This window comes from Klebsiella sp. JB_Kp031, assembly GCF_040064295.1.
Taxonomy (GTDB): Bacteria; Pseudomonadota; Gammaproteobacteria; order Enterobacterales; family Enterobacteriaceae; genus Klebsiella; species Klebsiella quasipneumoniae.
The window spans coordinates 1-114,236 of record NZ_JBEAJW010000002.1; the positions used below are offsets into that span (position 1 = coordinate 1).

The window sequence follows — 114,236 nt, forward strand, 5'->3', positions numbered from 1 at the left end:
AAGGCGACAGCCGCCACCCGGCGAAATTACAGGTACCGTGCCTGATATCTTGCCCCGCGGCGCTGCGCTTGCGCGGGCCTACGGGGTATGAGCCTGTGAGAGGGCCCTGTAGGCCGGGTAAGGCGACAACCGCCACCCGGCGAAATTACAGGTACCGTGCCTGATTTCTTGCCCGGCGGCGCTGCGCTTGCGCGGGTCTACGGGGGATGAGCTCTGTGAGAGGGCCCTGTAGGCCGGGTAAGGCGACAGCCGCCACCCGGCATAACGGCTGGAGCCGGGTCGATAACTACCCGGACTCGCGCGAAGGCCGCGTGCGGGCTACCGGTTAGGATGAATGATAACAGCCGCCAGCGCTCAGCGTCGGGAGCGCACCACCTGGTAGCGGCGGGTGAAATACTCCACCGGCGCGCTCCAGACGTGAACCAGACGGGTGAACGGGAAGATCAGGAAGATGGTCATCCCCAGCACCAGGTGGACGCGGTAAATCCAGGCCACGCCGTCCAGATGCGCCGAGGCGCCGCCGTGGAAGGTGACCACCGCCTGCGCCCAGTCCACCAGCTTGAGCATTTCGCTGCCGTCCGGATGCTGGGCGGAGAAGGGGATCGTCGTCAGCCCCAGCGCGCACTGAATCAGCAAAATGCACAGGATCAGAATATCTGCCGTGGTGGAGGTGGCGCGAATGCGCGGGTTGGTCAGGCGGCGAGCCAGCAAGCCGATGCCGCCCACCAGGGTGAGCACCCCACACACGCCGCCGAGGATCATCGCCATCAGCTGCTTCTGCGACATTGGCAGGAACCACGAGTAGACCCAGTGCGGGGTCAGCATGCCAAAGAGATGGCCAAAAAAAATGCCGAGAATGCCGATATGAAACAAGTTCGACCATAGCACCATACCGCGTTTATCCAGCATCTGGCTGGATGACGCGCGCCAGGTATACTGCCCGTAGTCGTAGCGTAGCCAGCTGCCGAGCAGGAACACAGTGCCGCAAAGGTAAGGGTAGATATCGTAAAAGAAGACATTCAGATACTGGATCATTTCGGGCCTCCGGCGCGGATGTCGACGTACTGCGGCGCCACATCCTGGCTAAAGCGTCGTTGATAAGCTTGCATAGGCGAGCTGTCGCAAGCGGTCGCATTATCTTCAATAAACTTCACCTGTTCTTCTTCCCACACTTCGTCCAGCGCCTGACAGGTATCGTCGCGCTTTTCTCCTGCTACCTGTTTAGTGACGCTGTCACTGGTGAGCGGGCTGTTTGCCAGCGCCAGCAGGGCGTCAAGCAGTTGATAATACGGACACTCTCGTTGCTTCAGGCGGCCGCCGATCAGCGCCAGAATCGGCGCGATATTCTGCAGCCCTTCGCGGGCGTCGGCGAGGGGTAAAATACTGAGATACTCCAGATACAGCGGCAGATAGTCGGGCAGTTCTCGGCAATCGATCAGCAGACCTGCCTGCTGATACTGATTCATCAGGTCCACCATCGCCTGGCCACGGTCGCGGGACTCAGCATGCACATGTTCAAACAGCAGCAGCGAGGTGGCGCGCCCTCGCTCGAACACCTCGCACCAGTCGGCCTGGCGATCCAACAGCGGCGCCGCCAGCAGCTCCCCGACAAAGGGCGTCAGGGAAGGGATATCGGCGCTGACCAGCGCCAGGGCTTCGTCGCGGTTCTCCCACAGCACCTCGTCGGGATACTCCAGCAGCAGACCGAGCACTTTCAGGATCCGCATCACTCGCCCTCCCCATGCTTACGCACGCCGCTGACGTCGATGGCGTCAATCCGCCGGCTGTTAAACAGGTTGAATTTCGTATCTGACCCGTGGCAGCCGTCGCCGAAGGTAAAGCCGCAGCCGTTGCGTTCCGGGAAGGCGTCCTCCGCCAGTTCGCGATGGCTGGTGGGGATCACGAAGCGGTCTTCGTAGTTGGCGATCGCCAGATAGCGATACATCTCTTCGACCTGCTCAACGCTGAGTCCCACCTCTTCAATTGCCCGGGTATCGGTCACGCCCTCAACGGTTTGCGAGCGCTTGTAGTGGCGCATCGCCATCATCCGTTTCAGCGCGCGCAATACCGGCCCGGTATCCCCGGCGCTCAGCAGGTTCGCCAGGTACTGGACCGGAATGCGCAGGCTCTCCACCGCCGGCAGGATGGCTCCGTTGTTGGGCAGGCCGCCGGCGTCGGCAACCGACTGGATCGGCGACAGGGGCGGCACATACCAGACCATCGGCAGGGTGCGATACTCCGGATGCAGCGGCAGGGCCAGCTTCCAGTCCATCGCCAGCTTATAGACCGGCGATTTCTGCGCCGCCTCAATGACATTGTGGGGGATGCCTTGTTTTAACGCTTCCTCGATGACCGCCGGATCGTTTGGATTAAGGAATACCTCGCACTGGCGCTCATAGAGGTCGGTTTCATGCTCGGTGCTGGCAGCTTCTTCGATACGGTCGGCGTCATACAGCAAGACGCCGAGATAGCGGATGCGCCCGACGCAGGTTTCGGAGCACACCGTTGGCTGCCCGGACTCAATGCGCGGATAGCAGAAGATGCATTTTTCCGACTTGCCGCTCTTCCAGTTAAAGTAGATTTTTTTGTAGGGACAGCCGCTGATGCACATCCGCCAGCCGCGGCATTTGTCCTGATCGATCAGCACGATGCCATCTTCCTCACGCTTGTAGATGGCGCCGCTCGGGCAGGTGGCCACGCAGCTCGGGTTGAGGCAGTGCTCGCACAAGCGCGGGAGATACATCATGAAGGTATTTTCGAACTGGCCGTACATCTCTTTCTGCATGGCTTCGAAGTTCCGGTCGCGGGCGCGTTTCTCGAACTCGCCGCCGAGCAGCTCCTCCCAGTTCGGGCCCCAGTCAATCTTATCCATGCGCTCGCCGCTGATCAGCGATCGCGGGCGGGCGGTGGGCAGATATTTGCCCTCCGGCGCGTTGTGCAGATGCTGGTAATCGTAGGTGAAGGGTTCGTAGTAATCGTCAATCGCCGGCAGCACCGGGTTAGCGAATATCTTCGACAGCACGCTAACCCGATTGCCGAGGCGGGGCGTCAGCTTACCGCTGATGCCGCGGATCCAGCCGCCTTGCCACTGTTCCTGGTCCTCCCAGTTTTTTGGGTAGCCAATGCCCGGTTTGGTCTCCACGTTATTGAACCACGCGTACTCCATGCCTTCGCGGCTGCTCCAGACGTTTTTACAGGTGACCGAGCAGGTGTGACAGCCGATGCATTTGTCCAGATTCAGCACCATTCCAACCTGAGAACGGATTTTCATTTTTTCGCCTCCTGTACCTGATCGCGGCCTTCGTCATCCAGCCAGGCAATATTCTTCATTTTGCGGATCATGATGAACTCGTCGCGGTTGGAACCGACGGTGCCGTAGTAGTTAAAGCCATAGGCCAGCTGGGCGTAGCCGCCGATCATGTGCGTCGGCTTCGGGCAGACGCGGGTGACGGAGTTGTGAATGCCGCCGCGGCGACCGGTCACTTCCGAACCCGGGATATTCATAATCCGCTCCTGCGCGTGGTACATCATGGTCATCCCCGGCGGCACGCGCTGGCTCACCACCGCCCGGGCGGTGAGGGCGCCGTTGGCGTTGAACGCTTCAATCCAGTCGTTATCTTCAATGCCCAGCTCTCTGGCGTCAGTTTCGCTGATCCAGACGATCGGCCCGCCGCGCGACAGCGTCAGCATCAGCAGGTTTTCGCTGTATGTGGAGTGGATCCCCCATTTCTGGTGCGGGGTCAGGAAGTTCAGCGCTTTCTCCGGAAAGCCGTTCGGCGGCACGGCCTTCATCTGGCTGACGCTGCGGGTATCAATGGGCGGGCGGTACGCCACCAGGCTTTCGCCGAAGGCCCGCATCCACGGATGGTCCTGATACAACTGTTGCCGCCCGGAGAGGGTGCGCCACGGGATCAGTTCGTGAACGTTGGTGTAGCCGGCGTTGTAGGAGACGTGCTCGCTTTCCAGTCCGGACCACGTTGGGCTGGAGATGATCTTGCGCGGCTGCGCCTGAATATCGCGGAAGCGGATCTTCTCATCCTCTTTATTCAGCGCCAGATGAGTGTGGTCGCGGCCGGTAAATTCTCCCAGCGCCTGCCAGGCTTTCACCGCCACCTGACCGTTGGTTTCTGGCGCGAGGCTGAGAATAACTTCGGAGGCGTCAATGGCGCTGTCGATCCGCGGCCGGCCTTTGGCCGGACCGTCGGGCTTGAGGTAGTTTAGCTTGCCAAGGAAATCGACTTCGCTTTGCGTATTCCACGAGATGCCTTTCCCGCCGTTGCCAAGCTTATCGAGCAGCGGGCCGAGAGAGGTGAAGCGTTCCCAGGTGGCGGGATAGTCGCGCTCCACCAGGGCAATCGACGGAGCGGTTTTCCCGGGGATCAGATCGCATTCGCCCTTGCGCCAGTCAAGCACCTCGAACGGCTGCGCCAGCTCAGCCGGAGAGTCATGCTGCAGCGGGACCAGCACCACGTCGGTCTCTTTCCCGAGATGGCCGACGCAGACCTGCGAGAAGGATTTGGCGATATCTTTGTAAATCTCCCAGTCGCTCTTTGCCTCCCACGCCGGGTCGACGGCGGCGGAAAGCGGGTGGATAAACGGATGCATATCAGAGGTGTTCATATCGTCTTTTTCGTACCAGGTGGCGGTCGGAAGGACAATATCGGAGAAGAGACAGGTACTGGACATGCGGAAATCCAGCGTCACCAGCAGGTCGAGTTTGCCCTCAATCGCCGCCGTCTGCCACTCGACTTCCTCAGGTTTCACCTCATCGCTGGCGCTCAGTACATCACCCTGAATACCGCTGTCGGTCCCGAGCAGGTATTTCAACATATACTCATGCCCCTTACCGGACGATCCCAGCAGGTTTGAGCGCCAGATAAACAGGTTGCGCGGATGGTTTTTACCGCTGTCCGGCTGCTCGGCGGCAAAGCGGATCTCGCCGGATTTTAGCGATCGCACCGTGAACTCTGAGGGCGATAGTCCGGCGGCCTCGGCCTGCTGCTTGATGGTCAGCGGATTGACGTTGAGCTGTGGCGCAGAGGGCAACCAGCCCATCCGTTCCGCGCGGACGTTAAAGTCGATAAGGCTGCCGCTAAATTTGCTGGCGTCGGCCAGCGGCGACAACAGCTCCTGCGCGGTCAGTTTTTCATAGCGCCACTGGCTGGCGTGATTGTAAAAATAGGAGGTGCTGTTCATCTGCCGCGGCGGGCGGTTCCAGTCCAGCGCGAACGCCAGCGGCAGCCAGCCGGTCTGTGGGCGCAGCTTCTCCTGGCCGACATAGTGCGACCAGCCGCCGCCGCTCTGGCCGACGCAGCCGCAGAACACCAGCAGGTTAATCATCCCCCGGTAGTTCATATCCATGTGGTACCAGTGGTTCACCCCGGCGCCGAGGATAATCATCGAACGGCCATGGGTTTTATGCGCCGTATCGGCGAACTCGCGGGCGATTTGTTCAATATGCTGGCGCGGCACGCCGGTGATCTGCTCCGCCCACGCCGGGGTATAGGCTTTGACCTCGGCGAAATCTTTCGTCGCATTGACATCATCAAGCCCGCGGTCCAGGCCGTAGTTAGCCAGAATCAGGTCATATACACTGGCCACCAGGCCGCGTTCACCACTGGCCAGCGTCAGCTGTTTCACCGGGAGCGGATGAAGGGTTACCGGTGACTGCGGCACGCTGCGGAAATGCGGATTTTCATTGCCGCCGAAGTAAGGGAAGGCGACGGACGCCACGCTGTCGCGCCTGTCGAGCAGGGACAGCGTTAGCTCCACCGGTTTACCGTCTGCCAGCGGTTCGAGATTCCATTTACCTTTTTCGCCCCAGCGAAAGCCGATGGAACCGTTCGGCGCCACCAGTTCGCCGTCGGCGTTATACGCCACGGTTTTCCATTCCGGATTATTCGTTTCGCCCAGCCCATTCAGCAGGTCGGAGGCGCGCAGCATGCGGCCTGGCACATAGCTGCCATCGTCGCGCGGCTCAAGCATCACCAGCATCGGCATGTCGGTATAGGTGCGGCAGTAGTTAAGAAAGTAATCGCTCGGGTTATCAAGGTGGAAGGTTTTGAGGATCACGTGGCCCATGGCCATCGCCAGCGCGCTGTCGGTACCTTGCTTCGGCGCCAGCCAGTGGTCGCACAGTTTGGCCACTTCCGAATAGTCCGGAGTGATGGCGATGGTTTTGGTGCCTTTGTAGCGCACTTCGGTGAAGAAGTGGGCATCCGGGGTCCGGGTCTGCGGCACGTTGGAGCCCCAGGCGATAATGTAGCTGGCGTTGTACCAGTCGGCGGATTCCGGCACGTCGGTCTGCTCGCCCCAGGTCATCGGCGAGGCGGGGGGCAGGTCGCAGTACCAGTCATAGAAGCTAAGGCAGGTGCCGCCGATAAGGGATAAATAGCGGGTACCCGCGGCGTAGGAGACCATCGACATCGCCGGGATCGGCGAGAACCCGGCGACGCGGTCCGGACCGTAGTGTTTGATGGTCCAGACGTTGGCGGCGGCGATAAGCTGATTCAGCTCTTTCCAGCTGGAGCGGACAAAGCCGCCTTTGCCGCGCACCGCTTTATAGCTGTTGGTTTTGGCCGGATCCTGCATGATGCTATCCCAGGCCTGCACCGGGTCGGGATACTGCGCCAGGGCTTCGCGCCACAGCTCAATCAGCCGTTTACGCGCCAGCGGGTACTTCAGGCGGTTGGCGCTATAGAGATACCAGGAGTAGCTGGCGCCGCGCGGGCAGCCGCGGGGTTCATGGTTCGGCAGATCCGGGCGGGTGCGCGGATAATCGGTCTGCTGGGTTTCCCAGGTCACCAGACCGTTTTTGACATAAATTTTCCAGCTGCAGGAGCCGGTGCAATTCACGCCGTGGGTGGAGCGGACAATTTTGTCGAACTGCCAGCGTTGACGGTAGCTATCTTCCCAGTCACGGTTGTTGTTGTAGACCTGACCGTGGCCGTTGGCAAAGATCTCGCCTTTCTGCTTAAAGTAGCGAAAGCGATCCAGTAGTTTACTCATGACATTTCTCCTGCTCCGATGATGTCCGGCATCGTGCCACCCGGCCGGATGAGCGAACGAACGCGTAGGCCGGATAAGGCGTAAGCCGCCATCCGGCAGATAAATCGTTATGGTTAAGCGGGTTTACGTCGGCCGTAGACCAGCCAGGTCACCAATACGCAAACCACGTAAAAAACGAAGAAGACCTTCATCGCCCCGACCGGCGAACCGGTCATCGCCAGCGAGGTGCCGAAGGCTTTCGGGATAAAGAAGCCGCCGATGGCGCCAATTGCCGAGATAAAGCCCAGCGCGGCAGCGGTATCGGTTACGGCTTCGTGCTGCGCTTCTTCTTCGCTGCCGCCGCGCTGCCTCACGCTGTCGATGGTGAGCTGACGGAAGATGACGGCGATCATCTGGAAGGTGGAGCCGCTGCCGAGTCCGGCGGTTAAAAACAGCCCCATAAACACCACGTAGAAGGCGAGGAAGCTGCCGGATCCGCTGCCCGGCAGGGTGAGGAACAACAGGCCGGTAAAGAGCGCCATCAGCACGAAATTGACCAGCGTTACCCGCACACCGCCCAGACGGTCGGAGATGATCCCTCCGAACGAGCGCGCCAGCGCGCCGATAAACGGCCCAAAGAAAGCCAGCTTGAGAATGTCGACCGCAGGAAACTGGGTTTTCGCCAGCATGGCGAAGCCGGCTGAGAAGCCGATAAATGAGCCGAAGGTCGCCAGATAAAGCAGGCTGAGCAGCCACATATGCGGACGCTTGAGCACCGGGAGTTGATCGCGAATCGAGGCCTTCGAACTGGCGATGTCATTCATACCGAACCAGGCGGCAGCGGTGGCGAGCAGCAGGAGCGGCACCCAGATGAGCGCCGCATTGCTCAGGGCTATCGTTGAACCATCGGGCTGGGTGACGCCATGGACGCCGAGGAAGGTGAAGAGCGGCAGGAAGATTACCGCCGGAGCGACCATCTGCATCACGCTGACCCCCAGATTGCCAAGGCCGCCGTTGACCCCCAGCGCGCTGCCCTGTTTGGCTTTGGGAAAAAAGAAACTGATATTTCCCATACTGGAAGCAAAATTCGCCCCGGCAAAACCACACAGCAGCGCAATAACAATAAATACCCAAAATGGAGTAGCAATATTCTGGATCGCCACGCCCAGCCAAATACAAGGCACAATCAGGATCACTGTACTTAATACAGTCCAGTAGCGCCCGCCGAAGAGGGGCACCATAAAGGAGTAGGGCACCCGTAATATCGCGCCGGAAAGTGAAGGAAGTGCGGTTAATAAAAAAAGCTGGTCGGTAGTGAAATGAAAACCGACCTTATTAAGATTGACCGCCACGGCGCTGAATAACATCCAGACGCAGAAGGCCAGTAGTAAGCAGGTTACTGATATCCATAAGTTTCTTCTCGCAATAGCCTGGCCCTTGTTTTCCCAGAAGGCCTTATTTTCTGGCCGCCAGTTTTTCAAAAGGTAATGATTATCTTTCTCATTTTGTACCGACATATTGCCCTCTAATTGCCCGGAATGGAGTAAATAAATAAGGTCAACAGCTGAATACAAGGGGACGGAGAATAACCCTTAATTGGCGTTATCTAAAAAGCGTAGATAAAAAAAACGTGCTGTCGGAGAGCACGTGGAGAGCGTAGCGGGATTAATTGTTACTAAATGTAAAATTTAACTAAAATAACTCCAGGGTTATCATCTTATTGACGTAACGGCTAAACGCCGTCTCGTCCAGGGTCTGGGTGCCGAGGGCGTAAATCCCGTCGAGGCCGCACACCAGGGCGATAAAACGCCAGGCGATATCCGCCGGCGGCTCGGTCGAATGAAACTCACCGCAGGCGAGGCCCTGCTCAACGATCGCCACGGTCTCGGCATGCCACATGGTCATGGTTAGCAGGTAGGCCGCTTTGATGTCCGGGTCGCTGTCGGCCAGTACCTGGCCTTCCCGCCACAGGCGGATATAGGGTTCCAGCCGGCCATCCTCGCTGCCGATCATCGAGAATAACCGCTCGCGCCAGCTGGCGTCCTCGGCCACCAGCGGCATGTCGAGCATCTCGCGGATAAGACGGATGAACACCTGGGACTTCAGCTCGCCTATGGAGGCGAAGTGGTGGTGCAGTTGCCCGGCGGCCACCTGCGCTTCGCGGGCGATCTGCCGCACGGTCATGGCGCTGAAGCCGCCGCGCAGCGCCAGGCGCATGGCGGCCTGCATAATCCCTTCCCGTCGCTCATCCCGCTGTAAATAGTGCATAGAACCCCGCTGATATCTGGCTTTGGCCGAGTGTAACAAAAAGTTGGACATGCGTTCAACAATCCGGCAGGATCGCCATCCTGGACGTGTGTCCAAGTTCTAACATTGAGGTACAAGCTATGTCACGGCAATGGATGACGCTGATGGCGATTTTGCTGGTTTATATTCCGGTGGCGATTGACGCCACGGTGTTGCATGTGGCCGCGCCGACCCTCAGCGTCGCGCTGGGCAGCAGCGGCAATGAGCTGCTGTGGATCATTGATATCTATTCATTGGTGATGGCCGGGATGGTGCTGCCGATGGGCGCCCTTGGCGATAAAATCGGCTTTAAACGTCTGCTGCTGCTCGGCAGCGCTATTTTTGGCGTCGCCTCGCTGTGCGCCGCACTGTCGCCGACGGCTCTGACGCTGATTGCCTCCCGTGCCCTGCTGGCGGTGGGGGCGGCGATGATCGTGCCGGCGACGCTGGCCGGGATCCGCAGCACCTTTGCCGAGGCCAGCCAGCGCAATATGGCGCTGGGGCTGTGGGCGGCGGTGGGCTCCGGCGGCGCGGCCTTTGGCCCGCTGGTGGGCGGCATGCTGTTGGAGCATTTCTACTGGGGATCGGTGTTCCTGATCAACGTGCCGATTGTGCTGGTGGTTATCGCCATTAACGCCAAAGTGGTGCCGCGTCAGCCCGCGCGCCGCGACCAGCCGCTGAACCTGCTGCAGGCGCTCATTTTGATTGCGGCGATCCTGATGCTGGTGTTTAGCGCCAAATCGGCCCTGAAGGGCCAGCTGGCGCTGTGGCTCACCGCGCTGGTGGCGATCGGCGGGGCGGCGATGCTCACCTGGTTTATCCGCAAACAGCTGTCGGCGGTCCGGCCGATGGTGGATATGCGACTGTTCACTCATCGCATTATTTTAAGCGGGGTGATGATGGCGATGACCGCCCTGATTACCCTGGTGGGTTTTGAGCTGTTGATGGCTCAGGAGCTGCAGTTTGTGCATCAGAAAACGCCGTTCGAGGCGGGGATGTTTATGCTGCCGGTGATGGTGGCCAGCGGCTTTAGCGGGCCGATTGCCGGGATGCTGGTGTCGAAGCTCGGGCTGCGCGAGGTGGCGACCGGCGGGATGTTGCTCAGCGCCTTCAGCTTTCTGGGCCTGGCGCTGACCGATTTCAGCACTCAGCAATGGTTGGCCTGGGGGCTGATGACGCTGCTCGGCTTTAGCGTCGCCAGCGCGCTGCTGGCCTCCAGCTCCGCCATTATGGCGGCGGCGCCGAAGGAGAAAGCGGCGGCGGCCGGGGCGATCGAAACCATGGCCTATGAGCTGGGCGCTGGCCTCGGCATTGCCCTGTTCGGCCTGATCCTGACCCGCAGCTACAGCGCCACCATTGTGCTACCGCCCGGGCTGAATGAGACCATGGCGCAGCGGGCGTCGTCATCGATCGGCGAGGCGGTTAGCCTGACCCAGGCGCTACCCGCCGGGGTAGCGGAGGCGCTGATGGCGGCGGCGAAGGCGGCCTTTACCCAGGCGCACAGTCTGGTGCTGGCGACAGCGGGGGTCATGCTTCTGCTGCTGGCCGCCGGGATCTGGCGCAGCCTCGCCACGGTGAAGAAGCCGCAGACGGCGCTATAGCTGTAGCGACAGGTCCATCGCCGCGCGGCGTAGCGGGGCGAGGGCCTTCTCTTTTAACGCCGCGGCGCTGACCGTCGCGGCCGGCACCCCGACATTCAGCGCGGCCACCACCTGGCCATGACGCGACAGCACCGGCACCGCCAGCGAGCACAGGCCCACCTCTATCTGCCGGTCGGCGAGGGCATAGCCCTGCATGCGCACCCGATCAATCTCCGCGCGTAGCCCGGCCATATCGCACAGGGTGTGTGGGGTGTAGCGAATGAGCACGGCGCGTGACAGTGTCACCTCCAGCTGCTCTTCCGGCAGCGCGCTGAGCAATACCCGACCCATCGACGTCGCCCACGCCGGCAGGCGACTGCCGCGTCCGATATCGACGCTCAATAAATTATTCACCGCCGCGCGGGCAATATAGAGCACGTTATCCCCGTCGAGCGTCGCCGCCGAACAGGATTCGCCGAGGGCTTTGCCGAGGCTGTCCAGCGCCGTCTGCGCCACTTTCGCCAGCGGGGTGCCGGCGAGATAGGCATGGCCCACCGCCAGCACACGGGGGAGCAGCTCATAATGGCGGCCATCCGGGCTATGGACCATGCCCAGCGCGGCGAGGGTATACAGGCACCGGCGTACCGCCGCGCGGGAAATTTGCGTTTTCTGGCTTAACTGGGAAATGGTCAGCCGCTGACGCTGTGGGGTGAAGGCGTTAAGCACCTCCAGACCGCGGGCCAGAGACAGCATAAAGTTGGGATCGTGCTCGGCCTGCCTGGCGCTCAGCGTATTGGGGATATTGTCGCTCATCGCATCCTTCTCCGTTGCAGCGTAAAGCTCACGGCAGATCACTATACCTTGCGCAAAATGGGGCGCGCTGAATTGTGCCGGTTTTACCACCACGATCACATTAATAACCGTCTTTTAACAAACGCGTCGATAATCGCACAACATTTCGATTATCGCCGTTGACCATCCGCCAGGCCGAACCCTATTGTCAATGGCACAGCCCCCCCGTTATGGATGTGGGTACAAAAAGTTATACATCTCATCAGGAAGCGAAAATGACTGCCACCGTAGAACGTATTGAGAGCTGGATTGTGGATGTCCCAACCATCCGGCCGCATAAATTGTCGATGACCACCATGGGATGTCAGACGCTGGTGATCGTGCGCCTTACCCGCTCCGACGGCATCTGCGGCATTGGCGAGGCCACCACCATCGGCGGCTTGAGCTATGGCGTCGAGAGCCCGGAGACTATCTCGTCGGCGATAACGCATTACCTGACGCCGCTGCTGCTGGGGCAACCGGCTGATAACCTGAATGCGCTGACCGCCCGCATGAACAGCGCCATTAAAGGCAACACTTTTGCCAGGTCCGCCATTGAAACCGCGCTGCTGGATGCCCAGGGCAAAGCGCTGGGGCTGCCGGTGTCGGCGCTGCTCGGCGGCGCGCTGCAAACGGCGTTGCCGGTGCTGTGGACGTTAGCCAGCGGCGATACCGCGAAAGATATTGCCGAAGGGGAAAAACTGTTAGCCGAGCGGCGCCATCAGGCGTTCAAGCTGAAAATTGGCGCACGCGAATTAGCGACCGACCTGCGCCATACTCGCGCCATTGTGGAGGCGCTAGGGGATCGCGCCAGCATCCGCGTCGACGTCAATCAGGCCTGGGACGCCGCAACCGGCGCGAAAGGCTGCCGCGAGTTGGCGGCGATGGGCGTCGACCTCATCGAACAGCCGGTCAGCGCCCACGACAACGCGGCGCTGGTGCGGTTAAGCCAGCATATTGAAACCGCGATCCTCGCCGACGAAGCGGTGGCCACCGCTTACGATGGCTATCAACTGGCGCAGCAGGGCTTTACTGGCGCTTACGCGCTGAAAATCGCCAAGGCCGGCGGACCGAACAGCGTACTGGCGCTGGCCCGCGTCGCCCAGGCGGCGGGTATTGGCCTGTATGGCGGCACCATGCTGGAGGGGACCGTCGGGACTGTCGCCTCGCTACACGCCTGGTCGACGCTGCCGCTGCAGTGGGGCACCGAAATGTTCGGCCCGCTGTTGCTGAAAGACGATATCGTCAGCGTACCGCTCTCCTTTGCCTACGGCGAGGTGGTGCTCCCGCAAATCCCGGGTCTTGGCGTCGAGCTGGATGAAGACAAACTGCGTTTTTACACCCGCCAGGCGTAGCGGGAAACAGGAGAAACAGATGCTATTTAAAGTGGATATGACCGTGAATATACCGCTCGGCTTTCCCGTCGCCGAAGCGGAGGAAATAAAACAACGCGAAAAAGCCTATTCGCAACAATTACAGCGGGAAGGCAAATGGCGACATATCTGGCGCGTCGCCGGTCTTTACGCCAATGTCAGTATTTTCGATGTCAAAGATACCGAAGAGTTACATCAAATATTAATGGGATTGCCGCTGTATCCTTTTATGGATATTCGCGTCGAGGCGCTGTGCCGCCATCCCTCGTCTGTTCGTGACGATGATAGCTAATAATAACACCTGACCTCATGCCGGGGTGACCCGGTAAATACCCTACAACGATAAGAGAGAATAATAATGAGTAATGCTTTCGTACAACAAGAAGCCGTGCAGAAATTATTACGTGAAGGGGCGGGTTTACACGTCCCTGGCGGAAACGAACGTTTTAAAGCCATTATTCACCGTCTGCTGGAGAATATCTGTACGCTGATCGACGACTATAACATCACCGAAGAAGAGTTCTGGCATGCGGTGAACTATCTGCATGCGCTGGGTGGTCGTCAGGAGGCGGCGCTGCTGGCGGCAGGGCTGGGTCTGGAGCATTTCCTCGACCTGCGTCAGGACGCCATCGACGCAGCGGCGCGCCGGGAAACCGGCACCCCGCGCACCATCGAAGGGCCGCTGTATGTGGCCAATGCGCCGCTGGCCGATGGCCACGCCCGGATGGATGATGGCGCCGACCCGGGAGAAGTGATGTGGCTGCATGGCCAGGTCAAAGATACCGAGGGCCGGCCGGTGGCCAACGCCATCGTCGATATCTGGCACGCCAATACCCTCGGCAATTACTCCTTCTTCGACCCGAGCCAGAGCGAATACAACCTGCGCCGTCGGATCCGCACCGGCGCCGATGGCCGCTATAGCGTGCGCAGCATCCTGCCTTCCGGCTACGGCTGTCCGCCGGATGGACCAACGCAGAAATTGCTGGATCAGTTAGGCCGCCACGGCAACCGTCCGGCGCATATTCACTTCTTCGTCTCCGCGTCGGGGCATAAACATCTCACCAGCCAGATCAACCTCAGCGGCGATAAATACCTGTGGGATGATTTTGCCTTTGCCACCCGCGACGGTCTGATTGCCGACCCGATTAAAGTGACGGACCGCGAGACTATCGCGCAGCGCGACCTTGAGGGAGAGCACACTGAGGTCTGTTTTGATTTCACCCTGTGTAAAGCGCTCAGCGCCGACGAAGAGCAGCGCGGCGCCCGCCTGCGCGCCAAAGCGTAATCTGCTGTAACGGCCCCGGGCACGCGGTTGCCCGGGCCAGACATTGCACCTGAAAGCTAACAATTCACCCGGTTTATTTCATCCTGAATACCGCAGGAGGGACTGACTCATGCAAAAAACGCTATCAGCGCTTAAAGACAAAATTAACAACGCCTTAATTGTCGATCGTGAAAATCATATTTACCGCTGCCACCGGTCGATATTTACCGACCCGCAGCTGTTTGAATTTGAAATGAAGCATATCTTCGAAGGTAACTGGGTATTTCTCGCCCATGAAAGCCAAATTGCCGAACCGGGTGATTATTATACCCTGACGCTGGGGCGTCAGCCGGTGATTATTACCCGCGATAAAAAGCATGAGCTGCATGCGTTAATTAACAGCTGCGCTCATCGCGGCGCCATGTTATGTCGACGGAAAACCGGGAATAAAAACTCTTTTACCTGTCCGTTTCACGGCTGGACCTTCAGCAATAACGGCAAATTATTAAAAGCCAAAGATGAAAGCACCGGCGCTTATCCTGACACCTTCAAACAGGAAGGATCTCACGACCTGCAAAAGCTGCCGCGTTTTCAGTCCTATCGCGGTTTTTTATTCGGTAGCCTCAATGCCGACTTGCAGCCGCTGGAAGCCTATCTCGGGGAAACTTGTAAAATCATCGATCTGATCGTCGACCAGGCGCCGGAGGGGCTGGAAGTGCTCAAGGGTTCGTCGAGCTACGTTTACGAAGGCAACTGGAAGCTGGGCGCGGAGAACGGCGCTGATGGCTACCATGTCAGCGTAGTGCACTGGAACTACGCCTCCACCATGTCACGCCGCAACTATGAAGCGCAAGGCACCCATGCGGTGGACGCCAACGGCTGGTCAAAAAGCCTCGGCGGCGGCTACGGATTTGATAACGGCCATATGCTGCTGTGGACCCGGGCGCTGAACCCGGAGGTGCGCCCGGTGTATGCCCATCGCGAGCGTCTGCAGGCGGAATTCGGCGAACGGCGCGCCGACCAGATGGTCAACGAAACCCGCAACCTATGCCTGTACCCCAACGTCTATCTGATGGATCAATTCTCCACCCAGATCCGCGTCATTCGTCCGCTGGCGGTGGACAAAACCGAAGTCACTATCTGGTGCTTTGCCCCGAAGGGGGAATCCGACCAGGCGCGGGCCCTGCGTATCCGCCAGTATGAAGATTTCTTTAACGTTAGCGGGATGGGCACCCCGGACGATCTCGAAGAGTTCAGCGCCTGTCAGCGCGGCTATCTCGGTGAAAATCTGGCGTGGAGCGATCTCAGCCGCGGCGCGCTGCGCTGGGTCGATGGTCCGGATGAGCATGCGCAGCACGCCGGATTTAATCCGCGCTTAAGCGGCGTGAAATCGGAGGACGAGGCGCTGTACATCGCCCATCACCATCACTGGCAGACGCTGATGCTCGCGGCGATTGAACAAGAGCAGCAGCGCTATGACCAGTCGATCACCCAGCGTGTGGAGGTGGCCTGATGCTGAACCTCGAACAGGTACGCCAGTTTCTCTATCACGAAGCCCGTCTGCTGGATGACCGTCAGTGGGATGAATGGCTCAGCTGCTACAGCCCGCAGGTGATCTACTGGATGCCGGCGTGGGGCGACGACGATCAGCTGACGCGCGACCCGCAAAAAGAGATTTCGCTTATCTACTATCCCAACCGGGAAGGGCTGGAGGATCGCGTCTACCGCATTAAAACCGAGCGCTCCGGGGCCAGCACGCCGGAGCCGCGGACCACCCATATCATCAGCAACGTCGAACTGCTGGGGGAGAGCGACGAGGGGCTGGAGGTGCGTTACAGCTGGGTGACCTGGAGCCACCGCTATCAGCACACCGATGCCTTTTTCGGCGCCACCTGCTGCACGCTGACCGAGCAGGACGGCCGGCCGCAGATCGTGCGCAAAACCGTGCGCCTGAATAACGACTATATCCGTCAGGTGATTGACGTTTACCACATTTAAGAGGCGCCTATGACCTTCACTATTGCTCTTAATTTTGAGGACGGTATCACCCGCTTTATTCAATGCCATGCCGGAGAGAAAGTCCTGGATGCTGCCTATCGGCAGAAGGTGAATCTGCCGATGGACTGCTCGGAAGGCGTGTGCGGCACCTGCAAATGCCACTGCGCCAGCGGGGAATACGATCTCGGCGAGGAGTATCTCGACGAGGCGTTAAGCGATGAGGAAGCGCAGGCCCGCCAGGTGCTGACCTGCCAGATGGTGCCCACCAGCGACTGCGTTGTCGATGTGCCGGTGGCCGCCGCGCAGTGTAAAACCGCCTTGACGAACACCGGGGCGCAGGTGCGACAGGTGAATTGTCTGTCCGATACCGCCATCGAGCTGGTGGTCGCCCTCGATGAGCCGCTGGACTTCCTGGCGGGGCAGTACGTCAACATTCAGGTGCCAGGCACGCCGCACGTTCGCGCCTATTCCTTCAGCTCCCGGCCAGGCTCGGCAGAAGGGCGTTTCCTGATCCGTAACGTGCCCGGCGGCATGATGAGCCAGTGGTTAACCCTGCAGGCGCGGCCCGGGGATCGTCTTACCCTCAGCGGCCCGATGGGCAGCTTCTATCTGCGCCACGGCGAACGTCCGCTGCTGATGCTGGCCGGCGGTACCGGGCTGGCGCCGCTGCTCTCCATGCTCGAGACCTTGCAGGCGCAGAACGCCGCGCGCCCGGTGACCCTGATGTATGGCGTCACGCGCGACGCGGATCTGGTGAAGACCGAGGCGCTGGAGGCATTCCGTCAGCAGTTAACCCACTTTCGCTGGCTACCGGTAGTGGCGGAGGAAAACAGTCCTTGCCAGCAGCGCGGCTTCGTCACCGATCATCTTGACGACGCCATGCTGAATAATGGCGAGGTCGATATCTACCTTTGCGGACCGCCGCCGATGGTCAACGCGGTCGCCACGGCGCTGCGTGAGCGAGGGATCACCCCGGCGGGCTTCTGGTACGAGAAATTTATCGCCAGCCAGAGCGCGGCGGCATAAGGAGGCAGTATGCGTTTTAGCGATAAAGTGGTCGCCATCACCGGCGCGGCCCAGGGCATTGGCCGACAAACCGCGGAGCAGGCGGCTGCGGAAGGCGCGGCTCTGCTGCTCATCGATCGTTCGCCCTGGGTGCATGAGCTGGCGGCGACGCTGGCTCAGTCCGGCAGTCAGGTGCTGGCGCTGGAGGCGGACCTGGAACAGTGGCCGAGCGCCGAGCAGGCGTTTGCCGACGGGGTGGCGCATTTTGGCCGCATCGATGTGTTAATCAATAACGTCGGGGGGACCATTTGGGCGCGGCCGTTTGCCGAATATCAACCGGAGCAGATTGAGAAAGAGATCCGCCGCTCGCTGTTTCCTACCCTGTGGGGCTGCCGCGCGGCGCTGCCGTGGATGCTGAAGCAGGGCAAAGGCTGCATCGTCAATATCTCGTCGGTGGCGACAGCAGGGATCAACCGGGTGCCTTATTCGGCGGCGAAGGGAGGTGTGAATGCGCTGACCCGGTCGATTGCCATGGAGTACAGCGGCAGCGGTATTCGGATTAACGCCGTCGCACCGGGCGGGACGGAGGCGCCGCCGCGCCTGACGCCGCGTAACGACGAGCAGCCCAGTGAACAGGAGAAGGCGTGGTATCAGCAGGTGGTCGATCAGACGGTGGCCAGCAGTCTGATGCACCGCTACGGCACGCTGGCGGAACAGGCAAACGCGATCCTGTTTCTCGCCAGCGATGAGGCCAGCTATATCACCGGCGTCACCCTCCCGGTGGCGGGCGGCGATCTCGGCTAACGGCGGGTCGCGTACCAGCAGAGCAGGGAGCCGAGACACACCATCCCGGCCCCCTGCCAGAACGACCATGATAGCGCGGCGCTAAGCAGGATCGCCGCCAGCGCGGAGGAGAGCACCGGCGTGAAGTAGGAGGCCGCCGCCAGCAGGCTGACGTTACCGTGGAGGATCCCCACGTTCCACGCGGCGTAGGCCAAACCGAGCGCCACCGCTACCGTCAGCAGCTTGATGCTGACCGGCCAGCTGAAGACCATCGGCGGCTGCGGCGTGGCGAGAAACTTCAGCCACAGCGTCAGCGCGGTTAACAGGACGAACAGGGTAATGGCATTTTTGCCACGGGCATATTTGGCCGTTACCGTGCAGTAGGCCGCCCAGATAAAGGCGCCGATAAAGGCCAGCAGATAGCTGAGCGGACTGGAGATGACGTTGCTGATAATCTCCTCCAGCTGCAGGCCGTGCTCGCCCCCCAACACCCAGCCGACGCCAAGCAGGGCGAGAAGCAAACCGGGGATCACCAGCCAGCTGCTTTTCTGACCATTAAACAGGATGGCGAACAGGATGGTCAGGCTGGGCCACAGATAATTGACCATCCCCACCTCAATGGCCTGTTGACGGCTGGCGGCATAGCCCAGGGACAGCGCGAGGCAGATTTCATAGCTGACGAACAGCACGCTGCCGGCCAGCAGATAGCGGCGCGGGATCTGGCGCAGGTTGGGAAAACCAACGGTAAAAATCAGCAGCAGGCCGCTGAGGCTGTAAATCATCGCCGCGCCGCCGACCGGGCCCAGTCCTTCGCTGACGCCGCGAATCAATCCGACCATCGTGCTCCATAAAATAATGGCGGCGAAGCCGATAGTCGTGGCTCTCTTTTTCTCCATGCTTATCCTGAGGGTTACGCGAATGCAGCCGGCATATATATCATCTTTTGACCGCCGCGGGGCGAAATTTTCCGACATGGGTAACCCCTGGGGATTAGTGAAAACGGCCGCGGCTGGCGATTAAGGGGGAGTGGGTTTTGCTCCTTGATTTGACGCAAATTTTCCCGGGATTTTGCTGTTAGTTTCCTCCGCGCGATGAATCAACATCCTGCATGGAGGAATGCAATGGACGTCAGCCGCAGAAAGTTCTTTAAGATCTGCGCAGGCGGTATGGCCGGAACCACAGCTGCCGCCCTGGGCTTTGCCCCCAAAATGGCGCTGGCTCAGGCACGCAACTACAAATTGCTGCGTGCGAAAGAGATCCGCAACACCTGCACTTACTGCTCCGTTGGCTGCGGGCTATTAATGTATAGCCTCGGCGACGGCGCGAAAAACGCCAAAGAAGCGATTTACCATATCGAAGGAGATCCGGACCATCCGGTGAGCCGCGGCGCGCTATGCCCGAAAGGCGCCGGCCTGCTGGACTATGTCCACAGTGATAACCGCCTGCGCTACCCGGAGTACCGCGCCCCGGGATCCGATAAATGGCAGCGACTCTCCTGGGATGAAGCCTTCAGCCGCATTGCCCGGCTGATGAAAGCCGACCGCGACGCCAACTTTATGGAAAAGAACGAGCAGGGCGTAACGGTTAACCGCTGGCTTTCCACCGGTATGCTGTGCGCTTCGGCGGCGAGTAATGAGACCGGCATGCTGACGCAAAAATTTGTGCGATCGCTCGGCATGCTGGCGGTAGACAACCAGGCGCGCGTCTGACACGGACCAACGGTAGCAAGTCTTGCTCCAACATTTGGTCGCGGTGCGATGACTAACCACTGGGTGGATATCAAAAACGCGAACGTCGTGGTGGTGATGGGCGGTAACGCCGCGGAAGCCCACCCGGTGGGATTCCGCTGGGCGATGGAGGCGAAGAACAACAACGACGCCACGCTTATCGTCGTCGACCCGCGCTTTACGCGCACTGCGTCGGTGGCCGATATCTATGCGCCGATTCGCTCCGGTACCGACATTACCTTCCTGTCGGGGGTGCTGCTGTACCTGATCGAACATAACAAAATCAATGCCGAGTACGTGAAGCACTACACCAACGCCAGCCTGCTGGTGCGGGATGATTTTGCCTTCGAAGAGGGGCTGTTCAGCGGCTATGATGCGGACAAACGCCAGTATGATAAATCGTCCTGGAACTACCAGTTCGATGAAAACGGCTACGCTAAACGCGATGAGACGCTAAGCCATCCGCGCTGCGTGTGGAATCTGCTGAAGCAGCACGTTTCCCGTTACACGCCAGAGGTGGTCGAAAACATCTGCGGTACGCCGAAAGCAGACTTCCTCAAGGTGTGCGATGTGCTGGCCTCAACCAGCGCCGCCGATCGCACCACCACCTTCCTGTATGCCCTGGGCTGGACGCAGCACACCGTCGGCGCGCAGAACATTCGCACCATGGCGATGATCCAATTGCTGCTCGGCAATATGGGCATGGCCGGCGGTGGCGTGAATGCCCTGCGCGGTCACTCTAATATTCAGGGGCTGACCGACCTTGGCCTGCTGTCTACCAGCCTGCCAGGCTACCTGACCCTGCCTTCTGAAAAGCAGCCGGATCTGCAGACGTACCTGGCGGCCAACACGCCAAAAGCGACCCTGCCGGACCAGGTGAACTACTGGAGCAACTACCCGAAATTCTTTGTCAGCCTGATGAAATCCTTCTACGGCGAGGCGGCGCAAAAAGAGAACGACTGGGGCTTTGAGTGGTTACCAAAGTGGGACCAGGCTTACGACGTTATCAAATACTTCAACATGATGGATAACGGCAAAGTCACTGGCTATATCTGCCAGGGCTTTAACCCGGTCGCGTCCTTCCCGGACAAAAACAAAGTGGTTCGCAGCCTGAGCAAGCTGAAGTATATGGTGGTTATCGATCCGCTGGTCACCGAAACTTCCACTTTCTGGCAGAACCACGGCGAGTCTAATGACGTCGACCCGTCGACGATTCAGACGGAAGTCTTCCGCCTGCCATCGACCTGCTTTGCTGAAGAGGACGGTTCGATCGCTAACTCTGGCCGCTGGCTGCAGTGGCACTGGAAAGGTCAGGATGCCCCAGGTGAAGCACGTAACGACGGCGAGATCCTGGCCGGGATTTACCATCGCCTGCGCGAACTGTACCGCACCGAAGGCGGGAAAGGCGCTGAGCCGCTGCTGAAGATGAGCTGGCGCTATAAGCAGCCGGACCATCCGGAATCGGAAGAAGTCGCGAAAGAGAACAACGGCTACGCATTGGCGGATCTTTATGACGCCAACGGCACCCTGGTGGCGAAAAAAGGCCAGCTGCTGAACAGCTTCGCGCTGCTGCGTGACGACGGGACGACGGCGTCTTCCTGTTGGATCTATGCCGGCAGCTGGACGGAGCAGGGCAACCAGATGGCGAATCGCGATAATGCCGACCCTTCGGGTCTGGGCAATACGCTGGGCTGGGCCTGGGCGTGGCCGCTTAATCGCCGGGTGCTCTATAACCGCGCTTCGGCCGATATCAACGGCAAGCCGTGGGATGCGAAGCGGATGCTGATCCAGTGGAACGGCAGCAAGTGGGTCGGGAATGATATTCCGGACTTCAATACCGCGCCGCCGGGGAGTAACACCGGGCCATTTATCATGCAGCAGGAGGGGCTGGGTCGCCTGTTCGCGCTGGATAAGCTGGCGGAAGGACCGTTCCCGGAACACTACGAGCCGATGGAAACCCCGCTTGGCACTAACCCGCTGCACCCGAAGGTGGTCTCCAGCCCGGTGGTGCGTTTGTATGAAGAGGACGCCATCCGCTTAGGTAAGAAGGATAAGTTCCCGTATGTCGGGACCACCTATCGTCTGACCGAGCATTTCCATACCTGGACCAAGCATGCGCTGCTCAATTCCATCGCGCAGCCGGAACAGTTTGTCGAAATTAGCGAAGGGCTGGCAAAAGCGAAAGGGATTGCCAACGGCGACCGGGTGAAAGTCAGCAGCCAGCGCGGCTTTATTCGCGCGGTAGCGGTGGTGACGCGTCGCCTGCAAACGCTCAACGTCAACGGCCAGCAGGTGGAGACCGTCGGGATCCCGCTGCACTGGGGTTTTGAAGGCGTGGCTCGCAAAGGCTATATCGCTAACACCCTGACGCCGAACGTTGGCGATTCCAACTCGCAAACGCCGGAATATAAGGCGTTTCTGGTCAACATCGAGAAAGCGTAAGGAGCGATTCAATGGCGATGGAAACACAAGACATTATTAAACGCTCCGCGACCAACCCGATCACCCCCGCGCCGCGCGCGAGGGACCATAAGGCGGAAGTCGCCAAGCTTATCGATGTCTCCTCCTGCGTGGGCTGTAAAGCCTGCCAGGTGGCCTGCTCCGAGTGGAATGACATCCGCGATGACGTGGGGCACTGCGTCGGGGTGTACGATAACCCGGCGGATCTTAGCGCCAAATCCTGGACGGTAATGCGCTTTAGCGAGACCGAACAGAACGGCAAGCTGGAGTGGCTTATCCGCAAGGATGGTTGTATGCACTGCGCAGAGCCGGGGTGTCTGAAGGCCTGCCCATCCGCCGGGGCGATTATTCAGTACGCCAATGGCATCGTCGATTTCCAGCAGGAAAACTGCATCGGCTGCGGCTACTGCATTGCTGGCTGTCCGTTTAACGTACCGCGTCTCAATAAAGAGGATAACCGGGTCTATAAATGCACCCTGTGCGTGGACCGGGTCAGCGTCGGTCAGGAACCGGCGTGCGTGAAAACCTGTCCTACCGGCGCGATCCACTTCGGCACGAAAAAAGAGATGCTTGAGGTGGCCGAGGAGCGGGTGGCTAAGCTGAAAAAACGCGGTTATGCCAGGGCCGGGATTTACAACCCGCAGGGCGTCGGCGGCACCCACGTGATGTACGTATTGCATCATGCCGACCAGCCTGAGCTGTATCACAAGCTGCCGAAGGAACCGCAGATCGATACCAGTATCAATCTGTGGAAGGGGGCGCTGAAGCCGCTGTCGGCGGTGGGCTTTATCGCCACCTTTGCCGGGCTTATCTATCACTACATCGGTATCGGGCCGAACAAGGAAGTTGACGACGACGAGGAGGAGCATGATGAGTAAATCGAAGATGATAGTGCGCACGACCTTTATCGATCGCGCCTGTCACTGGACGGTGGTTATCTGTTTCTTCCTCGTGGCGCTGTCGGGAATATCGTTTTTCTTCCCGACGCTGCAGTGGCTGACCGAAACCTTCGGTACCCCGCAGATGGGGCGTATTCTGCACCCCTTCTTTGGCGTGCTGATTTTTGTCGCCCTGATGTTTATGTTCGTTCGTTTTGTCCACCACAACATCCCGGATAAACAGGATATTCCGTGGCTGAAAGGTATCGTCGAGGTGCTGAAAGGCAACGAGCATAAGGTGGCGCGCGTCGGTAAATATAACGCCGGGCAGAAGATGATGTTCTGGACCATCATGAGCATGATTTTCGTGCTGCTGGTGACCGGGGTGATTATCTGGCGGCCCTGGTTTGCCCAATATTTCCCGATTCCGGTGATTCGCTATAGCCTGCTGATACACGCCACTTCGGCCATTATTCTGATCCACGCCATCCTTATCCATATGTATATGGCGTTCTGGGTGAAGGGGTCGATTAAGGGGATGATTGAAGGCAAAGTCAGCCGCCGCTGGGCGAAGAAACACCACCCGCGCTGGTATCGCGATGTCGAACGCCTTGAAGCGATGAAAGAGAGTCGCGAAGGGATGAAGTAAGCCTTCACGGCGCGAAACCCGCTCCGGAGATGTCGGAGCGGGTTCCCGGCAGTCAGCAGTTCGTGATAAGTGTATCGATTGAATCGATAACGCCCTGGCGCGCATGACTCAGATTGCAGACGAAATCCTGTGGCTGGATCCGTTTATTATTTAAGTTACTGATCATTGGCGTACAAAGTAAAAAGCTGTCAAATTCAATATTTATCCTTGGTACGACATGCTGATGCCAGCGTGGTAACTGTTGTGGTCGCATTAAAGGAATAATGACTCTCGTGGCCAGGTCTGCATAATAATCATTCTGCACAATCATATAATATGGCAGGGTTTTATTTGTCTGAGCAGAACAATTTCGATAAACATTGAATTGTTCAAGCATCATAGTACCCTGAAAAATTCATCATCAGTAAGAGTGCCTCCTTTTGCAATAAATTCATTCATTGCGGCAATGAATTCCTTGTGCTGTCTCTGTTTATCTGCTTCTCGTAAATCCTTACCTGGCTGTACTGACACCTTCTGGACGGGTACGTCAGTGGGTCTTTTACGTAGCGTATTACTTTTCATCATAGGCTCCTTGCGGTTGGTTCTGTGATTATTCACTTTACTCACTAAAAGATAAATGCCAGCAGTAATTTTAATGTTTATTTTGCGAGGCAGCTTCCAGAGGAAAGTAACCGCCTGAAATATTAATGGTTATAGTAATAAACCCGGCGCTGGTATTACCAGCGCGGCGGGAAATAATCAGAACTTCTCCGGAATAAAGCGGAAGGGAAAATTGGTCTGTTTCATTTTACCAATTTTGCGCTTCGGCAGCGTGACATGCTCCACTGGCAAGGCTTCGTAGGGGATCTGCGACAGCAGGTGGGTGATGATATTCAGACGCACCCGCTTTTTATCCTCGGAGCGGGCGACGAACCACGGCGCCCAGGCGGTGTCGGTAGCGGCGAACATGGCGTCGCGGGCGGCGGTATATTCATCCCAGCGATTGAAAGACTTGATGTCCATCGGCGAGAGCTTCCAGATCTTGCGCCCGTCGTCGATGCGATCCCGCAGGCGCCGCTCCTGCTCCTGCGGGGAGACCTCCAGCCAGTACTTGAGCAGGATAATGCCCGACTCGACCATGCCGCGCTCCACCATCGGCGCGCCGTCGAGAAATTTCTGCACCTCCTCCGGGGTACAAAAGCCCATCACGCGTTCGACGCCGGCGCGGTTGTACCAGCTGCGATCGAAAATCACGATTTCCCCAGCCGCCGGGAGATGCTTGATATAGCGCTGAAAATAGAGCTGACTTTTCTCGCGTTCGGTGGGCGAGGGTAAGGCGACGACCCGGAAGATACGCGGGCTGACGCGCTCGGTGATCGCCTTAATGGTGCCGCCTTTGCCGGCGCCGTCCCGGCCTTCAAAGACGATGCACACCTTCAACCCTTTATGCACCACCCAGCGCTGCAGTTTCACCAGCTCCACGTGGAGCTTGCGCAACGCCTTCTCATACGCTTTATTGTCAAGCGGGGCGATCTTCACCGCCGCGTCGACCGGATTACCGCTTTTCTTATTACCCATCGCCATGCTCCGTGTTGCCGAGGTATCCCTTTGAAGTGTAATCCTTCACCGGCGAGGCGGTGGAAAATATTCCGCCCGGGACGGGTTAGCGGGCGCTCCCCGCGGCGATGACTTCCAGTCCCACCCGCTGCCCCCACGACAGCTCAAGGGTGTTACCGTCCGGGTCGGCAAAGAAAGCGAAATAGCCTACCGGATCGCCCAACTGCTCCGGTTCCCGACGCAAAACGCCTTCCCGCCGCACCTGAGCGACTTTCTCATCGATCTCCGCCTGGGTGGCGCAGGCGACGCCGAGATGGCCGAACGGACCCAGCGGCGTGTCGGCAGGGTCATCACTTTGCACCAGCACCAGGGCGAAAGGTCGGGTGCGATCGCTGAGCCATGCCACTTTACGCGCCGAGGGGAGGTCGGGTTCGCGCTGGTGAATAACGGTCATCGCCGTATAGCGGGTATAAAAATCGATGCTGCTGGCCAGACAGCGGACGGTAAAGGCGACATGGGTAAAGCCGACATCAACATTTTGCATGGATGATTCTCCCGAGGTGAACGATGTCTCGACTTTACAACCTCAAGTTAACTTGAGATCAATCCGCGATGTCTCCCTGCGTGCCCACCAATTTTTACAGGGGATTATCCACCGCCAGGCGCCTCTGCCGTCGGCAGGAAAGCCAACAGTGGCGCTGGCGAGCGCATGAACGAATCAGGCCGTTATATGGAGGATACTGCCGTCGGGCGTTTTTAGCTGGTGTGGCGAGGCGGGATGGTCAATAATGCCGGCCGTCTCTCAATACCCCTATAAGATGTATGAAAAAAACGATCTTTTCATTGGCGCTGGGCACTTTCGGACTCGGCATGGCGGAATTTGGCATTATGGGCGTGCTGCCGGACATGGCGCGCGATGTCGGGATTTCCATTCCCGCCGCCGGCAATATGATTGCCTGGTATGCCTTCGGCGTGGTGATCGGCGCACCGATCATGGCGTTGCTCTCCAGTCGGTTTTCGTTGAAATCGGTGATGCTGTTTCTCGCCGCCCTGTGCATTCTCGGCAATACCCTGTTTACCTTCTCCAGTAGCTACGCCATGCTGGCGCTAGGCCGGCTGGTTTCCGGGTTTCCCCACGGGGCGTTCTTTGGCGTCGGCGCGATTATCCTGTCGAAAATCGCGCCGCCAGGGAAGGTGACCGCCGCGGTGGCCGGGATGATTGGCGGCATGACGATCGCTAATCTGGTGGGCGTCCCGGGTGGCACCTGGCTTGGGCATCACTTTAGCTGGCGCTATACCTTCGCGCTTATCGCGGTGTTTAACGTCGCGGTGTTTCTGGCCATCTTCTGCTGGGTGCCCACGCTGTATGACCGGGCCAGCACGCGGCTGCGCGAGCAGTTCCGTTTTCTGGCTTCCCCGGCGCCGTGGCTGATTTTTGCCGCCACCATGTTCGGTAACGCCGGGGTGTTCGCGTGGTTTAGCTATATCAAGCCCTTTATGCTCAACGTCTCCGGCTTTGCCGAAAGCCGGATGATGCTGATTATGATGCTGGCGGGGCTGGGTATGGTGGTTGGCAATCTGTTCAGCGGTAAAATTTCCGGGCGCTACAGTCCGCTGCGCATCGCGGCCATGACTGACGGGGCGATCGCCGTGACGCTGCTGCTGATCTTTGCCTTCGGGGAGCATAAAGTCGCTTCGCTGACGCTGGCGTTTTTCTGCTGTGCCGGGCTGTTTGCCCTGTCGGCGCCGCTGCAGATCCTGCTGCTGCAGAACGCCAAAGGCGGTGAGATGCTGGGGGCGGCAGGGGGGCAGATCGCCTTTAACCTCGGGAGCGCCATCGGCGCCTTCTGCGGCGGAATGATGATTGCCCAGGGCTTCGGCTGGAACAGCGTGGCGCTTCCCGCCGCCACGCTGTCGTTTCTGGCGATGAGCGCCTTGCTCATCTACGGTCGCCATCAGCGCCGACAGGCTTGCTAACGACGCTTACTCACGCCAGGGTTCGCCGAGCGTCAGCATCAGCCGGTTGGCCCAGGCGAAAAAGGCCGCTGACTGCAGCAGATCCAGCTGGGCCAGGGTATCTAAGCCCTGCTCATCAAGCGCAGCCAGATGGCTGGCTTTCAGCGCGGGCGGCGTCACCGACAGCGCGGCGGCGGCATCGATCTCCGCCTGCCAGCGCGGCGACTGCCCGCCGCGCAGATCTTCTCCCGGCGTCACCGCCAGCAGCGTGTCGACGGCGGTCTCGTCCTTCGCCAGTTGCGCCGCTTTGCGGGCATGCACCGAGGCGCAGTAAATACAGCCATTGATTTTACTGGCCACCGTGGCGGCCAGTTCACGTTCGGCGCGCGGCAATCCCCCTGGGGTATAGAAAATGCCTTTATCAGTCAGCGTCCGCTGCTCCAGCACTGGCTGGTTGCGCGCCAGCAGGCGGAAGTAAGGCGAATCGCTATGGCCATATTTTGCCAGGATCGCCTGTTCTTCAGGACTAAATTCCGCCAGCGGTTTATCCGCCAGCCAGGGTTCCCAATGCAGTTCATCACGGGTGAAACGCACCGGGGCCGCTTTGCCGCTCTGAGTTTGTGGGGTGGTGTGCCAGTACCCGGCCACCACCGGTGTGTCGGCGCTGACGATGGGCTGATGGTTGAGCGCCCGCAGGCCCAGCAGCAGGCGGCTTTGGAAGCCGATAAAGGCCACCAGCTGCGCCAGGGTGACGATGCCCCGCAGGCTCCAGCCTGCTTTTGTCAGAGCGTGCAGCGCGGCGGGGGTCGCTTCGACAGGAGTGAAGGTCAGCAGGCGGGCAAAGGCCAGCGCCGGAACCAGACGGTCCGTGGTCGGGTCGGCAAGGCCGAAGCCGGCATAGTGCGCCGCCAGCGCGTCCGCCTGGTGCAATTTCGCCACCTTCGCGGCCACGGCGAAGCGTTCATCAAGAGGAAAGTCAGTATCCTGCTGGCTGAACAGCACTTCATAACTTCCCTGGGCGTGACGGGTGGCGGCGTCGCGGATTGCGCGCGCCTGATCGAGCGGGGAACCGATGGCGATCTCCGCCAGTTCGGCCAGAATATCCTGACTCAGCGTCATGGTGACTCCTTATCTGATGTGGGGGGCAATATGCTGGGCGATCAGCTCAATGGAACGCAGCGTATCCCGGTGCGAAGGCTCCACCGAGTGCACCTGAAACGAAATATCGGTAGCGCGGGCCAGCACGCTGTCTTGCGCCAGGGAGGCGATAACATGCTCAGGATCGCCGACGTGGGCATCCAGCTGCTGCAGATAGTCGGTGACACTGTCACCTTCTATCCGATGACCCGCTTCCCGGTGCTGTGCCGCCTGTTTGCGCAGGCCGGGTTCGGCGATCTGCAGGGCGTGGGCGTGGCTGTCAGCGACAAAGGCGGTGCGCGAGGCGAGGATCCGCGGCGCAACGCCGTCCGGCAGCGCCGACAGATAGGCGTCGACGATCGGGTTCTGAATGGCGTCCAGCGGCAGGCGCGGCTCACCGGGCGGCCGGGGCTGCGTGCGGGACAGCATCAGCCCGTGTCCCGCCTGACCGGCACGGATGGCGCCTTCCACCGAGAAGGTGGCGATCCAGATTCGCGCCGCCAGCTGCGGCGCCGGCGGATAGAGATGGTTGTCCGGGTGGCTGAGGGTGTCGCCGCGCCAGGCGCTGTGGATCAGGTGCAGATGGTCAGCAAACACCGCTCCGCGCTGCTCGCTGGTCAGGCCGAAGGGCAGAAATGAGGTTGGCGTGCCGCCGGAGCCAAACCCCACCTCCAGACGCCCGTCGGTGAGTAAATCCAGCACCGCCGCGTCTTCGGCGACGCGCAGCGGATTTTCCATCGGCAAGGTGATAATGGCTGTACCGAGGCGAATGCGGTCAGTCTGCGCCGCGACGTGGGCGAGAAACACCAGCGGGGAAGGCAGGCCGCCTTCCTGTTCATGAAAATGGTGTTGGGCAATCCATGCGCTGTCGAAGCCGACGCGCTCCGCGTGGCGGATCTGTTCGGCCGCCAGCCGGTAGCGCGTTTGCGCAGAGCCCTGATCGAGCAGACGGGTAAAAAAGCCGAGGCGTTTAGGCATTATGCGTTCTCCGTATAGGGCTGCGCTAAGCGGGGGGAAACCTGGGGGATAGCGGCGATCAGCTCGCGGGTGTAGGCCTGCTGCGGGGCGGCGAACAGGCGGCTAACGTCGCCATGCTCCACCACCTGGCCGGCGCGCAGCACCGTGACGCTGTCGGCAATCCGCCTTACCGTCGCCAGATCGTGAGTAATGAACAGATAGCTCAGACCAAGCTGCTGCTGTAGCTGCTGCAGCAGGGCGAGGATCTGCGCCTGAACGGTGACGTCGAGCGCCGAGGTCGCTTCGTCAAGGACCAGGATCGCCGGCTCGAGGATCAGCGCCCGGGCAATTGCCACCCGCTGCCGCTGGCCGCCGGAAAGCTCCCGCGGCGTCCGCGACAGCAGCTCCGGGGCCAGTGCCACCCGCGCGGCGACGCTCTCCACACGCTGGCGACGCGTCGCCGCGCTGAGGCGCTCAAAGTTTTTTAATGGCTCTTCGATAATCGCGAACAGCGTCTGGCGCGGGTCGAGCGAAGCGAAGGGGTTCTGATAGACGAACTGGATTTTGCGCCGCAGCTGACGCTGCGCCTCGCGGCTAAGATGCCCGGCGTCAATACCGTCGATGGTCACCTGTCCGGCGTCGGCGCGCTCGAAGCCCAGCAGGATCCTCGCCAGGGTGGTTTTCCCGGAGCCGGACTCGCCCACCAGCGCATGGGTGCTGCCGCGCCTGACCTCAAAGCTGACGCTGTCGAGCGCCTGCAGCGCCTGTTTGCCCAGCGAGAAGCGTTTGCTGATCCCGTCGACGCGAATGGCCGGCGTGGCCAGCGGACGAGGACGATTCGCCGTCAGCCTCAGCGGCGCGTCCTGCAGATCGCGGAGCAGCTGGCGGGTGTAAGGGTGCTGCGGATGCCGGACAATCGTCTCGGTGGCGCCTTGTTCCTGAATCTCGCCCTGGCGAAACACCATGATCCGGTCGGCACGTTCGGCGGCCAGCGCCAGATCGTGGGTGACAAACAGCACGGCGGTTCCCGACTCGCGACGCAGGATATCGAGCAGGTCGAGAATGCGCTTCTGCACCGTGACGTCAAGGGCGCTGGTAGGCTCGTCGGCAATAATCAGATCCGGCTGCAGGGCAATGGCGATGGCGATCAGCACCCGCTGCTTCATCCCGCCCGACAGCTGATGCGGGTACTGGTCAAGACGCTGTTCCGGGTGGCTGAGCCCGACTTTAGCGAGCAGGTTGAGGACCTGCTGCCGGCGTTCGGCGGCGGAGAGGGATTGATGCAGTTGCAGAATCTCTTCCACCTGCTGACCAATGGTTTTTACTGGGTTAAGCGAATTGCCTGGGTCTTGCGGCACCAGGCTGATGCTCACTCCGCGCAGGCGGTTCAGGCGTTTTGCCGACCAGTCGCTAATCACTTCGCCATTGAGAATAATTCGCCCGGCGTCGCGGCGGGCATTATCCGCCAGCAGGCCGATAATCGCCTGCGCGGTAGTGGTTTTCCCCGAGCCAGATTCCCCAACGAAGGCCAGCATTTCGCCGCGCTGAATGGAAAAGCTGACGTTATGCACCACTTCGCGCCATTCGCCCCGCGAGCGGTAGCTGATGCGCAGATCTTCAACAGACAGAACGTTCATGGGCGTACTCCACTCCACTGGCGGCTAAGACGATTGGCGGCAAGGACCACCGCGACCACGGCGAGGCCGGGGAAGGTGGTCAGCCACCAGGCGGTCGACAGGTAATTACGACCTTCGGCGATCAGTAATCCCCACTCCGGGACCGGCGGCGGGGTGCCGTAGCCGAGGAAGCTGAGGGTGGCCAGAGCCAGCATCGCCTGACCAAACTGCAGCGTTGCGAAGGCGAGCACCGCGGTGAGCGAGTTGGGCAGGATATGACGCCAGAAGATGGCGAGAAAGGTGCCGCCGCTGCCCCGGGCCGCTTCGACGTAATCGCTGTGGCGCACGCGCACCACTTCCGCCCGCGCCAGGCGCGCGAAGCTGGCGATAGCCGCGACGCCGACCGCCACCGCCGCATTCACCGTGCCAAAACCCAGCAGAATGATCACCGTCAGCTGCAGCAGCAGCGAGGGGATGGCCAGCAGGACATCCACCAGGCGCATGAGGGTGGATTCCACGCGTCCGGCCAGTGCCCCGGCGAGGGTGCCAAGGGCGGTGCCGACCACCAGGCCGATGGCGACGGCGATTAGCGCCGCCGACAGAGAATGTACCGCGCCGTAAACCACCCGCGTCCACAGGTCGCGGCCCAGCTGGTCGGTGCCCAGCCAGTAGTGCGCCTGCGGCGCCAGGCGCTGAGCGCCGGGGATCCCTTCCAGTGGGTTAGCGGAGGTAAACCACTGTGGGGCAAGGGCCATTAACAGGGCGGTGATCATCACCGCCCACGCCAGCCACAGGCCTGGCTGCAGACGCACTCTGCGCCACTCCGGGCGGCGGCGAACCGCGATGGCATAGTCGACCAGGCTCATTTCACACCTCCGGTCTGTAATTGGAGTCGGGGATCAAGCCGCGGCATGACCAGGTCGACCAGCAGGTTGATCAGGACGAAACCGAGGGCGGAGATCATCACCACCGCCTGCAGCACAGCAATATCCTGGTTATTGACCGCCTGCTGGGTCAGCTGCCCGAGGCCGCTGCGGCCGAAGACGGTCTCGGTGATCAGCGCCCCGGCAATGAGCTCGCCCAGCAGCAGCCCGGCTATGTTCAGCGCAGGCAGCAGGGCGTTACCCATCACATGGCGCCAGAGGACGCCGGTTTCGCTCATTCCCTTGGCGCGGGCGACCGCGACGAAGGGCTGAACCGCCACCTGATCCATGCTGCGCATCAGGATCTGCGCCAGCGGGGCGGAGATGGGCAGCGCGACGGCGATAACCGGTAAAATCAGCCCTTCCAGCGGACCGGGGTTGATCACCGGGATCCAGCGCAACTGAAACGAAAAGAGCTGGATCAGGGCGATACCCAGCCAGAAGGTGGGCAGCGAGATAAACAGCACCGGCAACGACTGCAGGAGGTTGCTCAGCCAGCGCAGCCCCGGCAGACGCGAGGCGAAGGCGAGGGTGAACGCCAGGATCACGGCCAGCAGGAAGGCCGGCAGGGCGAGGCTTAAGGTATCCGGCAGGTTGCTGGCAATCAGGCTACTGACCGCCAGACCCGCCTGCAGGGAATAGCCAAAGTCGCCGTGCAGCATTGCCAGCAGCGTGTGCAGGTACTGGCGCCACAGCGGGCTGTCGGCGCCGTAGGCCAGCCGCATGTCGGCGATTTGCGCCGGGCTCAGACCGAGGTCCGGGTTCTGAAACTTGATCAGCACCGCATCCCCTGGCAGCACCTGCAGCAGGAAAAAGGTGAGGGTAAAGGCCGCCCACAGGACCAGCAGCCCCTGACCGAACCGTCGCAGAAGATAAGCGCTCATATCCGGCCTCTTAATGTTTATCCAGCCAGGCGCTGTAGAACGACGGACGACCGACGGCCTCGAAGCTGACGCCTTTCACCCACGGCGCGCCGGCGAACACCTGCGGCTCTTCGAAAATCGGGATCACATAGGCGTTTTCGATCAGATAGCGCTGGGCATCGCCGGTTAACTGCAGACGCTGCTGTGGCTCCACCGCCGCGGAGATGCCGGTCAGCAGATCGTTCAGCTTATCATCGCGGAAGTGCTGTACTTTATCGCTGGAGCCGCCTTTCTGCAGCAGCGCGTCGCGGTTGTTGGGGAAAAACATGCTTTTTACCACATCCGGATCGGCGCGGCCCACTTCCGAAACGGTGAGCGGCGTTTTCTGCGGGTCGAGGTTGTCAAGCGTACGGCTGCCGGCATCCCCGGCTTTGACCGTTAACGCGACTCCCACCTGGCGCCATTGCTGGGCGATCAGCTGCAGCACCTCTTTATTCTGCGGCTGCGGGAGCGACTCATAGACCGTCAGCGCCAGCCGCTGCCCGTCTTTGCTGCGAATCCCGTCGGCGGCCGCTTTCCAGCCGGCCTCATCCAGCAACTGCCGGGCTTTGGCCTGGTCGAAGGTCAGTTTATCGCTCAGATTGACATAGCCAGCAGCAGAGCTGGCCAGCACGGAGGTGGCTTGCGGGTAGTTAGCGGAGAACAGCGTCTCCACCACCTGTTTGGCGTTGGTGGCATGGAGCAGGGCCTGGCGCACCCGCAGGTCGGCGACCAGAGGGTTATCCGGGCGGAAGCTCAGGCTGTCGTTGACCCCGCGGGTAGGGGCGGCGTAGACCTTAAATCCCTGATCGGTCGCCTGTTTTTCATCGTAGGCCTGCACCTGGCGAATAAAGCCCGCCTGGCCGGCCAGCAGCGCGCCGATGCGCACGCTGTCTTCCGGGGTCACAATATAGGTGATGCCGTCGAGGTTGGCGGGCCCCTGCTGGGCGATGTTTTTCGGCCCCCACTGATAATCCTTGCGCGCCACCAGCGTCAGCTCGCGGCCCGGTTTTTCATCCTGCACCACAAAGGGACCGGAGCCGATGATATGCCGGGCATCGCCCAAGTCCTCAAAATTGCGCTGCAGGGTGCTGAGGGACACCAGACCGGAGCCGATGGTGGCGGTCCCTTGCAGAAAGCCCGGCGACGGTTTGTTGAAGTAAAATTTCACCGTCAGCGGGTCGATCACTTCGCTGCGCTGGTAGTTATTGATCACCTCCGAGACAGGCAGGCGGTGGGCTTTATCGCCCAGCCCATAGGTGTCGAAGTTTTTGGCGACGGCGGCGGCATCCAGCGGCGTACCGTCCGAGAAGGTGACCCCTTTGCGCAGGTGGAAAGTGTACTCGGTTTTATCGGCATTACTGGTCCAGCTCTCGGCGATCCACGGCTCAATCTCCAGCGTTTTCGGGTTCTGCCAGGTCAGCTTGTCGGTGATCTGATTGAGAATGCCGCCGTTTGGATAAAAGCCGCCGGCGGGTGGATAGAGATTGGTGTGCGGTTGCTGCTCCAGATAAATTAAGGTACCGCCTTTAACCGGCGTGTCGGCGGCCCAGACGGAAAAGGCGCCGGAAAGAAACAGCGCGGCCAGCGCGGGCAGGCGAAAATGACGATGCATGGTGAATTCCTTTGTTATCTATTGTGTTGCCATCATCGGGCGCGACTAAAAACAAAGGAACCAAGGAATTGCGCTAAGCATTTGCGGAAATTGCATTTACTTTTCGCGGCGGGAAGCGAGGGGAAGCGCCTCTCCCGGGCGGGAGAGGCGCTGGCGATTAGCTACGCAGATCGATAACCATACGGCCGCGGATCTGACCCTGCTCCATCTCTTTAAAAATGGCGTTGATATCTTCCAGCGGGCGCAGGGTGACTTTCGGCACCACTTTGCCTTCGGCGGCGAACTGGAAGGCTTCCACCAGATCCTGACGGGTACCGACCAGCGAGCCGACCACTTCGATGCCGTCGAGCACCAGACGTGGAATATCGAGGCTCATTGCTTCCGGCGGCAGGCCTACCGCCACCACGCGGCCGCCGGCGCGAACGGCATCCACCGCCGAGTTAAAGGCCGCTTTAGCCACCGCGGTCACCACGGCAGCATGCGCGCCGCCGGTTTTTTCCTGAATCACTTTCGCCGCATCTTCATTGCGCGAGTTGATGGTCAGATCGGCGCCCATCGAGGCCGCCAGCTCCAGCTGGCCGTCGTTGACGTCGATGGCGATCACTTTGGCGTTAAAGACATTCTTGGCATACTGCAGCGCCAGGTTGCCCAGGCCGCCGAGGCCGTAGATAGCGATCCACTGGCCCGGTTTGATGTGGGAGACCTTAACGGCTTTGTAGGTGGTGACCCCGGCGCAGGTGATGCTGCTGGCGGCGGCGGAGTCGAGGCCGTCCGGGACTTTAACCGCGTAGTTGGCGGTGACGATGCACTCTTCCGCCATGCCGCCGTCGACGGTATAACCGGCGTTTTTCACCGAGCGGCACAGCGTCTCGTTGCCGCTGTTACAGTATTCGCAGTGGCCGCAGCCTTCGAAGAACCACGCCACGCTGGCGCGATCGCCCGGCTTCAGGGAGGTGACGCCAGGGCCGACTTTTTGTACTACCCCGATCCCTTCATGACCAAGAATAACGCCGGTTTTATCGCCAAAATCGCCGTTTTTCACGTGCAGGTCAGTATGACACACGCCGCAGCATTCCATTTTCAACAGCGCTTCGCCGTATTCCAGCGGGCGCAGCGTTTTTTCCGTAACGTTAACCTGATGGTCGTGGGTAACAACAGCTGCCTTCATGCCTGTCTCCTTGTGAGGGGAATGATTAATTTTATTAATGCAATACTACCTAATAAGGATTAGACGCTATGGGGAAAAAAACAAGGCGCTTTAGTACAGGATGTGGTTTTTTGCTACAACGATAGCACAAAATTCAGACAATACCTCTAATTTTGGTAGGTAATAATAGCGTCACTGAATGGTCATGTTTTCTTCATCACTCAACACTATTGTTTTGCGCATCAATTTCTTATAACAACAGAGTGATACAACAATGCATCTGGTCAAAACGCTCCTCACTGCCGGTCTGCTTTTTTCCGCCGCCGCACAGGCTCACAATGTGCTGGAATTCCCGCAGCCGGAAAACAATCCCGAAGAGTTTTACGCGGTTACCGAGATCCCGGCTGGCGGGATCATTAAGTATGAAACCGACGCCAAAACAGGATTTATCATCGCCGACCGCTTTCAGTCGATGCCGGTGGCTTACCCGGCAAACTACGGTTCATTAACCCAGTCGCTGGCCGGGGATGGCGACCCGCTGGACGTGGTGTTTTACACCCGCGCGCCAATGGCCCCGGGCACGCTGATTAAGCTGCGGCCGATCGGCGTCCTTAAGATGGTAGACGGCGGTGAGAAAGACGACAAAATCATCGCCGTGCCGGCCAGCAAAATTGATCCCACCTATGACGACATCAAGACCATCGCCGATCTGCCGAAAATCGAGCAGCAGCGGCTGGAGGCCTTCTTCCGGGTCTATAAAGAACTGCCGGAGGGGCGGAAAAAGGTCGAGCTGGCCGGGTTTAATGATGCCGCCGCCGCGAAGCAGGAGATCAAATCGGCCTGGGAAGCCTGGAAGGGGAAGAACCCGCAATAATACTCATCGCGGGCGCAGTCCGGCGCCCGCAGCATTCCATCATCCGATACGCTACCCAGCCGTACTGGAGGGGTTATCCTCTTGACGCGTCCTGCGATAGATGGTTGTATAATACAACTATATCTTGATCTGGACGCATCGCTATGGCTGACACCTCCTTAATCCAACAGATCCGTACCGCCTCACGGTTAATGGTGCGCGAGCTGGGTTTTATGAACACCACGCTGGCCGCCACCCACTATTCGCCGTCGGCGGTGCATACCCTGCTCGAAGTGTCGGTGAGAGGGGCGATGACCGCCGCCCAGCTGGTGACTTTGCTGGGCCTGGAAAAATCGAGCGTCAGCCGGATGGTTGCCCGTCTGCTGGCGGCCGGGGAGCTGGAGGAACGTCCCTGCGCGGAGGATGCGCGGTCTAAATCGCTGGCGCTGACCGCCAAGGGGCACGATACGGTGGCGATGATCAACGCGTGGGCTACCCGCCGGGTGGTGGAGGCGTTAGGCCATCTGGATGAGCCGCAGCAGCGGACCGTCGCCAGCGGACTGGCGGCCTATGCGCAGGCGCTGGCGCAGTGTCGGGATATCGCGCTGGCGGATACGACCCCGCAGATTTCGCTGGTGACCGGCTATCAGCCGGGGATGATCGGCCGGATAGCCCAGATGCACGGGGAGTATTACGCCCGGCACCATGACTTCGGCGCTTTTTTTGAAGGCAAGGTCGCCAGCGGCGTGGCGGAATTTGCCACCCGGCTTTCCTCGCCGGCCAACCAGATCTGGCTGGCGATGCGCGAGGGGAAGATTGTCGGTTCGGTGGCGATCGATGGCGAGGATCTCGGCCAGCAGCAGGCGCATCTACGCTGGTTCATTCTCGATGACAGCTGTCGGGGAACCGGCATTGGCAGGCGGCTCCTCAGTGAGGCGATGGCTTTCTGCGATAGTCGTCAGTTCAGCGCCGTTCAGCTGTGGACGTTTAAAGGTCTGGACGCGGCCCGCAAACTGTATGAGTCCTTTGGCTTCACGTTAACCTGCGAATGGCAGGGGGAACAGTGGGGAAAGGTGATGACCGAGCAGCAGTTTACCCGGCCAGGCAACGCCGGCTAAGGGCGGGGTGCCTTAGCCGGCGGGGGGCGAAGATTACCCCAGTTGATTAAGCAGCCGGGCGATCTCCTCTCGCCACTGCGCCTGCAGCGCAGGCTTTTGATGTTTCGGCTTACGGGCCATGTCGTCCGCCAGCCATTGCTCCAGAGCGATCAGGCGCGCCAGCAGCGCCTCTTCATCATCAGCCGCGAGTGACGGCTCCTGAGGTGAGTAGGCCACCGTCGGGGTGGAGGGCTGCGCCTGCAGACGGGCATAAACCTCTTCCAGACTGTGCCACTCCGTTAGCCCGGCGCGGTCGATCAGCCAGAAGCGGTTACAGCTTTCGCTAATAAGCTGGCGGTCATGACTAACCAGCAGCACGCCGCCGGGGTAGTCGCGGAGCGTCTGCGCCAGCGCCGCTTTGCCCTCCATATCAAGATGGTTGGTGGGTTCATCCAGCAGCAGCAGGCTGTAGCGCGCCAGCGACAGGCCGACGAACTGCAGCCGCGACCGCTCACCGCCGCTGAGAGTGCTGACCTTCTGACCATGCCTCGCCCAGCCAAATCCAGCGGCGATCAGCGCCCGTTTCCGGGCGTCCGCCGACGGGGCGAACGGTGTCAGGGCGTCGAGCAGGCTGGCATCGTCCGGCAACTGCGCCAGCGTCTGGTCGTAATACCCGGGGTGAAGCCGGGGGTGCAGACGCAGCCCCGGAAGAGGCGATGCGTCGTTCATCTGCTGCCACAGCAGGCGCAGCAAGGACGATTTACCGCCGCCGTTGCGCCCCATGATGGCCACGCGATCTCCGCTGCGCAGTCGCGCCACGCCGGTGGTAAACAGGGCCGGCAGTCCCGGCGCGGGGGCCACCGGCAGCCTGTCCATCTCCAGCAGGCGGTCCGCCGGCAGGGCGTCCCCTTGCAACACCAGGCGCCACGGCGGGCCGACGCTGAGCTCAGTCTGCTCGTCTTTCAGGCGGGCGACCTGCTTCTCCATCTGTTTGGCTTTGCGGGCGAGATCTTCGTTGTCATACACCCGACCCCAGGTGGCCAGCCGCCGGGCGCTGGCACTGACCCGGTCGATCTCTTTTTGCTCGGCCTTATGACGTAATGCGGCGCTTTCATCCTGCTCCAGCAGTGCCTGACGGGCAGCGCTGCAGGGCAAGGCGAAGCTGTGCAGCGTCTGGTCGCGGAGGATCCAACTGGCATTAGTTACAGCATCCAGTAAGGTATTGTCATGTGACACCAGCACGAAGCTCCCCTGCCAGGTTTGCAGGAAGCTTTCCAGCCACAACAGGGTGGGCAGATCGAGATGGTTGCCGGGCTCATCCAGCAGCAGCAGGTCAGGCTGGCGGATCAGCGCCCGGGCCAGCAGCAGGCGCGTGTGCTGCCCGCCGCTTAGGGTGCTGGTTTGCTGCGCCATCACCGCCGGCGTGAAGCCCATCTGCGCCAGCAGGCGTTCGGCCAGCCAGCGCTGTGCTTCCCGGGCGTCGGCGGGTAACGGGGCCAGCACCGCCTGCAGCAGTGACTGCGAACGCAGCGCCTCCGGCAGATGCTGTTCAACGCGGGCCATCAGACACTGACCGGCGAGCGAGATGCTGCCCGAGGTGGGCGCGAGAGTGCCATCCAGCACCTGCAGCAGGGTGCTTTTGCCGCAACCGTTATGGCCAATGAGACCGATACGGTCGCCTTTCTTCAGGGTGAAGGAGAGGGTGTTAAACAGCGGCCCAAAAGCCGTCTCCACGTGGAGCGCATGGGCAGTTAGTAATGTACTCATAGTCAACTTACTCAAGAGTTACAGGCATGCGAATGCCTCGTCAAAACTCGCTGACGATAACCCGGTAAGCCGGAGAGAAGGGATTCTGTGAAGGGTCTTCGCTCAAGCCAAAGTTATCGCAGCACGATACCGATAACGCTTGAGCTGGCGCCATTGCCTAAGGCATGTGAAACAATAAACATTTCACAATACAGCATGGGGGGCCTCCTTTTATATTCAGTAAGTGAATGGGTGATGGCAGTGTAGTGGGGAAAGGAAAAGTGCGCCAGTGACAAAACTGGCAGGGGGCGTCCCCGCCAGCTTTCGCCTGCGCCACTTTTGCCTACGAAGCCGGGTTGGCGCAGAGGACTTATGTGTTTGCTAGAACATGATGGGAAACCAGCGGGCGTGGTCGCGGGTATATTCCGTCATCGCCTGGGGATCCTTTATCGCCTGGCAGGGGGCGTCGAGAATATTCGGATACGCATCCGGATACCAATCTTCCTCGGTGGTTAAGGTAAAAAAGCGAGACTCCCGGTGGGTTTCACAGGTATAGGCGTTTTTAATATTGTCGGCTTTGCGATATCCCTTGGGATCGCGATATTCGATATACACTTTGTACTCAGAACGGGTACCCCGCCACGCGCCCGGCTCCGGTTTCTGCCAGCGGACCGTCTGGTAGTAGCGCTCCCGCTCGCCGTAGCGATAGACGGTGGTCTCCCCGCCGGGAATAAGGTCGGGCTTCAGGAAGAAGAACATCAGCCCCGCCAGCAGCAGTAACACCGGTGGGAGAGTGTGGGTCAGCAGCCGCGGCGCCCGACGGTTAACCAGCAGCAGCCCGCTAAAGAGCCCCAACCAGACCCGTAATAGCGGTTGCAGAACGATTTTTTGCTGGCTCATTTAGGCTACCTCACCAGGGAGAGGGGCGATCGGGCGGGCAATCATGATTGCCGTGTCGCTGAGTGCGTTAAGATCGCTCACCGGAGCGCACTGGCTAGCCATGACCTGCGGATCGCGGTCCGGAAACCAGCCCTCATTGAATGACAGGGTGTAAAACTGGCTGTGCCGCTGCACTTCACAGCGCCAGGCGCGATGAAGATTATCCCTGTCGACAGGCCAGCGCGGATCTTTCGCTTCAACAAAAATCTCATATTTAGAGGGCTGAGTGATACGTTGGTTAGAATTTGTCTTCATCCAGAAAATGGCAGTGTAATAAACGTTGTGTTTCCCGTACTGAATACTGGCATCCCGTCCGGGGGTGACCTCCGGATGGAGGAAAATAAAGATTCCGGCGGCAATCAGTACCATCAGCGGGAATAGCGGATGCTGTATCGGCCGCCAGGGAATATTACGCACCGCCAACAGCCAGACCAGAGTCAGAAATAACACGTAGAGCAGGGCGAAGAAGAATTTACTCGGCGTATAGATGACGATATCCACCAGATCGCCGGTAGCGGGCTGATACTGCTCAGCGCGCGGGGTGAGCATCCACATATCGCCGCCAGAGAGGCACAGGCCGGCGATGATGGCGATACTACCCGTGAGGAGTAAGACAATCCGGATCAGAATAGCCTTCGCTTTATTCGCGTCAGGGGTTAATTTTTGCATTTCACATTCCGTTGTGAGGGGGTGAGAAACAACTATTTTGCACAGCGGAGGGCGCGCGGCAAATGCTATCCGTTTTCTATTTTTACGATAAATGAATATGGGCGGAAAAGGCGTTTCTGTGGTGGGAAATATTATCCGGACGCTATTAATAACCGGGCCGATCGTTCGGCCCGGTGAGCGCGATTAAATTGAGGTGCGGCGGTAATTACGATATTCCGGTAGCCAGAAATTATCGCTGATGGACTGCAGCAGCGCTTCTGCGGAGGTTTTCACCGCCACGCCCTGCTCCTGAGCCACCTTACCGACCGCGAAGGCGATCGCCCGCGAGACGGTCTGGATATCCTTCAGCTCCGGCAGCACCGGACCTTCACCGTTGTTCACCAGCGGCGAGTGTTTCGCCAGGGTTTCGCTGGCGGCCATCAGCATCTCGTCGGTGACCCGCGACGCGCCGGAGGCGATCACCCCCAGACCAATGCCCGGGAAGATATAGGAGTTGTTGCACTGGGCGATGGGGTACTGTTTGCCTTTGACGGTAACCGGGGCAAACGGACTGCCGGTGGCGACCAGCGCCTCGCCGTCGGTCCAGCTCAGGATATTCTGCGGCGTGGCTTCCACCCGTGACGTTGGGTTGGAGAGCGGCATCACGATTGGCCGCGGGCAATGCTTGTGCATTTCGCGGATAATCTCTTCCGTGAACAGCCCCGGCTGACCGGAAACGCCGATCAGGATGTTCGGTTTCACGTTGCGCACCACGTCGAGCAGGGAAAGTACATCGTTAGTGGTATCCCAGCCCTGCAGATGTTCGCGTTTCTGAACCAGCTTGTTCTGGAACGGCAGCAGATTAGGCATGCCGTCGGTTAACAGGCCAAAGCGGTCAACCATGAACACGCGCTGGCGGGCCTCTTCTTCACTGAGTCCTTCGCGGACGATCTGGGCGATAATTTGCTCGGCGATGCCGCAGCCGGCGGAGCCCGCCCCGAGGAAGACAATTTTCTGTTCGCTAAGCTGACTGCCGGCGCCGCGGCTGGCGGCGATCAGCGTCCCGACGGTCACCGCCGCGGTACCCTGGATATCGTCGTTAAAGGAGCAGATCTCATTGCGGTAGCGGTTGAGCAGCGGCATAGCGTTCTTCTGCGCAAAGTCTTCAAACTGCAGCAGCACGTCCGGCCAGCGGGCCTTAATCGCCTGGATCACGTCGTCAACGAACTGGTAGTACTCGTCATCGGTAATACGCGGGTGGCGCCAGCCCATATACAGCGGATCGTCCAGCAACTGCTGGTTGTTTGTTCCGACGTCCAGCACGATGGGCAGGGTGTAAGCCGGGCTGATGCCGCCGCAAGTGGTGTACAGCGACAGTTTGCCGATCGGGATCCCCATCCCGCCGATGCCCTGGTCGCCGAGGCCGAGGATACGCTCGCCATCGGTCACCACAATCACTTTGACGTTATGGTTCGGTACGTTCTGCAGAATGTCGTCAAGATTATGGCGATTCTGGTAGGAGATAAAGACGCCGCGGGCGCGACGGTAAATCTCGGAGAAACGTTCGCAGGCGGCGCCTACCGTCGGGGTATAGATAACCGGCATCATCTCTTCGAGATGGTTGCCAATCAGGCGATAGAAAAGGGTCTCGTTGGTGTCCTGGATGTTACGCAGGTAAATGTGTTTGTCGATTTCTGTTTTGAATCCCTGATACTGGATCCACGCGCGTTCCGCTTGCTCTTCAATGGTTTCAACCACTTCCGGCAGCAGGCCAAGAAGGTTGAAACTGCTGCGCTCTTCCATACTGAAGGCGCTGCCCTTGTTGAGCAGGGGGAATTCAAGCAGAACGGGACCCGCGTAGGGGATGTACAGGGAACGGTTTTTCTTATGGGTAAATTGCATCGCACTAACTCCTTGATCGTGTCCACAGTCCCGGCGCGGCGATAAGCGAAGGGCGGGTGGAAAAGCAGCGGGCAGAGTATAGAGCAGAAGGTCTTCAAGCGGGTAAACAAGCCGTCAATTGCCATAAAAAAACACCATCCTGGCAACAGGACGGTGTTGTTTATCATCACTCAGGCTGAAAATTAACCACCGCGGCGTTTGCGGCCGGTAGCATGGATATGGTTGAGGGTGGTTGCTTCATCGCCTTCCAGCACCACTTTTTTCTGCTGGGAAAGCTTGTAGTTCAGACCGAGAAGATGACGTGCCTGATGGTTCGATTTCATTCTGACTCCTTTATCCTGTTCTGGTTTCAAGGGCAAACCCGGTGGTGACCGGATGAAATGTAACCCAAAGTTGGCCGCACGTTTTTTATGCGGCCACAGGTAGGGTGGTCCATTTTCAGGGCAATAGCAACCTCAGTGCGCCAGATTAAGAACAGTCTCCCTCGCGCAGCGCCGGCGTTACCACTTCATCTCGCCGGTATTAACTTTGGCGCTGAGCTCCAGCGAGCTGGTTTCCGCCAGCCCTGGCCACTGTGTCTCCATTGCCTTGATCACCCCGGCGGAGTCCTTATGTGTCTTCAGCGCTTGCTCAAACTGCTGGAGGTAGGTTTTGGTAAAGCGCACCGCGCTGTCACCCTCCGGCGGCGTGCCGAGGTAATGTCCCGGGATCACCTGCTGCGGGTGCAGAGCAATCATCTGGTCCAGCGTAGTGCGCCACTGCTGTCGACTGGCCGGCGTCTGGGTGTCGGCGGTCCAGAGATGCATGCCCCAGGCCACGCCGGTGCCGCCGAGGATCGTTTTGTTCGCCCGGATCCAAACGAACGCCGCGTAGTCATGGGGCTGCATAATCGTCACTTTTTCGCCATCGATGGTAAAGCTGTTGGCTTTCAGCGCCTGCGGGACGTATACCTGCGTCGGCGCACCGTCTTTCATCTGTGGTCCCCAGTACGCCAGCTTTGCCGCTTTGGTGGCTGCAATATGTTTAACCACTTCCGGCGTGGCGACCACTTCCGCCTGCGGGAAGGCTTTCACCAGCGGCTCAAGGCCAAAATAGAAGTCAGGATCGCCGGAGGTGATCACAATCCGCGACAGCGGTTTGCCGTTTTTCTTGATCATGTCTACCAGCTTTTCGCCGTCTTTGACGCTGAACTGGGCGTCAAACAGCACCGCTTCATGCGGGCCGGAAACGAGGGTGGAGTTGACGGCAAAAAGACCTTTCTCCTGAGGGTTGTAAGTCTGCAGCGTCAGCGGCGCCGCGAAGACCGCGCCGCTGAACAGGGCGGTGGCAATAGCAAGAGCAGATAATTTCATGATTCATTCTCAATGACAGGGGAATGCGTAGCATTGTACGGATTTCGCCATTTGATAGAATTCCTGAAATAAGAGATGCTGAGTTTCATAAATCGTGCAGATAAAGGGGGCGTGATGGACAGGGTAATTGCGGCGCAGGTGTATCTGCGAATTTGCGAGCTGGGAAGCCTCAGCGCCGCGGCGCGCGCGCTGGGGATGTCGCGCCCGATGGTCAGTCGCTATCTGGAACAGATGGAGAGCTGGGCCGGCGCCCGGCTGATCCATCGCTCAACCCGGCGGCTGACGCTGACCCCGGCCGGGGAGAAGGTATTGCTCAAGACCCGCGGCCTGACGCGGATCGCCGATGAAATCGCCGGCGAACGCCAGCGTGCCGACCCCAGCGGCACGCTGCGGGTGGCGTGCGCGCATTTTACCGCGATGCAGCTGATCTCCCCGCTACTGCCGGATTTTCTTGCCCGTTATCCGCTGTTGCGTCTGGAGCTGGATATCAATAACCATCCGGTCAGCCTGATCGGCGAGCGCATCGACTTGGCTATTCGCATTACCGATAATCCGGAGGCGGGGGCTATCGCTCGCCGCCTCGGCGTGTGCCGGTCGCTACTCTGCGCTGCGCCGCGCTGGATCCGCCAGCATGGTCCGCTGACGACCCTTGACGATCTGCAACAGCATAACTGCCTGTTATACAGTCATTTTGCCGGCCAGCGCTGGCAATTCAGCGATGCACAGGGTCAGGAGGCGTCGGTGGCAGTGAACGGTAATCTGAGCGCCGGGATCTCTTCCTTACTGCTGGAGGCGGCGGTCGCGGGGTGCGGCATCGCGATGCTCCCCGAACTGGAGGCGCGGAGCGCGATTGCCAGCGGCGCGCTGGAGGTGGTGCTTCCTGACTGGACGCCGAAGGCGCTGAGCGTTTACGGCATCTATCTTTCCCGCGACTATCAGCCCGATGGGCTGCCGCTGTTTCTGGATGCGCTGCAGCGACGGCTGGGGGAGACGCTCGCCGATGCCTGAGCAACGGCGCCGCCTTCAGCGGCAGCGCCGGCGGGCGGTTGCCCTGCCGGAAAGCCAAGGATCAACCTTACTCATTGCCCCACTGATTAAGGAAGTTGGCGATATCGTCAATACGGCGTTCGTCAATGGCCGCCTCGCGGGCCATCTCCTGCTGCGCTTCTTCATCGATCTCTTCGTTGTTGGTTAATCGCGCAATCAGCAGCTGAAAATAGCGCGCCAGCGCATCGCGTTCCTCATCCTTAACCGGGGCAGCCGCTTCGGTCTCGTATTCGTCCACGATGTCATAAAATTTCAGGGGAATGTCGTTACTCATCTGTCGTCCTCAGGATTGGCGTCAGGGCCGGGGTTAGCGCACAGCGGCGGGCGAGTATCATAGCACGCAGCCGGTAGGCTGCAGGAGAGGAAAAATCGCTGCGGCGGCGAGGTGAGAGGGCAGATATCGCTCCCCGGGGGACGGAGGGTAAAACCGGCGCGCGATGCCGCACGCCGGTCTGCCAGGAGGCTTAGACTACCCCGTCTCCACCGTCAGAGCACCACACCTGGCCGGAGGTATATGAGCAGGCATCGGATGCCAGGGTGACGTACAGCGGGGCGATCTCGACCGGCTGCCCCGGGCGCCCCATCGGCGTGTCTTTCCCGAACTGTTTCACTTTCTCGTCCGGCTGACCGCCGCTGGACTGCAGCACCGTCCAGTAAGGGCCGGGGGCTACGGCGTTAACGCGAATGCCGCGTTTTGCCACCTGTTTGGCCAGCGATTTGGTGAAGATCGCCAGGCAGGCTTTGGTCTGGGCGTAATCGAGGAGGATCGGACTGGGTTTATAGGCCTGCACCGAGGTGGTGTTGATGATCGCGCTCCCGGCCTGGAGATGGGGCAGCGCGGCGCGGGTGATCCAGAACGGCGCGTAGACATTGGTCTTAAAGGTGGCGTCAAAGTCTTCAGTGGTCAGCTCCTCAAGGGTCTCACAATATTGCTGACGTCCGGCGTTATTGACCAGGATGCTCAGGCCACCCAGCTGTTGCACCGCGTCGGCCACCAGCGACTGACAGAAGGACTCGGAGCGAATATCCCCCGGCAGGGCCACCGCGGTGCGGCCTTCGGCTTTGATCAGAGCGATGACTTCATCGGCGTCCTCTTGCTCCTCCGGCAGATAGCTTATGGCGACATCGGCCCCTTCGCGGGCAAAGGCGATCGCCACCGCGCGGCCAATGCCGGAGTCGCCGCCGGTAATTAGCGCTTTCTTACCGGCCAGCCGCCCGGTGCCGGTGTAGCTGGTTTCCCCATGGTCCGGTGACGGCTCCATTTCCGCATCCAGACCCGGCGGGTTCTGTTCTTGCTCCGGGAACTCCGGACGTGGAGCCGTCTCTTCTGGCAACATGGAGGTGGGTAGTTTCTTCATGGGCGGTTTTTCATCTTGCATAGTCATCTCCTTCAGACAGAACGGGCCAGCTGTAAGGATAGGTCAGGTTCCCCCATCGCCAGACCCCGGATGACTCACCCAGGGCCAGTGAATGGCCGCGAAACGACGCATTGTTATTCCTTAACCGACTGATCCCCGGCGTATTTAAGCAAATAGCGCTGCGTTATCATTGCCGGGGTTAAATTAGGATTATTCCATCATGACTTAATGCGGGCTGGCTATTTTATTTGCTGCGCGGCGGAGATTTTTTAAAGGCAGAGAGGGAGACAAAGTGAAAAGGGGAATAATAGGGTAATCCGCTACGCATGGATAATAATGGTATACCTCTTTGGTGTTAATTTTGGGAAGGGTGGCAGCCCGGGATTAGTAGAAACATTTATTCATCAGATTATTTTCATTAGTTTACAAACGTGAACCAATGTCCACAGTACAGTTCACAAGGTACATATAACCCAAAGCGAATAAGGGAGTTGCGTAAAAATTAATTTTTATTGCCGCTTCGCTGTGGTTAATTTATTTTGTCGATGCGCTGGGTGATGGCCAAAATTAATTTGACTCCTGCGGGTATTCCTCTAGAGTTAGATATCGAGGGCGATGATTTGTAACAGGGTCATTTTCCATTTACCAACCGATATTGATCAAACCAAAGGTGAAAATTATGGCAGAGCATAGAGGCGGTTCAGGTAATTTTGCAGAAGATCGTGAAAAAGCATCCGAAGCCGGGCGTAAAGGTGGGCAGCACAGCGGCGGGAACTTCAAAAATGATCCTGAGCGTGCATCCGAAGCCGGTAAAAAGGGTGGTAAGAACAGCCATGGCGGCGGCCGTAAATCCGGCGACAGCTGATGACTGATGACCCGTGACGCCGTTATGACGGTGTCGGGAAAGAAACCTGTGGGCCTGTGGGTCCGCAGGTTTCTGTTTATTTGCAAACGCTTCCCTCAGCTATTGTCTATTCTCCGCGACGGGAAAAGAGGTGCAGAATAATTTAATTACAGCCATCTTAACAATTAAATACTGATTACCGCAACGGCATTGTGCCGGCGAAGCGCTAAGAGTGAGTAAATAACGGTTCGGAGCAATACGTAACAGTACTGCTTTTTATCGCTGTGCATAAGTAAGCTATTTTAAGCCTGGTGTCAATCGTCGGACGCCAGGGGCGGGTAGCAACACATCCGCTTGCTAAATATTGTTCAGATCTAAGGTAATAAAATGAAACTGACGCCGGTATTTATTAAGCGCTGTCATCTTGTGGCCGCCGTTATGTGGGTGGGCCTGGCGATACCCTCGTTAATCTGGTGGAAAGACAGCGTCCTGTGGGTCATTCTCATCAGTATTTATGCCAATATTGTTGGACATTTATCCGGATATAGCGCAGCGCGAGCTGACCAGGCGGCGGAAGAGAATGAAGATTCCCCGTCAAAATAAATAATTAACGATCAGAGGTGTATATGACGGATAGTGAAAATTACCACAACTGGCTTCGCGATGCCCATGCCATGGAAAAACAGGCCGAGTCACTGCTTATGGCCACCATCAGACGCCTCGATAATGAACCGCAACTGCGAACCCGCCTTGAACAACATCTTTATGAAACTCGTCGGCAACTGTCCGCTCTGCAGGACCTTATCGCCCGCAACCATATTTCCCGCTCGGCGCTGAAGGATGCGATGAGCCGGGTCGCAGCCCTGGGCCAGACTATCGGCATCATGCTACCCGGCGATGAGCTCATTAAACTCATTATCACCGCCTACGTTTTTGCCCATTTTGAGGTCGCCTGCTATACCGCTTTATTAACGGCGGCGAAGCGCGTGGGGGACCATAGCGCGATGCCGACTCTGGAAGGGATCCTTGCCGAAGAGAGAGGGATGGCTGACTGGCTGCTGCATCATCTGCCGGCGCTGACCGGACAATATCTGATGCATAACTCTCTGCCCGGCGTTGAGTCCGGACAATAAGCCGCCGGAGTCAATCATGGTTAAGCGCCACACCATCGCGATCCTCGCCACAGACAAAGCGGTTCCGCTGAAATTAACCGCCAGGCAGCAGGCGCTGGTGGACGCGGTGGCGAACAGGGTGCCACCTGCAGAGCACGACCCCGTATTGCCAGTCGACAAAACGCGCACGAAAACCAGCAGGGCGCGCTGAGGACGCTGACAGTGGCGGGCAGAACGCAAGGTGATAGTGATGCAACAGGAAGAGTGGTTTCACAGAGCGGTCATCTATCAGGTTGACAGTGCTCTGTTTTACGACGCCAACGGCGATGGGTTTGGCGATCTTGCCGGTATACGCCAAAAGCTGCACTACATTCGTAGCCTGGGGGCGACGGTGCTCTGGCTGACCCCTTTCTATCTTACCCCACTGCAGGATGATGGCTATGATATCAGCGACCATTTGCAGCCCGATCCCCGTTTCGGGACCATCGCCGACGTGATTGAGCTGATTGCCCGCGCCCGGGAGCTGGGGCTGCGGGTGATTGTTGAGCTGGTTATCCAGCATACTTCTGCCCAGCACCCGTGGTTTCAGGCGGCGCGACGCGATCCCCGGTCGCCGTGGCGGCCATACTATCTTTGGGCCGATCGGCCCCCGGAGAACGACGATCCTCCCATGTTTCCCGGCGTCGAGGAGAGCGTCTGGAGCTGGGACGACCAGGCCGGACAATACTATCGCCACATGTTTTATCGCCATGAGCCCGACCTGAATCTCGCTCATCCGCCGGTGATCGCTGAAATTGAAAACATCATCACCTTCTGGCTGCAGGCCGGGGTGTCAGGATTTCGCCTCGATGCGGCGTCACATCTGGTGAAGCAGGCCGGGAAGGGCGACGAGGCGCGGGGCTACCCGCTGTTGACGCATCTCCGGCAGGTCGTGCAGCGCCTCAATCCCGACGCGATACTGTTGGGTGAAGTGGACGTGGAAGTGGAAGATTATCGCCATTATTTCGGCCGCGGCGATCGGCTGCAGATGGTGCTCAATTTTTGGCTTAATAAATATCTCTATGTCAGCCTGGCGCAGCAGCGCGCCACCCCGGTAGTGAAGGCGTTGCAGGCAATGGTGGCCCCGCCGGACGGATGCTGCTTCGTCAACTGGCTGCGTAACCATGATGAACTGGACCTTGAGGGGATTGGCGAACGCAACAAACGCCAGGTTATCCGCACCTTTGCCCCTGATAAATCGATGTCCGTTTACCAGCGCGGCGTGCGCCGGCGGCTGGCGCCGATGCTGGATGGCGATACCCGACGCATCGCGCTGGCTCATGCCATCCTGCTCGCGCTGCCTGGCGTGCCGGTGATGCGCTATGGCGACGAGATTGGTATGGGCGACGATCTGCGCTTACCGGAGCGCTACGCGGTCCGAACGCCGATGCAGTGGTCGGGCGCGCCCAACGGCGGCTTTTCCCGGGCGGCGCCGGATGATTTGCCGGTGAAACCGGTGGCCAGTGGACGGTTTCGCTACCAGCGGATCAATGTCGAAGCGGCGTTGCGCCACCCCCGGTCGCTACTGCATCGGGTACGCAATATGGTACTGGCGCGCACGGAATATACTGAACCGGGATCCATCCCTTTTACCCTTATTACAGTGAAGCCAGCCGCGGTGCTGGGCTTGTGCTATCGCAGCGAATCGCGGGAGGTGCTGATGCTGGCGAACTGCAGCCAGCAGGCAGTGGAGGTCCAGCTCCCGCCGCTGGCCGAGGGTTACTGGAGCCCGATCCTGGAAGATAAGTTCTACCAGGACGGGCTATACGGCGGAGAAAAGGCGCGGCTGGCGCTCTCCGGCTATGGTTACCGCTGGTTCAGCCGCAGCCTGCTTTAGCGCCGTCTTCCTGGTCGGCGGAACAACGCCCGCAGGGCCATCGTCGCCACTGCCACGCCGACGCCGGCAGCCACTTTCCCCGGGAGATCGGCGCTGATGGTCACCGCTTTACGCCGCGCGCCATCGTTAAAGGGGCCGTGTCCGGGATGATTGCCGCGCACTGGCGTGAACAGGTCGTCCTGATGCTCTGCCGGCTTCGGCTGGCCGGTAAACTGTCCCTCCCACGCTTTTTTCACCATCAGCCGATCGAGCAGACGAGGGAAGAAGACCTGGCCGAGGATCGACTGGATGGTGCTTTTCCCCACCCACAGCTCGTTCACCGGCCGCTGGATCACGCTGTAGATGGCCTCAGCGGCGACCTCCGGCTGATAGACCGGCGGTACCGGCTGCATGGCCTGCTCCATTTTGTTGCGCGCCCAGCCAAACTGAGCAGTATTCATCCCCGGCAGCTGGACCATGGTCAACTGGATGTGGCTTTTCTCATGCATCAGCTCGGTGCGCACGGCATCGGTGAAGCCGCGGATCGCCGCTTTAGCTCCGCAATAGGCCGACTGCAGGGGGATCGAGCGCCAGGCCAGCGCCGATCCAGCCTGAATAATCACCCCCCGATCCCGGGGCGTCATGACCTCGAGCGCCGCGCGGGTGCCGTTGACATAGCCGAGATAGGTCACCTCCGTCACCCGGCGAAATTCGTCGTCGCTCATCTGCCGAAAGGGCGCCAGCACGGTGGTCATGGCGTTATTGATCCAGACGTCGATGGCGCCGAGGGAGGCTTCCACCTCGGCGGCGGCGCGCTGCACGGCCCCGGCATCGGCGACATCGGCGCTAATCGCCAGCGTTTTGACGCCGAAACGTTCACAAGCCTGCTGCGTCTCCTGCAGACCCGTTTCATCGCGGGCGATCAGCGCCACGTGATACCCTGCGCGGGCGAAACGCAGCGCGGTGGTTTTTCCTGCCCCGGCGGTTCCGCCGGTAATAACCATCACGGACATAGTGACCTCATTAATTGTTTCGCTATCGTAAATTTAAGCTGCACGGATCGAATCATTATTAAGCATAAATAACGACGGTGAGGTGGGAAATATCCTGGAATAAGCGCAGTGTGAATCAGGCGACATATCCTGATGACTCTGGCCTGTTTCTGCATAAGCAGACGTTAAGGTTCTATAATCTGTAAGATACTTGACAACCCGCGAGGAGGAAAAATGTTGACAGTAAACACGCGTAGCGTTGAAAAAGAAGAGGACGACGCCACCCGCGCCCCGGAATCGGGGGATAAACAACCGGAGCGCGATAAATAGCTAAGCCGGTGTTATTCCTGTTCCGGAATAATGGATATCTGGCCGTTACGTTCGAGAATAGCGAATTTTATCGCTTTCAGTTCATAAATCCCATGGTGCTGCCTGGCCGCCAGCAGGATATCATCGACAGAAATATTGACGAGCTTCATTTTCTCATCGATGACAGCACCATTTTCCACTACGATAACCGGCGTGCCATCCAGAAAATTTTCCGCCTGGGCAAATTTTTTCTTAATATAGCCGAATAAAATATCAATACTGACCAGGGTGACGATAGTCAGCATCGAACCGGTAACGGAATAGTCTGTGCTGAGCATCGCCTGCTGGGTCGCTTCACTGATAATCAGCAGCAGTATCAGGTCAAAATTGGTTAACTGCATCAGGGTTCGTCTACCGGCAATCTTGAAAATAATCAGCAGGATCAGATAGATTGCTGCGGCTCTGAGGACCATTTCCATCGCGACTCCTACGGATAGACAAACTGTTGCCAGCTGACGGCAGGGCGATCGTTGACTGCCGCCTGCAGGGAAATATTGCCTATCGTTTTGGGGGTAATAGATAACCATACCGATTGCGGCGAGCGGCTGGTTGTCCGCTGATACACCAGATGTAATTTCCCGTCGGCACTGTACATCTTATCCGGCTGCGGGCGGATATCGCCAACCTGGTAACGGGTTAATAACGTGGCGGCGAAACTGATCGTCGTGTCATTTTCCTGCGTGGGTTTGATCTGAATATTCAGTTCGGTTTCACTCATCAGTCTGGCATAACGCTGGTAATCGACGCGTAATTCACCATTAGGGCTTTCCCGGTGCGCCTCACTGAAATATCCGGAGGACCACAGGCCGCTCAATGCGGTAAGGATGATGAGGCTGAGAACAATTATCCCATAGCGCCTGAAGCGATATTCAAAGCGGAGGGCCTGTTCATTCTCGTCGACGATGTGACAAGGTTGTTGATTCTCAGTCATTATTATTTCCCCGCGTTTCGTTTCGCCATCAGCGTAACGATAAGGACATTCTTATATTAGACGATATCAGAACAATTGACTTTGTAAAAATGGCCAGCCTCAGCCAGGCTTTAATCTGTTCATCAGCAAAAACAAGGAGGCATGATGAAAAAATTAGCCTTGGCCATGGCCTGTTTGTTTGCCGCCGCGGTCGCGCAGGCGGACGATAAAGGCGGTTTTAGCCAGGATGCCGCGCCGCCGCCGCCGCACAAACTCGATGACGGCTATCGCGGCGTCGAGGAGGGGCGGATCATGACCGTTGAGCAGGCGAAAACCATGCACGACGGCGCCACGGTTTCCCTGCGCGGCAATCTGCTCACCCGACAGGGGGATGACCGTTATCAGTTTCGCGATAAAAGCGGCACCATCACCGCCATTATTCCGGTTGCCGCGTTTAATGAACAGCACGTAGAGCCTGACGATCTGGTCAGTATTAACGGCAGCCTTGATCGCAAAATGACGCCGCCGGTAGTACGTATCGATCGCCTGCTCAAACAGTCGCCTAAGTAAGGGGAGCTTACCGGTATGAGCACAACATCCCACCCGCATGACGAGGAGCGCGGGAAGCACCCTGCGCGCGAGGCGCCTGACGAACATGGCGAAGTGCCGCGTAAACGGGACGACAGCGAGGATGACAAAACCGATCCTTACCATCCTCACGATGGCCGTTAGCGTCATTCGCAACGGGAACTTTTTGGGAACGCTGATGCGGCGGGCCGCAGAATAGAAGCAGGTTCAGCATCAGGCACTATACTTTTTGTTCGACATCATCACAGGAGGAGTCATATGGCGATTCATAAGAAAGGGCTGGCGCACTGGGAAGGCGATCTCAAGCATGGCAAAGGCACCGTGTCGACGGAGAGCGGGGCGCTGAGCCAGCAGCCCTACGGCTTTAATACCCGTTTTGAAGGGGTGAAAGGCACCAACCCCGAAGAGCTGATCGGCGCCGCACATGCCGCCTGCTTCTCGATGGCCCTATCGTTGATGCTCAGCGAAGAGGGCTATACCGCGACGTCCATCGACACCACCGCAGTGGTCACCCTTAATAAAACCGACGGTGGGTTTGCAATAACCGACATCGCGTTGCAAAGCCAGATTGTCCTGCCCGGCGTTGCGCCGGCGGCGTTCGATGAGATCATCCAGAAAGCGAAGGCCGGCTGCCCGGTATCACAGGTGCTGAAAGCCAATATCACCCTTGACTACCAGCTGAATCCATAAGCTGTTGTGCCCGCACTCTGCGGGCACCGTTCCCGCGATCTCTCTCCCTGTCACTGCCTCCGTTGCGCAATAGTGGTATCTTTGGTCCTTTGGTAAACGTAAGGGACTCCAGCATGATCGGCATTCGCGGAATGATCGAGGCGCAGGTGCTCGGCCTGACCGGCATGGCGCTAAAAGAGATTGATTTTGAACAGCCCAAAGGGGAGCCGGGGCTTTTTGGTCCGCAATCAGCCATCTGGCAGGTGCATGGCGATTTTACCTCAATGCTGTGCGGCGGCATTAGCGCGCTGTTGCTGCAGATGCTGCACCCCCTGGCGCTGGCCGGCGTCTGGGACCACTCCCGTTTCCGCGAGGATATCTTTGGCCGCCTGCGTCGCACCAGTCAGTTTATCTCCGCTACCACCTTCGCCGCCACCCCCGACGCCGAGCGGTTGATCGCCAAAGTGCAGGGGATCCATCAGCGGATCGCCGGGGTGGACAAGGACGGCACGCCGTATCAGGCAAGCGACCCGGCGCTGTTGACCTGGGTGCATGTCGCTGAGTGCAGCCGCTTTATGGCCTCCCACCTGCGCTACAAGCGGACGGTGGTCAGCGTCCAGCGCCAGGAGGACTATTTTCGCGAGTCGGCGGAGATCGCTCGTCGGCTGGGAGCCAAAGATATTCCCCAGACGCCGAATGAGGTCGCGGACTATCTTGAGGCGATGCGGCCGCAGCTGCGCTGTGACGAACGTACCCGGGAGGTAGCCGAGGTGCTGCTCACCACCCGTCTGCCGGGTCGCCTGAGTCAGCCGGTTGGCCAGGTGATGATGCGGGCCGGGATCGATCTTCTGCCGCCATGGGCGCAGGAGATGCTGGGACTGTCGCTGACGCCGCTGCAGCGGCGCACGACGCGTCTGATGGTACTGGCCATCGCCCGCGTGCTGCGCGCCTCGGTACGTAACGGCGCCTGGCATTGCGCCATGCGCCGGATGGCGGAGGCGTGATTCAGCCCGCCTTGCCCAGGTGCCGGGCAATCAGCGCCTCCAGGCTACCGTCCGCCCGCCATTCGTCCAACGCGTCATTCACCGCGTTAAAGCGGACCACATCATCCCGGGCGACGCAGATGGCCTGCTGGATCTCGGTAAAATTATCCGCTAAGACCCGCACCCCCGGATGGTGGCGCGCTGTCGCCTCCAGCGGCTGACGGATGCCAGCGACCATATCCCCTTCACCGGCGAGGAAGGCGTCGATGGCCTCCTGCGAGGAGGGGAGACGATTCAGGCTGGCGTGCTGCAGATGGCGGGTGAGCCACAGATCGTAGGCGGCGTTTTGCCCGACGTTAATCGTGGTTGCCGGGCGATCCATATCGGCCACGCTCTGGCAGGGAGAACCGGCTCTCACCAGTGCGGTCCCCTGAATGGTGATATAGGGAGAAGTAAAGCGCAGGGTCGCCTCCCTCGCCGGGTCGATGGCCAGAAAGGCGATATCCCAGCGTTCGCCGCCGGCGTCGGCCACCACTTTACCGGCGGCAGGATAGGTGACGAACTCGGCGACGACGCCCCAGCGCTGCGCCAGTCGATGGCTGAGCTCGGGGGTAATGCCTGTCGGCTCGCCGTTTTCTCCAGGATGGGCCAGTACCGCATTGCCCAGATTAATGGCAAAACGCAGCCGGGATGGTGTGATTGCTGACATCGCTGACTCCTGTGGTGGCTAAGAGAAGGTGGCCCGACCTGTTGGTCGCCAGTGAAAAGATAGTCCATCCGCGCGCGGTTGTACCTCCGGGGCCACACTTTCAGAATACAGTAATTAACGACCGCAGCGATTTCGTTAAACAGCAAGGCAATGGCTTTTATATTGTTAAGCATAAACTCAGCTTGTCAGTTTATTCTTCCCGCTCACTGAGGGAGAGAAATAATGGCACAACATAATTTTGAAAATGATAATAAATATCATCAGCGTTCTGAGCAGGCGCGAAGGAGTACCCTGGTTAGCGTGGTGGTCAATATTTTTCTCTCCGCGTTGCAGATTGCGGTGGGAATATATTCTGGTTCCCAGGGGTTAATTGCCGATGGCATGCACTCTTTTTCCGATCTGCTCGCCGATGGCGTCGTGCTGGTGGCGAATAAAAAGAGTCGCCGACCGTCTGACCACGATCACCATTATGGCCACTGGCGTTATGAGAACGGCGCCTCTCTGGTCCTCGGCGCGATCCTGGTGCTGGTCGGGGTCGGTATGCTGTGGTCTGCCGCGGGTCATCTCGCGCAACCGCAGACGATTCCGCCGGTGCACAGCGTGGCGCTGTGGATGGCGCTGACGGCGCTGGTGGTCAAAGAGGGGCTGTTTCGCTATATGCTGGCGGCCGCCAGGCGGCTGAACTCCTCGCTGCTCATCGCCAACGCCTGGCATGCCCGCTCAGACGCCGCGTCATCACTGGTGGTGGCGCTGGGGATTATCGGTAATCTGGCCGGGTTCGCCTGGTTCGACCCGCTCGCCGCGCTGGCGGTAGGGCTGGTGATTACGCGGATGGGCTATCGTTTCGCCGCCACCGCGCTGCACGATTTAATGGACCGCGCTGTCGATGAAGAGACGCAGCGGGCAATCGCCGGCACGCTGCGGGCCACGCCGGGCGTGGCGGGTCTGCACGATTTGAAAACCCGTAAGGCGGGGGATCTGGTGCTGGTGGATGTCCATCTCGAGGTAGCCGGAGAGCTGTCGGTCGCTGAAGGGCATCAGATTGCCCGGCAGGCGCGGGAGCGGGTCATGGCACAGCATCCGGTGCTTAATGTGATGGTGCATCTCGATCCCTGCGCGGCGGTTGCCAGTTCGCCGGGGGAGGCAAACTGCCTGACGTCATAAGCGGAAAATAGACTGGCTCAGCGGTTATTTTATCCCTGAGCCATTATTCCTCGCGCCTTCCGCCCGCGCATTGATTGCCTGAACGATAAATAAGGCTCATACTGAGCCGGCCATTACTATCGCTAAATAATGGCGCAGATCTGCCCGTTGCAGTTAACGATAAAATAAACCAATCGGTTCATAGATAATCTCTATTCTTTATTTCGAGATAATGACCAGAGCGGTAATTCAGGAAGTCAGACAATGATCATTCGGCCAGAACAACACTGGTTTCTTCGCCTATTTGACTGGCACGGCTCCGTGCTGTCAAAAATCATCTTTCGTCTGCTGCTTAATGTGCTGATGTCCATCATCGCCATTATCAGCTATCAATGGTACGCGCAGCTGGGGATCCACTTAACGGTGGCGCCGTTCAGTCTGCTGGGCATCGCGATAGCGATTTTCCTCGGCTTTCGCAACAGCGCCAGCTATAGCCGCTTCGTCGAGGCGCGCAATCTGTGGGGGACGGTGCTTATCGCCGAACGCACCCTGGTGCGCCAGCTGCGCAATATCCTGCCGGCGGAACACGATGCCCATCAGCGCATCGTCAGCTATCTGGTGGCCTTCAGCTGGAGCCTGAAGCACCAGCTGCGCAAAACCGATCCGACGGCTGACCTGCGGCGGCTGCTGCCCGAGGAGAGGGTGACGGAGATCCTCGCCAGCTCGATGCCCACCAACCGGATCCTGCTGCTGGCCGGTAACGAAATTGGCCAGCTGCGCGAGGCGGGCAAGCTGAGCGACATCACCTACGGGCTGATGGACAATAAGCTTGATGAGCTGGCGCACGTGCTGGGCGGCTGCGAAAGGCTGGCCACCACCCCGGTGCCGTTCGCCTATACCCTGATCCTGCAGCGCACCGTGTACCTGTTCTGCACGCTGCTGCCGTTCGCCCTGGTCGGGGATCTGCACTACATGACGCCGTTTGTCTCGGTCTTTATCTCCTACACCTTTTTATCCTGGGATTCGCTGGCGGAAGAGCTGGAGGATCCTTTCGGCACCGCCGCCAACGACCTGCCGCTGAACGCGATGTGCAACACCATTGAGCGCAATCTGCTCGACATGACCGGTCAACATCCGCTGCCGGAGACGCTGCGTCCGGACCGTTACTTCAACCTGACCTGAACCCCTGCGCGCCGGGCAGTTTCCGCTGCCCGGTCATCACTTTCCCGTCCCCGCGTGACCCGCCGCGCAGAGGGCGGCGATAAAAGCAAAATTTGCAAATAAGTTAAATTTAACACCCGATAGATAACATCAATTATACAGATTTGTGGCGTATGTTATTATTCGGTTAACGAACGCAGTACCTACGCTTTCCCATCGTACTATCCTTGAGAAACAGCATTCTTATCAGGTGACGCCGCGCACACCACGCCTCGTCGCCGGGGTCGTCGCACGCTTTTTTTCGGCCGGCGGCGGCCAGAACAGAGCAGCAGGAGTAAAAAGATGACCAATAAAAGACGCGCGGTTCCCGGTGTTCACCCCTATGACGGTCCGGCAGGCGGATGGGGCGCGCTGAAGGCCACGGCCATTGCCGTGCGTACCCAGATGGATGCCTTCGAGGCGCCCGCCACGCTGCTGCGAACTAACCAGCCGGATGGGTTTGACTGCCCGGGCTGCGCCTGGCCGGATAAAGAGCATAAATCCACTTTTCAGTTTTGCGAAAATGGCGCCAAAGCCGTTACCTGGGAGGCGACCACCAAACGGGTGACGCCAGCGTTCCTCGCGGCTAACACCGTGACCTCCCTGCTGGCGAAAAGCGATTTTGAACTGGAGGGCTATGGCCGCTTAACCCATCCTTTGGTCTACGACCGCGCCAGCGATACCCTGCGACCGGTGGCGTGGGAGGCGGCCTTCGCCCGTATCGGCGAGATCCTTCGCGGCCTGCAGCCAGATGAAGTTGAATTCTACACCTCCGGACGGGCCTCCAATGAAGCGGCGTGGCTGTTTCAGCTGTTTGCCCGCGAGTACGGCACCAATAACTTTCCCGACTGCTCTAACATGTGCCATGAATCTACCAGCGTGGGCCTGCCGCAGTCGATCGGCATTGGCAAAGGCACCGTCTCCCTCGACGATTTTGACCAGACCGAGCTGGTGATCTCCATCGGCCATAATCCGGGCACCAACCATCCGCGGATGATGGGCACTCTGCATGAGCTTTCCCGCCGGGGTGTGCCGATTATCGTTTTTAACCCATTGCGTGAGCGGGCGCTGGAGCGTTTTGCCGACCCGCAGAACGTGATGGAGATGGCGACATATCGCTCGACGCCGATCGCGTCGACCTACTACCAGGTACGGGCCGGCGGCGACGCGGCGGCGCTGAAAGGGATCGCCAAAGCGCTGCTGCAGCTGGAGGAGGAGCAGGGCCAGGTGCTCGACCACGCGTTTATTGCGCAACATACCCAGGGGTTCGCCGCCTTCGCCGAGGATCTGCACGCCACCCGCTGGCAGGATATTGAGCAGGAGTCCGGTCTGACGCGCGAGTCGCTAACCCAGGTCGCCGTGGCCTACGCCAAATCCACGGCCACCATCGTCACCTACGGCATGGGCATCACCCAGCATAATAAAGGCACCTCCAACGTCCGGCTGATTGCCGACCTGCTGCTGATGCGCGGCAATATCGGCAAGCCAGGAGCCGGGATCTGCCCATTACGCGGCCATTCAAACGTGCAGGGAAACCGCACCGTCGGGATCAGCGAAAAACCCACTGCGGCCTTCCTCGACAGCCTGCAGCGGGTGATGGGGATCGCGCCGCCGCGGCATCATGGTCACGATGCGGTGAAGGCGCTGGAGGCCATGATCGCTGGCGACGCCAAAGCCCTGATCTGCCTCGGGGGCAACTTCGCCGTGGCGATGCCGGATCACGAACGCGCTTTCCCGGCGATGCGCAACCTTGAGCTCAGCGTTCACGTCGGCACCAAGCTCAACCGCTCGCACCTGCTGACGGCGAAAGAGACCTTTATTCTGCCGTGTCTGGGCCGCACCGAGCTTGACCTGCAGGCCAGCGGCCGACAGTCGATCACCGTCGAGGATTCGATGTCGATGGTACATGCCTCCTCAGGCAAGCTTAAGCCCGCCTCGCCGACGCTGCGCTCGGAGCCGGCGATTGTCGCCGGTCTGGCGAAGGCCACACTGCCGGCCAGCAAAGTCGACTGGCTGTATCTGGTGGAAGATTACGACCGCATTCGCGATCTGATCGAACAGACCATTCCGGGGTTCGAGGATTACAACCAGCGCATTCGTCACCCAGGGGGCTTTCGCATGCCGCTGCCGCCGACCGAGCGCATCTGGCCTACCGCCACCGGCAAAGCCATGTTCTCGGTTTTCAAAGGCGTGCATGAGAACGTGGTGGTGGAGGGCGAGGATGTGATGCGCTTAGTGACCCTGCGCAGCCACGACCAGTACAACACCACCATCTACGCTATGGATGACCGTTACCGCGGCGTTTTTGGCCGTCGCGACGTGCTGTTTATGAACGAGCAGGATATGGCCGCCCAGGGCCTGGAGCATGGCGATCGGGTGGATATCCACACCGCGCTGCCGGGCAGCGCATTGACGCTCAGAGATATCACCGTGGTGGCCTACGGCATCGCGCCCGGCACCGTCGGCGCCTATTATCCGGAAGCCAACGTGCTGGTGCCCTTGAACTATCTGGATGAAGAGAGCGGTACGCCCTCCTATAAGTCAGTTCCTGTCCGCCTGACGCTGCGCTCGAAAGAGATCCGCCCGCTGGCTGGCGTGCGTTAAAGAAGCAGGGCGTTGGGCGGCGTTGCGCCGTCCTGCGCCCCGTCGCCCCTCCTGTCCTCGCTTGAATTTATCGGTGATGAAACTAACATTCTGGTAACCTGTGCGCGGCCCCGGGGGTGAACGGCGGGGTTCAAACGGGAAAGAGAATGGATATTAAGCAACTCAAGTATTTGATCGCGCTCGATCAGACGCGCCATTTTGGCCAGGCGGCGGCAGCCTGCCATATTACCCAGCCGACCCTCTCCATGCGCATTCGTAATCTGGAAGAGGAGCTGAACCTGACCCTTATCCAGCGCGGGCAGCGCTTTGAGGGTTTTACCCCGGAGGGGGAGCGGATTCTCGCCTGGGCGCGAGCGGTGCTTGCCGCCCATGACGGCCTGGCGGCGGAGGCGGCCATCTGTCGCGGGCAGATGGTCGGCCAGCTGCGGGTTGGTATGGTGCCACTGGCGAGCCTCAACCCGATGCAGCTGATTAAACCCCTCGCGGAGAAGTACCCGGCGCTGCAGTTCAGCCTGCTGTCAATGACCTCGGAGCAGATTATCGATGGCGTTAGCCGCAACCAGCTGGACCTGGGGATCTGTTACCTGCAGCATCTGGATGAACGCCTGTTTAAGATCGCCCGGCTGCCGCAAACCCGGATGGGACTGCTGCACGATAAACGCCATTTCGACTTCAGCGCCGGGACGCCGGGCTGGGATACGCTGGCGGCGCTGCCCCTTGGCTTTCTGACCAAGGGAATGTACTACCGGGAATCCATTGAAATCAGCTTTAAGGCCAAAGGGCTAACCCCGACGTCTGTCTTTGAAAGCGATTCAACGTTTCAGATTATCCAGGCGGTGCAGGCGGGGATCTGCTGCGCCATTATGCCGCTTAACAACGGCCTCGAAGCGCTAAGCGATAATCTTGAGATCCTGCCCATCGCCGAAAGCCAGGTCGATTCGCAGCTGGCGCTGATTATGCGCCAGCAGGAGCCGGTCTCGTCCCTGGCGGAAAAATGCTTCGCCGAGGCGCAGGGGATTTTTGGCTGAGGCCAGCCTCAGATATTCTCCAGTCGAATGCCCCGGGTTCTCGGGCCGAAGATCCCCACCGACAGCATCACCATCAGCATACTGACGACGATAAAGCTAATCACCCCCGGCGTGCCGGCATATTGCAGAATAATGCCGATCAGGATGCTGGTCACCGCGGTCGAGAGACGACTGAACGAGTAGCAGAAGCCGACGGCGCGGGCGCGAATATGGGTCGGGAAGACCTCGGCCTGGTAGGCGTGGTAGCTGATGGTCAGCCAGGCGTTGGACCAGGTGATCATAAACCCGCAGATCACCAGCAGGATAGGATTGTTTTGCAGCGCAAACAGGGTGCCGAAGATGACGGTCATCAGCGCGGAGAGAACGATCTGCCACTTATTCTCAAAGCGATGCACGAATCGGGTGCAGAACAGGCAGCCCAGCGGATAGGCGAGGGTGATAAAGAAGGCGTACAGCAGACTGTGGGTGATACTGGCCCCCTGACCGGAAAGCAGCGCCGGCAGCCAGTTGCCAAAGCCGAAGAAACCGATCGCCTGGAAGAAATTCATCACCATCAGCATCAGGGTTCGCTGCCGGTACTGCGGCGCCCAGATTTCGCGGAAGGTGCCGCGTTTGACGACGCTCTGTGCCGCCTGCGCATGCTTCGGCGACGGCGTCAGGCCGCAGCGGGCTTCCATGACGCACATCACCGCATGTGCTTCATCATGCCGCCCTTTGGTTTCCAGCCAGCGGGCTGACTCCGGCAGCTTTTTGCGGATAAACCAGATCGCCAGCGAGAACAGCGCACCGAAGATGATCACCCAGCGCCAGCCGCCGAGGCCGAAGAGGGTGGTTGGCACCAATATCCAGGACATCAGCGCTACCGCCGGAACCGACAAGAACTGAATAAAGAAGGCAAAGGCGAAGGCTTTATTGCGCAGGTGGGTAGGTACCCATTCGCTGAGGTAGGTGTCAATGGTCACCAGCTCAATGCCGAGGCCGATTCCCACCAGAAAGCGGAAGAAGATCACTCCTTCCGCACTGCTCTGGGTCGCCATCAGCAGCGAGAAAAAGCCGTACCAGGCGAGCGCCACCATAAAGGTCAGGCGGCGCCCCAGCTTGTCCGCCAGCGGCGCCAGCAGGCTCGCGCCGATAAACAGCCCCATAAAGGTGGCGGAAGCAAAGGCCGCCTGATCGGCGATGCCAAAGATCCCCGCCGCGCCGGTATGGAAAATACCCTCCGCCAGCAGGCCCGCGCTGATGTACCCAGTCTGGAACAAATCGTAGAGCTCAAAGAAGCCGCCGAGGGAGAGTAAGGTGATAAACGACCATAACCCGAAGGAGGCGGGCAGCGCGTCAATGCGTCCGGTTAAGCTGGCGTGCGGTTGTCCTGGCGAAGCATAGGGCGATTCGCCGAGAACCTGGGTGGTAGACATGGTGTTGTGTTCCTCAGGAAGAATGGTTTGCCTGCTAATGTTAAGTGATTGTTAATAGTTTTAAATTTTTAATCTTTAGCGTTAACGGCAATCTTTAGCGCAAGATCGCGCCATGCAGGGTAAAAGATGATATTCATGCTGGTTTTCGCCGCACGCTAAGGGAAGAATTGAAGTAAATCACCGTGGGGGCAATGTTCTCCGCCAGGCGATGTCGCGCTGCGCAGGGCCAGGCCCAGGGCCAGTCAGAGTAAACGAATCCTCACTGGCGGCGTTTTCCCGCTTTACCCGCTATTGCGCCAGGCTATAATGTGCCCACTTTCATACAGGAGTCATGCGTTGGACAGTCATCCTTATTGTTATTCTCCGGCAAGTTAACGCGACTATTTTCGCTGCTTGCCGAACCGGCGGGCAGCAATCTTTGATTACCGGATTGCCTCCCTGAATGTAGTGATTCGCGACCGAACGCGAGAGGCATCGTTATGTTTCTGTTTCCCACCACCTTATTTCCTCCACCATCATCCGCCCGCTAATTGCCCGGCGCGGCTGAGCGCGACATCAATACATTTTTATTGCTTTCTGTTATCTGGAGGAAGGCGCGATGGTATTTCCTTATATGACACATTTACTCGCGGCAATGCTGCTGGGAGCGCTGATCGGCGCGGAAAGACAATGGCGGCAACGTATGGCCGGTTTGCGGACCAATGCGCTGGTGGCCACCGGCGCGGCGGTGTTTATTCTTAGCGCGATGTCGGCCTCGCCGGACAGCCCGGGGCGCATTGCGGCGCAGATCGTCTCCGGTATCGGCTTCCTGGGGGCGGGAGTGATTATGCGCGATGGCATGAACGTTCGCGGCCTCAATACCGCCGCCACCCTGTGGTGCTCGGCCGGTATCGGTGTCCTTTGCGGCCTGGGGCAGTTCTGGAACGCGACGGCGGCGACGCTGATTATTCTGTGCGCCAATATCCTGCTCCGCGAAGCGGCGCAGCGTATTCATGCCTTGCCGGGCGCCGGTGACGAAGAAAAACGCTATATCTTACGCGTCACCTGTTTGCGCGAGCATGAAAAGGCCGTGCGTCAGCTGCTGCTGAATATTGCTCAGCAGCAGAGGTTCACCCTGCAGGGATTACAGTCGGCGGCAGCAGACACGGCGGATCAGCTGGAGATTTGCGCGGAGCTGATTAGCCATAAGCAGCATCAGAAAACGCTGGCGCAGATTATGGCGCAAGTGGGCGTTCAGCAGAACGTCACCTCGGTACACTGGCGCGTCGGAGAAGCGTAGAGACAGTCGGTGGGGCAGCGGAAACGGCCGCTGGCCGCGCGATTCGCCAACCCGTGGGAAAGCGGCTAGAATGGCCTCCTGCCGGAGGTTATAAGAATGTTAAATAATGGATGTGTGCCGTCGGAATCTGGCCAGACTATGACGACGGCTGATTTTCGCTTTACCCGCGTGATGGCCGAGCAGGCGGCGCGTGCCCGTCTGACGCTGGACGACGATCAGCTGTCGCTCATCGCTCGCCTGGACGCCCTGGGCCAGCAGTTGTTGTCCGCGCCCGGCACGCCGCAGGGACTGTACGTCTGGGGACGCACCGGGCGAGGGAAAAGCTATATTCTCGATCACTTTTTTGCCAGCCTGCCGCTTGCCGCCCGGCGTCGGGTCCATTTTCATCACTTCTTCCGCGAACTGCACCAGCGGCTGAATGCCCCCGGCGCGCCTGGCCTGCAGACGGTGATGATGCAGATGACCTCCGGCTGCCGCCTGCTGTGTTTCGACGAATTTCATCTTCACGACCCCGGCGACGCCATGCTGATGAAGGCGCTGCTGGAACACCTTTTTCAACGGGGCATCGTGCTGCTGGCTACCTCTAACTACCCGCCGGAGATGCTGCTGCCTAATCCGCTGTATCACGATCGCTTTTTACCGTCGATCGCGCTGATCCGCGCCCACCTGGCGGTCGTCGCGCTTAACGGCGAGGAGGATTATCGCGAACGGCATCTGAGCCAGGATAACGCCTTCTGCAGCGGGCGGCTATGGGTTAACCCGGGCGAATCACAGCGTCAGCTGTACGAGCTGCCCTCGCTGCCTGCCGAACCGGTCCCGCTGGAGGTAGGCTACCGCACGCTGCAGGCGGCCGCGGCGTCACCCGCCTTGCTCCATTTCTCTTTTGCCCAGCTCTGCCAGGCCGCCACGGCGGTGATGGACTATCTGGCGCTCAGCGAACGTTATGCCGTCTGGTTGCTGGACGAGGTGCCGCCGCTGGCCACGGTTGGGCCGGCGGCCCAGCAGCGCTTTATCAACGTGATTGATGTGTTGTATGAAAAGCAGATCCGCCTGCTGCTGGTGACCCGCTGCGACCTGGAGACGCTGGTGGCCGGGGTGGAACTGGAGGATATTCAGCGAACGCGGAGCCGCCTGCAACAGCTGCCGCGGGCGGTATAAAAAAAAGCCCCGGCGGGTGCCGGGGCGAGGGGATCACAGGTCGAAACGGTCGAGGTTCATCACCTTGGTCCAGGCGGCGACAAAGTCATGCACCAGCTTCTGCTGCCCGTCGGCGCAGGCGTACACTTCCGCCAGGGCGCGAAGGACCGAGTTGGAGCCAAACACCAGATCCACGCGGGTGGCGCTGTACTTCGCTTCGCCGGTTTTACGGTCGCTGCCGGTAAACAGCTCCGCCCGATCATCGGCCGGTTTCCAGACGGTGGCCATATCCAGCAGGTTGACGAAGAAGTCATTGCTGAGCACGCCGACGCGGTCGGTAAACACCCCGTGTTTGCTGCCGTCGTAGTTGGCGCCCAGCACGCGCAGTCCACCCACCAGAACCGTCATTTCCGGAGCGGTTAAGGTCAGCTGCTGCGCTTTATCGATCAGCAGCGTTTCCGTCGACACACCGCCCTCGATGCGACGGTAGTTGCGGAAGCCATCCGCCAGCGGCTGCAGCAGGTCAAACGACTCGACGTCGGTCTGCTCAGGCAGGGCGTCGACGCGGCCAGGGGTAAACGGCACGTTGACGCTGACGCCAGCCGCCGCCGCAGCCTGCTCAACGCCGACCACGCCAGCCAGCACGATGATATCGGCCAGCGACGCTTTGCCGGAAGCTCGCTGGATCGCCTGCAGGGTCGGCAGCACCCGGCTGGCGATAGCATTGACCGGCCAGTCCTTCTGCGGGGCCAGCGCCAGACGCGCGCCGTTGGCGCCGCCGCGCTTATCGCCGCCGCGGAAAGTGGAGGCGGAGGCCCAGGCTACCGATACCAGCTCACTCACCGACAGGCCGGCGCCGGCGATGGCGGTTTTCAGGCTGGCGATGTCTTCCGCGCTCGGCTGATGGGTGGCCGCCGGCAGCGGATCCTGCCAAATCAGATCTTCTTTTGGCACTTCCGGCCCGAGGTAACGGGATTTCGGCCCCATATCGCGGTGGGTCAGCTTGAACCACGCCCGGGCGAAGGCCTCGTTAAAAGCCTGCGGGTCGTTGAGGAAGCGACGGGAGATCTTCTCAAACTCCGGGTCGAAGCGCAGGGTCAGGTCGGTGACCAGCATGGTCGGTTTGCGCTTTTTCCCCGGGTTAAACGGATCCGGGATAATTTCCGGGGCGTCTTTGGCTTCGAACTGGATAGCGCCCGCCGGGCTGCGGGTCTGCACCCATTCGTATTTGAACAGGTTCTCGAAAAAGTAGTTGCTCCACTGGGTGGGCGTCTGCGTCCAGACCACTTCCAGACCGGAGGTAATGGCATCCGCGCCTGCGCCGCTGCCGTAGCTGGAGTGCCAGCCCAGGCCCTGTGCTTCCAGCGGCGCGGCTTCCGGCTCGGCGCCGACGTGGCTGGTTTCTGCGGCGCCATGGGTTTTACCCAGCGTGTGGCCGCCGGCGATCAGCGCGACTATTTCTTCATCGTCCATCGCCATATTGCCGAAGGTGGCGCGAATGGCCGCGGCGGCGGACAGCGGCTCGCCGCTGGCGTTCGGTCCTTCCGGGTTAACGTAAATCAGCCCCATTTCGGTGGCGCCGATGGCCTGTTTCGCCAGACTTTCCGGGTGACGGTGGGCCAGCCACTCTTTCTCATCGCCCCAGTCAACGTCCAGATCCGGTTCCCAGACATCTTCACGACCGGCGCCAAAACCGAAGGTGCGGAAGCCGGCGTTTTCCAGCGCCACGTTACCCGCCAGCATGTAAAGGTCGGCCCAGGAGATTTTCTGGCCATATTTCTGTTTCACCGGCCACAGCAGACGGCGGGCCTTATCTAGGCTGACGTTGTCAGGCCAGGAGTTCAGCGGCGCAAAGCGCTGCTGCCCACGACCCGCGCCGCCGCGACCGTCAACGGTGCGGTAGGTGCCGGCGCCGTGCCAGGCCATACGAATAAACAGACCGATATAGCTGCCCCAGTCTGCTGGCCACCACTCTTGCGAATCGGTCAGCAGCGCTCTGAGGTCAGCCTTCAGCGCGGAGTAATCGAGCTTTTTAAACTCTTCCCTGTAGTTAAAATCCTCACCCAACGGGTTGGAACGACTGGAGTGCTGGTTCAGCAGATCGACACGCAGCTGGTTAGGCCACCAGTCGCGGTTGCCGGTGCCGCTGCCGGCGCTCTGCTTGGGCGTCTCGGCGTGGAAAGGGCACTTTCCGGCGGATGCGTTGTTGGATGGGTCGTTAGACGTGCTCATATCAGGCTCCGTTTGCTTTTGTGAATGCCGTTACGATATACACTGCTACCAATAAGCGATATTTGAATGAGTCTACGGATTTAATAGCTAATTCCGTTCAACGAAGGGCGAAACACCCTCTTATATGACCTGGCGGATCCAGGGGTAAAAAATACACCTCACCATTAACCATAGACGTAACGAGACGGCAAAGGAAACGATCTGCGTCAATCGGGCCGAAGGAATGCTAATTGTTTGAGATATGACAATTTTACTATGAGAAAAGGATGAGGGTTTTCCGCTGAGCGAGCGTAACGAATGCCCGGCGCAGGGGTTGTTGGCGGACACAGAATAAGCTAATACTTAGACACCATGTGACTGGCGCTAAAGACAGAATACTGTTGGGGAGCATGGTCGACGTCGCCGCGCGCCTGGGCATTACCGCTATCTGGAGATAAGTTATGCCTGAATTCGCTTCATTAATGGCCTTTGCCGCGGTGGCGCTGGGATTAGTGTTAACCCCCGGCCCCAATATGATGTATCTCACTTCGCGTTCGATTTGCCAGGGAAAACGCGCTGGCTTTATCTCCCTTGCCGGGGTTGCCGTGGGCTTTTTCTTCTATATGCTGTGTGCCGCTTTCGGCATTACCGCGTTGGTTTTCGCGGTCCCTTATGCCTACGATGCCTTGCGTTTATGCGGGGTCGCTTATTTGCTCTATCTGGCGTGGCAGGCGATAAAACCAGGAGGGAGGCCGATATTCGCGGTGCGTGAATTACCTGCGGACAGTGGGCGTAAGCTGTTTCTGATGGGATTTATCACCAGCCTGGCGAACCCCAAAGTTGCTATCCTCTATTTGTCCCTGCTGCCGCAGTTTATCACCCCCGGACTCGGTAGCGTGCTCAGCCAGTCGTTAATGTTAGGCTGTACTCAGGTATTAATCAGTGTGGCGGTGAACGGCCTGATTATCTTGCTGGCCGGGCAGGTGGCGTTATTTCTTAGCCGGCGGCCGGGCTGGCAACAATTTCAACGCTGGCTGATGGCGACGGTACTGGCCGGAATGGCGGTTAAGATCGCTTTTGAGGCCAGAAAATAACCGGGTTTGTCGGGAAAAGGGAGGCCAGCGATATCCGTCGCTGGCTAACCTCGCACCCTGATGCCTTTCTGCCACAGAGAAAGGCTCTCCAGGCTCTAACATGCTGAAACATTTCTGCCAGATCATTAGCAACCTTTCAGTAGGGCTAACGCCGCGATAAGGCTATGCTTCCCGGCCGTTACGCCGTTGGCTTTTCCCGTGATCCAGGTGATGTACCGCTAATGCCCCTTTTGAGAGATGAAATTCGCGACCACTCCGCGGAAGAGATGCTGTTTATCCGCCGGGCCGCAATCGCCTTTCTGCTGGTGGTGGTCTGCTTTGGCGTGCTGATTTTCAACCTCTACCATCTGCAGGTGGAGCAGCACGATTTCTACCAGACCCGTTCCAACCAAAACGATATTAAAATGCTGCCCATCGCCCCCAGCCGCGGGCTGATATTCGATCGCAACGGCATACCGCTGGTGCAGAATATTACCCTGTATCGCCTGCAGGTGATCCCGAGCAAAATTCCCGATATGGCCGCGCTGCTGCAAACCCTGACGCCGATTGTCGACCTGACGCCGGACGACATCGCCAGCTTCCGCGACGATATGCACCACAGCAGCCGCTATAAAGCGGTTACCCTCAAATCCGACCTCAGCGACGTGGAGGTGGCCCGCTTCGCGGTCAACGAATTCCGTTTCCCCGGGGTGACGGTGGAGAGCTATCAGCAGCGTGAATACCCCTACGGCGCAGAGCTGGCGCACGTGGTGGGCTATGTGTCGAAAATCAACGACAGCGACCTGCAGCGGCTGGCGAAAGATGGCGAAGAGGAGAACTATGCTGCCGACCACAATATCGGCAAGCAGGGGATCGAGGGCTATTACGAAAAAGCGCTCCACGGCACCACCGGCTACCAGGAGGTGGAGGTGGACAACCACGGCCGGGTGGTGCGTCTGTTGAAAGAAGTACCGCCGGTGGCCGGGAAAAACCTCTACCTGACCCTTGACCTGCACCTGCAGCAGTATATTGAGTCGGTACTGAAGGGGCAGCGCGCGGCGGTGGTGGTGGTCGATCCCCGGGATGGCGGGGTGCTGGCGATGGTCTCCAGCCCCAGCTATGATCCTAACCCGTTCGTCAAAGGTATCGGCTATCAGGCCTATAAATCGCTGCTGGATAACCCGGACCGGCCGCTGATCAACCGCGTCACCCAGGGGCTGTATCCCCCGGCCTCGACGGTGAAGCCCTATATGGCGCTGTCGGCGCTCTCCGCCGGTGTGATCACGCCGAACACCACCTTCTTCGGGGCGCCGACGTGGACCCTGCCGGGCACGCAGCGTCGCTACCGCGACTGGCTGAAAACCGGCCACGGCATGCTCAACGTGACCAAAGCCATTGAAGAGTCGGCGGACACCTTTTTCTACCAGGTTGCCTTCGAGATGGGCATCGACCGGATCCATGAGTGGCTGAGCAAATTCGGCTACGGCCAGTCCACCGGCATCGATCTCAATGAGGAGTATAGCGGGGTGCTGCCCAGCCGGGAGTGGAAACAGCGAGTGCATAAAAAGCCCTGGTACCAGGGGGATACCATCTCCGTCGGTATTGGCCAGGGATACTGGATCGCCACCCCCATCCAGATGGTGAAAGCGCTCACCACGCTCCTGAACAACGGTAAGGTGCAGGACCCGCATCTGCTCTATTCGATGAAGCAGGGCAATCATGTGGAACGCTATCAGCAGCCGGCGAACCTGCCGCAGGTGGGCGATCCAAAATCCCCGTACTGGGGCATTGTGCGCAACGGCATGTATGGGATGGCGAATCTGCCCAACGGCACCGGCTACAAGCTGTTCCATACCGCGCCGTACCAGATTGCGGCGAAGTCCGGGACTTCGCAGGTGTTCAGTCTGAAGCAAAACCAGACCTATAACGCCAAAATGATCCCGGTGCGTCTGCGGGATCACATCTTCTATACCCTGTTTGCCCCTTATCAGCATCCGAAGGTGGCGATGGCGCTAATCCTGGAGAACGGCGGCGGGGATGGGGTGGTGGCCGGACCGACGGCGCGCGCCATTCTGGACCATATTTTTGTCCCGCAGCAGGCGCCGGCGGCCGCAGCCGACGTGCCGCAGCGGGAGAGCGCGGACGCCCAGTAAGCGGCTGGACTTATTCCGCAGGCGCATCGTTCATAGAAATTGGTTATTTGTCCCATCATCTTCCCGGCGGCATAGTATTTTAGGGAACATGACGAGCGAGGAGGAAGGGTGACACGTAACCGATTATTGCTGGTTCAGACCGGGACGCCGCCGGCAGCCATCCGTGAGGAGCATGGCGATCTGCCGCGCTGGTTCCGCACGCTGCTGGCGCCGTGGCAGGCGCAGCTCACCGCGGTACGGGTGTTTGAGGACGAGCCGCTGCCGGCGCCGGATCGCCAGACGGTGGCGGTGCTGACCGGCTCCTGGGCGATGGTGACCGACCGTCTGGTATGGAGCGAACGGACCGCCGACTGGGTCCGTCAGGCGGTGGCTATCGGCATGCCGCTGTTCGGCGTTTGCTATGGCCATCAGCTGATGGCTCATGCCCTGGGGGGCGAGGTGGCGTATCATTCCGCCGGACGGGAAAGCGGCAGCCAGACCGTTTCGCTATCGCCGTGGGGTGTCGACGACCCGCTGCTGCGGGGCCTGCCGGCCGCATTTCCCGCGCATCTGAGCCATTTGCAAACCGTGACCCGTCTGCCGGAGGGGGCCACGGTGCTGGCCGCATCCTCCCACGATCCCCACCAGATCGTGCGCTACGGGCCGCACGCGGTCTCCACGCAGTTTCACCCGGAATTCACCGCGCCGATTGCCCGCTCGCTGATCCGCTACCGGGAGGCGGTGCTGCAGGCGGAGGGCATCGACGCGAAGCGATTACACGATGAAGTGCAGGAGAGCCCGCAGGCCGCGGCGATCCTCTCGCGCTTCGTCAGTGCCTATCTGACCCCTGATGCCCCCGGCCATTAATCCCCGGCAGTGAACAGTACCCGCCAGCGGCGACGACGGCGGGACATCTCGTAGGCCAGGTCGTCGACCTCTTCAACGCGCAGCGCGTCAGCCGTCTGCGGCGTCAGCTCCGCTAAACCATACTTCTGACGCAGGACGGCCAGCGCTTGCGCCTCGGGCGGCGTCCGGGTGCGAACCTGTGCAGCCAGGCGCTGCTGTAGCGGCCTGAAGGTCGTTTCATCCAGCGGCGGCAGCTGGCGCAGAAAGGTGTTGCAACAGCGCAGCAGCGCCACGGCGCGGCGATCCGGGGACTGGAGCGCCATCAGCAGCCCGTCGCGATCGGCGACGCGCTGATAGCGGCAGCTCACCACATAGCCGATCTGCTGCTCCACCCGCAGGCGCTGGAAAAAGAGTGGCTCACAGCGCTGCGCCAGCACCCGCAGGGCCGCCAGCGAGGCGCCTTCCGGCAGCGGAATAAAGACCAGCAGCGCTGTATCGCCTCCGGGGAAAGTCAGCCGTTCGACGCCGCGGCGGCAGGGGCCAGAGAGGTTGCCCGGCGGGTTAACCCGGGCGCTAAGCAGGCTCAGCTGGCGCGCGATCCACTGCGCATCCTCTGCGCTGCCGCCGGTCAGGGCCGCCAGCCAACCTTCCTGATGCTCTGATGCGCCCAACCGATCGGGGAGCAAAGCCATGAGATGACGGATAGCAATATTCTCCGGCGGCGGGGCCAGCGGGGTGACCGGGAGCGCGAGCTGCCGCACAATGGCCTGCAGAATCGCCACCGGCCGTCGGCCGGACGCTGGCCACTGCAGGAGCAACTGCCAGCTGCCGTCGACGCGATGCCACTCGCCGCGGCCCCCGGCGTGGCGCAGCGCGGCGAGCAGCGGGCGCAGCTGTTCCCCGCGCGCCAGCCCTTCGGCCATATCGGGCGAGCAGTAGAAGGGCGGTCGGAGCAGGAGCCTCGGCGGCTCGCCCGGTGACGGGAGGTGGAGCAGCGGCGCGGCTTTCTCCGGGTTTTCCGCGGCGAGGCCGCCAGCGGCTTGCGGATAAAAAGCGAATTCCAGCGCCGGGTCAGAGACCGGGCGGCGCCACCACCGGCTAAGCGGCAGGCTAAAGCCCTGGGTGGCAACAGGCTCCCCTGGGGAAATGGTCTGGCAGGCCAGGCTGACCGTGGGGGCGGCCTGCAGGGCGGCGCAAAAATCGGCGAACCCGACGGGCGGCCCGCCGGGGGCAAAGCCGAATGCCCGCTGGCGCAGCTGATCGAGGGGCGACAGCGTTTGAAAACGGCGCCAGGACAGCTGATAGTAGTGTTGCTGCTGGTCTGGCGTCGTCTGCCGTAGCGCCTGCAGCCAGTGGGTTATCTGCTGGTCGACCTGTTCCGGCCGGTCGCTGGCGAAGACCAGCGCCAGCCAGCCGAGGCGCTGATCCTGATACAACCAGCTCAGCGCCACCTCTTGCGCCTGGCCACGCTGGCGCAGCCCGGCCATCAGGCTGCCAGGGGCTTCATCAAGCAAAAACTCGCGCAATAACGTGACGTTGTCACTTAAGGCGATCAGCGGGCAGCGCCACAGCGCGGGCTGGCTGGAGACCGCCAGCTGCAGTGCAGTGGATTCGCCCAGGCGCAGCGGTGGCGCCGGCGGCGGAGCCTCGCCTGCGGCAAGCCCGGTGGCGAAACGGGCCGCCAGCTCGCCGAGCGCCTCCAGCGACTGCGGCCCTTGCAGCCAGAGCTGCATCCGCCGGGCGACGTAATGGGTGCGGTGAAAATCACGTAACGCCGCCTGCAGTGCAGGGCGATCGCCCGCCAGCGCGTCGGCACTGCCTACCTGAAAGCGGCGAAAGGCCGCGGGCGCGCTGGCGGCGTGGCGCACGGCGGCTTCCCGGCGCGACGGCTCATGCTGCTGGATCAGGCGGTACTCGGCGTCAATCACCGCCACTTCACGCTGAATATCTTCCCTGAGCAGCCGCGGCGCCTGCAGCATCTCCTGTAGACGCGCGACACCGTCAGCCAGACCATCGGCGGCGACCTCGAAAAAGAACGCGCTGTGGCGGGCCAGGGTGGTGGCATTCACGCTTCCGCCCTGGCGCTGCACCCAGCCCATCAGCCGGTCATCATCCCGGTAGCGCTCACCGCCGTAAAACAGCAGATGCTCCAGCAGGTGCGCCAGACCGGGAAAGCGCGATGGTTCGTGGTGGCTGCCGGCGGCGACCCGCGCCAGGGCCGCGGCGCGATCGGCATGCGGCTGATGGACCAGGGTGGCCTGCAGGCCGCCCGGCAGCGTGACGGTGCGTGTCGCCAGCGTCATTACAGGTCCCGGGTTTTGTAGATCAGCTGCGAGCGGGTACGGTTGCGGAACTGCAGCTGGCTGACTTTTATGTCGCTGCAGGCCGCTTCGCGCCGGGCGTCGAGGATTTTGTGATGATGCGGCGATTTGCTGCACACCGGGTCGGCGTTATCGGCGCTGCCGGTCAGCATAAAGGCCTGGCAGCGGCAGCCGCCGAAGTCTTTCTCTTTTTCATCACAGGAGCGGCACGGCTCCGGCATCCAGTCATACCCGCGGTAGCGATTGAAGCCGAACGAGTCATACCAGATCGACTCCAGGCTCTGCTCCAGCACCGACGGAAACGCCACCGGCAGCTGACGCGCGCTGTGGCACGGCAGGGCGGTGCCTTCCGGGGTAACGCTGAGGAAAATCGATCCCCAGCCGCCCATGCAGCCTTTCGGCCGCTCTTCGTAATAGTCCGGGGTGACAAACAGCAGGTTGGTGAGATTGCCGCTGGCGGCCATTTTCTGCCGGTAGTCGGCGACCACCTGCTCGGCGCGGGCGATCTGTTCCCGGGTCGGCAGCAGCCCCTCGCGATTGAGGAACGCCCAACCGTAGAACTGGCAGGTGGCCAGCTCAACGTCATCCGCTTCCAGCTCAATGCACAGCGCGATAATTTTATCCAGCTGATCGATGTTGTGCCGGTGAAGAACGAAGTTGAGCACCATCGGGTAGTCGCGCGCTTTTACCGCCCTGGCCATCGCCAGCTTCTGCTGGAAGGCTTTTTTGTTACCGGCCAGCGCAGCGTTGAGCACCTCATCGCTGGCCTGGAAGCTAATCTGGATATGGTCCAGCCCGGCCTCGCTGAAGGCGTCAAGTTTGCTCTCCGTCAGCCCTATGCCGGAGGTGATCAGGTTGGTATAGAATCCGAGGTCGCGCGCGGCGCGGATCAGCTCTGGCAGATCTTTACGGGTCAGCGGCTCGCCGCCGGAAAAGCCCAGCTGTACGCTGCCCATCGCCCGCGCCTGGCGAAAGACCTCGATCCATTGTTCGGTGGTCAGCTCCTTGTCCTGTTGGGCGAAGTCCAGCGGATTCGAACAGTAGGGGCACTGCAGCGGGCAGCGATAGGTTAGCTCCGCCAGCAGCCACAGCGGCGGATTGACGGCGGGTTTACTCTGGCTCACGGCAGGTGATCCACTTCTGTTGACAGGCTATCTGCAGGAACTCGATGACGTCGTCATCGACGCCACCGGCTTCCGGGAAGCGTTCGTTGAGCACGGCGATAATTGCCGCGACGTCGCGCCGGCCATCGACCAGCTCGAGGATCGCCGCGGCGGTCTCATTGAGTTTGGCCATTCCCTCCGGATAGAGGATCACATGGCTCTCCTGGGCAGCTTCCCACTGCAGACGGTAGCCGCGACGAAAGGCGACGATGGAGGTTTTTTGCATGGTTACACCAGTCGGGTCGTGTGCCAGGCCGCCTTGTCGGTGACCGTATGATAGGGCGGGCGCTGCAGGGCATAGGCCATGGTCATGGCGTCGAGCATCGACCATAAAATGTCGAGCTTAAACTGCAGGATCTCCAGCATCCGGTTCTGTTTTTCAGCGCTGTCGCAGTAGGCCTTCGCCAGCGCCAGGCCATGCTCCACGTCGCGGTTGGCCTGGCTCAGACGGCTGCGGAAGTAAAAATAGCCTTCCTCTTTGATCCACGGGTAGTGCTGCGGCCAACTGTCGAGGCGCGACTGATGGATCTGCGGGGCGAACAGCTCGGTCAGAGAGCTGCAGGCCGCCTCCTGCCAGCAGGCGCGACGGGCGAAATTAAGATAGGCATCCACCGCGAAGCGCACGCCGGGCAAGACGTGGCGCTCGCTGAGCAGATCGTCGCGGCTCAGACCGACCGCTTCTCCCAGCCGCAGCCAGGCTTCAATCCCGCCGTCCTCGCCATGGCTGCCATCGTGGTCGAGGATCCGCTGCACCCATTTGCGCCGGGTCTGCGCGTCCGGGCAGTTGGCCATGATCGCCGCGTCTTTCAGCGGAATGGTGGTCTGGTAGTAAAACCGGTTCGCCACCCAGCCCTGAATTTGCTCGCGGGTCGCGTCGCCGTTATGCATGGCAATGTGGTAAGGGTGGTGAATATGGTAGAAGGCGCCTTTGGCCCGCAGGGCCTCTTCAAAGGCCTGCGGCGACAGCGTGTCGGTGATCAGCATGCGGTTTCCTGAAGGGTGATAGCCATCCCGTCCCAGCTCACTTCAATCCCCTGTTGCGTCAGCGCCTGGCGCTGGGGAGACCGCTCGTTAAGGATCGGGTTGGTGTTATTGATATGAATAAGAATTTTACGTTTTGCCGGCAGGGAGGCCAGCAGGGCCATCATCCCGTGCTCATCACCGAGCGCCAGGTGGCCCATATCGCGGCCGGTATTGCGCCCAACGCCGGCGGCCTGCAGTTCGTCATCCTGCCAGACGGTGCCATCGATCAGCAGACAATCCGCTTTTTGCAGCCATGGCAGAATGGTCTTATCCGGTTCACCGAGCCCCGGTGCGTAGAACAGCGTCTGCCCGTTGCGGCGGTTTTCGATAAACAGCGCCACGTTATGGCCCGGCAGCGGCCGATCGCGATACGGCGAATAGGGCGGCGCGTTGCTGGCGATAGGCACCGCGGTAAACTGCAAATCAGGACAGGCGTCAACGGTAAAAGGCTGCTGCGGCGCGATGGGGTGATGCACCAGGCCGCCGTTCCAGTGTCGAAGCATGGTAAACACCGGGAAACCGGTGGAGAGATCCTCATGGACCTCCGGGGTGCACCACACCTGGTGCGGGCAGCCTTCGCGCAGGCTCAGTAACCCGGTGGTGTGGTCGATCTGGCTGTCGGTGAGAATAATGCCGCCGATATGCGTTCCGCGCAGCACGCCGGCTTTATTTAACTCGGGCGTGTGGGCGATCTGCTGACTGATATCCGGCGAGGCGTTGCACAGCACCCACTCCTGACCGTTATCGCTGACGATGATCGACGACTGGGTGCGGGCGCTGGCCTGGATCGTGCCGTCGCGCAGACCCTGGCAGTTGGCGCAGTTGCAGTTCCATTGCGGGAAACCGCCGCCGGCGGCGGAACCGAGGACTTTAATGAACATGAAGACGGACCGGGTAATGTAAAAAGATGCCCGCGCGAACGGCGGGCGGGGCGATTAGCGGTTAGAAATGTACAGCGTCACTTCCAGACCGAGACGTAAATCGATAAAAGCAGGTTTCTTCCACATGTTTTGTTCCTCTTAAAAATGACCACAGGCCTCACGGATAATGCAGGATCTGTGACGGCCGCCGCATATTGCGCTTCACCGGGTGAGAGATCAACCCGGAATCTGTAAGGATTTAACTTTATGTTTACAATATAACCTATTGTTGCCAAACATGTTTTAATACCCGCAGCCAGTTACGCCACAGCAGCTTATCCAGCACCAATTGATCATAGCCGCTGTCACGCAAGGCATTGATTAGCAGCGGTAAGCCGGCCACATCCCCCAGCGCGTCCGGCAGGGTGACGCCGTCAAAATCCGAACCGAGGGCCACATGATCCTCACCCATTATGTTAATAAGATAGTCGATATGCCGGACGATGGTGGCGATGGGCGTGTCGCTATCGCGCCGTCCGTCGGCGCGCAGGAAGGCGTTGCCGAAATTGACGCCCACTACGCCGCCGCTGTCGCGGATCGCCCGCAGTTGCCGATCGGTCAGGTTGCGCGGCTGCGGGCACAGGGCGTGGGCATTGGAGTGGGTGGCCACCAGCGGGGCGGTGGAATGGTGGGCGGTATCCCAAAAAGCCTGTTCATTCATGTGCGAAACATCGATCTGCATCTTCAGGGCGTTGGCCTGGGCGATGAGCACGATGCCCTCGCCGGTAAGACCCGGCCCGCTGTCCGGGCTGCCGGGAAAGGCGCCGGTGACCCCGCAGCCGAAGCGATTAGCGATATTCCAGAACAGACCGATGCTGCGCACCCCGGCGCGATAAAAGGCCTGCAGATCGTCGCCTTGGGCGTCGAACCCGCCGGCGCCTTCGATGTGCGCCACCATCGCCAGCGCCTTATCCTGACGACAGCGTTCGATATCCGCCGCGCTCAGGCACAGCCGCGCGCGGCTGGCGTCATGGGCGCAAATCGCCTTGAGAATAGCCAGCTGCTGCCAGAGGATCGTTAAGGGATCCCACGCCTGGCTGGCGTACTGCGGCGCCATGCGGGCGATGTACTCCTGCGGCGGCACAAAGAGGGCGAACAGGCCGCCGGCCAGACCGCCCTGGAGAATACGCGGATAATCGAGGTGGCCGTTCTCTATCCCGGCAAAGAAGGCGGTCACCGGATCCTCGCGATGGTGAAGCCAGAGATTCAGCAGCAGGTCATTGTGACCATCAAAAATCGCCATAGCGGGCTCATGGGTTATCAGGTGGTAAAAATGGCTGACACGGTAGCGGATTTATGCCCGTGGGCAAGCAGAAATTCACAAGCCCGCAACAATTGCCAACGTGAACTGTGTATCACACTGTATCCCGCGGCGGGTCCCTGACATTAAGAGATAAAAATGGCCCCGGTCGGGCACATGGCGGATACAAATTTCCGCTTAACTGGTCACGTACTCTCTTGATGAAGATAAAAGGTGAGAAAGCGATGAACAGATTATCCCTGATCCGGTATACCAGCGCCGCGGCGCTGGGGTTATCCACCCTGTGGTCCGCCGCCATTTGCGCCGCTGAAGACGCGGGGGCGTTCGACAAAATCCACCAGATCCACGCTGGCGATCTGAATATTGGCTACGTGGATATCGGTCCGCGGGACGGCCAGCCGGTGATTCTGCTGCACGGCTGGCCCTACGATATTCAGAGCTATGCCCAGGTGGCGCCGGCTTTAGCGCAGAAGGGTTACCGGGTGATTGTGCCGTATCTGCGCGGCTACGGCGCCACCCGTTTCCTGTCGGCGAAAACGCCGCGTAATGGTCAGCCGTCGGCGATGGCGGCCGATATTGTCCATTTGATGGACGCCCTGAACATCAGGCAGGCAGATCTGGCCGGCTTTGACTGGGGGGCGCGCACGGCGGATATCGTCGCCGCGCTGTGGCCGCAGCGGGTGAAATCCCTGGTCTCGGTGAGCGGGTATCTGATCAGCAGTCAGCAGATTGGCGAAAAACCGCTGCCGCCGCAGGCGGAGCTGTCGTGGTGGTATCAGTTCTATTTTGCCACCCCGCGCGGCGAAGCCGGTTACCGGCAGAACACCCACGACTTTGCGAAATTTATCTGGCATCAGGCGTCTCCGCAGTGGCCATTCAGCGACGCGACCTTTGCCAAAACCGCCCGGGCGCTGGATAACCCGGACCACGTGGCGATCACCATCAGCAACTACCGCTGGCGCCTGGGGCTGGAGAAGGGGGAAGCGAAGTATGCCGGCTATGAACAACGGCTGGCGGCGCTGCCGCCGATAACCGTGCCCACCATCACTCTGGAAGGGGCGAATAACGGCGCGCCGCATCCGGCTCCGGCCAGCTACCGGGCCAAATTTACCGGTAAATATGAGCACCGGGATCTGCCGGGGGCGGTGGGCCATAACCCGCCGCAGGAGGATCCGACGGCGTTTGTGCAGGCGGTGGTGGACGCCGATCGGTTGTAACCCGCGACTTGCCGGCGGCGCGACGTTGCGCTTCCGGCAACACGGCTTATGCTTGTGAAGAGTTTATTTTGCCGCAGGAGCAGCCTTTGGAGCGTATTGACCACATCCTGGTCGTCGATGACGACCGCGACATCCGGGAACTGATTGTCGACTATCTGGAAAAATCGGGATACCGCGCCAGCGGCGCGGCGAACGGCAAAGCCATGTGGTCGGTGCTCAAAAACCATCAAATCGACCTGATTGTGCTGGATATCATGATGCCGAGCGAGGATGGCTTAACGCTCTGTCGCCAGCTGCGCGCTAACCCGCAGCAGGATATTCCGGTGCTGATGCTCACCGCCCGCACCGACGACAGCGACCGGATCCTCGGCCTCGAGATGGGGGCGGACGACTATCTGGTGAAGCCCTTTGTGGCCCGCGAACTGCTGGCGCGCATCAAGGCCATTTTACGCCGCACCCGGGCGCTGCCGCCCAACCTGCAGATCACCGAGGCGGGCAGGCTGATCGCGTTTGGCGACTGGCTGCTCGATACCGCCGCCCGCCATCTGCTGGACGACAGCGGGGCGATTGTCGCCCTCAGCGGGGCGGAATATCGACTGCTGCGGGTGTTTCTCGACCATCCCCAGCGGGTGCTGAACCGCGATCAGCTGCTTAATCTGACCCAGGGACGCGACGCCGAACTGTTCGAACGGTCAATCGACCTGCTGGTGAGCCGACTGCGTCAGCGCCTGCGGGAGGATGCCCGGGAGCCGGCCTATATTAAGACGGTGCGCAGCGAAGGCTATGTGCTGTCGGTCCCGGTTTCCATCCGCGAGAGGCATGAATGAGGTTCTGGCCCGTCTCGCTGCAGTCGAGGCTGATGGCGCTGCTGTTTCTGGCGCTGCTGCTGGCGAACACCTTAACCCTGTCGCTGCTGTTTTATGAGCGAATGAGCAGCGCCCGCAGTGTGATGCTGGGCAATCTGGCGTCTGATGTCGCCACCAGCGTGGCGATCCTCGACCGTCTGCCGCCCGCTGAACGCCCGCAATGGCTGCCGAAGCTGGCGCGCGGCAACTACCGCTATCAGCTGGACGCCGGCGAACGCGGCGACTACCCGGACAGCTGGCGCGCCCGGGACGCGGCGCGCTCCCTGCAGGAGGCGCTGAGCGCACAATATCCGGTGAGTATTGTGGCGATCCCTGGTCCGCGTCAGCATATCCAGGCCCATATTACCCTCCACGATGGCGCCCCCTTGACCCTCGACCTGTGGCCGAAGCTACCGCCCATCGCCCGCTGGCTACCGGTGGTGCTGATCGCTCAGTTTGTCCTCCTGCTGGCCTGCGCCTGGTACGCGGTTCGCCAGGTACTGCTGCCCATCACCCGTTTTACCCATGCGGTGAATGCGCTTGAGCCGGCCAGCGACACGGCGGGAACCATGGCCGAGCAGGGGCCGGAGGAGGTGCGCCGTGCCGCCCGCGCGTTTAATGCGATGCAGACCCGCATCCACGATCATCTGCAGGAGCGGGCGCGGATCCTCGCCGCCATCTCCCACGATCTGCAAACGCCGATCACCCGGATGAAGCTGCGGGTGGAGATGGCCGACCAGCCGGAACTGCGCGACAAACTGCTGCAGGATCTCGACAATATGACCCGCCTGGTGCGCGAAGGTATCGCCTTCGCCCGCACCTCGCAGCCGCTGGCGGAGGCGCGCCAGCGGCTGAACCTTGACGCCTTTCTCGACAGTATCGCCTGCGATTATGCCGACGTTGGCCGGCCGGTGCGGTTTTGCCCCGAGGAGAGCGCCGGGGTGGTGTGGATCCCACCGCAGGCCCTGCGCCGGGTGATGACTAACCTTATCGATAACGGGCTGAAATTCGGCGCCACGGTAACGGTAACCCTGACCCGCGACGCCGCCGGGGATATCACTATCCATGTGCTGGATGAAGGGCCGGGGATCCCTGAGGCGTCGCTGCAGGCGGTGCTGCAGCCCTTTTTTCGCCTGGAGGACTCGCGCAATCGCGATACCGGCGGCACCGGTCTGGGACTGGCGATCGCCGCGCAGCTGGTCAGCCAGATGAACGGCACGCTGCGCCTGTCCAACCGCCCGCAGGGCGGTCTGGACGCCAGCGTGCGTCTCGCCGCGCAGGGATTGTATCCTGCTGTATCTCCGGCGCAGCTGGAAAACTAAGCCGACAATTCTCCCGCTTTCCTGACACATCCGCCCTACATCTCCTTGCTGTAATGTCGTGGCTGCCACTCCCGGCAGCGACGACACAATGAGGAGAAGGCGATGTCGATATTGATTGCGTTTTTCGGCGGGATGTTAACCCTGCTGAGCCCCTGTACGCTGCCGGTGATCCCGCTGCTTTTCGCCAGCGTCCGGGGCCGCCGGGGGCAGCTGGCGATCATGCTGGCGGGAATGGCGCTGATGTTCGGCGCTGTCTCGTGGCTGGTGACGGTCGCCAGCGGCTGGGTGGTCAATCTGACTCTGGTTGGGCGCAGCCTGGCGTTGGCGTTCTTCGCCCTTGTCGGGCTGAGTCTGCTTTCGCAGCGCATCGCACAGCGGCTGACCTCACCGCTGGTGGCGCTGGGGAATCAGCTTAACGACGCCAGCTCACGCCAGCGCGGCTGGATCGGTTCGTTGCTGGCCGGGCTGGCGGTGGGTCTGCTGTGGGCGCCGTGCGCCGGGCCGGTACTGGGGGCGATACTGAGCCTGGGCTTTGTGCATCCGGACCAGGCGACCACCGGCGGGTTGCTGCTGGCCTACGGCAGCGGCGGGGCGCTGATGTTATTCCTGCTCGGGTGGTGCGGCGCGACGTTGATTGCCCGTCTGCGTCGCGGGCTGGCGTTCGGCGAACGGCTGCGCCGGCTGGCGGGGGTGGCGATGCTGGCCTCGGTGGCGCTGATCGCCAGCGGCGGCGACCGCTATTTGCAAAGCGCGGGAGGGTGGAGTCAGGCGCTGGAGCAGCGGCTGGCCGCCCGTCTGCCGCAGCCGACGCAGAAAACGGTTCTGCAACCGATCGCTATGCCCGAGCCCAGCAGCGCCATGCCTTCGCTGGTGGGGGGCAGCGCATGGCTCAATAGCCCGGCGTTAACCCCGGAGCGTCTGAAGGGCAAAGTGGTGCTGGTGGATTTCTGGACCCGGGAGTGCATCAACTGCCAGCATACCCTGCCTTACGTGCGCGACTGGGCGAACAAATACCGCGCGGCCGGGCTGGTGGTGATTGGCGTGCATACTCCTGAATATCCCTGGGAGCGTTCGCTGCCGCTGCTGCGCCAGGCGGTGAAGGAGTGGCGAATAACCTACCCGGTGGTGGCGGATAATGAGTACAGCATCTGGAACGCCTTTGGCAATCAATACTGGCCGGCGCATTACATTTTTGACGCTCGCGGGCAGCTTCGCTATACCGCCTTCGGCGAAGGGGATTATGCCCGCCAGGAGCAGGTGATCCAGCAGCTGTTGCAGGAGAGCAAAGCCTGACCCGCGGCGCAGGCCTCTGGCGGATGGATCCCTCCAGGCCTTATACCTGATGCCGGGCGGCGCTGCGCTTGCCCGGCCTACGGGGTTACGGAGCCGCGTGTAGGCCCGGTAAGGCGCAGCCGCCACCGGGCACTGAAACGGGAACGGCGCAGAATACCCCTTGCCGGTGACTGCCGAACGGTTCCCTCTCCCTTCGGGAGAGGGTTAGGGGAGTTATCGTGACACTGTCACCTTTCAACCCACCCCTGCAGGGCCTCGGTCATCAGTTCGCCGAGCAGCGCGACCGCGGCGGAATGGGGTTCCTGACGCGGGGTTTGTTGCAGACTGACGGCCAGACTGCCAGGGGATGGCAGCAGTCCGCCGGCGGGGCGCAGATTGCCGGGCATGCCGATGCGGGTGCGAACCGTCAGCCCCAGGCCGGCCTGCACCGCCGCCCAGATGCCGCTCAGGCTGTGGCTGACGAACACCACCTGCCAGGGGATCCCAGCGGCATCGAGACAGGCAATGGCGCGGGAACGCATCAGGCACGGGCTGTCGAACATCACCAGCGGCAGCGGCTCGCCGGACGCCAGCAGCGCGCGAACGTCAAAGTCAGGATGCGCAATCCACGCCAGCGGACAGCGGCCCAGCCCCGGACCCTGATCTTCGGTTTGCCACAGCAGCGCCAGATCCAGCGTCTCCTCCGCCAGCGCCTGGCGCAGCGGGCCATTGCGATCCACCCTCGCGACTATCCGTACCTGCGGATGGTGGCGGGTAAACTGCCCAAGGATCCCCGGCATCAGCGATTCGCCAAAATCTTCCTGCATGCCAAGGTGAATTTCGCCGGTGAGCCGCTCGCCCTGCAGCGCGCGCAGGGTTTCATCATTGAGCGCCAGCAGCCGTCTGGCGTAGCTCATTAACTTTTCGCCTTCCGCGGTCAGCGCCAGGTGCCGCCCCTGCTTAACCACCAGCGCGGCGCCGCACTGGCCCTCCAGCTTTTTAAGCTGGGCGCTGACGGCGGAGGTGGAGCGCGCCAGACGCTGCGCTGCCAGGGCGAAGCTGCCGCACTCCATGCCGGTCACAAAGCTGCGCAGGGCGTCGAGATCGAGGCCGGGTAAGCGTTTCTCCATTATCATCCTTATTACCGGGACGTTAGATTCTGGCGATTGCCATTATCGGGACCATACTGTGGCATCGCGGCGGGCAGGCGTCAACGGACCTACGGCGAGAAGCGTAGAAGCGCGTCGGTAGCGCAGGCAGGAATAAAAAAAGCCGATAAGAGAACTTATCGGCTTAGTACTGGCTGGGCTGGCCGCTGAGCGGGGCGACAGGCGCCGCCTCGCTCAGGCAGATTATTGCGCCAGCAGCTCCTGTGCGGTGCGTTCCACCAGGTTAAGCAGAACCTTCACATCATCCAGCGTCACCACCGGGTTCAGCAGGGTCAGCTTCAGGCAGGTAACGCCGTTGTGCTCGGTCACGCCGACGTTAGCGCGGCCGGAAGCCAGCAGGGCGTCGCCGACGCGCTGGTTGAGCAGGGCGATTGCCGCCGCGTCGCTCTGCGCCATCTGCGCCGGACGGGAACGGAACAGCACGCTCGCCAGCTGCGGCTGCATCACCAGCTCCAGCGTCGGCTGAGACTTCACGTACTCCGCGACGTTTTTCGCCATGGTGACGCCGTGATCGATGATCGCCGCATACTGCTTCTGGCCCAGCGCTTCGAGGCCCATCCACAGCTTCAGCGCATCGAAGCGTCGGGTGGTCTGCAGCGACTTAGACACCAGGTTCGGCACGCCGTGTTCTTCATCGAACTCGGAGTTGAGATAGGCCGCCTGATAACGCATCAGCTCGTAATGGCGGGCATCCTTCAGCAGGAACGCGCCGCAGCTGATGGTCTGGAAAAACTGCTTGTGGAAGTCCAGGGTAACGGAATCCACCAGCTCCAGACCGTCAAGATAGTCGCGATACTGCTCAGACAGCAGCAGCGCGCCGCCCCATGCTGCGTCAACGTGCAGCCAGATCTGATGCTCCGCGGCGATACCGGCGATGTCGCGCAGCGGGTCGATAGCCCCCGCGTCGGTGGTGCCGGCGGTGGCGACGATCGCCATGATCTGCTCGCCGTTAGCCTGCGCTTGCGCAATCTTCGCCTGCAGATCGGCCACGTCCATCCGCGCGAATTCGTCGGTTTTCACCAGCGTGACCGAGCGGTAGCCGAGCCCCATCAGCGCCATGTTCTTCTGCACGGAGAAGTGGGCGTTTTCGGAGCACAGTACTTTGTACTTGCGGATATCCCCCGGCAGCCCATCCTGCTGGATGGAGTGTCCCTGACGGGCAAAGAAGGCGTCGCGCGCCAACATCAGCCCCATCAGATTGCTCTGGGTGCCGCCGCTGGTGAAGACGCCGGCGTCGCCTGCCGGATAGCCGACCCGGGCGCGCAGCCACTCGATCAGCTTCATCTCAATGATGGTCGCCGACGGGCTCTGGTCCCAGGAGTCCATGCTCTGGTTGGTGGCGTTGATCAACACTTCCGCCGCCTGGCTAATCACCAGGCTCGGGCAGTGCAGGTGCGCCACGCACTGCGGGTGATGCACCGACAGACTGTCTTTCAGGAAGTACTCGATTGCACGGTCAATCGCCGCCTGGTTACCCAAACCCTGTTCGTTAAACTCAAGGGAGATACGCTCACGCAGTTCGTCAACGCTTTTCCCCTGATACATCTCAGGTTGCTTCAGCCACTGCACAACGGCCTGACTGGTCTGCTCGATAACCTGCTGATAGGCCTCAACGCTCTGCGCCGAACCAGCAAGAATCGGATTCAATGTGGACATGGTGGTCACTTACTCCACTCAGACCGGTTTTACGCCGGCGGCCAGCAGGGCCTGTTCAAATTTGTCGAGGAACACATCCAGTTCCGCGTTGCTGATCAGCAGGGACGGCAGCAGGCGCAGCACGCAGCCGTGACGGCCACCGCGCTCCAGAATCAGGCCCGCTTCAAAGCATTTCTTCTGCAGCAGGGCGGAGAGTTCGCCGTCAGCCGGGTAGCAACCCATGTGATCCTGCGCTTCGTTCGGCTTGACGATTTCGATACCGATCATCAGACCGAGACCGCGAACGTGGCCGATTACCGGGTAGCGTTTCTGCAGCTCCGCCAGTTTGCCTTTCAGCCACTCGCCCTGGGCGGCGACTTTGTCGGCAATCTTGTTGTCGCGCAGATGACGCAGGGTGGTCAGGCCGGTAGCCATCGCCAGCTGGTTGCCGCGGAAGGTGCCGGTGTGGTGACCTGGTTCCCAGGCGTCGAACTGCTTTTTAATGCCCAGCACCGCCAGCGGCAGACCGCCGCCAACCGCTTTCGACATCACGATGATGTCCGGCTGAATACCGGCGTGTTCGAAGGCGAAGAATTTACCGGTACGGGCAAAGCCAGCCTGCACTTCATCGACGATCAGCAGAATGCCGTGCTCTTCGGTCACTTTGCGGATGCGCTGCAGCCACTCGACCGGCGCCGGGTTCACGCCGCCTTCGCCCTGAACGGCTTCGAGGATAACCGCCGCCGGTTTACGGACGCCGCTCTCCACGTCGTTGATCAGGTTTTCGAAGTAGTAGGTTAGCGCTTTGACGCCGGCTTCGCCGCCGATGCCCAGCGGGCAGCGGTACAGGTGCGGGTAAGGCATAAACTGGACTTCCGGCATCATGCCGTTGACCGCCGCTTTCGGCGACAGGTTGCCGGTGACCGACAGTGCGCCGTGGGTCATCCCGTGATAGCCGCCGGAGAAGCTGATCACCGCGGAACGGCCGGTGTATTTTTTCGCCAGCTTCAGCGCCGCTTCCACGGCGTCAGCGCCGGAAGGACCGGTGAACTGCAGGCAATACTCTTTCCCTTCGCCCGGCAGGCAAGAGAGCAGGTATTCGGAGAAACGATCTTTTAACGGGGTAGTCAGATCGAGAGTATGTAACGGCAAGCCGCTGGTAATGACACTTTGGATGCTCTGCAATACATCAGGGTGGTTGTGGCCCAGAGCGAGAGTACCGGCGCCGGCGAGGCAGTCCAGGTACTGTTTGTTATCCGCATCCGTCAGCCACACGCCTTCAGCTTTAGTGATAGCCAGCGGTAACTTACGCGGGTAACTCCTGACATTCGATTCAAATTCGGCCTGACGGGCCAAAAAGGTTTCGTTGTTTGCGTCTAATAAATCAGCACGTAAAGTATCAATACGGACTTTATCCGTCATCATATCACTCCCACAACCAGCATTGCGGTTGAACGCTGGTTGAATAATTGGTGTAAGGAATTGAATTGGCATTCATAAAGCGCGCACAATATATGGCTTTTTAAATCCGCATTCAACGTTTTATTGATTGCGTTATTTTGACGCTATTCTTACCGGGGTAAAAATTAACATAACCTGCTGAATTATAATAAAACAACCCAAGGTAACGATAACCCTTTAAAGTGTAATTATTAGTGAGAAAGTCTCTATATTTTTATTGCCGCTGCGTTAAAGCGCTGACGGAAAGCCTTCCGTCAGCGATAGCAAGAGTCAATGCAGCTCAACCGCATAATTTGTTAAAGGTGTAACTTTTTTCACCAACTTATTGTTATATAAAAACTGTTCGTAAGTGTCATAGCGCGCTTTATCCAGCGCCGCCGGATCGGTGGCGAACAGCGGCACGGTTTGCAGCCACGCCTGATGGTTAAGCTCGGTCTTCAGCTCCGGGTGCGCGGCGGCGAACGCCTCCCAGCTCTCCTGCGGATGGGCGCGCAGGTAGCTGACCCCGGCCTGCAGGGCGGTGAGGAATTTACGGGTCTTCGCCTCATGAATCGCGTCGCGGTGGGCGACAATCACCAGCTCGTCATAGGCCGGCACGCCATAATCCTCAACGTTCATCACCACCGGAGCTTTGCCCTGCAGCTTCAGCTCCTGCGCTTCTATATTACGATAGCCGCCGATGACCGCGTCCACCTGGCCCGCCAGCAGAGCGCTGGTCAGCTGAAAATTGACGTTGACCAGCTTGATACTGGCCGGATCGATCCCCGAATGCTGCGCCATGGTCGCCAGGGTGGCCTGCTCAATGCCGCTGACCGAGTAACCCACCTTCCTGCCTTGCAGATCCGCCGGGGTTTTGATCTGCTTATCGAGGGCGATCACCGTATTCAGCGGCGAGTTGATCAGGGTGCCAACGCGCACCAGCGGTAACCCTTCGTCAGCGAAGAAGTGCACCTGCGGCTGGTAGGTGATGGCCAGGTCTGCCTGACGGGCGGCCACCATACGGGGCGGCAGCGCCGGATCCGACGGAGGGACAATCTTGACGTCCAGACCCTGGGCCTTAAAGGCGCCGATCTGCTCGGCCACCATAATCGGCGCATGGTCGGGGTTAATATACCAGTCCAGCACCAGGGTGAGCGGTTCATTGGCCAGCGCGTGACCGCTGAGCAGCGCCGTCAGGGTTGCCCCGACGAAAAGCGACGTTTTCATCTGTTTTCCTTTATTACTTCATGATTATTCCGGCGACCAGTCGATCAGCCGGTGCAGCAGGGTGTCTACCGCCAGCCACAGGAAGAGGGTCAGCAGCACTAAAATAAACAGCGCGGCGAAGCAGATATCGGTTTGCAGCCGCGCGTTGGCATTGAGCATGACGTAGCCCAGTCCCTCGGCGGAGCCGACCCATTCGCCGATAATGGCGCCGATGGGGGCCACCGCCGCCGCCATGCGCAGGCCCGAGCCCAGCGCCGGCAGGGCGGCCATCAGGCGGACATGCCGTAGCTGAGCGCCAAAGGAGGCGTTCATGCTGCGCGCCAGATCGAGATAGTCGTGGTTGACCCGTCGCAAGCCGTCAAAGAAGGCGGAAGTGACGGGAAAGAAAATCACCAGCACCGCCATCGCCACTTTGGCGCTCATGCCAAACCCCAGCCACAGCACCAGCAGCGGGGCGAGGGCAAAGACCGGGATCGCCTGGCTGGTGAGCACCAGCGGCATCAGCCAGCGCTGCAGGCGCGGGGAGAGGATCATGCCCAGCGCCAGCGTGACGCCGAGCGCCACCCCCAGCGCCAGGCCGCTGAGGATCTCGCTGAGGGTAATCAGCGTGTGCCAGCCGAGATAGGCGCGATTGACCCACAGCGCCTCGGCGACCGCCGCCGGGGAGGGTAAAAGAAAGCGCGGAATGCCGCTGCGGCTGGCCAGCCCCCAGAGAAGCATCAGTCCGCAGAACACCATGGCGCCGCGCCAGAGACGTTCGCTCATGAGTGGGCCCTCATCAACTGCTGCAGCAGCGCCGCCTGGGCGTTCAACAGCTCGGGCGCGTCCGGCGCGCGCGGAGGCGCGCCGGTGAGGTGATGGCTGTCGTCGATCTCCCCGTCGGTGGCCGAGAGGACCAGCAGACGGTGGCTCAGCCGGCAGGCTTCCAGCGGATCGTGGGTGATCAGCACCACCGTCCGCCCCGCCAGCAGAGTGGCCGCGAGGGTCTGAATGCGCGTGCGGGTGAGGGTGTCCAGCGCCGAGAAAGGCTCATCCATTAGCACGATGGGCCGGTCCTCATACAGGGTGCGGGCCAGCGCGGCGCGCTGACGCATCCCGCCGGAGAGCGTCGCCGGCCGGGCGTCGGCGCACGAGGCGAGCTCCACCTGTTCCAGCAGGGTGGCGACCCGGGCGTGATCCACTTTCTCACCGCGCAGCCGCGCGCCGAGGGCGACGTTCTCCCGAACGCTCAGCCAGGGATAAAGCAGATCTTTCTGCCCCATCCACGCCAGGCGGCCGGGTATCGGCTTGCCGTCGCTGGCGACCACTTCCCCGCAGGTGGCGGGGGCCAGGCCGGCCATGACCCGCAGCAGGCTGGTTTTTCCGGCCCCGCTGGCGCCGAGCAGCGACACCCACTGGCCGCCGGGGACCGTCAGCGACAGATTGTCGAACAGGCGGCGGTCGCCGAAATGGAGGCTCAGATTGCGGACCTCGATACCTGGCGCCGTCACGCCCGGGACTCCACCGCGGCGTTGAGCCCCATCTGCCAGAACTGCGCCTCAAGGCGGGTGGCGGTGGTGAAGATGTCGCTCAGTTCAGTGATTCGGGACTCGCTTCCACGCTGTTGCCACACGGTCTCCAGCAGCGCCAGCGCGGCGCTGACGCCCTGCAGATAGCCTTCATCGCCGTAGTTGCGGATCCATGAGGCGTAAGGATTGTCGTCCAGTCGGGTGGTGGGGTGATGCAGCAGGCCCAGACCGATTTCGGCGTAACCCGCTACGCAGGGCATTAGAGCGACCAGCAGATCCAGCGCGTCGCCTGAATGGCCGATATCCAGCACGTAGCGGGTATAGTTGATGGTTTCCGGCGCTTCGGGCTGGGCGGCCATCTCCGGTTCGTTAATGCCCCACTGGGCACAGTAGCCGACGTGCAGCGGCACTTCGTTAAGAATGGCGTTCATGGAGGCGGCCGCGGCGCGCATCTCTGGCAGCGTGCGCAGTTTACTCACCAGCAGCGCGTAGCTGCGGGCGAAATGGATCAGAAACAGATAATCCTGGGTCAGATAGCGACGAAATGCGCTTTCAGCAAGGGTACCTTCGGCGAGCTGCCGGACGAAAGGGTGCGCCACATAGTGCTGCCAGTCAGCGGCGGCCAGCTGGCGTAAACGGCCATAAAGACCTTGGCTAAACGCGGGAACAATCACAGGACCTCCAGTTGTGCAGGGGAGATCCGGGCGTGCAGGGGTGTGAACAGGCAATGGCGGTAATGCTGGCAAAATTGCCGACCCGTCCCTTCGCTGGCATGACCCAGATCAGGTTCAAAGGGTTCGGCTTGCGCCATCTCAGCCCTCACGGGACACCCCTCGGTAGCGCTATGTTATACGACATTCACCTTATGAATACAATCATCGCGCCGTCCGGCGGAGCGAAGGCGGCTTTCTGTGACGGCCAGCTCTTTTTTATCCAAAAATACCCAAAAAACAGGCCACTGCGCGTTGGTGAGGGTTCTCCGGTTACGTTATATTTTCCTTATTCCGTTGTAATAATCCTGTTCGCCACGCGTGTCGTGCGCGCCCCAACGCCCTGGAGTGAGCATGAAATTCCCGCTGTCCACGCTGGCGCTTCTGTTCCTGTTGTGCCCGCCTGGCGATGCCGCCGATCTCTTCGATGCGGAAGATGGCATGCTCGACATGAGTCAGTATCTGGCGGAAAACCGTTACGGTTTTCTGCCGGTGCCGCTGGCGATAACCGAGCCGGCCATCGGCTATGGTGGCGGACTGTTTGGCCTGTTTTTACACGGCAAAGGTAGCCGGGAGGGCGGGCAGTTTATTCCTCCGCCGCTCACCGCTTTTGGCGGGGCCGCCACGCAGAATGGCACCTGGTTTATTGGCGGCGGTCATCGTCACACCTGGCAGCATGATCGCATTCGTTACCTGGCGGGCGCCGGCTACGCTAACGTCAATCTGGATATCTATTCCGGCGATACTGGCGACTTCAGCCATGCTAAACCGGTGCAGACGCAGACCAAAGGCGTCGCCGCGCTGCAAAAGCTGCTGTTTCGCCTGGGCGACACGCCGGTGTTCCTCGGAGCCTCCCAGGTGTATGCCCGGGCGGATGTCTCTACCGATAATCCACGGCTCAACCGGGTGTGGCAGCAGGTGCTCGGGCAAAACAGCACCTCTTCGGCGCTGGGGGTGGTGGCGGAATATGACACTACCGATAATATTTTCTATCCTCAGAGTGGGTTAGCGCTGAAGGGGGAATATCGGTTTTTCCGTTCGCTGCTCGGGGGCGATTATCACTACAACACTTTTTCGCTGGACGGAAAGGTGTTTATTCCGCTCAGCCAGACGCTGACCCTGGCGGTCGCGGGCAATTATCAGTCCTTAACCCACCATGATAAGCATCTGATGCCGATGGCGCGTCCTTATATCGCGTTGCGCGGGATTTCGCGCTACCGCTATCAGGGCGACTACGTGGCCACGGCGCAAACCCAGCTGGCCTGGGCGGTTACTCCGCGCTGGATCCTGCAGGGATTCGTTGGCGCCGGGAGCGCCGCTGACGCGGCGGATACGCTATGGGAAGAGTCAGAGGTGGCATGGGGGGCAGGTTTTCGATACCTGATCGCGCGACAGTACGGTTTACGTACCGGGATTGACGTGGCGTTCAGCGAGCATGAACAGGCGGTCTATTTCAATGTCGGTTCGGGTTTATAACTACACATGAGAACAAAAATGAGATCATCCGGCGCGGTGTTAACGCTGCTGTTAGCGGCCTGGGGCACGTCGGCTGCGGAGCCGGACGAGAGCGACAGCTATTTTCCGATCTGGGGCGAGGAGGCTCGCGCCAGGGGATATTCCATTCCGTTACCTTACGGCGTCAACCTGAGCTATATGAATATCCGACAGGATATCATGGTCGACAGTATTACCTTTTCCGGGCTTAAGCTCGGCAACCATCCCATTCCCAGCGATATGTTCGCCATCGATGCCGGGCATACCCGCGAGAAGAGCAAAACCGAAAACCTGCGCCTTGATATGTGGGTCTTTCCGTTCCTCAACGTATACGGACTGGTGGGGCATACCCGCGGCTCCTCCGTCTCGCAGGTATCAGTGGATTCCGATCCGTCGCAGTTTCGCGGTCTGGACCGGGTCATCGCCGGCGCGGTTCATCAGCTTTATCAGAGCGGAAAGCTGCAGAATATTGATTTTACGCTTGATTTTAAAGGCACCACCTGGGGGACCGGCTTTACGCTCGCCGGCGGCTACGGCAACTGGTTTGGGTTAGTGGATACTAACTACACCCGCACCGACTTCGATATCCTCGACGGCAGCATTTCGGCGGTCACCGTCTCGCCGCGCGTCGGCTACCGCTTCAGTTTTCAGGGGATCGACGGGCCGTCCCATCTCAGCCTGTGGGTCGGCAGCATGTATCAGGACGTGCAGCAGGAGTTTAAGGGCGATCTCGCCGACCTGCACATGCCGCCAGAGCTGCAGCCCCTAATTGCCGCGGTCAATAAAGACGGCGAGGGTAAATTCGACGTTAAGCAGAAGCTGACCTCGCCGTGGAATATGCTGATTGGCGCCCAGTATGAAGTCACCAGAAACTTTAACGTGCTGACTGAATTCGGTTTTAACGACCGCAATAGCTTCTTTGTCTCCGGTGAATACCGTTTTTAACTAAAACTGCAGGCGCCGTCTGCCGGTATGATGCGCGCTCTTTTGTTGCTGTGGAGAGGCTGTTGATGCGTAAAGCCTTATGGCTGTTGTTCGCGCTGGCGCTGCCGGCGCTGGCGCAGGACCCGGTGTTGCCCGCCGTGACGGCGATCCATCCGGCGCCCACCCTGGGCGAACTGTCGCCGCCGGAATCGCTGCGGCCATGCTGCGCCTTTGGTTACGACCTGCACGTGCGGGCGGTGGGCATCCCGATCCCGGTGTACCAGATTGGTAACGTGCTGACCCTGGATACCCTGGGCAAGCACCATTACAACGACAGCGCGCTCGGAGCGGTGAAAAATCTGCTGGGACTGAGCGAGGAGCAGAACGGGCTTATCTATACCCGCCGCGGCGGGTTTATCGATATTGCCCATGTGCGCGACACGGCGGATTACACCTTTTATCTGTTCAATCGCATTTCGCCGACGCTGGGCCAGGCGGGGCGCATATTTTACAGCGAAGAGCTGGGGGTGCGCCGCGTCCAGCTCAATGCCTTTACGCCGCCGGCGGGGGTCAGGCAGCGCTATCAGCTGGCGGCCTGGCTCGCCGGGCATCTGGCCTTCGAGATTGCCCAGTGGCATGAGATCGCCCAGTGGTATGGCTTCCAGTCGGTGCCGGGGTTTTCTGAGGAGATCTCCGCGTTTTCGCCGGAAGATCTCTACTCCAATTTACTGGGCGCCAGGCTGGCGATTAACGTCATTCTTAGCGGCCACGGTGGGTCAGTGGAAGCGTATAACCAGGCCATGGAGGCGGCGCTGAAAAAGGCGCTGACCCGGCTGATGGTGGCCACACGAGGGGAGACGGAAGCGATGTTCCAGCGGATCGATGGCGACTGGTGGAACAGTCATCGGCGGGTGCCGGATAAATTTCTGGTGCTGAAGCGTAATTACGACCTGCAGGAAAACCGACTGCCGACGCCGGTACCTTTCGAAACCATGCCGCCATATCGCCTGACCATGCCGGCGCAGGTGGCGGGATTCCGCTTGCGCGACCTCGGCGAGCTGCAGATCTACCCGGGGCACGATATGCAGGCGCTGCCGGTTCCCGAGCAATACTATGGCGCCGCAGCGTTTCAGGGGCTGGCCGATCGCGCCCGCGAGGCCGATAAAACCCAGCTGGCGCGCATTGAAAAGTAGCGAGAAAGGCTCAGGGCGAGGCCCTGAGCCGGCGAGTTAGCGGAAGTCGACCCAGCAGGCGCCGTTGTCGGCCGAGCGCACGCAGTTTTCCACCCAGCGCACGCCGAACGCCCCGGCGCGAGCGTCCGGATACCAGAAGTCGGCCAGCAGCGCTTCGTCGCGTCGGTCAACGGCGTCCATGGCGATGGCGAAGCGGCGATAGAGATTCGACCAGGCCTCGAACAGCCCCTCCGGGTGACCACCGCCGATGCGGTCATCCTGACGCGCCAGCGGATCAAGATAGTCCATGCCGCGCTCCAGAATGCGCGCCGGTTCGCCCTGCACCTCGTAACGCAGCTGGTTGGGCTGCTCATCCCACCATTCGAGACTGGCTTTTTCACCGACGATACGCACCTTTTGCCCGTGCATGGAGCCGCAGTTAACGGCGGAGCTCCACAGCGAGCCGATAGCGCCGTTGTCATACTCCATCAGCACCTGCGCGTTATCCTCCAGCGGCGCGCGGCTTTTGACGAAGCTTTGTCTGGCGCACATCAGCCGGGCGATCTTCAGCTGCGGGGCCATGGTTTCGACCAGAAACAGCGGGTGGGTGGCTAAATCCCCCAGCACATAGCTGGGGCCGACGAAGCGAGGATCGACCCGCCAGCGGGTACTGGCGTTTTCCAGCTCCACCGGCTGGGCGTGGAAGCCATGAGCAAACTGCATATTGACGATACGGATGTCGCCCAGCAGCCCGTCGGCGATCATCTGCCGGGCCTGGAGGATCAGCTGGTGGCCGGCATAGCCGTAGGTCACGCCGATGATCTTGTGCTGCCGCTGGCTGAGGGCCACCAGGTCGTCCGCCTCTTCGCTGCTGAAGCACAGCGGCTTTTCGCACACCACGTGCAGCCCGGCCTCCAGCGCCGCCCGGCAGATGGCGTAATGGGTGTTATTCGGCGTGGCAATCGACACGGCCTGAATACCATCAGGGCGGGCAGCCTCGCCGCGAAACAGACTTTTGTAGTCGGCGTAACAGCGATCGGGATCCACCCCCAGCTGTTGGCCGAACTGGCGCCCGCGCTCGGCATCAATATCAAAGGCGCCGGCCAGCAGCGCAAAGGTGTTATCGCGCAGGGCGGCAGAGCGGTGAATATAGCCGATCTGGCTGCCGCCGCCGCCGCCGACCATGCCCCAGCGCAGGGTGCGATCGAGAGGTCTTAAACCGTTAATCATGGGGTGTCTCCTGTCAGAATCCAACGTCGCGCAGATAGCGCAGGCTCTCCGTGACCGCCTGCAGGCTGCCTGCGGCATGGCGCGGATCACGCTCTTGTTCAATGGTTATCCAGCCCTGATAGCCGCGGCGGGCAAGAAAATCGTTAATGGCCGGGTAGTCAATGGCGCCGCTGCCGAGCGGGCACATCACCCCTTCGGCGCAGGCGGTGAAAAAGTCGATGCCTTCGGCGATGGCGCGCTGGTAAACCTGCGGATCCACATCCTTGAAGTGCAGGTAGTCGAGCCGCGCGTAATAGCGATCCAGCCAGGTGAGCGGATCCATTCCGGCGTAGTAGAGATGCCCGGTGTCCAGACACAACCCCGCCACGTCGTGCGGGATATCGTTGGCCAGCCGCTCGATTTCATCGGCAAATTCGATGCAGCCCCCGGCATGGGGATGGATAACCGCCCGCACACCGTACTCCCGCCAGGCGAGGGTGCTGAGGGCGGTAATGTGCGCCATCATCCGCTGCCAGTCCTGGTCATTGAGGCGCGGAGCCAGCGCGCTGCGTCCGGCAAAGCGCGCCCGCTCGGGGTTGCCGAAGTCGATAATGACCAGATAGGGCGGCTGGAAAGGGTGCCCCGGGATAGGTTCGGCGGCCGGAACCTGAGACAGATTGCGGCATATTTGATGGGTCAGCGCCTCCAGAGTGGGGTAATGGGCCTCGCTCACCAGATCGTCAAAGATCGTCCCGGCGACCAGCGACAGCTGATGCTGGTCCAGCGCCGCGCGCAGGCTGGACGGGTCGGTGGGCAGGTAGCCCCACGGGCCGAGCTCGATGCTGCGATACCCGGCCTGCGCCGCCTCCTTCAGCACGGTAGCCCAGGCGGGAAGGTCAGGGTTTTTCGGGTCATCCACGCCCCAGCTGCAGGGGGCGTTGGCGATAGGATGTGTCATGTCGGCTTCCTTTTTTCACAGGGGATGCCGCTGAGTATTGAATGAAAATTTCATAGCCAACAATGTTGGAATGATAATTTTATGATGGCCGTCATGATTTGTATTGAGGTTATTTTTGATAGTTATTTATCAAAGTGAGGCGAGGCGTGGTTCAGGCGTGAAGCAGCCCCGTTGGCGACGGGGCGGGCGTTTACATATTTTCTTTGGTGATGATATCGAAAGGCTGAGGGTGCGAAATCACGTCGCTGGGCGGCCGCGAAACGGCTTCCGTCATGGCGCGCAGGGTGGCGGCGGCAAAGTCATCCAGCCGGTGGGTGAGAATGACATCGATGGTGCCGTCGATCAGCGCCAGTTCACTGTCGCTTAGCGGGCCATGGCAAACCAGGGTGACGGCCTGCTGGCGGCCGCTGTCGCGCAGCGCCCCGACAATCCCTTCGACGCCGCCGCAGGGAGCATAGATCGCCTGCAGGGCCGGGTACTGGCTGAGCAGCTGTTCCGTCACGCTTCTGGCGACATCCGCCCGTTCGTGGCTGCGAACCGGCTCGAGGATCTGCTGCCCTTTACCCTGCTCGCGCAGGCAGGAGCGGAAGCTGATCTCACAGCTCTCCTGACAGGTAAAACGATTATCGCCAATAATAATGGCTATTTCGCCTTCGCCACGGCATAAGCGGTCGATAAACCAGGCGGCGGTGCGCCCGGCTTTTTGGTTATCGAGGCCGATATAGCCGCTGCGCTGGGGAACCGACAGATCTGAAAGTAGAGTGAATACGCGAACGCCGCGGGCGGCGGCCCGGCCCACCGCATGGCGAATCAGCGGGTGATCCAGCGCCACCAGGCCTAACACGTCCACTTCGTCACTTAGCCGGTGAATGGCCTGAGCCATCGCTTCCACCGCATCGATGGCAAAATGTAGTATCACCGGCACCTGGCCCGCCGGTAGCCATGGGGCGGCCTCTCGCGTCAGCGCCTGGGCCAGCGGCAGGTAGAAGGAGTGGGTCTCCTGCAGCAGAATAAACCCCATTCTGACCGTGACCGGCGCTTTCCCCGCCGCCAGGCGATAGTGGGGCTGCTCGAGGGTAAACCCCAGTCGTCGTGCCGCCTCCAGTACGCGGTACGCGGTCGATTCCTTCACCGCCGCGCGCTTGTTGAGTACCCGGTCGACGGTGGCCACGCCGACGTTAGCTTCACGCGCAATGTCGGAAAGCGTGATTTTGCTGGTGGATTTTTTCACTGTGATGACCATTAAAAATGAGCGTTATGATAGAAACTATCACGGTAACCCTGCGCAGAACAGCGACAATCTGCGTGCCACAGGACAAGCCTGCGTTCCTGCCGCGTAAAGTGTGACGGGTATACACAGTCTGTGATCAAAAGCGACTACCTGTTCTGGCATTGCTGCTATGCTATTGAAATAAAATTAATAATAAAGGCAGTGTCGTCTTTGTCGGTTAAACCGTGCGCAAAGTCGCTCCGGATGGGCGTCGCTGGGCCTGTAACCGACTATACTTGCCGCGCACGCGCGTAATGACGTTTACTCGATGACTTTTTGCTATCACTTTATGCCAGCGTCAGGGCTGCACTGAATAATGTGCCGTTCCGCGCCGGGAGTGGGTCGGTTTGGGGCCTGTATGTTATTAAAAGAGCTGGCTGTTTTTGATGTATTAAGCACGCCGATCTGGGTAGTCCATCCTTTTACAGAGTGTGTGGTCTATGCCAATCAGGCTTCCCGGACGCTGAGCGGCGATATGTCGCTGAATGAGATGCGCAACGGTATCTATTCCACCTGCCCGGAAACGCAGCTGCAGCATTATCTGCGCTATCTCGACGCGATGACTGAGATATTTGAAGTCTGGACGCTGCAGACCGCCAAAGGGTTGCAGTCGGTATATTGTAAAACCACCCTGGTCGAGACCGAGGACTGCGGCCCCTTACTGTTATTTGAAGCGGTGAAGCTGCTCGCGCAAAATCAGTCGATTCATACCGGCTCCCGCCGCTACCAGCGGCGTAACAATGGTTTTTTTGCCCGTTTTTTTATGACCAATACCGCGCCAATGCTGTTGATCGATCCTCAGAAAGAGGGCCTGATTGTCGATGCCAATATTGCCGCACTGCGCTTTTATCATTATTCCGATGAGGAAATGCGCAATAAACATACCTGGCAAATTAATACCCTGGGCCGGGATGTGATCCCTATTATGAATAACATTGCCAATATGCCCGGCGGGCATAAGCCGCTTAATTTTACTCATATTCTGGCTGACGGCTCGCTGCGCCATGTTCAAACCTATGCCGGGCCGGTGGTGCTATATAATATTCGGCTGATGTTATGCATCATTCACGATATCACCGAAGAAGTGCTTCTGAAAAAAGAGCTGGAATTTTCCGCCGCCCACGATCCCTTAACCGGACTGCTCAATCGCCGCGAATTTTACCGGCTCGTCGATGCGCCGTCGTTTATCGGCCATGGTTTTTGTCTGCTGCTAATCGATATCGATCATTTCAAAAGTATTAATGATATTCACGGTCATCAAAAAGGCGATGAAGTCCTGTTGGTGATCTCCCGCATTCTGGAAACCTCGGTGGACCGCGAAGATAAGATATATCGCTGGGGAGGCGAGGAGTTTCTGCTCTTTTTGCCTCATTCGCCGATCGCCCGCGCGCTGATGGTGGCGGAGGCGATCCGTCAGGCGATCAGCGAATATCAGACGCTGTCGGTCACCGTCAGCATTGGCGTTGCCGAGCATCATGATGGCGAAGCGATTGATCAGCTGTTTTACCGCGTCGATAAAGCGCTGTATGCGGCGAAAAATGACGGACGCAACCGGGTAACGCGCTTGCCGTCGGAAAACGTAGCGGCCCATTCCGGGCGGTCAGAATAGAGGTGGCGCTATTTATCGCCGTCTGATGCGCAGGCAGACTCGCCGGCTATACTCAGGGGAGTCCTGCCTGCTGATTTGGGCGGTAATCTTGTTTGCCTGCGGCTGAGGTGGCATGCGACTCATGGTGCGTTTTCTCGTTGTCCTGTCGGTAGTTTTTCTTTCTGCGCCGGCGACGCTGGCGGCGAACGGTCACGCCATCAAGCAGCGTGCCGATGCTGTCCTGACCCTGATGAGCTATACCGTGGTCCCCGACGTGACCGCCAGCGATCTCAATATTGGCTCCGGGAGCAACGACAAACACAACCTGGCCATTACTCAGTTTGGCGGCGGGGCGACCCTGAGCGAGTCGTTTCCTCTCTATCTCGAAGGAACGATGGGCTACAGCCGTTACGACCCGCGTTTTGTGATCAGCAATGGCGAACAGACGCGGAATGTGCCCACCAAGTGGAACAGCCTGACCACCACCGGCGGCGTCGGCTGGGATTTTTCGCTGCACCGGGATCGCTTTGGCGGCAACCTGGTGCTGCGGCCGATCGTCAATGTGATGCTCGGCACCCTGGCCAGCGATGCGCGCCTCGGCAGCTGGGTAATTGAGCGAAAAACCAACGCCGATCTGCAGTTCCTCGACGGCGGTCGGTTCAATGCATGGGGGCTCGGCGGGGCGCTGATGCTGGATTATGAACGCTTCTCCGCCACCCAGGATATTGATGCCGAGCTGCGTTACTCCTATATGCAACTGCAAAGTTTCGGCAGCAGCGCCGAGGTGGTGCAGGGGGAGGCCAGCGCGGAGAATCTCGGTCTGTATCTGCGCCGCCGCGCGCCGATCGCTGACTGGACGCTGCTGGGCAATCCGCTGCGCTACGTGCTGGAGGGGGCGCATACTGCATATCTGGGCGAACAGCGAGGGGCGCTGGGCTTCTCCGGTTTAACGTCGCTGGGGATTGGCCTCGAGCTGGACAGCAGTAAATACCCGGTCTTTATCACCCGCACCCGGCTGGTGGCGCGCTATATGTTCGGCAATAACACCACGGGCTATGGCGTTGGACTGGCGATGAGTTTTTGAAGGCCATTAACCCAGCTGCCGCCGGCCAGCGCCTTCTTACCCCCGGGAGAGACCAGGGCGAAGGGGGTCCATAACCGTCCCCGCAGCCAGACGGTTTCCTCTCCCCCCAGTGTGAGGGCCAGGGTGAGGGTTAATCCTGACACCACACCCGCTCGCCGTTCACCCACGTCTCGCTGATATTACGCTCATCACCCAGGGTCATCAGTACGAACAGCTGCTCATAAATATCATGGCAGCGGCCCATCCGCAGACGCTGCAGCGGAGTGACCGCCGGGTCAATCACCACAAAGTCGGCCTCTTTGCCCGGCTGAAAATTGCCAATCTTCTCTTCCAGCCGCAGGGCGCGCGCGCCTCCGAGGGTGGCGTGATAGAAGGCCTCGCTGGCGCGCAGGCGATAGCTCTGCAATTGTCCTACCTTGTAGGCCTCGCCCAGCGTCCGCAGCATGCTGAAGGTGGTCCCGGCCCCGACATCGCTGCCGATACCCATCCGCACCTGGTGCTGCCAGCAGGCGGGCAGGCGAAACAACCCGCTGCCGAGAAACAGATTCGAGGTCGGACAGAAGGCGACTGCGGAACCGGTGTCATGCAGGCACTGCCACTCGGCATCATCAAGATGGATCCCGTGAGCAAATACACTGCGCTCGCCAGTGAGCTGATAGTGATGATAGACATCCAGATAGTGCGCATGCTCCGGCCACAGCTGTTTAACCCAGGCGATCTCCTCGCGGTTTTCACTGAGATGTGTCTGCAGCCAGGTGTCGGGAAACTCGGCCCGCAGGCGCTGCACCGCCTCCAGCAACGCCGGCGTCGAGGTGGGAGCAAAGCGCGGGGTAATGGCATACCCCAGCCTGCCACGCTGATGCCAGCTGCGGATCAGCCCCCGGGTCTGCTCGTAGCTCTCCCCGGCGGTTTCGCACAGGTAGTCGGGCACATGGCGATCCATCATCACTTTCCCGGCGATCAGGCGCATATTGAGGCGCAGCGCTTCGCTGAATAACGCCTCCACCGAGGCCGGATGCAGGGTACAAAACACCAGCGCGGTGGTGGTGCCATGGCTTATCAATTGATTTACAAAAAACTGCGCTATCTCCTGGGCATACTCCGCATCGGCAAACTGGCTCTCCACCGGGAAGGTGTAAGTGGTAAGCCACTCCAGCAGCTGTTCGCCAAAGGCGCCGATCATCTCGGTCTGCGGATAGTGGACGTGGGCATCGACGAACCCCGGCAACAGCAGTTTACCCCGCAGGTCAACATAGCCCTTCAGCGGATGCAGAAAGGCTTCACCCTCCTGCCATGGCAGCAGCGCGACAATTTTTCCGTCCTGCAAGAACAACAGGCCATCATCGAGATAGCGGGCCTGGGCGGCCACCTCATCCGGGGTCTCCGCCACGCCGGCGATATCAAAAAATGCACCGCGCACCGCGGTCTGGTAATCCATCATCGAACCTGCCTTCTCTTAACACTCTGGGAATAGTGATAAACAGCAAGATTGGTGCCAGTTTGCAGCCTGCCGCGGCCAGACGCCGCGGCAGAAGGGGAAGGTTACTCTTTTTGCGCCACCGCGCCGGAGCGGAAGGCGGCTTTCGCCTGCACTTCGCGCTCGTCGCGAGCCAGCCAGCGGTAGGTGGTCGCGCCGAGGAAGACGCCGATAAACCAGCTGAAGTTCGCCACTTCATGCAGGGCCGGAATAAAGCTGATAATCAGTCCCAGGCCCACCGACGGCAGCAGGGCGGCAATGGCTTTCGGGTTAAAGCCGTTGCGGTACCAGTATTTACCCTTCGGCGTATCGTCAAACAGGTCGTCCACCGACACCCGGCCGCGTTTGATCAGATAGAAGTCGGCGATCAGGATGCCAAACAGCGGGCCAATAAAGGCACCCAGCACGTCGAGGGTATAGTGGATCAGCTCCGGTGAGTTAAACAGGTTCCACGGCGTCAGGAGTATCGAGCCCACCGCAGCGATCATCCCGCCGGCGCGGAAGCTGATTTTCTGCGGCGCGCAGTTGGAAAAATCGAAGGCTGGCGAGACGAAGTTAGCCACGATATTGATGCCGATAGTGGCGGTGATCATGGTCAGCAGGCCGATGGCCACCGCCAGATCGTTGCCCACGCGGCTGACGGTTTCAATTGGGTCGGTGATCATTTTGCCGAACAGCGACTGGGTGCCGGAGACTATCACCACGGTGACCACCGAGAACAGCAGGAAGTTGAACGGCAGCCCCCAGCGGTTGCCGCGGCGGATCTCGCCCATGCTTTTGCCGTAGCGGGAAAAATCGCCGAAGTTAAGCAGCGGCCCGGAGAAGTAAGAGACGACCAGCGCCGTGGCGGTGATCATCTGCCAGGTCTGCTCGCCAGCGCTGAGGGATTTGCTGGCGAGGGTAAAGGAGATCCCATCCAGACCGGTCTTGTATACAATCCAGCCGGCCAGGGCCAACATCACCACATACACCGCCGGACCGGCGATATCGATAAAACGCTTGATGGCGTTCATGCCGTGCCAGAACACCATCGCCTGCAGCAGCCACATGGTGGCGAAGCAGAGCCAGCCAAGGGTCGACAGCCCGAGGAAACTGCTGCTGGTCAGCGCGGCAAGGGAGGGCCAGAACTTGAGCAGGACCAGCATCAGGGCGTTCGCCGCCAGATAGGTCTGAATACCGTACCAGGCGAAGGCGATCAGCCCGCGGATCACCGCCGGGATATTGGCGCCGAAGACACCGAACGCCTGACGGCAGATCACCGCGTACGGCACCCCGGCCATCTGGCTGGGCTTCGCCACCAGGTTAGCGCACAGCTGCACAATACAGATGCCCACCAGCAGGCAGAGCAAAACCTGCCAGCTGGCCAGCCCAAGCGTAAAAAAGCTTGCCGCCACCACGTAGCCGCCCATGCTGTGCACGTCCGACATCCAGAACGAAAAAATATTGTACCAGCTCCAGTTCTGGTCGCGTGTGGGCGCCAGATCGTCATTACATAGCCGCGGACTATAGCCGGCGGCCGCCTCGTGAGTCTTCGTCTGCTGCGTGTGGGATGAATGTGGCATGAAACCTGCTCCTCTGAATGAAAACCCTTTTGATATGGATTGCTGAGGCTATTGCAGGATCCAGGCCAGAATGATGAATCTTGTATACAAAAAATAAATTTTATGTATACGATCTGCTATCGATAAGTGAAACCGGAGTGGGTTAATGAATAATGAACATCGTCTCCAGGCCGCGCCAGCGCTGCAGGATAAGGACGAAAGCATTTACCAGGCGCTGATGACGGCTATCGTCGAACATCAGCTGCCGCCGGGCAGCAAACTGCCGGAAGAGGCGCTGGCGGAAGTGTTCGCCGTGAGCCGCACCGGCATCAGAAAAGTGCTGCAACGACTCGCCGCTGTGCAACTGGTCACATTAACGCCCAAACGTGGTGCACACGTCACCAGCCCGAGCGTGGAAGAGTCCCAGGCGATCTTTCGCACCCGGGCGCTGCTTGAGGTCGCGAATCTGCCCGATGTGATCGCGCGCTGTCAGCCGCCGCATCTGGCGGCGCTGGAGAACATTATTCAGCGTGAGCAGCAGGCTCATGAGGCGCACGACGGCCCGGCGGCCATCCGCCACTCCGCTGACTTTCACATTCAGCTGCAGGCTATCTCCGGCAACCCGGTGCTCACTGAGATGGTGACCCGCCTCAGCCAGCGCTCCTCGTTAGTGATTGCCGCCTGGGGCGCACCCTGGCGCCAGGGCTGTCGCTGCGACGATCACCAGCAGCTGGTCGGTTTGCTGCGGGATAAAGCCCTGCAGCCGCTCAGCGAGGCGCTGATGCACCATTTTGATCATATTGTCGCCAGCCTGTGCTTCGAGCGCGATGGCGTCAGCCTGCCCGATTTTTCCCGGCTGTTCGCCGGTCACAAGGAGTCGTGATGTCTTCTGTTTGTATACAAGTGATCAACCCCAACACCAGCCTGGCGATGACCGAAACGATAGGCGCCGCCGCGCGCGCGGTCGCCGCGCCGGGCACCGAGATCCTTGCGGTCTGTCCCCGCGCCGGCGTGCCGTCAATTGAGGGCCATTTTGACGAAGCCATCGCAGCGGTCGGTGTGCTGGAGCAGATCAAGGCCGGACGCGAGCAGGGGGTGGATGGACATGTGATCGCCTGCTTCGGCGACCCGGGGCTGCTGGCAGCGCGCGAACTGGCCCAGGGGCCGGTGATCGGCATTGCGGAAGCGGCGATGCATATGGCGACGATGGTCGCCACCCGTTTCTCCATTGTGACCACGCTGCCGCGCACGCTGATCATCGCCCGTCATTTACTGCACCAGTACGGATTTCATCAACACTGCGCGGCGCTGCACGCCATTGATTTGCCGGTGCTGGCGCTGGAAGACGGCAGCGGCCTGGCGCAGGAGAAAGTGCGCGAGCGCTGCATTCGCGCGCTGAAAGAGGATGGCTGCGGGGCGATAGTCCTTGGCTGCGGCGGGATGGCGACCCTGGCGCAGGAGCTGACCCGCGAGCTGCGGGTGCCGGTGATCGATGGCGTCAGCGCGGCGGTGAAGATGGTGGAGTCGCTGGTCGCGCTGGGGCTGGCGACCAGCAAGCACGGGGACTTAGCGTTCCCGGAGAAAAAGGCGTTAAGCGGGCAATTTCAGTCGTTAAATCCATTTTAAAAGGGGCAGAAGATGGTTGAGAACCAGGAACACTATCCTCGCGATCTGCGAGGTTATGCAGGGCAGCCGCCGCACGCGCGCTGGCCGGGCGGGGCGCGGATCGCGGTGCAGTTCGTCCTCAACTATGAGGAAGGCGCGGAGAATCACGTCCTGCATGGCGATGCGGGTTCGGAACAGTTCCTGTCAGATATCATCGGCGCCGCCAGCTATCCGGCGCGTCATATGTCGATGGACTCGCTCTATGAGTACGGCAGTCGGGCCGGGTTCTGGCGCATCCATCGCGAATTCAGCCAGCGAGGGCTGCCGCTGACGGTTTTCGGCGTGGCGATGGCGCTGGCGCGTCATCCGGAGATTGTGGCGGCGATCAAGGCGGCGGATTACGATGTGGTCAGCCACGGCTGGCGCTGGATCCACTATCAGCACATGGATATCGCCGAGGAGCGCGAGCATCTGCACAAAGCGGTGCAGGTGCTGACCGACCTGTTCGGCAAGCCGCCCACCGGCTGGTATACCGGCCGCGACAGTCCCAACACCCGCCAGCTGGTGGTGGAGCACGGCGGCTTTGACTATGACAGTGATTATTACGGTGATGATTTACCCTTCTGGAGCGAAGTGGCCTGCAGCGACGGCAGCCGCCGACCGCACCTGATCGTGCCTTATACCCTCGACGCCAACGACATGCGCTTTGCCACCGCCCAGGGGTTCAACACCGCGGAGCAGTTTTATACCTATCTGAAAGACAGCTTTGACGTACTGTACGCCGAGGGAGAAACCGCGCCGAAGATGATGTCCGTGGGGATGCACTGCCGGCTGCTTGGGCGTCCGGGGCGTTTCCGCGCGCTGCAGCGATTCCTCGACTATATCCAGCAGCACGACAAGGTGTGGGTCTGCACCCGGCAGCAGATCGCCGACCACTGGCGCGAGGTTCATCCGTATCGCGGGTAGCCTGCTGCCCCTTTTCCTGGCCCTCTCCCCGGGGAGAGGGCATCACCCGATCGCGACTCTTGCACCGATAAACCCTGAAAGACGCCGTGATGAATCGTGATTATTGAATCAGCATGGCGAGGAGTACCAGGAACAGTAGCAGGACATAGATGCGTGCATACCATACATCCGGTACCGCAGGGATAGCCCGGCGGCTAAACGCTATCCCGGCCCAGCCGGTCAGGACGAGCAGGCCTAGAATTTTCAGGCTGATAAAACCCAGAAATCCGCTCAAAGGAATGGTGTGCCAGCCAATGATGGCATAGGTCACAGCGCCGCATAGCGCCACGGGCAAAGAAAGCGGGTTGGATGCGCTAACGCACTCCTGCATCGCATACCCGTGTCGCCGTAGCAGGGGCACCGTCATGACGCTGCCGCCCACGCCCAGCAATGCGGCAATCGTACCGATAACCACACCGCCGCCGGTCACCATTGGCAGTGACAGCCGACGCCGAGCGCTGCCCGTGAAAAATCCCTTGCGCAACAAACAATCGCTGATGGTTGCCAGCATATAGAGAATAAACAGCGCGCGAACGATATTCTCGCTAAATATCCCCGCCAGACAGGAGCCTGCTACTGCCCCAATGGCAATAAACCATATCAACGGAAACAGCGTCTGTGCGGCAAGCTTGCCCGCCCGCCAGTTACGATAGCTGATCCAGCCGGCGTTAAATATCATCACCGCCGTTGAGGTAGCCACCGCGACGTGCATAGCGTTTTCCGTGAGTTCCGGCTGGCGGAGCATCAGTTGATAGACAAAGGGCACCACCACAAAGCCGCCCCCGAAGCCGAACAGCACCGTGGTAATACCGGTAGTAAAGCCTGCCAGTGCAATAATAACGATATCATTCAACAGAATATCCCCGCCCTGAAAATGAGCGAGCAGCTTATACCGGTCGCGTACAACTTCCCATTTGCACAGCGCTCAATTACCTTTGTAAATCGGTCAAAGGGAGACAGGTGTGCGCAACGTAAAAATTGACGAGGTCGATCGGCTCGATCGCGAAGTGGTGGCGTTAGGTAATGACTATGCGCAAGGGTTTATCCTGCCCCCGCACCAGCATCGCCGCGCACAGCTGCTGTATGGCGCGACCGGACTGATGTATGTCACTACGCAGGACGGAGAATGGGTGGTTCCTCCGCAACACGCTGTCTGGATCCCCCCTGAAACCGTGCACGCCGTCAGATTTGCGGGGGTGACCACGCGCAGCTTGTATATTGAGCCAGATTGTGTGGCCGCTTGCATTAAACACCGGCGTTGCGAAGTGATCAGCGTCTCGCCGCTGTTGCGCCAGCTACTTCTGGAGGCTGTAGATTTACCACCGTTGTACGACAGCCCACGCGATCGCATGCTGATACAGTTGATGTTGCTGGAACTGGCCGCCATGCCGGTCCGCGAATTTGATATTCCGTTGCCGCAGCATCCGGCGCTGCTGGCGCTTTGTCAGGCTTTTTTGCTTAACCCCACTATCCATGAGCCTGCGGCGCGCTGGGCCGGGGCGCTGTTTATGAGTCCTAGTACCTTTCGTCGCCATTTCCTGAAGCAGCTGGGCCTGTCATTTTCCGCCTGGCGACAGCGAGCCTGCGTGGTGAGCGCCCTGGCATGGTTGATAGCAGGGAAACCGGTGAACGAAGTGGCCTTATCCCTTGGATACGACAATGCGTCCTCTTTCGCCACCATGTTCCGCCGCGTGACCGGGCAACCGCCGTCGTTTTATCATCCAGCCTGATGCTCAGGGGAAGGGGGCTCCCGGCAGCATGTGTCGGCAATGAATGTCACTTTCATGGCGTTGCTATGCATTAACGCAGCCATAAGACAGACACCTGGCTTGCGTCTTCAGGTACCCCAACATTTAGTGGTGGCTACCTCGATGCGGTTTATCTATTCTGCCTGTAACCATGAGAAGACCGGAATCTCTCTTTGTGAACCATCTAATCTTTGAAAAAGTCATCATCATCTTCATTCTCGTCCTGTGGGTATTCGATACATTCAGAACCAGGAAAAGAAAACGTTTTGATCCTGCCATTGAAGCGGCTGATGCCAGAGAACGTTATCAATGGCGTTATTTCAGATGGGGTTTTCGGATCATACAGGTGGTAGCGGGAGTGTATATCGTCGTGCAGCTGATTCAGGTTTTACTGAGATAGAGGCCGCCGGCAGGGGCTACTGAACATAATCCGTGTCAGCGACACGTGTTCCTGTTTTTCGTTGAGAGCTGAGAACTTGCCAGCATATAAACGGGGTGTTTTTAGTTTGTAACATTTTAAACAACAGCATATGTGACCCTTCAATGATGCAAGTAATACTGGTTCGACACGCGGAAACAGAGTGGAATGTAAAAGGTATTATTCAGGGACACAGTGATAGCGCCTTGACGCTTCGTGGGGAGCGTCAAACAGCAGCCTTGCTGGCAGCGTTTGTAGCGAGTGATTACCGGGTAGAATGTGTTTACGCTTCTCCGCTTGGCCGGGCCTGGCAAATGGGACAGCGCCTGGCGGAGAGTTTTCATTGTTCACTGATAGCTGAACCAGCTCTGAAAGAACAGGCTTTTGGTCAGTTTGAAGGTATGACAACCATAGAGCTCCTGCAGAATAATCCAGACGCCGCAGAAGCGTTATTCAACCTTGATGCAGAGTATTGTCCGCCAGAGGGTGAGTCTCTCTCACATGCTTCGCAGCGAATTATGCATTTTTTAACCAATCTGGAAAAAAAACGTCATCATCGAACAATATGTATTGTGTCTCACGGACAGGTCATTCAGGGTGTGCTTGCGATGCTAAAAAGTGGTGCTGTGGATGATTTTCACCGGTATGCACAACCCAACGCGAGTTACTCCGTGTTCGAACTGATTAATGGAAGATGTACCGCCCTAAAATGGGGGATCGCGACGCATTTACGTCACCTGGATTAAACAGTCTGACTTACCCCAGATTCCTGCTGTTCATGTTTGCTGTTCTTCCTCAGCTTGTCGTTCCCGTCGCGGGTCCTGTCTGGTTGCAATTGCTTGTTCTGGGGAGTATTCAAAAGCGGGCTGGAATGGTTTCCCTGGGTTCAGTCGCGATGGCATCAAGGACGTTTGGAAACGGCTCTTAACACCCGGGCGATATCAAATGGCAGGAACGGTGTACAGGCGTTGTCATCCGCATGATGTTTAGCGGGCCGGCATAGTATCGACATCAGCCCGTTAAGGTATACACAACCTGTAAACCCGCTGTCCGCTTCTCGTTCAGACTTGGAACTTAACCTCAGTTGGTTCGTCCGCTCTGTGCCAGAAGCGGACGTTGCATAACATCAGTTATACCCAGGGTATCAGGCACACTCTATTACCGGAATGGATTCAATCTTGCGTAAAGTTCATTCATTATGCGTAATTGATTCTGATCTGCTCTTCCCGCCTGAGTACGAGCCCGGCGCCTGTATATGCCGCCAGAGATTCTCTGATATATAACCTCACATCGCACTCCTGATTAATAAACGTCAGTGATTATAAAAATGTCTGCCTGCCCCTTAGGCAGGGGCAGGTTCTGCATTCTATTCCCGCGCGGAAATCGTCCTGCGGGAAGTAACCCGGAATGCCTGCCTGATGTCCCAGACGCTTTCCTCACGTCCCACGGCCAGGGCAAACAGTACTCCCCCCACGATTGAGAACAGACCCAGTACGCTCCATGCGAGCGTCATGTCAGTACCGCCCCCCAGGTGCTTCAGGTAGCCGGCAACAAGCGGTCCGCCAAACTGACCAATAAAGTTGCTGCATGCACCTACAAATGCCACCGCAGGGACCGCTTTCTTTGTCGGGAGGATTTCCGTCAACCGGACGTAAACCAACGGCACAAGCATCTTCATTGTCAGGCCGACAAACATGAACAGGGCTATCTGCACCCAGTAGTAAGACAGCGGAACAAAAGCCGCGGCTGACAACGCGATACCGCACAACACGGTGGGAATAGCGGCATGCAGCCGCCGTTCCTGGTTGTATTTATCTGACCGCCGGGTGATATACCAGATGCCCACCATGGTCATCAGGAAAGGCATTCCGCTGATTAGACCGACTATGAATTCACTGAGCGTTCCATACCCCTTAAGTGCCGTCGGCAGCCAGAGCGTAAAGCCGTATGCCAGCATGCTGTGCAGGGAATAGCCGATTAACATCAGCCAGAGTGCCGGTATTTTGATAATGGTCCACCAGGGGTCAGATTTCTCCTTCACATAGTTTGACTGCTCAGCCGCAAGGTCTTTCTGGATATGATCCCGGTCCTCGGCGCTGAGCCAGCTCGCAGCCTGAATACTTTTAGGTACCAGATAAAACCAGATGATGCAGAACAGCCACGCGGGTGCCCCCTCAATGACCATCATCATGCGCCAGTCATGATGTGCCAGGATCCAGCCCGATATTGGACCGGCCAGAAACGCACCGGCCCCCAGGCTGAGGTTCCAGATACCAAATGCGCGTCCCCTTTCTGGCTTCATAAACCATTGTGCCAGAAACATCGCCGTTGCTGCCTGAATCGGCCCTTCAGCAAGTCCCAAGAAGAAACGGATGGCAACCAGTTCACCAAAGTTACGCGTCAGACCCGTGAGCATGGCGCAGGCACCAAAAAGAAACAGGCTGACGCCAATTATTCTTCGCGATCCAAAGCGAAGCGCCAGCCAGCCAGCGGTAAACTGCGTCGCCACGTAGCCCCATGCAAATGCACCGCCAAGCCAGCCAGCTTCTACCGGGCTGAGCCCCATCTCGGCCGTAATATGGGGCAGCGCCATGCCTATATTCACCCGGTCGAAGAAAGAAATGGTATACATGATAAACACTGCAGGGAGTATTATTGTCCAGCGTTTTTTCCCGATAAGCGCATTACCTTTAAGAGCATTATCACTCATGATAACTTCCTCATTTAGAGCAGATGTAGGGGAGGAAATGCTGATTTCAGGTCCTTTTAAATATCAGTCAGATAAAATATTTTTATTATTTTGAAGCAGCAACGACGTAATTAGTCAGGCGACCAACTGACTCAATTTCGACTTCAATAACATCGCCGTCATTAAGAAATACCTGCGGATTACGTGAACGACCAACACCGCCTGGTGAGCCCGTCAAAATAACATCACCCGGGGATAGCTGTGTAAAGGTACTCATATAACTGATAATTTTGCTTATTGGATGAACCATATTAGCTGTACTGTCCTGCTGAACAATTTCACCATTAAGCCAGGTTTTTAGCTGAAGCTTTTGCGGATCGGGGACCTCATCACACGTAACCAGCCAGGGACCGAACCCACCTGTTTTGCTCCAATTTTTGCCGGCAGTGAACCAGGTATGCTGCCAGTCACGCACGGAGCCATCCATATAGCAGGAATAGCCCGCTATGTATTCTGCAGCGTCCTGCTCAGCGATGTTTATGCCGGATTTTCCGATTATGATTACAAGCTCACCCTCATAATCGAGCTGATCGCTCAGCGCAGGCTTCACGATGTTGCCCAGATGAGCGGTCTGAGAATCTGAGAACCGGATGAATATGGTAGGCGCATCCGAAGTAATACTAAACTCAGTGCGTTTGGCCTGATAATTCATGCCGACGCAAAGTATTTTGCCCGGATTATCAATAACAGGAAGGAAGGTAATATCAGAAAGCTGATAATCCGGCTCATAGCTGATATATCCGTCAGCTGCTGCGATCCCTTTTTCTCTGATAAAACTTTTCAAATCGGGAGTATCAATATCTGTCCGGCTTCTCAGGTCAATAACTCCCTCACCCTGTAAAATACCGTAACTTTTATATCCATCAGGCGTCAGATAACTTAAAAGCTTCATACATTTTTCCCGCTACGCCCTTCCGCATCGCAGAAGGGCGTTATTAAATTAAGCAAGACGAGATGTCAGCAGAGACTTATACAGCCAGCGCGCGCATTTCTTTGATAAGGTCTGATTTACCCTCAAAACCGATACCCGGCAGTTCCGGCATGATGATATGGCCATCTTCCACCTTCACCGAGTCAGGGAAACCGCCGTAAGGCTGGAACAGATCGGGATAGCTTTCATTGCCACCAAGGCCAAGGCCTGCGGCAATGTTCAGGGACATCTGGTGACCCCCATGAGGGACGCAGCGTGACGGTGACCAGCCAAATTGCTCAAGCACATCAAGCGTGCGCAGATATTCAACCAGACCATAAGAGAGTGCGCAGTCAAACTGCAGATAGTCTCGATCCGGGCGCATGCCGCCATAGCGCAGCAGATTTCGCGCATCCTGATGGGAGAAAAGGTTTTCACCCGTGGCCATTGAGCCGGGATAGAACTCTGACAGCGCGGCCTGCAGGGAGTAATCCAGTGGGTCACCGACCTCTTCGTACCAGAACAGCGGGTAGTCACGCAGCATTTTCGCATAGGCAATACCGGTTTCCAGATTGAAGCGGCCATTGGCGTCAACGGCGAGACGCGCTTCGCTGCCAATTTCCTCCAGGACGGCCTCAATACGGCGACGGTCCTCTTCCAGAGACGCTCCACCGATTTTCATCTTCACAACGTTATAGCCGCGATTAAGATAACCGCGCATCTCCTGACGCAGCGCGCTCAGATCTTTACCCGGGTAATAGTAACCGCCCGCCGCGTAGACAAAAACACGCGGGTTAGCCTCAACGCCCTTCATTTCTGCCAGCAGGCGGAACAGCGGCTTGTTAGCAATTTTTGCGGTTGCATCCCAGATGGCCATGTCCAGCGTACCTACCGCAACTGAACGTTCGCCGTGACCGCCCGGTTTTTCGTTGCTCATCATGACGTCCCAGATCTTATGCGGATCCAGATTGTCGCCTTTGGCATTCAGCAGGCTTTCTGGTTCGGCTTCGAGGATACGGTTGCGGAAGCGTTCACGGATCAGGCCGCCCTGACCGTAACGGCCGTTAGAGTTGAAGCCGTATCCCACTACGCGACGTCCGTCTACCTCAACGTCTGTCACAACGGCAACCAGGCTGGCCGTCATCTTGCTGAAATCGATGTAAGCATTACGGATAGGGGAAGCAATAGGCTTGGTAATTTCTACAACGTCAAGGATACGCATGTTCTCTCCGGCAGTTTCCAGTCAAATACGATCTAACTAAATTACCTACGCTATATTTTATGTCATGCCGTATATTTATCGGCATAATGCACTAACGTAGTGTTCAGGGACCTTGTTGTCCTGTCTGATACCATCCTAAGCAGTTAACAAATTTCGTTCTAATGCCAAAGAGGCAGGCTGTAATGCAAAATCGGCATCACTTGGAGTTAACTTGGCTTGAGGACTGTGTTGCGCTGGCACAGTCCCTGAATTTCTCCCGTGCGGCAGCTTCACGATATGTGACGCAGCCAGCATTCAGCCGGAGGATTGTCTCGCTGGAAGAGTGGCTTGGAACGCCGCTTTTTGAAAGAAATCGTCGGGGCGTCAGCCTGACGCGCGCCGGGGAAGTATTCGTTACGCAGATCCCTGAACTTATTCGCGCACTTTATACCTTGAGAAGTGAATCTATAGAGGCCGCAGGAGAAACCAGACCGGATGTTATTTTTTCCGCCACGCACTCTCTGTCATTTTCTTTTTTCCCGGCACTGATGCGTAATAACGAAAAAATCGCCCGCTTCGGTTCTTTTCGCCTGTTATCTGACACACTGAGTGCCTGTGAACGCATGATCGACAAAGGTGACGCGCAGTTTTTGCTTTGTTACTACCACCCTCATATGCGCATCAATCTTGAACAGTCGAAATACTTCAGTGTTCGGCTCGGGCGGGAAACATTATTGCCTTATTCCAGATGCGATCCGGCAACCCGCGAGCCAATGTGGTATGCATCGGGCGGCAAAAAGTTTCCTTTTCTGTCCTATTCGGCTGAATCCGGCCTTGGCCGGATCCTTTCCAACACCTCGCAGGTCAACCGTGCCAGACGCGGAATGGAAATCGCATTCACTGCCGATCTGGCTGCAACATTACTGGCCATGGTCAGGGCCGGTGACGGCATCGCATGGTTGCCGGAAACGCTGGCAGCGCCGGATGTTGATGCCGGTTCCATTGCCGTTGCGGCGAAGAAAGAGAGCGCGCTCTGGGTACCCATAGACATCAGGCTTTTCCGCCCAGCAGCAAAGATGTCCCGCGCTGTAGAAGAGTTGTGGGAAATTTTCGTAGAGGACCAGATCTGACAATCGGAAAATATTCACGCATTTCTTACTGCACCATCATAAGAAAAAAGTGAGAGAACATGAAGCCCA

At 59.6% G+C, this 114,236-nt stretch carries 105 protein-coding genes, 2 pseudogenes and 2 riboswitches; of the genes and pseudogenes, 51 read left to right on the forward strand and 56 right to left on the reverse strand.

What is annotated here, in order from left to right:
• Positions 1–354 precede the first annotated feature (354 nt).
• From narI to ABLV64_RS02055, 6 genes are all read right to left on the reverse strand, one after another.
• Positions 355–1,035, reverse strand: coding sequence for a respiratory nitrate reductase subunit gamma (narI, locus tag ABLV64_RS02030; RefSeq protein ID WP_117137700.1), 681 nt, complete (start codon positions 1,033–1,035; stop codon positions 355–357).
• The gene (narW, locus tag ABLV64_RS02035; protein WP_049004342.1) at positions 1,032–1,727 is read right to left on the reverse strand and encodes a nitrate reductase molybdenum cofactor assembly chaperone; all 696 of its coding nucleotides are present in this window, start codon (positions 1,725–1,727) and stop codon (positions 1,032–1,034) included. The genes narI and narW overlap by 4 nt, the downstream gene beginning before the upstream one ends.
• Positions 1,727–3,271, reverse strand: coding sequence for a nitrate reductase subunit beta (narH, locus tag ABLV64_RS02040; protein WP_004202708.1), 1,545 nt, complete (start codon positions 3,269–3,271; stop codon positions 1,727–1,729). The genes narW and narH overlap by 1 nt, the downstream gene beginning before the upstream one ends.
• Positions 3,268–7,008 (reverse strand): nitrate reductase subunit alpha, encoded by a 3,741-nt coding sequence (locus ABLV64_RS02045; protein WP_348842935.1) that lies wholly within the window; start codon positions 7,006–7,008, stop codon positions 3,268–3,270. The genes narH and ABLV64_RS02045 overlap by 4 nt, the downstream gene beginning before the upstream one ends.
• A 113-nt stretch (positions 7,009–7,121) precedes the next feature.
• Positions 7,122–8,504 carry a NarK family nitrate/nitrite MFS transporter gene (locus ABLV64_RS02050; protein WP_117137702.1) on the reverse strand — a complete coding sequence of 461 codons (1,383 nt, stop codon included), beginning with the start codon at positions 8,502–8,504 and terminating at the stop codon, positions 7,122–7,124.
• 175 nt (positions 8,505–8,679) lie between these two features.
• Positions 8,680–9,255: a TetR family transcriptional regulator gene (locus tag ABLV64_RS02055; protein ID WP_004202704.1), complete on the reverse strand. Its 576-nt coding sequence runs from the start codon at positions 9,253–9,255 to the stop codon at positions 8,680–8,682.
• A gap of 119 nt (positions 9,256–9,374) precedes the next feature.
• Between ABLV64_RS02055 and kmrA the strand changes: the two genes are divergently transcribed.
• Complete coding sequence (gene kmrA / locus ABLV64_RS02060; protein WP_064177769.1) at positions 9,375–10,874, forward strand: efflux MFS transporter KmrA; 1,500 nt, start codon at positions 9,375–9,377, stop codon at positions 10,872–10,874.
• Here the strand turns inward: kmrA and ABLV64_RS02065 are convergent.
• Positions 10,869–11,759 carry an IclR family transcriptional regulator C-terminal domain-containing protein gene (locus ABLV64_RS02065; RefSeq protein ID WP_072140467.1) on the reverse strand — a complete coding sequence of 297 codons (891 nt, stop codon included), beginning with the start codon at positions 11,757–11,759 and terminating at the stop codon, positions 10,869–10,871. The two genes, kmrA and ABLV64_RS02065, sit on opposite strands and share 6 nt — an antisense overlap.
• 116 nt (positions 11,760–11,875) lie before the next feature.
• Here ABLV64_RS02065 and ABLV64_RS02070 point away from each other — a divergent pair, with 116 nt between their 5' ends.
• The 7 genes from ABLV64_RS02070 (at position 11,876) to benD (ending at position 18,128) form a co-directional block, all read left to right on the forward strand.
• Complete coding sequence (locus ABLV64_RS02070) at positions 11,876–13,039, forward strand: muconate cycloisomerase family protein (protein WP_161992973.1); 1,164 nt, start codon at positions 11,876–11,878, stop codon at positions 13,037–13,039.
• Positions 13,040–13,058: 19 nt separating this feature from the next.
• Positions 13,059–13,349 carry a muconolactone Delta-isomerase gene (gene catC, locus ABLV64_RS02075; protein ID WP_004202698.1) on the forward strand — a complete coding sequence of 97 codons (291 nt, stop codon included), beginning with the start codon at positions 13,059–13,061 and terminating at the stop codon, positions 13,347–13,349.
• A gap of 66 nt (positions 13,350–13,415) precedes the next feature.
• On the forward strand, positions 13,416–14,342 hold the full coding sequence (gene catA / locus ABLV64_RS02080; protein WP_085846267.1) for a catechol 1,2-dioxygenase: 927 nt from the start codon (positions 13,416–13,418) through the stop codon (positions 14,340–14,342).
• Between the two features lie 109 nt (positions 14,343–14,451).
• On the forward strand, positions 14,452–15,834 hold the full coding sequence (locus ABLV64_RS02085) for a Rieske 2Fe-2S domain-containing protein (RefSeq protein WP_348842936.1): 1,383 nt from the start codon (positions 14,452–14,454) through the stop codon (positions 15,832–15,834).
• Positions 15,834–16,319 carry a benzoate 1,2-dioxygenase small subunit gene (gene benB, locus ABLV64_RS02090; protein ID WP_004202692.1) on the forward strand — a complete coding sequence of 162 codons (486 nt, stop codon included), beginning with the start codon at positions 15,834–15,836 and terminating at the stop codon, positions 16,317–16,319. Before ABLV64_RS02085 ends, benB begins: the two co-directional genes overlap by 1 nt.
• A gap of 9 nt (positions 16,320–16,328) precedes the next feature.
• Positions 16,329–17,345 carry a benzoate 1,2-dioxygenase electron transfer component BenC gene (benC, locus tag ABLV64_RS02095; RefSeq protein ID WP_334041421.1) on the forward strand — a complete coding sequence of 339 codons (1,017 nt, stop codon included), beginning with the start codon at positions 16,329–16,331 and terminating at the stop codon, positions 17,343–17,345.
• 9 nt (positions 17,346–17,354) lie between these two features.
• Entirely contained in the window at positions 17,355–18,128 is a 774-nt protein-coding gene (benD, locus tag ABLV64_RS02100; RefSeq protein ID WP_080846765.1) for a benzoate diol dehydrogenase BenD, read from the forward strand.
• Here the strand turns inward: benD and yddG are convergent.
• Positions 18,125–19,003: an aromatic amino acid DMT transporter YddG gene (gene yddG / locus ABLV64_RS02105; RefSeq protein ID WP_032456120.1), complete on the reverse strand. Its 879-nt coding sequence runs from the start codon at positions 19,001–19,003 to the stop codon at positions 18,125–18,127. The genes benD and yddG overlap by 4 nt on opposite strands.
• Before the next feature lie 225 nt (positions 19,004–19,228).
• Between yddG and fdnG the strand changes: the two genes are divergently transcribed.
• Genes fdnG through fdnI form a run of 3 tightly spaced genes read left to right on the forward strand, consistent with a single transcriptional unit; the run spans position 19,229 to position 23,821 of the window.
• Positions 19,229–22,276: a formate dehydrogenase-N subunit alpha gene (gene fdnG, locus ABLV64_RS02110; protein ID WP_087847586.1), complete on the forward strand. Its 3,048-nt coding sequence runs from the start codon at positions 19,229–19,231 to the stop codon at positions 22,274–22,276.
• 11 nt (positions 22,277–22,287) lie between these two features.
• Positions 22,288–23,172, forward strand: coding sequence for a formate dehydrogenase subunit beta (gene fdxH / locus ABLV64_RS02115; protein WP_057215499.1), 885 nt, complete (start codon positions 22,288–22,290; stop codon positions 23,170–23,172).
• On the forward strand, positions 23,165–23,821 hold the full coding sequence (gene fdnI / locus ABLV64_RS02120) for a formate dehydrogenase-N subunit gamma (protein WP_004202678.1): 657 nt from the start codon (positions 23,165–23,167) through the stop codon (positions 23,819–23,821). The genes fdxH and fdnI overlap by 8 nt, the downstream gene beginning before the upstream one ends.
• A 52-nt stretch (positions 23,822–23,873) precedes the next feature.
• Here fdnI and ABLV64_RS02125 read toward each other — a convergent pair whose 3' ends face one another.
• The 4 genes from ABLV64_RS02125 to ABLV64_RS02140 all read right to left on the reverse strand — a co-directional run bounded on the left by ABLV64_RS02125 (position 23,874) and on the right by ABLV64_RS02140 (position 25,901).
• Positions 23,874–24,200: a CcdB family protein gene (locus tag ABLV64_RS02125; RefSeq protein WP_004202676.1), complete on the reverse strand. Its 327-nt coding sequence runs from the start codon at positions 24,198–24,200 to the stop codon at positions 23,874–23,876.
• Positions 24,197–24,382, reverse strand: coding sequence for a hypothetical protein (locus ABLV64_RS02130; RefSeq protein WP_004202675.1), 186 nt, complete (start codon positions 24,380–24,382; stop codon positions 24,197–24,199). Before ABLV64_RS02130 ends, ABLV64_RS02125 begins: the two co-directional genes overlap by 4 nt.
• Before the next feature lie 177 nt (positions 24,383–24,559).
• On the reverse strand, positions 24,560–25,378 hold the full coding sequence (gene ppk2, locus ABLV64_RS02135; protein WP_004202673.1) for a polyphosphate kinase 2: 819 nt from the start codon (positions 25,376–25,378) through the stop codon (positions 24,560–24,562).
• A gap of 85 nt (positions 25,379–25,463) precedes the next feature.
• Complete coding sequence (locus tag ABLV64_RS02140; protein WP_217324859.1) at positions 25,464–25,901, reverse strand: VOC family protein; 438 nt, start codon at positions 25,899–25,901, stop codon at positions 25,464–25,466.
• Between the two features lie 278 nt (positions 25,902–26,179).
• Between ABLV64_RS02140 and araJ the strand changes: the two genes are divergently transcribed.
• A complete protein-coding gene (araJ, locus tag ABLV64_RS02145; protein ID WP_023318362.1) occupies positions 26,180–27,334 on the forward strand; it encodes an MFS transporter AraJ in 1,155 nt (384 codons plus the stop codon).
• Positions 27,335–27,340: 6 nt separating this feature from the next.
• Here araJ and ABLV64_RS02150 read toward each other — a convergent pair whose 3' ends face one another.
• From ABLV64_RS02150 to adhP, 7 genes are all read right to left on the reverse strand, one after another.
• Positions 27,341–28,432, reverse strand: a complete 1,092-nt coding sequence (locus ABLV64_RS02150) for an alkylhydroperoxidase domain protein (RefSeq protein WP_004202667.1) — start codon at positions 28,430–28,432, stop codon at positions 27,341–27,343.
• Between the two features lie 9 nt (positions 28,433–28,441).
• Positions 28,442–29,428, reverse strand: coding sequence for a putative FMN-dependent luciferase-like monooxygenase (locus tag ABLV64_RS02155; protein WP_217324860.1), 987 nt, complete (start codon positions 29,426–29,428; stop codon positions 28,442–28,444).
• A complete protein-coding gene (locus ABLV64_RS02160) occupies positions 29,428–31,044 on the reverse strand; it encodes an ABC transporter ATP-binding protein (protein ID WP_217324861.1) in 1,617 nt (538 codons plus the stop codon). Before ABLV64_RS02160 ends, ABLV64_RS02155 begins: the two co-directional genes overlap by 1 nt.
• Complete coding sequence (locus ABLV64_RS02165; RefSeq protein WP_017900524.1) at positions 31,041–31,889, reverse strand: ABC transporter permease; 849 nt, start codon at positions 31,887–31,889, stop codon at positions 31,041–31,043. The genes ABLV64_RS02160 and ABLV64_RS02165 overlap by 4 nt, the downstream gene beginning before the upstream one ends.
• A complete protein-coding gene (locus ABLV64_RS02170) occupies positions 31,886–32,830 on the reverse strand; it encodes an ABC transporter permease (RefSeq protein WP_004202661.1) in 945 nt (314 codons plus the stop codon). Before ABLV64_RS02170 ends, ABLV64_RS02165 begins: the two co-directional genes overlap by 4 nt.
• Before the next feature lie 10 nt (positions 32,831–32,840).
• A complete protein-coding gene (locus ABLV64_RS02175) occupies positions 32,841–34,463 on the reverse strand; it encodes a TIGR04028 family ABC transporter substrate-binding protein (protein ID WP_217324862.1) in 1,623 nt (540 codons plus the stop codon).
• A gap of 157 nt (positions 34,464–34,620) precedes the next feature.
• Positions 34,621–35,631 (reverse strand): alcohol dehydrogenase AdhP, encoded by a 1,011-nt coding sequence (gene adhP, locus ABLV64_RS02180; RefSeq protein ID WP_004202657.1) that lies wholly within the window; start codon positions 35,629–35,631, stop codon positions 34,621–34,623.
• Between the two features lie 253 nt (positions 35,632–35,884).
• Between adhP and ABLV64_RS02185 the strand changes: the two genes are divergently transcribed.
• Positions 35,885–36,484, forward strand: coding sequence for an inorganic diphosphatase (locus ABLV64_RS02185; RefSeq protein WP_004202655.1), 600 nt, complete (start codon positions 35,885–35,887; stop codon positions 36,482–36,484).
• 143 nt (positions 36,485–36,627) lie between these two features.
• Positions 36,628–37,581, forward strand: coding sequence for a bifunctional helix-turn-helix transcriptional regulator/GNAT family N-acetyltransferase (locus ABLV64_RS02190; protein WP_048294916.1), 954 nt, complete (start codon positions 36,628–36,630; stop codon positions 37,579–37,581).
• A 33-nt stretch (positions 37,582–37,614) separates the two neighbouring features.
• On the opposite strand, the gene ABLV64_RS02195 is transcribed toward ABLV64_RS02190, so the two are convergent.
• From ABLV64_RS02195 to ABLV64_RS02210, 4 genes are all read right to left on the reverse strand, one after another.
• Positions 37,615–39,327: an ABC-F family ATP-binding cassette domain-containing protein gene (locus ABLV64_RS02195; RefSeq protein WP_348842937.1), complete on the reverse strand. Its 1,713-nt coding sequence runs from the start codon at positions 39,325–39,327 to the stop codon at positions 37,615–37,617.
• 360 nt (positions 39,328–39,687) lie between these two features.
• Entirely contained in the window at positions 39,688–40,206 is a 519-nt protein-coding gene (locus tag ABLV64_RS02200; protein WP_117263163.1) for a hypothetical protein, read from the reverse strand.
• Positions 40,207–40,914, reverse strand: a complete 708-nt coding sequence (locus tag ABLV64_RS02205) for a glycosyl transferase (protein WP_348842938.1) — start codon at positions 40,912–40,914, stop codon at positions 40,207–40,209.
• A gap of 183 nt (positions 40,915–41,097) precedes the next feature.
• Positions 41,098–42,795: an NAD-dependent malic enzyme gene (locus tag ABLV64_RS02210; protein ID WP_004202648.1), complete on the reverse strand. Its 1,698-nt coding sequence runs from the start codon at positions 42,793–42,795 to the stop codon at positions 41,098–41,100.
• Positions 42,796–42,873: 78 nt separating this feature from the next.
• Here ABLV64_RS02210 and ABLV64_RS02215 point away from each other — a divergent pair, with 78 nt between their 5' ends.
• Positions 42,874–42,981, forward strand: coding sequence for a hypothetical protein (locus ABLV64_RS02215; RefSeq protein ID WP_032425875.1), 108 nt, complete (start codon positions 42,874–42,876; stop codon positions 42,979–42,981).
• Here the strand turns inward: ABLV64_RS02215 and sra are convergent.
• Together sra and ABLV64_RS02225 are read right to left on the reverse strand one after the other, a co-directional pair.
• On the reverse strand, positions 42,978–43,118 hold the full coding sequence (gene sra, locus ABLV64_RS02220) for a stationary-phase-induced ribosome-associated protein (RefSeq protein WP_004202647.1): 141 nt from the start codon (positions 43,116–43,118) through the stop codon (positions 42,978–42,980). The genes ABLV64_RS02215 and sra overlap by 4 nt on opposite strands.
• Before the next feature lie 177 nt (positions 43,119–43,295).
• A complete protein-coding gene (locus ABLV64_RS02225) occupies positions 43,296–44,147 on the reverse strand; it encodes a Vmh family MBL fold metallo-hydrolase (RefSeq protein WP_043519632.1) in 852 nt (283 codons plus the stop codon).
• Positions 44,148–44,261: 114 nt separating this feature from the next.
• On the opposite strand from ABLV64_RS02225, the gene ABLV64_RS02230 reads away from it, so the two are divergent.
• Entirely contained in the window at positions 44,262–45,155 is an 894-nt protein-coding gene (locus ABLV64_RS02230) for a LysR family transcriptional regulator (RefSeq protein ID WP_348842939.1), read from the forward strand.
• 67 nt (positions 45,156–45,222) lie between these two features.
• Here the strand turns inward: ABLV64_RS02230 and ABLV64_RS02235 are convergent, their stop codons facing one another.
• Positions 45,223–45,468: a YmjA family protein gene (locus ABLV64_RS02235; RefSeq protein WP_004202643.1), complete on the reverse strand. Its 246-nt coding sequence runs from the start codon at positions 45,466–45,468 to the stop codon at positions 45,223–45,225.
• A gap of 190 nt (positions 45,469–45,658) precedes the next feature.
• Entirely contained in the window at positions 45,659–46,573 is a 915-nt protein-coding gene (locus tag ABLV64_RS02240) for an SDR family oxidoreductase (protein ID WP_004202642.1), read from the reverse strand.
• Between the two features lie 658 nt (positions 46,574–47,231).
• Between ABLV64_RS02240 and ABLV64_RS02245 the strand changes: the two genes are divergently transcribed.
• The 5 genes from ABLV64_RS02245 (at position 47,232) to ABLV64_RS02265 (ending at position 50,384) form a co-directional block, all read left to right on the forward strand.
• The gene (locus ABLV64_RS02245) at positions 47,232–47,417 is read left to right on the forward strand and encodes a general stress protein (protein WP_004143718.1); all 186 of its coding nucleotides are present in this window, start codon (positions 47,232–47,234) and stop codon (positions 47,415–47,417) included.
• Positions 47,418–47,783: 366 nt separating this feature from the next.
• Positions 47,784–47,999, forward strand: a complete 216-nt coding sequence (locus ABLV64_RS02250; RefSeq protein ID WP_004202641.1) for a hypothetical protein — start codon at positions 47,784–47,786, stop codon at positions 47,997–47,999.
• A gap of 23 nt (positions 48,000–48,022) precedes the next feature.
• Positions 48,023–48,529, forward strand: a complete 507-nt coding sequence (locus ABLV64_RS02255; protein ID WP_004202639.1) for a ferritin-like domain-containing protein — start codon at positions 48,023–48,025, stop codon at positions 48,527–48,529.
• Positions 48,530–48,545: 16 nt separating this feature from the next.
• Positions 48,546–48,719, forward strand: coding sequence for a hypothetical protein (locus tag ABLV64_RS02260; RefSeq protein ID WP_004202638.1), 174 nt, complete (start codon positions 48,546–48,548; stop codon positions 48,717–48,719).
• A gap of 39 nt (positions 48,720–48,758) precedes the next feature.
• Entirely contained in the window at positions 48,759–50,384 is a 1,626-nt protein-coding gene (locus tag ABLV64_RS02265) for an alpha-amylase family protein (protein ID WP_004202637.1), read from the forward strand.
• Here the strand turns inward: ABLV64_RS02265 and ABLV64_RS02270 are convergent.
• The 3 genes from ABLV64_RS02270 to ABLV64_RS02280 all read right to left on the reverse strand — a co-directional run bounded on the left by ABLV64_RS02270 (position 50,381) and on the right by ABLV64_RS02280 (position 52,655).
• Positions 50,381–51,376, reverse strand: coding sequence for an SDR family oxidoreductase (locus tag ABLV64_RS02270; RefSeq protein ID WP_048294913.1), 996 nt, complete (start codon positions 51,374–51,376; stop codon positions 50,381–50,383). The two genes, ABLV64_RS02265 and ABLV64_RS02270, sit on opposite strands and share 4 nt — an antisense overlap.
• A 320-nt stretch (positions 51,377–51,696) precedes the next feature.
• Positions 51,697–52,143: a YetF domain-containing protein gene (locus ABLV64_RS02275; RefSeq protein ID WP_004202634.1), complete on the reverse strand. Its 447-nt coding sequence runs from the start codon at positions 52,141–52,143 to the stop codon at positions 51,697–51,699.
• Between the two features lie 8 nt (positions 52,144–52,151).
• Positions 52,152–52,655, reverse strand: coding sequence for a hypothetical protein (locus ABLV64_RS02280; RefSeq protein WP_049093850.1), 504 nt, complete (start codon positions 52,653–52,655; stop codon positions 52,152–52,154).
• 144 nt (positions 52,656–52,799) lie between these two features.
• Between ABLV64_RS02280 and ABLV64_RS02285 the strand changes: the two genes are divergently transcribed.
• The 4 genes from ABLV64_RS02285 to ABLV64_RS02300 all read left to right on the forward strand — a co-directional run bounded on the left by ABLV64_RS02285 (position 52,800) and on the right by ABLV64_RS02300 (position 54,895).
• Positions 52,800–53,204: a YdeI family stress tolerance OB fold protein gene (locus ABLV64_RS02285; protein WP_004202632.1), complete on the forward strand. Its 405-nt coding sequence runs from the start codon at positions 52,800–52,802 to the stop codon at positions 53,202–53,204.
• Positions 53,205–53,219: 15 nt separating this feature from the next.
• A complete protein-coding gene (locus ABLV64_RS02290; protein WP_017900537.1) occupies positions 53,220–53,366 on the forward strand; it encodes a hypothetical protein in 147 nt (48 codons plus the stop codon).
• A 114-nt stretch (positions 53,367–53,480) separates the two neighbouring features.
• Positions 53,481–53,912: an OsmC family protein gene (locus tag ABLV64_RS02295; RefSeq protein ID WP_004202630.1), complete on the forward strand. Its 432-nt coding sequence runs from the start codon at positions 53,481–53,483 to the stop codon at positions 53,910–53,912.
• Positions 53,913–54,025: 113 nt separating this feature from the next.
• A complete protein-coding gene (locus tag ABLV64_RS02300) occupies positions 54,026–54,895 on the forward strand; it encodes an oxygenase MpaB family protein (protein ID WP_017900538.1) in 870 nt (289 codons plus the stop codon).
• A gap of 1 nt (position 54,896) precedes the next feature.
• On the opposite strand, the gene ABLV64_RS02305 is transcribed toward ABLV64_RS02300, so the two are convergent.
• Positions 54,897–55,583 carry an ABC transporter substrate-binding protein gene (locus ABLV64_RS02305; RefSeq protein ID WP_049116415.1) on the reverse strand — a complete coding sequence of 229 codons (687 nt, stop codon included), beginning with the start codon at positions 55,581–55,583 and terminating at the stop codon, positions 54,897–54,899.
• A gap of 222 nt (positions 55,584–55,805) precedes the next feature.
• Here ABLV64_RS02305 and ABLV64_RS02310 point away from each other — a divergent pair, with 222 nt between their 5' ends.
• The 4 genes from ABLV64_RS02310 to ABLV64_RS02325 all read left to right on the forward strand — a co-directional run bounded on the left by ABLV64_RS02310 (position 55,806) and on the right by ABLV64_RS02325 (position 61,558).
• Positions 55,806–56,747, forward strand: a complete 942-nt coding sequence (locus tag ABLV64_RS02310; protein ID WP_004202626.1) for a cation diffusion facilitator family transporter — start codon at positions 55,806–55,808, stop codon at positions 56,745–56,747.
• A 243-nt stretch (positions 56,748–56,990) separates the two neighbouring features.
• Complete coding sequence (locus tag ABLV64_RS02315; RefSeq protein WP_023318342.1) at positions 56,991–57,908, forward strand: bestrophin family ion channel; 918 nt, start codon at positions 56,991–56,993, stop codon at positions 57,906–57,908.
• A 321-nt stretch (positions 57,909–58,229) separates the two neighbouring features.
• A complete protein-coding gene (locus tag ABLV64_RS02320; RefSeq protein WP_049093852.1) occupies positions 58,230–60,530 on the forward strand; it encodes an FdhF/YdeP family oxidoreductase in 2,301 nt (766 codons plus the stop codon).
• Positions 60,531–60,676: 146 nt separating this feature from the next.
• The gene (locus ABLV64_RS02325; protein WP_023318340.1) at positions 60,677–61,558 is read left to right on the forward strand and encodes a LysR family transcriptional regulator; all 882 of its coding nucleotides are present in this window, start codon (positions 60,677–60,679) and stop codon (positions 61,556–61,558) included.
• Between the two features lie 8 nt (positions 61,559–61,566).
• Here ABLV64_RS02325 and ABLV64_RS02330 read toward each other — a convergent pair whose 3' ends face one another.
• Complete coding sequence (locus tag ABLV64_RS02330) at positions 61,567–62,973, reverse strand: MFS transporter (RefSeq protein WP_049093853.1); 1,407 nt, start codon at positions 62,971–62,973, stop codon at positions 61,567–61,569.
• A gap of 598 nt (positions 62,974–63,571) precedes the next feature.
• Here ABLV64_RS02330 and ABLV64_RS02335 point away from each other — a divergent pair.
• Both ABLV64_RS02335 and zapE read left to right on the forward strand, forming a co-directional pair.
• Positions 63,572–64,252, forward strand: coding sequence for an MgtC family protein (locus ABLV64_RS02335; protein WP_004202612.1), 681 nt, complete (start codon positions 63,572–63,574; stop codon positions 64,250–64,252).
• Positions 64,253–64,348: 96 nt separating this feature from the next.
• The gene (gene zapE / locus ABLV64_RS02340; protein WP_032425868.1) at positions 64,349–65,410 is read left to right on the forward strand and encodes a cell division protein ZapE; all 1,062 of its coding nucleotides are present in this window, start codon (positions 64,349–64,351) and stop codon (positions 65,408–65,410) included.
• 33 nt (positions 65,411–65,443) lie between these two features.
• On the opposite strand, the gene katG is transcribed toward zapE, so the two are convergent.
• The gene (katG, locus tag ABLV64_RS02345) at positions 65,444–67,621 is read right to left on the reverse strand and encodes a catalase/peroxidase HPI (protein ID WP_004202604.1); all 2,178 of its coding nucleotides are present in this window, start codon (positions 67,619–67,621) and stop codon (positions 65,444–65,446) included.
• Between the two features lie 343 nt (positions 67,622–67,964).
• A riboswitch (ZMP/ZTP riboswitch) is annotated at positions 67,965–68,044 on the forward strand.
• A gap of 17 nt (positions 68,045–68,061) precedes the next feature.
• On the opposite strand from katG, the gene ABLV64_RS02350 reads away from it, so the two are divergent.
• From ABLV64_RS02350 to ABLV64_RS02360, 3 genes are all read left to right on the forward strand, one after another.
• Entirely contained in the window at positions 68,062–68,694 is a 633-nt protein-coding gene (locus ABLV64_RS02350) for a LysE family translocator (protein ID WP_004202603.1), read from the forward strand.
• A gap of 221 nt (positions 68,695–68,915) precedes the next feature.
• Positions 68,916–70,826 carry a penicillin-binding protein 2 gene (gene mrdA, locus ABLV64_RS02355; RefSeq protein ID WP_017900544.1) on the forward strand — a complete coding sequence of 637 codons (1,911 nt, stop codon included), beginning with the start codon at positions 68,916–68,918 and terminating at the stop codon, positions 70,824–70,826.
• A 108-nt stretch (positions 70,827–70,934) separates the two neighbouring features.
• Positions 70,935–71,672 (forward strand): glutamine amidotransferase, encoded by a 738-nt coding sequence (locus tag ABLV64_RS02360; RefSeq protein ID WP_032425866.1) that lies wholly within the window; start codon positions 70,935–70,937, stop codon positions 71,670–71,672.
• On the opposite strand, the gene pqqF is transcribed toward ABLV64_RS02360, so the two are convergent.
• The 7 genes from pqqF to ABLV64_RS02395 form a co-directional block, all read right to left on the reverse strand.
• Positions 71,669–73,954 carry a pyrroloquinoline quinone biosynthesis protein PqqF gene (gene pqqF / locus ABLV64_RS02365; protein ID WP_348842940.1) on the reverse strand — a complete coding sequence of 762 codons (2,286 nt, stop codon included), beginning with the start codon at positions 73,952–73,954 and terminating at the stop codon, positions 71,669–71,671. The genes ABLV64_RS02360 and pqqF overlap by 4 nt on opposite strands.
• Entirely contained in the window at positions 73,954–75,096 is a 1,143-nt protein-coding gene (gene pqqE / locus ABLV64_RS02370) for a pyrroloquinoline quinone biosynthesis protein PqqE (RefSeq protein ID WP_023318333.1), read from the reverse strand. Before pqqE ends, pqqF begins: the two co-directional genes overlap by 1 nt.
• A complete protein-coding gene (pqqD, locus tag ABLV64_RS02375) occupies positions 75,083–75,361 on the reverse strand; it encodes a pyrroloquinoline quinone biosynthesis peptide chaperone PqqD (protein ID WP_004202592.1) in 279 nt (92 codons plus the stop codon). Before pqqD ends, pqqE begins: the two co-directional genes overlap by 14 nt.
• A gap of 2 nt (positions 75,362–75,363) precedes the next feature.
• On the reverse strand, positions 75,364–76,119 hold the full coding sequence (gene pqqC, locus ABLV64_RS02380) for a pyrroloquinoline-quinone synthase PqqC (RefSeq protein WP_004143685.1): 756 nt from the start codon (positions 76,117–76,119) through the stop codon (positions 75,364–75,366).
• On the reverse strand, positions 76,113–77,039 hold the full coding sequence (pqqB, locus tag ABLV64_RS02385; RefSeq protein WP_069603049.1) for a pyrroloquinoline quinone biosynthesis protein PqqB: 927 nt from the start codon (positions 77,037–77,039) through the stop codon (positions 76,113–76,115). The genes pqqC and pqqB overlap by 7 nt, the downstream gene beginning before the upstream one ends.
• 54 nt (positions 77,040–77,093) lie before the next feature.
• On the reverse strand, positions 77,094–77,165 hold the full coding sequence (gene pqqA / locus ABLV64_RS02390; protein ID WP_002905689.1) for a pyrroloquinoline quinone precursor peptide PqqA: 72 nt from the start codon (positions 77,163–77,165) through the stop codon (positions 77,094–77,096).
• A 136-nt stretch (positions 77,166–77,301) separates the two neighbouring features.
• Entirely contained in the window at positions 77,302–78,321 is a 1,020-nt protein-coding gene (locus ABLV64_RS02395) for a dipeptidase (RefSeq protein ID WP_211773842.1), read from the reverse strand.
• A 242-nt stretch (positions 78,322–78,563) separates the two neighbouring features.
• Between ABLV64_RS02395 and ABLV64_RS02400 the strand changes: the two genes are divergently transcribed.
• The 4 genes from ABLV64_RS02400 to ABLV64_RS02415 all read left to right on the forward strand — a co-directional run bounded on the left by ABLV64_RS02400 (position 78,564) and on the right by ABLV64_RS02415 (position 83,016).
• The gene (locus tag ABLV64_RS02400; RefSeq protein WP_048324305.1) at positions 78,564–79,556 is read left to right on the forward strand and encodes an alpha/beta hydrolase; all 993 of its coding nucleotides are present in this window, start codon (positions 78,564–78,566) and stop codon (positions 79,554–79,556) included.
• Positions 79,557–79,642: 86 nt separating this feature from the next.
• Entirely contained in the window at positions 79,643–80,383 is a 741-nt protein-coding gene (locus ABLV64_RS02405) for a response regulator (protein ID WP_099441457.1), read from the forward strand.
• Positions 80,380–81,723, forward strand: coding sequence for an ATP-binding protein (locus ABLV64_RS02410; RefSeq protein WP_023318328.1), 1,344 nt, complete (start codon positions 80,380–80,382; stop codon positions 81,721–81,723). The genes ABLV64_RS02405 and ABLV64_RS02410 overlap by 4 nt, the downstream gene beginning before the upstream one ends.
• Positions 81,724–81,825: 102 nt before the next feature.
• On the forward strand, positions 81,826–83,016 hold the full coding sequence (locus tag ABLV64_RS02415; RefSeq protein WP_348842941.1) for a cytochrome c biogenesis protein/redoxin: 1,191 nt from the start codon (positions 81,826–81,828) through the stop codon (positions 83,014–83,016).
• Between the two features lie 227 nt (positions 83,017–83,243).
• Here ABLV64_RS02415 and ABLV64_RS02420 read toward each other — a convergent pair whose 3' ends face one another.
• The 7 genes from ABLV64_RS02420 to ABLV64_RS02450 all read right to left on the reverse strand — a co-directional run bounded on the left by ABLV64_RS02420 (position 83,244) and on the right by ABLV64_RS02450 (position 90,648).
• Positions 83,244–84,137: a LysR substrate-binding domain-containing protein gene (locus tag ABLV64_RS02420; protein WP_049003882.1), complete on the reverse strand. Its 894-nt coding sequence runs from the start codon at positions 84,135–84,137 to the stop codon at positions 83,244–83,246.
• A gap of 210 nt (positions 84,138–84,347) precedes the next feature.
• A complete protein-coding gene (locus ABLV64_RS02425; protein WP_074194072.1) occupies positions 84,348–85,829 on the reverse strand; it encodes an aspartate aminotransferase family protein in 1,482 nt (493 codons plus the stop codon).
• A gap of 9 nt (positions 85,830–85,838) precedes the next feature.
• Positions 85,839–87,224 (reverse strand): diaminobutyrate--2-oxoglutarate transaminase, encoded by a 1,386-nt coding sequence (locus tag ABLV64_RS02430; protein ID WP_004202575.1) that lies wholly within the window; start codon positions 87,222–87,224, stop codon positions 85,839–85,841.
• A gap of 306 nt (positions 87,225–87,530) precedes the next feature.
• Positions 87,531–88,466 (reverse strand): ABC transporter substrate-binding protein, encoded by a 936-nt coding sequence (locus ABLV64_RS02435; RefSeq protein ID WP_205608527.1) that lies wholly within the window; start codon positions 88,464–88,466, stop codon positions 87,531–87,533.
• Positions 88,467–88,490: 24 nt separating this feature from the next.
• Positions 88,491–89,231 (reverse strand): ABC transporter permease, encoded by a 741-nt coding sequence (locus tag ABLV64_RS02440; RefSeq protein ID WP_053810354.1) that lies wholly within the window; start codon positions 89,229–89,231, stop codon positions 88,491–88,493.
• Entirely contained in the window at positions 89,228–89,956 is a 729-nt protein-coding gene (locus ABLV64_RS02445) for an ABC transporter ATP-binding protein (RefSeq protein ID WP_004202571.1), read from the reverse strand. The genes ABLV64_RS02440 and ABLV64_RS02445 overlap by 4 nt, the downstream gene beginning before the upstream one ends.
• Positions 89,953–90,648: a TenA family protein gene (locus ABLV64_RS02450; RefSeq protein ID WP_205608528.1), complete on the reverse strand. Its 696-nt coding sequence runs from the start codon at positions 90,646–90,648 to the stop codon at positions 89,953–89,955. The genes ABLV64_RS02445 and ABLV64_RS02450 overlap by 4 nt, the downstream gene beginning before the upstream one ends.
• A 68-nt stretch (positions 90,649–90,716) precedes the next feature.
• Positions 90,717–90,818: riboswitch (TPP riboswitch) on the reverse strand.
• Positions 90,819–91,038: 220 nt separating this feature from the next.
• Here ABLV64_RS02450 and ABLV64_RS02455 point away from each other — a divergent pair.
• From ABLV64_RS02455 to ABLV64_RS02465, 3 genes are all read left to right on the forward strand, one after another.
• Positions 91,039–92,160: a BamA/TamA family outer membrane protein gene (locus tag ABLV64_RS02455; RefSeq protein ID WP_048294896.1), complete on the forward strand. Its 1,122-nt coding sequence runs from the start codon at positions 91,039–91,041 to the stop codon at positions 92,158–92,160.
• An 18-nt stretch (positions 92,161–92,178) separates the two neighbouring features.
• Entirely contained in the window at positions 92,179–93,123 is a 945-nt protein-coding gene (locus tag ABLV64_RS02460; RefSeq protein ID WP_163620177.1) for a porin family protein, read from the forward strand.
• A 65-nt stretch (positions 93,124–93,188) separates the two neighbouring features.
• Complete coding sequence (locus ABLV64_RS02465) at positions 93,189–94,295, forward strand: DUF4056 domain-containing protein (protein WP_186997687.1); 1,107 nt, start codon at positions 93,189–93,191, stop codon at positions 94,293–94,295.
• 36 nt (positions 94,296–94,331) lie between these two features.
• Here the strand turns inward: ABLV64_RS02465 and ABLV64_RS02470 are convergent, their stop codons facing one another.
• From ABLV64_RS02470 to ABLV64_RS02480, 3 genes are all read right to left on the reverse strand, one after another.
• Positions 94,332–95,504: a Gfo/Idh/MocA family oxidoreductase gene (locus ABLV64_RS02470; protein ID WP_186997686.1), complete on the reverse strand. Its 1,173-nt coding sequence runs from the start codon at positions 95,502–95,504 to the stop codon at positions 94,332–94,334.
• Positions 95,505–95,517: 13 nt separating this feature from the next.
• A complete protein-coding gene (locus tag ABLV64_RS02475) occupies positions 95,518–96,441 on the reverse strand; it encodes a TIM barrel protein (protein ID WP_049003889.1) in 924 nt (307 codons plus the stop codon).
• Between the two features lie 190 nt (positions 96,442–96,631).
• Positions 96,632–97,672, reverse strand: coding sequence for a LacI family DNA-binding transcriptional regulator (locus tag ABLV64_RS02480; RefSeq protein WP_205608529.1), 1,041 nt, complete (start codon positions 97,670–97,672; stop codon positions 96,632–96,634).
• Between the two features lie 397 nt (positions 97,673–98,069).
• Here ABLV64_RS02480 and ABLV64_RS02485 point away from each other — a divergent pair, with 397 nt between their 5' ends.
• Complete coding sequence (locus ABLV64_RS02485; RefSeq protein ID WP_004202549.1) at positions 98,070–99,320, forward strand: sensor domain-containing diguanylate cyclase; 1,251 nt, start codon at positions 98,070–98,072, stop codon at positions 99,318–99,320.
• A gap of 121 nt (positions 99,321–99,441) precedes the next feature.
• Positions 99,442–100,383, forward strand: a complete 942-nt coding sequence (locus tag ABLV64_RS02490) for a hypothetical protein (RefSeq protein ID WP_085846126.1) — start codon at positions 99,442–99,444, stop codon at positions 100,381–100,383.
• 130 nt (positions 100,384–100,513) lie between these two features.
• Here ABLV64_RS02490 and guaD read toward each other — a convergent pair whose 3' ends face one another.
• The gene (gene guaD, locus ABLV64_RS02495; protein ID WP_348842942.1) at positions 100,514–101,824 is read right to left on the reverse strand and encodes a guanine deaminase; all 1,311 of its coding nucleotides are present in this window, start codon (positions 101,822–101,824) and stop codon (positions 100,514–100,516) included.
• A gap of 101 nt (positions 101,825–101,925) precedes the next feature.
• Positions 101,926–103,422, reverse strand: a complete 1,497-nt coding sequence (locus ABLV64_RS02500; protein WP_023318315.1) for an NCS1 family nucleobase:cation symporter-1 — start codon at positions 103,420–103,422, stop codon at positions 101,926–101,928.
• A gap of 145 nt (positions 103,423–103,567) precedes the next feature.
• On the opposite strand from ABLV64_RS02500, the gene ABLV64_RS02505 reads away from it, so the two are divergent.
• From ABLV64_RS02505 to puuE, 3 genes and pseudogenes are all read left to right on the forward strand, one after another.
• Positions 103,568–104,284: a GntR family transcriptional regulator gene (locus tag ABLV64_RS02505; protein ID WP_002905523.1), complete on the forward strand. Its 717-nt coding sequence runs from the start codon at positions 103,568–103,570 to the stop codon at positions 104,282–104,284.
• A pseudogene (gene hpxA, locus ABLV64_RS02510) lies at positions 104,284–105,155 on the forward strand (allantoin racemase). Before ABLV64_RS02505 ends, hpxA begins: the two are co-directional and overlap by 1 nt.
• Positions 105,073–105,972 (forward strand): allantoinase PuuE, encoded by a 900-nt coding sequence (gene puuE / locus ABLV64_RS02515; RefSeq protein WP_223171644.1) that lies wholly within the window; start codon positions 105,073–105,075, stop codon positions 105,970–105,972. The pseudogene hpxA and the gene puuE overlap by 83 nt, the downstream one beginning before the upstream one ends.
• Positions 105,973–106,072: 100 nt before the next feature.
• Here the strand turns inward: puuE and ABLV64_RS02520 are convergent, their stop codons facing one another.
• Positions 106,073–106,864: a sulfite exporter TauE/SafE family protein gene (locus tag ABLV64_RS02520; RefSeq protein WP_004202534.1), complete on the reverse strand. Its 792-nt coding sequence runs from the start codon at positions 106,862–106,864 to the stop codon at positions 106,073–106,075.
• A 109-nt stretch (positions 106,865–106,973) separates the two neighbouring features.
• Here ABLV64_RS02520 and ABLV64_RS02525 point away from each other — a divergent pair, with 109 nt between their 5' ends.
• The 4 genes and pseudogenes from ABLV64_RS02525 to ABLV64_RS02540 all read left to right on the forward strand — a co-directional run.
• Positions 106,974–107,741, forward strand: coding sequence for a helix-turn-helix transcriptional regulator (locus tag ABLV64_RS02525; protein ID WP_080846732.1), 768 nt, complete (start codon positions 106,974–106,976; stop codon positions 107,739–107,741).
• 193 nt (positions 107,742–107,934) lie between these two features.
• Complete coding sequence (locus ABLV64_RS02530) at positions 107,935–108,159, forward strand: hypothetical protein (protein ID WP_049003894.1); 225 nt, start codon at positions 107,935–107,937, stop codon at positions 108,157–108,159.
• A 143-nt stretch (positions 108,160–108,302) separates the two neighbouring features.
• Entirely contained in the window at positions 108,303–108,923 is a 621-nt protein-coding gene (locus ABLV64_RS02535) for a histidine phosphatase family protein (protein WP_004151880.1), read from the forward strand.
• A pseudogene (locus ABLV64_RS02540) lies at positions 108,920–109,200 on the forward strand (LysE family translocator); the annotation flags it as partial. The gene ABLV64_RS02535 and the pseudogene ABLV64_RS02540, both read left to right, overlap by 4 nt.
• Before the next feature lie 343 nt (positions 109,201–109,543).
• Here ABLV64_RS02540 and ABLV64_RS02545 read toward each other — a convergent pair.
• The 3 genes from ABLV64_RS02545 to ABLV64_RS02555 all read right to left on the reverse strand — a co-directional run bounded on the left by ABLV64_RS02545 (position 109,544) and on the right by ABLV64_RS02555 (position 113,058).
• Positions 109,544–110,887: an MFS transporter gene (locus ABLV64_RS02545; protein ID WP_004202526.1), complete on the reverse strand. Its 1,344-nt coding sequence runs from the start codon at positions 110,885–110,887 to the stop codon at positions 109,544–109,546.
• 85 nt (positions 110,888–110,972) lie between these two features.
• Positions 110,973–111,818, reverse strand: a complete 846-nt coding sequence (locus ABLV64_RS02550) for a fumarylacetoacetate hydrolase family protein (protein ID WP_004202524.1) — start codon at positions 111,816–111,818, stop codon at positions 110,973–110,975.
• Positions 111,819–111,894: 76 nt separating this feature from the next.
• Positions 111,895–113,058 carry a mandelate racemase/muconate lactonizing enzyme family protein gene (locus ABLV64_RS02555; protein ID WP_205608533.1) on the reverse strand — a complete coding sequence of 388 codons (1,164 nt, stop codon included), beginning with the start codon at positions 113,056–113,058 and terminating at the stop codon, positions 111,895–111,897.
• A 182-nt stretch (positions 113,059–113,240) separates the two neighbouring features.
• Between ABLV64_RS02555 and ABLV64_RS02560 the strand changes: the two genes are divergently transcribed.
• Positions 113,241–114,167 (forward strand): LysR family transcriptional regulator, encoded by a 927-nt coding sequence (locus ABLV64_RS02560; RefSeq protein WP_004202518.1) that lies wholly within the window; start codon positions 113,241–113,243, stop codon positions 114,165–114,167.
• Positions 114,168–114,236: the final 69 nt, after the last annotated feature.

Excerpts from the sequence above, each read along its gene's own strand:
- narI (WP_117137700.1), bottom strand. The coding sequence starts at position 1,035 with ATGATCCAGTATCTGAATGTCTTCTTTTACGATATCTACCCTTACCTT.
- narW (WP_049004342.1), bottom strand. The coding sequence starts at position 1,727 with ATGCGGATCCTGAAAGTGCTCGGTCTGCTGCTGGAGTATCCCGACGAG.
- narH (WP_004202708.1), bottom strand. The coding sequence starts at position 3,271 with ATGAAAATCCGTTCTCAGGTTGGAATGGTGCTGAATCTGGACAAATGC.
- ABLV64_RS02045 (WP_348842935.1), bottom strand. The coding sequence starts at position 7,008 with ATGAGTAAACTACTGGATCGCTTTCGCTACTTTAAGCAGAAAGGCGAG.
- ABLV64_RS02050 (WP_117137702.1), bottom strand. The coding sequence starts at position 8,504 with ATGTCGGTACAAAATGAGAAAGATAATCATTACCTTTTGAAAAACTGG.
- ABLV64_RS02055 (WP_004202704.1), bottom strand. The coding sequence starts at position 9,255 with ATGCACTATTTACAGCGGGATGAGCGACGGGAAGGGATTATGCAGGCC.
- kmrA (WP_064177769.1), top strand. The coding sequence starts at position 9,375 with ATGTCACGGCAATGGATGACGCTGATGGCGATTTTGCTGGTTTATATT.
- ABLV64_RS02070 (WP_161992973.1), top strand. The coding sequence starts at position 11,876 with ATGGATGTGGGTACAAAAAGTTATACATCTCATCAGGAAGCGAAAATG.
- catC (WP_004202698.1), top strand. The coding sequence starts at position 13,059 with ATGCTATTTAAAGTGGATATGACCGTGAATATACCGCTCGGCTTTCCC.
- catA (WP_085846267.1), top strand. The coding sequence starts at position 13,416 with ATGAGTAATGCTTTCGTACAACAAGAAGCCGTGCAGAAATTATTACGT.
- ABLV64_RS02085 (WP_348842936.1), top strand. The coding sequence starts at position 14,452 with ATGCAAAAAACGCTATCAGCGCTTAAAGACAAAATTAACAACGCCTTA.
- benB (WP_004202692.1), top strand. The coding sequence starts at position 15,834 with ATGCTGAACCTCGAACAGGTACGCCAGTTTCTCTATCACGAAGCCCGT.
- benC (WP_334041421.1), top strand. The coding sequence starts at position 16,329 with ATGACCTTCACTATTGCTCTTAATTTTGAGGACGGTATCACCCGCTTT.
- benD (WP_080846765.1), top strand. The coding sequence starts at position 17,355 with ATGCGTTTTAGCGATAAAGTGGTCGCCATCACCGGCGCGGCCCAGGGC.
- yddG (WP_032456120.1), bottom strand. The coding sequence starts at position 19,003 with ATGGAGAAAAAGAGAGCCACGACTATCGGCTTCGCCGCCATTATTTTA.
- fdxH (WP_057215499.1), top strand. The coding sequence starts at position 22,288 with ATGGCGATGGAAACACAAGACATTATTAAACGCTCCGCGACCAACCCG.
- fdnI (WP_004202678.1), top strand. The coding sequence starts at position 23,165 with ATGAGTAAATCGAAGATGATAGTGCGCACGACCTTTATCGATCGCGCC.
- ABLV64_RS02125 (WP_004202676.1), bottom strand. The coding sequence starts at position 24,200 with ATGATGCTTGAACAATTCAATGTTTATCGAAATTGTTCTGCTCAGACA.
- ABLV64_RS02130 (WP_004202675.1), bottom strand. The coding sequence starts at position 24,382 with ATGAAAAGTAATACGCTACGTAAAAGACCCACTGACGTACCCGTCCAG.
- ppk2 (WP_004202673.1), bottom strand. The coding sequence starts at position 25,378 with ATGGGTAATAAGAAAAGCGGTAATCCGGTCGACGCGGCGGTGAAGATC.
- ABLV64_RS02140 (WP_217324859.1), bottom strand. The coding sequence starts at position 25,901 with ATGCAAAATGTTGATGTCGGCTTTACCCATGTCGCCTTTACCGTCCGC.
- araJ (WP_023318362.1), top strand. The coding sequence starts at position 26,180 with ATGAAAAAAACGATCTTTTCATTGGCGCTGGGCACTTTCGGACTCGGC.
- ABLV64_RS02150 (WP_004202667.1), bottom strand. The coding sequence starts at position 28,432 with ATGACGCTGAGTCAGGATATTCTGGCCGAACTGGCGGAGATCGCCATC.
- ABLV64_RS02155 (WP_217324860.1), bottom strand. The coding sequence starts at position 29,428 with ATGCCTAAACGCCTCGGCTTTTTTACCCGTCTGCTCGATCAGGGCTCT.
- ABLV64_RS02160 (WP_217324861.1), bottom strand. The coding sequence starts at position 31,044 with ATGAACGTTCTGTCTGTTGAAGATCTGCGCATCAGCTACCGCTCGCGG.
- ABLV64_RS02165 (WP_017900524.1), bottom strand. The coding sequence starts at position 31,889 with ATGAGCCTGGTCGACTATGCCATCGCGGTTCGCCGCCGCCCGGAGTGG.
- ABLV64_RS02170 (WP_004202661.1), bottom strand. The coding sequence starts at position 32,830 with ATGAGCGCTTATCTTCTGCGACGGTTCGGTCAGGGGCTGCTGGTCCTG.
- ABLV64_RS02175 (WP_217324862.1), bottom strand. The coding sequence starts at position 34,463 with ATGCATCGTCATTTTCGCCTGCCCGCGCTGGCCGCGCTGTTTCTTTCC.
- adhP (WP_004202657.1), bottom strand. The coding sequence starts at position 35,631 with ATGAAGGCAGCTGTTGTTACCCACGACCATCAGGTTAACGTTACGGAA.
- ABLV64_RS02185 (WP_004202655.1), top strand. The coding sequence starts at position 35,885 with ATGCATCTGGTCAAAACGCTCCTCACTGCCGGTCTGCTTTTTTCCGCC.
- ABLV64_RS02190 (WP_048294916.1), top strand. The coding sequence starts at position 36,628 with ATGGCTGACACCTCCTTAATCCAACAGATCCGTACCGCCTCACGGTTA.
- ABLV64_RS02195 (WP_348842937.1), bottom strand. The coding sequence starts at position 39,327 with ATGAGTACATTACTAACTGCCCATGCGCTCCACGTGGAGACGGCTTTT.
- ABLV64_RS02200 (WP_117263163.1), bottom strand. The coding sequence starts at position 40,206 with ATGAGCCAGCAAAAAATCGTTCTGCAACCGCTATTACGGGTCTGGTTG.
- ABLV64_RS02205 (WP_348842938.1), bottom strand. The coding sequence starts at position 40,914 with ATGCAAAAATTAACCCCTGACGCGAATAAAGCGAAGGCTATTCTGATC.
- ABLV64_RS02210 (WP_004202648.1), bottom strand. The coding sequence starts at position 42,795 with ATGCAATTTACCCATAAGAAAAACCGTTCCCTGTACATCCCCTACGCG.
- sra (WP_004202647.1), bottom strand. The coding sequence starts at position 43,118 with ATGAAATCGAACCATCAGGCACGTCATCTTCTCGGTCTGAACTACAAG.
- ABLV64_RS02225 (WP_043519632.1), bottom strand. The coding sequence starts at position 44,147 with ATGAAATTATCTGCTCTTGCTATTGCCACCGCCCTGTTCAGCGGCGCG.
- ABLV64_RS02230 (WP_348842939.1), top strand. The coding sequence starts at position 44,262 with ATGGACAGGGTAATTGCGGCGCAGGTGTATCTGCGAATTTGCGAGCTG.
- ABLV64_RS02235 (WP_004202643.1), bottom strand. The coding sequence starts at position 45,468 with ATGAGTAACGACATTCCCCTGAAATTTTATGACATCGTGGACGAATAC.
- ABLV64_RS02240 (WP_004202642.1), bottom strand. The coding sequence starts at position 46,573 with ATGCAAGATGAAAAACCGCCCATGAAGAAACTACCCACCTCCATGTTG.
- ABLV64_RS02245 (WP_004143718.1), top strand. The coding sequence starts at position 47,232 with ATGGCAGAGCATAGAGGCGGTTCAGGTAATTTTGCAGAAGATCGTGAA.
- ABLV64_RS02250 (WP_004202641.1), top strand. The coding sequence starts at position 47,784 with ATGAAACTGACGCCGGTATTTATTAAGCGCTGTCATCTTGTGGCCGCC.
- ABLV64_RS02255 (WP_004202639.1), top strand. The coding sequence starts at position 48,023 with ATGACGGATAGTGAAAATTACCACAACTGGCTTCGCGATGCCCATGCC.
- ABLV64_RS02260 (WP_004202638.1), top strand. The coding sequence starts at position 48,546 with ATGGTTAAGCGCCACACCATCGCGATCCTCGCCACAGACAAAGCGGTT.
- ABLV64_RS02265 (WP_004202637.1), top strand. The coding sequence starts at position 48,759 with ATGCAACAGGAAGAGTGGTTTCACAGAGCGGTCATCTATCAGGTTGAC.
- ABLV64_RS02270 (WP_048294913.1), bottom strand. The coding sequence starts at position 51,376 with ATGTCCGTGATGGTTATTACCGGCGGAACCGCCGGGGCAGGAAAAACC.
- ABLV64_RS02275 (WP_004202634.1), bottom strand. The coding sequence starts at position 52,143 with ATGGAAATGGTCCTCAGAGCCGCAGCAATCTATCTGATCCTGCTGATT.
- ABLV64_RS02280 (WP_049093850.1), bottom strand. The coding sequence starts at position 52,655 with ATGACTGAGAATCAACAACCTTGTCACATCGTCGACGAGAATGAACAG.
- ABLV64_RS02285 (WP_004202632.1), top strand. The coding sequence starts at position 52,800 with ATGAAAAAATTAGCCTTGGCCATGGCCTGTTTGTTTGCCGCCGCGGTC.
- ABLV64_RS02290 (WP_017900537.1), top strand. The coding sequence starts at position 53,220 with ATGAGCACAACATCCCACCCGCATGACGAGGAGCGCGGGAAGCACCCT.
- ABLV64_RS02295 (WP_004202630.1), top strand. The coding sequence starts at position 53,481 with ATGGCGATTCATAAGAAAGGGCTGGCGCACTGGGAAGGCGATCTCAAG.
- ABLV64_RS02300 (WP_017900538.1), top strand. The coding sequence starts at position 54,026 with ATGATCGGCATTCGCGGAATGATCGAGGCGCAGGTGCTCGGCCTGACC.
- ABLV64_RS02305 (WP_049116415.1), bottom strand. The coding sequence starts at position 55,583 with ATGTCAGCAATCACACCATCCCGGCTGCGTTTTGCCATTAATCTGGGC.
- ABLV64_RS02310 (WP_004202626.1), top strand. The coding sequence starts at position 55,806 with ATGGCACAACATAATTTTGAAAATGATAATAAATATCATCAGCGTTCT.
- ABLV64_RS02315 (WP_023318342.1), top strand. The coding sequence starts at position 56,991 with ATGATCATTCGGCCAGAACAACACTGGTTTCTTCGCCTATTTGACTGG.
- ABLV64_RS02320 (WP_049093852.1), top strand. The coding sequence starts at position 58,230 with ATGACCAATAAAAGACGCGCGGTTCCCGGTGTTCACCCCTATGACGGT.
- ABLV64_RS02325 (WP_023318340.1), top strand. The coding sequence starts at position 60,677 with ATGGATATTAAGCAACTCAAGTATTTGATCGCGCTCGATCAGACGCGC.
- ABLV64_RS02330 (WP_049093853.1), bottom strand. The coding sequence starts at position 62,973 with ATGTCTACCACCCAGGTTCTCGGCGAATCGCCCTATGCTTCGCCAGGA.
- ABLV64_RS02335 (WP_004202612.1), top strand. The coding sequence starts at position 63,572 with ATGGTATTTCCTTATATGACACATTTACTCGCGGCAATGCTGCTGGGA.
- zapE (WP_032425868.1), top strand. The coding sequence starts at position 64,349 with ATGTTAAATAATGGATGTGTGCCGTCGGAATCTGGCCAGACTATGACG.
- katG (WP_004202604.1), bottom strand. The coding sequence starts at position 67,621 with ATGAGCACGTCTAACGACCCATCCAACAACGCATCCGCCGGAAAGTGC.
- ABLV64_RS02350 (WP_004202603.1), top strand. The coding sequence starts at position 68,062 with ATGCCTGAATTCGCTTCATTAATGGCCTTTGCCGCGGTGGCGCTGGGA.
- mrdA (WP_017900544.1), top strand. The coding sequence starts at position 68,916 with ATGCCCCTTTTGAGAGATGAAATTCGCGACCACTCCGCGGAAGAGATG.
- pqqF (WP_348842940.1), bottom strand. The coding sequence starts at position 73,954 with ATGACGCTGGCGACACGCACCGTCACGCTGCCGGGCGGCCTGCAGGCC.
- pqqD (WP_004202592.1), bottom strand. The coding sequence starts at position 75,361 with ATGCAAAAAACCTCCATCGTCGCCTTTCGTCGCGGCTACCGTCTGCAG.
- pqqC (WP_004143685.1), bottom strand. The coding sequence starts at position 76,119 with ATGCTGATCACCGACACGCTGTCGCCGCAGGCCTTTGAAGAGGCCCTG.
- pqqB (WP_069603049.1), bottom strand. The coding sequence starts at position 77,039 with ATGTTCATTAAAGTCCTCGGTTCCGCCGCCGGCGGCGGTTTCCCGCAA.
- ABLV64_RS02395 (WP_211773842.1), bottom strand. The coding sequence starts at position 78,321 with ATGGCGATTTTTGATGGTCACAATGACCTGCTGCTGAATCTCTGGCTT.
- ABLV64_RS02400 (WP_048324305.1), top strand. The coding sequence starts at position 78,564 with ATGAACAGATTATCCCTGATCCGGTATACCAGCGCCGCGGCGCTGGGG.
- ABLV64_RS02410 (WP_023318328.1), top strand. The coding sequence starts at position 80,380 with ATGAGGTTCTGGCCCGTCTCGCTGCAGTCGAGGCTGATGGCGCTGCTG.
- ABLV64_RS02415 (WP_348842941.1), top strand. The coding sequence starts at position 81,826 with ATGTCGATATTGATTGCGTTTTTCGGCGGGATGTTAACCCTGCTGAGC.
- ABLV64_RS02430 (WP_004202575.1), bottom strand. The coding sequence starts at position 87,224 with ATGATGACGGATAAAGTCCGTATTGATACTTTACGTGCTGATTTATTA.
- ABLV64_RS02435 (WP_205608527.1), bottom strand. The coding sequence starts at position 88,466 with ATGAAAACGTCGCTTTTCGTCGGGGCAACCCTGACGGCGCTGCTCAGC.
- ABLV64_RS02440 (WP_053810354.1), bottom strand. The coding sequence starts at position 89,231 with ATGAGCGAACGTCTCTGGCGCGGCGCCATGGTGTTCTGCGGACTGATG.
- ABLV64_RS02455 (WP_048294896.1), top strand. The coding sequence starts at position 91,039 with ATGAAATTCCCGCTGTCCACGCTGGCGCTTCTGTTCCTGTTGTGCCCG.
- ABLV64_RS02460 (WP_163620177.1), top strand. The coding sequence starts at position 92,179 with ATGAGATCATCCGGCGCGGTGTTAACGCTGCTGTTAGCGGCCTGGGGC.
- ABLV64_RS02465 (WP_186997687.1), top strand. The coding sequence starts at position 93,189 with ATGCGTAAAGCCTTATGGCTGTTGTTCGCGCTGGCGCTGCCGGCGCTG.
- ABLV64_RS02470 (WP_186997686.1), bottom strand. The coding sequence starts at position 95,504 with ATGATTAACGGTTTAAGACCTCTCGATCGCACCCTGCGCTGGGGCATG.
- ABLV64_RS02475 (WP_049003889.1), bottom strand. The coding sequence starts at position 96,441 with ATGACACATCCTATCGCCAACGCCCCCTGCAGCTGGGGCGTGGATGAC.
- ABLV64_RS02485 (WP_004202549.1), top strand. The coding sequence starts at position 98,070 with ATGTTATTAAAAGAGCTGGCTGTTTTTGATGTATTAAGCACGCCGATC.
- ABLV64_RS02490 (WP_085846126.1), top strand. The coding sequence starts at position 99,442 with ATGGTGCGTTTTCTCGTTGTCCTGTCGGTAGTTTTTCTTTCTGCGCCG.
- guaD (WP_348842942.1), bottom strand. The coding sequence starts at position 101,824 with ATGATGGATTACCAGACCGCGGTGCGCGGTGCATTTTTTGATATCGCC.
- ABLV64_RS02500 (WP_023318315.1), bottom strand. The coding sequence starts at position 103,422 with ATGCCACATTCATCCCACACGCAGCAGACGAAGACTCACGAGGCGGCC.
- ABLV64_RS02505 (WP_002905523.1), top strand. The coding sequence starts at position 103,568 with ATGAATAATGAACATCGTCTCCAGGCCGCGCCAGCGCTGCAGGATAAG.
- ABLV64_RS02535 (WP_004151880.1), top strand. The coding sequence starts at position 108,303 with ATGATGCAAGTAATACTGGTTCGACACGCGGAAACAGAGTGGAATGTA.
- ABLV64_RS02545 (WP_004202526.1), bottom strand. The coding sequence starts at position 110,887 with ATGAGTGATAATGCTCTTAAAGGTAATGCGCTTATCGGGAAAAAACGC.
- ABLV64_RS02550 (WP_004202524.1), bottom strand. The coding sequence starts at position 111,818 with ATGAAGCTTTTAAGTTATCTGACGCCTGATGGATATAAAAGTTACGGT.
- ABLV64_RS02555 (WP_205608533.1), bottom strand. The coding sequence starts at position 113,058 with ATGCGTATCCTTGACGTTGTAGAAATTACCAAGCCTATTGCTTCCCCT.
- ABLV64_RS02560 (WP_004202518.1), top strand. The coding sequence starts at position 113,241 with ATGCAAAATCGGCATCACTTGGAGTTAACTTGGCTTGAGGACTGTGTT.